General features: G+C 30.4%; 112 protein-coding genes, 1 tRNA gene and 1 pseudogene (2 of these 114 running past the window's edge). 47 read left to right on the plus strand and 67 right to left on the minus strand.

Features of this window, described 5'->3' with window-relative positions:
• Window positions 1-359, minus strand: the 5' portion of a protein-coding gene (locus L1S33_RS01085) for a dihydrodipicolinate synthase family protein (RefSeq protein WP_240560863.1). 598 nt of this gene lie to the left of the window's left edge; only the first 359 of its 957 coding nucleotides appear in the window; it begins with the start codon at window positions 357-359; the stop codon falls past the left edge of the window.
• Between the two features lie 145 nt (window positions 360-504).
• On the opposite strand from L1S33_RS01085, the gene L1S33_RS01090 reads away from it, so the two are divergent.
• Window positions 505-1,344: an AraC family transcriptional regulator gene (locus tag L1S33_RS01090; RefSeq protein WP_240551377.1), complete on the plus strand. Its 840-nt coding sequence runs from the start codon at window positions 505-507 to the stop codon at window positions 1,342-1,344.
• Here the strand turns inward: L1S33_RS01090 and L1S33_RS01095 are convergent.
• Together L1S33_RS01095 and L1S33_RS01100 are read right to left on the minus strand one after the other, a co-directional pair.
• Entirely contained in the window at window positions 1,341-1,706 is a 366-nt protein-coding gene (locus L1S33_RS01095; protein WP_240560864.1) for an MmcQ/YjbR family DNA-binding protein, read from the minus strand. The genes L1S33_RS01090 and L1S33_RS01095 overlap by 4 nt on opposite strands.
• Before the next feature lie 230 nt (window positions 1,707-1,936).
• Window positions 1,937-2,551 carry a DUF4230 domain-containing protein gene (locus tag L1S33_RS01100; RefSeq protein WP_240551375.1) on the minus strand — a complete coding sequence of 205 codons (615 nt, stop codon included), beginning with the start codon at window positions 2,549-2,551 and terminating at the stop codon, window positions 1,937-1,939.
• 143 nt (window positions 2,552-2,694) lie between these two features.
• Between L1S33_RS01100 and rpsO the strand changes: the two genes are divergently transcribed.
• From rpsO to folK, 4 genes and pseudogenes are all read left to right on the plus strand, one after another.
• Window positions 2,695-2,964 carry a 30S ribosomal protein S15 gene (gene rpsO / locus L1S33_RS01105; protein WP_240551374.1) on the plus strand — a complete coding sequence of 90 codons (270 nt, stop codon included), beginning with the start codon at window positions 2,695-2,697 and terminating at the stop codon, window positions 2,962-2,964.
• Window positions 2,965-3,148: 184 nt separating this feature from the next.
• Window positions 3,149-5,375, plus strand: a pseudogene (locus L1S33_RS01110) (polyribonucleotide nucleotidyltransferase).
• Between the two features lie 65 nt (window positions 5,376-5,440).
• Window positions 5,441-5,881 carry a hypothetical protein gene (locus L1S33_RS01115; protein ID WP_240560865.1) on the plus strand — a complete coding sequence of 147 codons (441 nt, stop codon included), beginning with the start codon at window positions 5,441-5,443 and terminating at the stop codon, window positions 5,879-5,881.
• A gap of 32 nt (window positions 5,882-5,913) precedes the next feature.
• A complete protein-coding gene (folK, locus tag L1S33_RS01120) occupies window positions 5,914-7,056 on the plus strand; it encodes a 2-amino-4-hydroxy-6-hydroxymethyldihydropteridine diphosphokinase (protein WP_240560866.1) in 1,143 nt (380 codons plus the stop codon).
• Between the two features lie 105 nt (window positions 7,057-7,161).
• On the opposite strand, the gene gldC is transcribed toward folK, so the two are convergent.
• Complete coding sequence (gene gldC / locus L1S33_RS01125; RefSeq protein ID WP_240551371.1) at window positions 7,162-7,500, minus strand: gliding motility protein GldC; 339 nt, start codon at window positions 7,498-7,500, stop codon at window positions 7,162-7,164.
• Window positions 7,500-8,459, minus strand: a complete 960-nt coding sequence (gene gldB / locus L1S33_RS01130) for a gliding motility lipoprotein GldB (RefSeq protein ID WP_240560867.1) — start codon at window positions 8,457-8,459, stop codon at window positions 7,500-7,502. Before gldB ends, gldC begins: the two co-directional genes overlap by 1 nt.
• A 50-nt stretch (window positions 8,460-8,509) precedes the next feature.
• Here gldB and nadE point away from each other — a divergent pair, with 50 nt between their 5' ends.
• Window positions 8,510-9,298 (plus strand): NAD(+) synthase, encoded by a 789-nt coding sequence (nadE, locus tag L1S33_RS01135; protein WP_240560868.1) that lies wholly within the window; start codon window positions 8,510-8,512, stop codon window positions 9,296-9,298.
• 452 nt (window positions 9,299-9,750) lie between these two features.
• On the opposite strand, the gene dnaG is transcribed toward nadE, so the two are convergent.
• The 5 genes from dnaG to L1S33_RS01160 form a co-directional block, all read right to left on the minus strand.
• Entirely contained in the window at window positions 9,751-11,769 is a 2,019-nt protein-coding gene (dnaG, locus tag L1S33_RS01140) for a DNA primase (RefSeq protein ID WP_240560869.1), read from the minus strand.
• 73 nt (window positions 11,770-11,842) lie between these two features.
• Window positions 11,843-13,081, minus strand: a complete 1,239-nt coding sequence (clpX, locus tag L1S33_RS01145) for an ATP-dependent Clp protease ATP-binding subunit ClpX (protein WP_240551367.1) — start codon at window positions 13,079-13,081, stop codon at window positions 11,843-11,845.
• 38 nt (window positions 13,082-13,119) lie between these two features.
• Entirely contained in the window at window positions 13,120-13,779 is a 660-nt protein-coding gene (gene clpP, locus L1S33_RS01150; protein ID WP_240551366.1) for an ATP-dependent Clp endopeptidase proteolytic subunit ClpP, read from the minus strand.
• Between the two features lie 126 nt (window positions 13,780-13,905).
• A complete protein-coding gene (gene tig, locus L1S33_RS01155) occupies window positions 13,906-15,228 on the minus strand; it encodes a trigger factor (protein ID WP_240560870.1) in 1,323 nt (440 codons plus the stop codon).
• Window positions 15,229-15,370: 142 nt separating this feature from the next.
• A complete protein-coding gene (locus tag L1S33_RS01160; protein WP_240551364.1) occupies window positions 15,371-15,715 on the minus strand; it encodes a phage holin family protein in 345 nt (114 codons plus the stop codon).
• 100 nt (window positions 15,716-15,815) lie between these two features.
• Between L1S33_RS01160 and L1S33_RS01165 the strand changes: the two genes are divergently transcribed.
• Both L1S33_RS01165 and L1S33_RS01170 read left to right on the plus strand, forming a co-directional pair.
• Window positions 15,816-16,385, plus strand: coding sequence for a hypothetical protein (locus L1S33_RS01165; protein WP_240560871.1), 570 nt, complete (start codon window positions 15,816-15,818; stop codon window positions 16,383-16,385).
• Window positions 16,386-16,411: 26 nt separating this feature from the next.
• On the plus strand, window positions 16,412-16,951 hold the full coding sequence (locus L1S33_RS01170; protein WP_240551362.1) for a hypothetical protein: 540 nt from the start codon (window positions 16,412-16,414) through the stop codon (window positions 16,949-16,951).
• Between the two features lie 312 nt (window positions 16,952-17,263).
• Here L1S33_RS01170 and L1S33_RS01175 read toward each other — a convergent pair whose 3' ends face one another.
• Both L1S33_RS01175 and L1S33_RS01180 read right to left on the minus strand, forming a co-directional pair.
• Window positions 17,264-18,031: an alpha/beta fold hydrolase gene (locus tag L1S33_RS01175; protein WP_240560872.1), complete on the minus strand. Its 768-nt coding sequence runs from the start codon at window positions 18,029-18,031 to the stop codon at window positions 17,264-17,266.
• Entirely contained in the window at window positions 18,032-18,745 is a 714-nt protein-coding gene (locus L1S33_RS01180; RefSeq protein ID WP_240551359.1) for a pyridoxine 5'-phosphate synthase, read from the minus strand. It abuts the gene before it with no gap.
• A gap of 58 nt (window positions 18,746-18,803) precedes the next feature.
• On the opposite strand from L1S33_RS01180, the gene L1S33_RS01185 reads away from it, so the two are divergent.
• The 8 genes from L1S33_RS01185 (at window position 18,804) to murI (ending at window position 26,792) form a co-directional block, all read left to right on the plus strand.
• Window positions 18,804-19,463, plus strand: a complete 660-nt coding sequence (locus tag L1S33_RS01185) for a CBS domain-containing protein (protein ID WP_240560873.1) — start codon at window positions 18,804-18,806, stop codon at window positions 19,461-19,463.
• A 33-nt stretch (window positions 19,464-19,496) separates the two neighbouring features.
• Window positions 19,497-20,396, plus strand: coding sequence for an NAD kinase (locus L1S33_RS01190; RefSeq protein WP_240551357.1), 900 nt, complete (start codon window positions 19,497-19,499; stop codon window positions 20,394-20,396).
• A 101-nt stretch (window positions 20,397-20,497) separates the two neighbouring features.
• Window positions 20,498-21,196, plus strand: a complete 699-nt coding sequence (porG, locus tag L1S33_RS01195) for a type IX secretion system protein PorG (protein WP_240551356.1) — start codon at window positions 20,498-20,500, stop codon at window positions 21,194-21,196.
• Window positions 21,197-21,202: 6 nt separating this feature from the next.
• A complete protein-coding gene (locus L1S33_RS01200) occupies window positions 21,203-21,955 on the plus strand; it encodes an isoprenyl transferase (RefSeq protein ID WP_240551355.1) in 753 nt (250 codons plus the stop codon).
• Window positions 21,948-24,506 carry an outer membrane protein assembly factor BamA gene (gene bamA, locus L1S33_RS01205; protein ID WP_240560874.1) on the plus strand — a complete coding sequence of 853 codons (2,559 nt, stop codon included), beginning with the start codon at window positions 21,948-21,950 and terminating at the stop codon, window positions 24,504-24,506. Before L1S33_RS01200 ends, bamA begins: the two co-directional genes overlap by 8 nt.
• Window positions 24,507-24,572: 66 nt before the next feature.
• Window positions 24,573-25,379, plus strand: coding sequence for an OmpH family outer membrane protein (locus L1S33_RS01210; RefSeq protein ID WP_240560875.1), 807 nt, complete (start codon window positions 24,573-24,575; stop codon window positions 25,377-25,379).
• 41 nt (window positions 25,380-25,420) lie between these two features.
• Window positions 25,421-25,930, plus strand: coding sequence for an OmpH family outer membrane protein (locus tag L1S33_RS01215; protein ID WP_240560876.1), 510 nt, complete (start codon window positions 25,421-25,423; stop codon window positions 25,928-25,930).
• 64 nt (window positions 25,931-25,994) lie between these two features.
• Window positions 25,995-26,792, plus strand: a complete 798-nt coding sequence (gene murI / locus L1S33_RS01220) for a glutamate racemase (RefSeq protein WP_240560877.1) — start codon at window positions 25,995-25,997, stop codon at window positions 26,790-26,792.
• Here the strand turns inward: murI and L1S33_RS01225 are convergent.
• The 14 genes from L1S33_RS01225 to L1S33_RS01290 all read right to left on the minus strand — a co-directional run bounded on the left by L1S33_RS01225 (window position 26,789) and on the right by L1S33_RS01290 (window position 44,943).
• Complete coding sequence (locus L1S33_RS01225) at window positions 26,789-27,754, minus strand: PorP/SprF family type IX secretion system membrane protein (RefSeq protein WP_240551351.1); 966 nt, start codon at window positions 27,752-27,754, stop codon at window positions 26,789-26,791. The two genes, murI and L1S33_RS01225, sit on opposite strands and share 4 nt — an antisense overlap.
• Before the next feature lie 148 nt (window positions 27,755-27,902).
• Window positions 27,903-29,810: an acetate--CoA ligase gene (gene acs, locus L1S33_RS01230; protein ID WP_240560878.1), complete on the minus strand. Its 1,908-nt coding sequence runs from the start codon at window positions 29,808-29,810 to the stop codon at window positions 27,903-27,905.
• 332 nt (window positions 29,811-30,142) lie between these two features.
• Window positions 30,143-30,508: a response regulator transcription factor gene (locus L1S33_RS01235; RefSeq protein ID WP_240551349.1), complete on the minus strand. Its 366-nt coding sequence runs from the start codon at window positions 30,506-30,508 to the stop codon at window positions 30,143-30,145.
• A gap of 16 nt (window positions 30,509-30,524) precedes the next feature.
• The gene (locus L1S33_RS01240; RefSeq protein ID WP_240560879.1) at window positions 30,525-33,215 is read right to left on the minus strand and encodes a sensor histidine kinase; all 2,691 of its coding nucleotides are present in this window, start codon (window positions 33,213-33,215) and stop codon (window positions 30,525-30,527) included.
• Window positions 33,208-33,402: a hypothetical protein gene (locus tag L1S33_RS01245; RefSeq protein ID WP_072555987.1), complete on the minus strand. Its 195-nt coding sequence runs from the start codon at window positions 33,400-33,402 to the stop codon at window positions 33,208-33,210. Before L1S33_RS01245 ends, L1S33_RS01240 begins: the two co-directional genes overlap by 8 nt.
• Before the next feature lie 119 nt (window positions 33,403-33,521).
• Window positions 33,522-35,288 carry a sodium:solute symporter family protein gene (locus L1S33_RS01250; RefSeq protein WP_240560880.1) on the minus strand — a complete coding sequence of 589 codons (1,767 nt, stop codon included), beginning with the start codon at window positions 35,286-35,288 and terminating at the stop codon, window positions 33,522-33,524.
• 29 nt (window positions 35,289-35,317) lie between these two features.
• Entirely contained in the window at window positions 35,318-35,578 is a 261-nt protein-coding gene (locus L1S33_RS01255) for a DUF4212 domain-containing protein (RefSeq protein ID WP_240560881.1), read from the minus strand.
• Between the two features lie 10 nt (window positions 35,579-35,588).
• Window positions 35,589-36,836, minus strand: a complete 1,248-nt coding sequence (locus tag L1S33_RS01260; RefSeq protein WP_240560882.1) for a hypothetical protein — start codon at window positions 36,834-36,836, stop codon at window positions 35,589-35,591.
• A 107-nt stretch (window positions 36,837-36,943) separates the two neighbouring features.
• Window positions 36,944-37,363, minus strand: coding sequence for a transposase-like zinc-binding domain-containing protein (locus tag L1S33_RS01265; protein ID WP_240560883.1), 420 nt, complete (start codon window positions 37,361-37,363; stop codon window positions 36,944-36,946).
• Window positions 37,364-37,504: 141 nt separating this feature from the next.
• Complete coding sequence (locus L1S33_RS01270; protein ID WP_240560884.1) at window positions 37,505-39,916, minus strand: glycoside hydrolase family 31 protein; 2,412 nt, start codon at window positions 39,914-39,916, stop codon at window positions 37,505-37,507.
• Window positions 39,917-40,111: 195 nt separating this feature from the next.
• On the minus strand, window positions 40,112-42,016 hold the full coding sequence (gene glgB / locus L1S33_RS01275) for a 1,4-alpha-glucan branching protein GlgB (RefSeq protein ID WP_240560885.1): 1,905 nt from the start codon (window positions 42,014-42,016) through the stop codon (window positions 40,112-40,114).
• 26 nt (window positions 42,017-42,042) lie between these two features.
• Window positions 42,043-43,308 (minus strand): glucose-1-phosphate adenylyltransferase, encoded by a 1,266-nt coding sequence (locus L1S33_RS01280; protein ID WP_240560886.1) that lies wholly within the window; start codon window positions 43,306-43,308, stop codon window positions 42,043-42,045.
• A gap of 7 nt (window positions 43,309-43,315) precedes the next feature.
• A complete protein-coding gene (locus tag L1S33_RS01285; protein ID WP_240560887.1) occupies window positions 43,316-44,722 on the minus strand; it encodes a glycogen synthase in 1,407 nt (468 codons plus the stop codon).
• Window positions 44,723-44,870: 148 nt separating this feature from the next.
• Window positions 44,871-44,943 (minus strand) — tRNA-Met (locus L1S33_RS01290).
• Window positions 44,944-45,067: 124 nt separating this feature from the next.
• Here L1S33_RS01290 and era point away from each other — a divergent pair.
• Together era and L1S33_RS01300 are read left to right on the plus strand one after the other, a co-directional pair.
• Window positions 45,068-45,949 (plus strand): GTPase Era, encoded by an 882-nt coding sequence (era, locus tag L1S33_RS01295; protein ID WP_240551341.1) that lies wholly within the window; start codon window positions 45,068-45,070, stop codon window positions 45,947-45,949.
• 6 nt (window positions 45,950-45,955) lie between these two features.
• Complete coding sequence (locus tag L1S33_RS01300; protein ID WP_240560888.1) at window positions 45,956-46,402, plus strand: hypothetical protein; 447 nt, start codon at window positions 45,956-45,958, stop codon at window positions 46,400-46,402.
• A 33-nt stretch (window positions 46,403-46,435) separates the two neighbouring features.
• On the opposite strand, the gene L1S33_RS01305 is transcribed toward L1S33_RS01300, so the two are convergent.
• The gene (locus tag L1S33_RS01305) at window positions 46,436-46,948 is read right to left on the minus strand and encodes a GTP-binding protein (protein WP_240560889.1); all 513 of its coding nucleotides are present in this window, start codon (window positions 46,946-46,948) and stop codon (window positions 46,436-46,438) included.
• Window positions 46,949-47,163: 215 nt separating this feature from the next.
• On the opposite strand from L1S33_RS01305, the gene der reads away from it, so the two are divergent.
• The 3 genes from der (at window position 47,164) to L1S33_RS01320 (ending at window position 53,797) form a co-directional block, all read left to right on the plus strand.
• Entirely contained in the window at window positions 47,164-48,465 is a 1,302-nt protein-coding gene (gene der / locus L1S33_RS01310) for a ribosome biogenesis GTPase Der (RefSeq protein ID WP_240551339.1), read from the plus strand.
• Between the two features lie 92 nt (window positions 48,466-48,557).
• Entirely contained in the window at window positions 48,558-51,329 is a 2,772-nt protein-coding gene (locus L1S33_RS01315; RefSeq protein ID WP_240560890.1) for a TonB-dependent receptor, read from the plus strand.
• Window positions 51,330-51,409: 80 nt separating this feature from the next.
• A complete protein-coding gene (locus tag L1S33_RS01320; protein WP_240560891.1) occupies window positions 51,410-53,797 on the plus strand; it encodes a GAF domain-containing protein in 2,388 nt (795 codons plus the stop codon).
• 6 nt (window positions 53,798-53,803) lie between these two features.
• Here L1S33_RS01320 and L1S33_RS01325 read toward each other — a convergent pair whose 3' ends face one another.
• Window positions 53,804-55,003, minus strand: a complete 1,200-nt coding sequence (locus L1S33_RS01325; RefSeq protein ID WP_240560892.1) for a Pycsar system effector family protein — start codon at window positions 55,001-55,003, stop codon at window positions 53,804-53,806.
• 194 nt (window positions 55,004-55,197) lie between these two features.
• On the opposite strand from L1S33_RS01325, the gene msrB reads away from it, so the two are divergent.
• From msrB to L1S33_RS01365, 8 genes are all read left to right on the plus strand, one after another.
• Window positions 55,198-55,659: a peptide-methionine (R)-S-oxide reductase MsrB gene (gene msrB / locus L1S33_RS01330; RefSeq protein WP_240560893.1), complete on the plus strand. Its 462-nt coding sequence runs from the start codon at window positions 55,198-55,200 to the stop codon at window positions 55,657-55,659.
• On the plus strand, window positions 55,649-56,188 hold the full coding sequence (gene msrA, locus L1S33_RS01335; RefSeq protein WP_240560894.1) for a peptide-methionine (S)-S-oxide reductase MsrA: 540 nt from the start codon (window positions 55,649-55,651) through the stop codon (window positions 56,186-56,188). Before msrB ends, msrA begins: the two co-directional genes overlap by 11 nt.
• A gap of 1 nt (window position 56,189) precedes the next feature.
• Window positions 56,190-56,426 (plus strand): glutaredoxin family protein, encoded by a 237-nt coding sequence (locus L1S33_RS01340; RefSeq protein WP_240560895.1) that lies wholly within the window; start codon window positions 56,190-56,192, stop codon window positions 56,424-56,426.
• The gene (locus tag L1S33_RS01345) at window positions 56,423-57,988 is read left to right on the plus strand and encodes a protein adenylyltransferase SelO (protein ID WP_240560896.1); all 1,566 of its coding nucleotides are present in this window, start codon (window positions 56,423-56,425) and stop codon (window positions 57,986-57,988) included. Before L1S33_RS01340 ends, L1S33_RS01345 begins: the two co-directional genes overlap by 4 nt.
• Before the next feature lie 97 nt (window positions 57,989-58,085).
• Window positions 58,086-59,024 carry an XdhC family protein gene (locus L1S33_RS01350; protein ID WP_240560897.1) on the plus strand — a complete coding sequence of 313 codons (939 nt, stop codon included), beginning with the start codon at window positions 58,086-58,088 and terminating at the stop codon, window positions 59,022-59,024.
• Between the two features lie 2 nt (window positions 59,025-59,026).
• Entirely contained in the window at window positions 59,027-59,599 is a 573-nt protein-coding gene (locus tag L1S33_RS01355) for a nucleotidyltransferase family protein (protein ID WP_240551331.1), read from the plus strand.
• Window positions 59,600-59,662: 63 nt separating this feature from the next.
• Entirely contained in the window at window positions 59,663-63,340 is a 3,678-nt protein-coding gene (locus L1S33_RS01360) for a metallophosphoesterase (protein ID WP_240560898.1), read from the plus strand.
• 2 nt (window positions 63,341-63,342) lie between these two features.
• Window positions 63,343-63,723, plus strand: coding sequence for a DUF423 domain-containing protein (locus L1S33_RS01365; protein ID WP_240551330.1), 381 nt, complete (start codon window positions 63,343-63,345; stop codon window positions 63,721-63,723).
• Window position 63,724: 1 nt separating this feature from the next.
• On the opposite strand, the gene L1S33_RS01370 is transcribed toward L1S33_RS01365, so the two are convergent.
• The 12 genes from L1S33_RS01370 to L1S33_RS01425 form a co-directional block, all read right to left on the minus strand.
• Window positions 63,725-64,576 carry a hypothetical protein gene (locus L1S33_RS01370; RefSeq protein WP_240560899.1) on the minus strand — a complete coding sequence of 284 codons (852 nt, stop codon included), beginning with the start codon at window positions 64,574-64,576 and terminating at the stop codon, window positions 63,725-63,727.
• Window positions 64,577-64,587: 11 nt separating this feature from the next.
• The gene (locus L1S33_RS01375; protein WP_240551327.1) at window positions 64,588-65,409 is read right to left on the minus strand and encodes a TPM domain-containing protein; all 822 of its coding nucleotides are present in this window, start codon (window positions 65,407-65,409) and stop codon (window positions 64,588-64,590) included.
• A 1-nt stretch (window position 65,410) separates the two neighbouring features.
• Window positions 65,411-65,848, minus strand: coding sequence for a TPM domain-containing protein (locus tag L1S33_RS01380; protein ID WP_240551326.1), 438 nt, complete (start codon window positions 65,846-65,848; stop codon window positions 65,411-65,413).
• Between the two features lie 2 nt (window positions 65,849-65,850).
• On the minus strand, window positions 65,851-66,462 hold the full coding sequence (locus L1S33_RS01385; protein WP_072556011.1) for a LemA family protein: 612 nt from the start codon (window positions 66,460-66,462) through the stop codon (window positions 65,851-65,853).
• 66 nt (window positions 66,463-66,528) lie between these two features.
• Window positions 66,529-67,281: an SDR family NAD(P)-dependent oxidoreductase gene (locus L1S33_RS01390; protein ID WP_240560900.1), complete on the minus strand. Its 753-nt coding sequence runs from the start codon at window positions 67,279-67,281 to the stop codon at window positions 66,529-66,531.
• 178 nt (window positions 67,282-67,459) lie between these two features.
• Complete coding sequence (locus tag L1S33_RS01395; RefSeq protein ID WP_240560901.1) at window positions 67,460-67,843, minus strand: hypothetical protein; 384 nt, start codon at window positions 67,841-67,843, stop codon at window positions 67,460-67,462.
• Between the two features lie 2 nt (window positions 67,844-67,845).
• Window positions 67,846-68,904 carry a phosphotransferase family protein gene (locus L1S33_RS01400; protein WP_240560902.1) on the minus strand — a complete coding sequence of 353 codons (1,059 nt, stop codon included), beginning with the start codon at window positions 68,902-68,904 and terminating at the stop codon, window positions 67,846-67,848.
• The gene (locus L1S33_RS01405; protein WP_240560903.1) at window positions 68,904-70,121 is read right to left on the minus strand and encodes an acyl-CoA dehydrogenase family protein; all 1,218 of its coding nucleotides are present in this window, start codon (window positions 70,119-70,121) and stop codon (window positions 68,904-68,906) included. Before L1S33_RS01405 ends, L1S33_RS01400 begins: the two co-directional genes overlap by 1 nt.
• 116 nt (window positions 70,122-70,237) lie before the next feature.
• Window positions 70,238-71,011, minus strand: a complete 774-nt coding sequence (locus tag L1S33_RS01410; RefSeq protein WP_240560904.1) for an SDR family NAD(P)-dependent oxidoreductase — start codon at window positions 71,009-71,011, stop codon at window positions 70,238-70,240.
• The gene (locus L1S33_RS01415; RefSeq protein WP_240560905.1) at window positions 71,011-72,825 is read right to left on the minus strand and encodes an acyl-CoA dehydrogenase; all 1,815 of its coding nucleotides are present in this window, start codon (window positions 72,823-72,825) and stop codon (window positions 71,011-71,013) included. Before L1S33_RS01415 ends, L1S33_RS01410 begins: the two co-directional genes overlap by 1 nt.
• A gap of 192 nt (window positions 72,826-73,017) precedes the next feature.
• Window positions 73,018-73,347 (minus strand): MerR family transcriptional regulator, encoded by a 330-nt coding sequence (locus L1S33_RS01420; protein ID WP_240560906.1) that lies wholly within the window; start codon window positions 73,345-73,347, stop codon window positions 73,018-73,020.
• A gap of 9 nt (window positions 73,348-73,356) precedes the next feature.
• Entirely contained in the window at window positions 73,357-74,325 is a 969-nt protein-coding gene (locus tag L1S33_RS01425) for a M23 family metallopeptidase (RefSeq protein WP_240560907.1), read from the minus strand.
• Between the two features lie 129 nt (window positions 74,326-74,454).
• On the opposite strand from L1S33_RS01425, the gene alaS reads away from it, so the two are divergent.
• Window positions 74,455-77,073 (plus strand): alanine--tRNA ligase, encoded by a 2,619-nt coding sequence (alaS, locus tag L1S33_RS01430; RefSeq protein ID WP_240560908.1) that lies wholly within the window; start codon window positions 74,455-74,457, stop codon window positions 77,071-77,073.
• Window positions 77,074-77,111: 38 nt separating this feature from the next.
• Here alaS and L1S33_RS01435 read toward each other — a convergent pair whose 3' ends face one another.
• From L1S33_RS01435 to L1S33_RS01520, 18 genes are all read right to left on the minus strand, one after another.
• Complete coding sequence (locus L1S33_RS01435; protein ID WP_240551316.1) at window positions 77,112-78,398, minus strand: cryptochrome/photolyase family protein; 1,287 nt, start codon at window positions 78,396-78,398, stop codon at window positions 77,112-77,114.
• A complete protein-coding gene (locus tag L1S33_RS01440; protein WP_240551315.1) occupies window positions 78,388-78,873 on the minus strand; it encodes an SRPBCC family protein in 486 nt (161 codons plus the stop codon). Before L1S33_RS01440 ends, L1S33_RS01435 begins: the two co-directional genes overlap by 11 nt.
• Before the next feature lie 14 nt (window positions 78,874-78,887).
• Window positions 78,888-79,418, minus strand: a complete 531-nt coding sequence (locus L1S33_RS01445) for a CIA30 family protein (RefSeq protein WP_240560909.1) — start codon at window positions 79,416-79,418, stop codon at window positions 78,888-78,890.
• Between the two features lie 2 nt (window positions 79,419-79,420).
• On the minus strand, window positions 79,421-80,098 hold the full coding sequence (locus tag L1S33_RS01450; RefSeq protein WP_240560910.1) for an SDR family NAD(P)-dependent oxidoreductase: 678 nt from the start codon (window positions 80,096-80,098) through the stop codon (window positions 79,421-79,423).
• Between the two features lie 6 nt (window positions 80,099-80,104).
• Window positions 80,105-80,344: a hypothetical protein gene (locus L1S33_RS01455; RefSeq protein ID WP_072556025.1), complete on the minus strand. Its 240-nt coding sequence runs from the start codon at window positions 80,342-80,344 to the stop codon at window positions 80,105-80,107.
• Window positions 80,341-80,607 (minus strand): TIGR03643 family protein, encoded by a 267-nt coding sequence (locus L1S33_RS01460; protein ID WP_072556026.1) that lies wholly within the window; start codon window positions 80,605-80,607, stop codon window positions 80,341-80,343. Before L1S33_RS01460 ends, L1S33_RS01455 begins: the two co-directional genes overlap by 4 nt.
• A 24-nt stretch (window positions 80,608-80,631) precedes the next feature.
• A complete protein-coding gene (locus tag L1S33_RS01465; protein WP_240560911.1) occupies window positions 80,632-82,050 on the minus strand; it encodes an SDR family oxidoreductase in 1,419 nt (472 codons plus the stop codon).
• Entirely contained in the window at window positions 82,051-82,662 is a 612-nt protein-coding gene (locus L1S33_RS01470; RefSeq protein ID WP_240551312.1) for a flavin reductase family protein, read from the minus strand.
• Window positions 82,662-83,972, minus strand: a complete 1,311-nt coding sequence (locus L1S33_RS01475) for an ABC1 kinase family protein (RefSeq protein ID WP_240551311.1) — start codon at window positions 83,970-83,972, stop codon at window positions 82,662-82,664. The genes L1S33_RS01470 and L1S33_RS01475 overlap by 1 nt, the downstream gene beginning before the upstream one ends.
• The gene (locus L1S33_RS01480; RefSeq protein ID WP_240551310.1) at window positions 83,969-84,622 is read right to left on the minus strand and encodes a TetR family transcriptional regulator C-terminal domain-containing protein; all 654 of its coding nucleotides are present in this window, start codon (window positions 84,620-84,622) and stop codon (window positions 83,969-83,971) included. Before L1S33_RS01480 ends, L1S33_RS01475 begins: the two co-directional genes overlap by 4 nt.
• A gap of 4 nt (window positions 84,623-84,626) precedes the next feature.
• Window positions 84,627-85,100 carry a TspO/MBR family protein gene (locus tag L1S33_RS01485; protein WP_240551309.1) on the minus strand — a complete coding sequence of 158 codons (474 nt, stop codon included), beginning with the start codon at window positions 85,098-85,100 and terminating at the stop codon, window positions 84,627-84,629.
• Entirely contained in the window at window positions 85,087-85,788 is a 702-nt protein-coding gene (locus L1S33_RS01490) for a lycopene cyclase domain-containing protein (protein WP_240551308.1), read from the minus strand. Before L1S33_RS01490 ends, L1S33_RS01485 begins: the two co-directional genes overlap by 14 nt.
• On the minus strand, window positions 85,785-86,240 hold the full coding sequence (locus tag L1S33_RS01495; RefSeq protein WP_240551307.1) for a sterol desaturase family protein: 456 nt from the start codon (window positions 86,238-86,240) through the stop codon (window positions 85,785-85,787). The genes L1S33_RS01490 and L1S33_RS01495 overlap by 4 nt, the downstream gene beginning before the upstream one ends.
• Window positions 86,237-86,677 carry a hypothetical protein gene (locus tag L1S33_RS01500; protein WP_240551306.1) on the minus strand — a complete coding sequence of 147 codons (441 nt, stop codon included), beginning with the start codon at window positions 86,675-86,677 and terminating at the stop codon, window positions 86,237-86,239. The genes L1S33_RS01495 and L1S33_RS01500 overlap by 4 nt, the downstream gene beginning before the upstream one ends.
• Entirely contained in the window at window positions 86,677-87,522 is an 846-nt protein-coding gene (locus L1S33_RS01505) for a phytoene/squalene synthase family protein (RefSeq protein WP_240560912.1), read from the minus strand. Before L1S33_RS01505 ends, L1S33_RS01500 begins: the two co-directional genes overlap by 1 nt.
• 2 nt (window positions 87,523-87,524) lie before the next feature.
• A complete protein-coding gene (locus L1S33_RS01510) occupies window positions 87,525-88,988 on the minus strand; it encodes a phytoene desaturase family protein (protein WP_240560913.1) in 1,464 nt (487 codons plus the stop codon).
• A gap of 74 nt (window positions 88,989-89,062) precedes the next feature.
• Complete coding sequence (locus L1S33_RS01515) at window positions 89,063-90,019, minus strand: fasciclin domain-containing protein (protein WP_240560914.1); 957 nt, start codon at window positions 90,017-90,019, stop codon at window positions 89,063-89,065.
• A 193-nt stretch (window positions 90,020-90,212) separates the two neighbouring features.
• Entirely contained in the window at window positions 90,213-91,106 is an 894-nt protein-coding gene (locus L1S33_RS01520) for a MerR family transcriptional regulator (protein ID WP_240560915.1), read from the minus strand.
• A gap of 110 nt (window positions 91,107-91,216) precedes the next feature.
• On the opposite strand from L1S33_RS01520, the gene L1S33_RS01525 reads away from it, so the two are divergent.
• Window positions 91,217-92,164, plus strand: a complete 948-nt coding sequence (locus tag L1S33_RS01525) for a GSCFA domain-containing protein (RefSeq protein ID WP_240560916.1) — start codon at window positions 91,217-91,219, stop codon at window positions 92,162-92,164.
• On the opposite strand, the gene L1S33_RS01530 is transcribed toward L1S33_RS01525, so the two are convergent.
• From L1S33_RS01530 to L1S33_RS01540, 3 genes are all read right to left on the minus strand, one after another.
• Window positions 92,161-92,601, minus strand: a complete 441-nt coding sequence (locus L1S33_RS01530) for a hypothetical protein (protein WP_240551301.1) — start codon at window positions 92,599-92,601, stop codon at window positions 92,161-92,163. The two genes, L1S33_RS01525 and L1S33_RS01530, sit on opposite strands and share 4 nt — an antisense overlap.
• Before the next feature lie 143 nt (window positions 92,602-92,744).
• Entirely contained in the window at window positions 92,745-93,053 is a 309-nt protein-coding gene (locus L1S33_RS01535) for a rhodanese-like domain-containing protein (RefSeq protein WP_240560917.1), read from the minus strand.
• A 9-nt stretch (window positions 93,054-93,062) separates the two neighbouring features.
• Complete coding sequence (locus tag L1S33_RS01540) at window positions 93,063-94,820, minus strand: aromatic amino acid hydroxylase (RefSeq protein WP_240560918.1); 1,758 nt, start codon at window positions 94,818-94,820, stop codon at window positions 93,063-93,065.
• 122 nt (window positions 94,821-94,942) lie between these two features.
• Between L1S33_RS01540 and L1S33_RS01545 the strand changes: the two genes are divergently transcribed.
• From L1S33_RS01545 to L1S33_RS01580, 8 genes are all read left to right on the plus strand, one after another.
• Window positions 94,943-95,710 carry a M48 family metalloprotease gene (locus L1S33_RS01545; protein ID WP_240551298.1) on the plus strand — a complete coding sequence of 256 codons (768 nt, stop codon included), beginning with the start codon at window positions 94,943-94,945 and terminating at the stop codon, window positions 95,708-95,710.
• Window positions 95,711-95,824: 114 nt separating this feature from the next.
• Window positions 95,825-96,079, plus strand: a complete 255-nt coding sequence (locus tag L1S33_RS01550; protein WP_240551297.1) for a hypothetical protein — start codon at window positions 95,825-95,827, stop codon at window positions 96,077-96,079.
• Between the two features lie 12 nt (window positions 96,080-96,091).
• Window positions 96,092-96,343, plus strand: a complete 252-nt coding sequence (locus L1S33_RS01555) for a hypothetical protein (RefSeq protein WP_240560919.1) — start codon at window positions 96,092-96,094, stop codon at window positions 96,341-96,343.
• Window positions 96,344-96,423: 80 nt separating this feature from the next.
• Window positions 96,424-97,941: a 2,3-bisphosphoglycerate-independent phosphoglycerate mutase gene (gene gpmI / locus L1S33_RS01560; RefSeq protein ID WP_240560920.1), complete on the plus strand. Its 1,518-nt coding sequence runs from the start codon at window positions 96,424-96,426 to the stop codon at window positions 97,939-97,941.
• Window positions 97,942-97,951: 10 nt separating this feature from the next.
• Window positions 97,952-98,485 (plus strand): thioredoxin family protein, encoded by a 534-nt coding sequence (locus tag L1S33_RS01565; protein WP_240551294.1) that lies wholly within the window; start codon window positions 97,952-97,954, stop codon window positions 98,483-98,485.
• Between the two features lie 44 nt (window positions 98,486-98,529).
• Complete coding sequence (gene map, locus L1S33_RS01570) at window positions 98,530-99,336, plus strand: type I methionyl aminopeptidase (RefSeq protein WP_240560921.1); 807 nt, start codon at window positions 98,530-98,532, stop codon at window positions 99,334-99,336.
• 2 nt (window positions 99,337-99,338) lie between these two features.
• Complete coding sequence (locus tag L1S33_RS01575; RefSeq protein ID WP_240560922.1) at window positions 99,339-99,536, plus strand: GldL-related protein; 198 nt, start codon at window positions 99,339-99,341, stop codon at window positions 99,534-99,536.
• A complete protein-coding gene (locus tag L1S33_RS01580) occupies window positions 99,537-100,307 on the plus strand; it encodes a class I SAM-dependent methyltransferase (RefSeq protein ID WP_240551291.1) in 771 nt (256 codons plus the stop codon).
• Here L1S33_RS01580 and L1S33_RS01585 read toward each other — a convergent pair.
• Complete coding sequence (locus L1S33_RS01585; protein ID WP_240560923.1) at window positions 100,304-101,287, minus strand: FAD:protein FMN transferase; 984 nt, start codon at window positions 101,285-101,287, stop codon at window positions 100,304-100,306. The two genes, L1S33_RS01580 and L1S33_RS01585, sit on opposite strands and share 4 nt — an antisense overlap.
• Before the next feature lie 116 nt (window positions 101,288-101,403).
• Here L1S33_RS01585 and L1S33_RS01590 point away from each other — a divergent pair, with 116 nt between their 5' ends.
• Complete coding sequence (locus L1S33_RS01590; RefSeq protein WP_309477240.1) at window positions 101,404-102,273, plus strand: OmpA/MotB family protein; 870 nt, start codon at window positions 101,404-101,406, stop codon at window positions 102,271-102,273.
• Window positions 102,274-102,448: 175 nt separating this feature from the next.
• Entirely contained in the window at window positions 102,449-103,054 is a 606-nt protein-coding gene (locus L1S33_RS01595; protein ID WP_240560924.1) for a hypothetical protein, read from the plus strand.
• 106 nt (window positions 103,055-103,160) lie between these two features.
• Here the strand turns inward: L1S33_RS01595 and L1S33_RS01600 are convergent, their stop codons facing one another.
• Both L1S33_RS01600 and L1S33_RS01605 read right to left on the minus strand, forming a co-directional pair.
• Entirely contained in the window at window positions 103,161-103,523 is a 363-nt protein-coding gene (locus L1S33_RS01600) for a Na(+)-translocating NADH-quinone reductase subunit F (RefSeq protein WP_240551288.1), read from the minus strand.
• The gene (locus L1S33_RS01605) at window positions 103,523-104,878 is read right to left on the minus strand and encodes a DEAD/DEAH box helicase (RefSeq protein ID WP_240560925.1); all 1,356 of its coding nucleotides are present in this window, start codon (window positions 104,876-104,878) and stop codon (window positions 103,523-103,525) included. Before L1S33_RS01605 ends, L1S33_RS01600 begins: the two co-directional genes overlap by 1 nt.
• Window positions 104,879-104,943: 65 nt before the next feature.
• Here L1S33_RS01605 and L1S33_RS01610 point away from each other — a divergent pair, with 65 nt between their 5' ends.
• Window positions 104,944-105,405 (plus strand): Na(+)-translocating NADH-quinone reductase subunit F, encoded by a 462-nt coding sequence (locus L1S33_RS01610; protein ID WP_240560926.1) that lies wholly within the window; start codon window positions 104,944-104,946, stop codon window positions 105,403-105,405.
• A 249-nt stretch (window positions 105,406-105,654) separates the two neighbouring features.
• Here L1S33_RS01610 and L1S33_RS01615 read toward each other — a convergent pair whose 3' ends face one another.
• Together L1S33_RS01615 and L1S33_RS01620 are read right to left on the minus strand one after the other, a co-directional pair.
• Window positions 105,655-107,925 (minus strand): inorganic phosphate transporter, encoded by a 2,271-nt coding sequence (locus L1S33_RS01615; RefSeq protein WP_240560927.1) that lies wholly within the window; start codon window positions 107,923-107,925, stop codon window positions 105,655-105,657.
• Window positions 107,926-107,999: 74 nt separating this feature from the next.
• Entirely contained in the window at window positions 108,000-109,202 is a 1,203-nt protein-coding gene (locus tag L1S33_RS01620; RefSeq protein WP_240551285.1) for a porin, read from the minus strand.
• Window positions 109,203-109,545: 343 nt separating this feature from the next.
• Here L1S33_RS01620 and L1S33_RS01625 point away from each other — a divergent pair, with 343 nt between their 5' ends.
• On the plus strand, window positions 109,546-112,329 hold the full coding sequence (locus L1S33_RS01625) for a TonB-dependent receptor (RefSeq protein WP_240560928.1): 2,784 nt from the start codon (window positions 109,546-109,548) through the stop codon (window positions 112,327-112,329).
• A 50-nt stretch (window positions 112,330-112,379) separates the two neighbouring features.
• On the plus strand, window positions 112,380-113,585 hold the full coding sequence (locus L1S33_RS01630; RefSeq protein ID WP_240551283.1) for a multidrug transporter: 1,206 nt from the start codon (window positions 112,380-112,382) through the stop codon (window positions 113,583-113,585).
• A gap of 101 nt (window positions 113,586-113,686) precedes the next feature.
• Here the strand turns inward: L1S33_RS01630 and L1S33_RS01635 are convergent, their stop codons facing one another.
• The gene (locus L1S33_RS01635) at window positions 113,687-114,034 is read right to left on the minus strand and encodes a toxin-antitoxin system YwqK family antitoxin (protein ID WP_240560929.1); all 348 of its coding nucleotides are present in this window, start codon (window positions 114,032-114,034) and stop codon (window positions 113,687-113,689) included.
• 175 nt (window positions 114,035-114,209) lie between these two features.
• Between L1S33_RS01635 and L1S33_RS01640 the strand changes: the two genes are divergently transcribed.
• From L1S33_RS01640 to L1S33_RS01650, 3 genes are all read left to right on the plus strand, one after another.
• Complete coding sequence (locus L1S33_RS01640) at window positions 114,210-114,410, plus strand: dodecin family protein (RefSeq protein WP_072556064.1); 201 nt, start codon at window positions 114,210-114,212, stop codon at window positions 114,408-114,410.
• Window positions 114,411-114,492: 82 nt separating this feature from the next.
• On the plus strand, window positions 114,493-114,846 hold the full coding sequence (locus L1S33_RS01645) for a DUF1304 domain-containing protein (RefSeq protein WP_240551281.1): 354 nt from the start codon (window positions 114,493-114,495) through the stop codon (window positions 114,844-114,846).
• A gap of 51 nt (window positions 114,847-114,897) precedes the next feature.
• Window positions 114,898-115,343, plus strand: partial view of a mechanosensitive ion channel family protein gene (locus L1S33_RS01650; protein ID WP_240560930.1) — the 5' portion only. 361 nt of this gene lie beyond the right edge of the window; the window shows 446 of its 807 coding nt (coding positions 1-446); the start codon lies at window positions 114,898-114,900; the stop codon falls past the right edge of the window.

The raw sequence follows: 115,343 nt of genomic DNA on the forward strand, positions 1-115,343 counted from the left end.
TTTGGTGGCATGACCATGACTGTATCAACTCCAACTGTAGCAAGTCCTTCAACTATTTTGGCAAGTTCTTCCTTAGTTTCTGCTGCTGCTCCGCTAATTAACGGGACATTGTATTCTTTAGCAACCTCAGAAAGGGATTTTAGTAAAGACAGACGTTGCTTTGTATTAAGGTAGCTATTCTCTCCCAGAGTTCCAGAACCAACAAGTCCGCTCATTCTGCTTCCTCCCTTTCCTTGAACTTTTAAAATACCTGCAGCTTGTTTTTGTGTTGTATCAAAGTCAATTTCAATAGCGCCAGATTTTGACTCTTTCAACCATGTAAACACCGCTGGCATTACGCCATCCCATTGTATACTCATAATTCTGTTTTTAATGTTAGCAAAATTAAAGAGTTAAGAAATATTAAAATAAGATTAAATTATTCACTTTAGATATTATATTATCCTTAATTATATATAATTTTGTATTATTGAATAATTTTAGATTAAAATACGAGTATTTAAAATGAAAGTTTTACCCTTTAAAATTCCGAAACCAGAAAATAATGCCTTAATTTTTCAGGAAGATATAGAGGTGGTTTTTTATGATAAATTACATCAACATGATGAAATTCAGATTAGTTTTATTGAAAAAGGTAATGGAACTTTAATCGTAGGTGATAAAATATCTAGTTACTCTAAAAATGATATTTTTATTATTGGAAGCAATTTACCTCATGCTTTTAAGAGTGATAAAAATACAGATGAAGTTTCTAAAATGATGAGTCTGTTTTTTACTGAATCATCTTTTGGGGATTCTTTTTTTAAATTGAATGAACTTTTAGAAATTAAACATTTCTTTTCTAAATCTTTACAAGGTCTAGCTATTAATACCAATAAAAATGAGATTATTACAAAATTTTTTAAGTTAAAAGAAGCGTCTGAATTAGAGCGATTTATTTTGTTTTTAGAAATTTTAAAAACTGCTTTAAATGCAAAATCAGAACCTCTTTCTACTTTTATTTACAAAAAAAAATATTCTGATATTGAAGGGAAAAGAATGCGAAATGTATTTGATTTTACCATTGAAAATGCAAATCATAAAATATCTTTAGACGATATTGCTAATGTTGCAAATATGACAAAAAATGCATTTTGTAAATATTTTAAAAAGCGAACCAACAAAACGTATGTCAGTTTTTTAACGGAATTACGAATTGAAAATGCATGCAAATTATTAGTTAGAAATAACGATTTTTCGATTAGCGAAATTGCTTACAAATCTGGATTTCAAAACGTTTCTAATTTTAACAGAAAGTTTAAGGAAGTTAAGAAAACTACACCTTCAAAATACAGAAATAATTAAAGATCCTTTAACTCTTCTTTCAACTTTTTAGTTAAGCTTTTAACAATTAAATTATAAGAATGGTCTATTAATTCAAAGGCAAAAGTATCTGAAACATCATCATTTAAAGTAACTGTATTCCAATGTTTTTTATTCATGTGATAACCTGGATTTACACTTTCATATGCTCCTCGAAGTTCTTCTGCCCAATCAGGATCGCACTTTACATTCATTTTCTCTTCGTTGTTTTCCCAAGAAGTTAAACCAGTTAGTAAAAAAATTTTATTCATCACCTTAAAAACCAATGTAACATCATCAAAAGGAAAATGCTCTGTTACACCTTTTTTAGCAATACAATATTCTCTAAGTTGTTCTATGTGCATGCGATTATTTTTTTGATTTAAAAATCTTAAAAACTATAAAAATCAAGGAAACTATTCCAGAAACAAGTAACGAATACTTCATCAAATTGAAAAAAATATATGTTACAATTCCTTTACTATAATTAAGAATAATTTCTTCTATACTCTTTGAATAAATAATTAAAAAGTAAGAAGCCCATGATAGAATACAAAAAAGAAAAGCTTCAAAATATTTTCTAATCATAAGAAATTTATTCTTTCAATTTCTTCTGCGTAGACATTGGTAATTCTAATTGAGAATAATCTAAAGACCAACCAATAGTTTCAACCAAATTTTCCATTAAATGAATAGCCTCAAGCGCTTCTTTACTTGCTGTTTCCATTAAATTACTTTCAGGTATTTTATTTAAAATATGCTCTTTTGCTTCTTTATTTAAAGCCGTTAAATCTGACGCATCAAACTTGTTTAGCATACCGTTTTGCATATCATAATAACGTAAATCTGGTTCTAATGATAAAACTTCTGGTTGTGGAAAATCTGTAACAGTTATTGTTTTACGCTTACTATCTGCAACCATTTTCATCTTTTTAAAATCGAATCCAATATGTGCTTTTGCATTTATTAAAATAAGCGCTTTCTTTTTGCTTGTAAACATTCCCATCCACTTTTCCTTAGTGTTTTCATGATGATAAATTTCTGAAAATTCACCCTGAACAGTTATCAATTTTAGCACTCTTTTAATTTTATCTAACAATATAACCGATTGTTTTTCAGTTAAATTACGTTTTTTTGAAAACGAAAATCGAAGAAAAATAAAGTAAGAAATAATGGCTCCGCCAATTAATCCGAGAAAAAGTAATTCCATAGAAAACGAAATTACTAATTATCTTTAAACTAACCATTAAAAAGCGACCATTTACTGTGGTTTTGTTTCAAAAATTAATCATATATTTGCAGCTTCAATGAAAAGTCATTGATATACATAATAATCATTTAAATAATATTGGAATGTATTTAACAAAAGAAGTAAAAGAAGGTCTTTTTGAAAAGCACGGTAAAGGTAAAGCTGACACTGGAACATCTGAAGGACAAATTGCATTATTCACATTTAGAATTAATCACTTAACTGAGCACTTAAAGAAGAATCGTAAAGATTACAATACTGAGCGTTCATTAGTAAGATTAGTAGGTAAGCGTAGAAGTTTATTAGATTATCTAAAGAAAACAGAAATCAATAGATATCGTGCAATTATTAAAGAATTAGGAATTAGAAAATAATTCTTATACAAAAGAGGCTGGAATTTTCAGCCTCTTTTTTTATTTTAAGTAAAGCGTAAAAGTCTGAAACTAACAACGTCAGCAAATTATAAAAAATCAGGATTTTTAACAACAATTCTGTATTTCCATTGGAAAAACACAACAACACAACAACAAACGATTTAAAAATTTAGAATTAAAATTTATGATTCCAAAAGTATTTAACGAGGTAATAGACCTTGGAGATGGAAGAACCATCTCATTAGAAACCGGTAAATTAGCAAAACAAGCACACGGTTCGGTTGTTGTTCAAATGGGAAAAGCAATGTTATTATGTACTGTTGTATCTAGCTACAAAGCTGGTACGGTAGATTTTTTACCATTAACAGTAGATTATAGAGAAAAATTTTGCAGCTGCAGGACGTTATCCGGGAGGATTCTTCAAAAGAGAAGCAAGACCAAGTGACGGAGAAATTTTAACAATGCGTTTAGTAGACCGTGTTTTACGTCCGTTATTTCCAAAAGATTATCATTCTGAAGTACAAGTAATGATCCAATTAATGTCTCACGATGAAGATGTTATGCCAGATGCATTAGCAGGTTTAGCAGCATCAGCAGCTATTCAATTATCAGATTTCCCTTTCGAATGCCCAATTTCTGAAGCACGTGTTGCTAGAGTAAACGGAGAATTCGTAATTAACCCAAGTAGAGCTCAATTAGCAGAATCTGACATCGATATGATGATTGGAGCTTCTGCCGATTCTGTAATGATGGTTGAAGGTGAAATGGATGAAATTTCTGAAGAAGAAATGGCAGACGCAATTAAGTTTGCACACGAAGCTATTAAAGTTCAATGTGCTGCTCAAGTTCGTTTAGCTGAAGCTTTCGGGAAGAAAGAAACAAGAGAATACGAAGGGGAAAGAGAAGATGCAGATTTAGCTGCAAAAATAAATGACTTTTGTTACGACAAATGTTATGCAATTGCTAAAAAAGGAACTTCTAAAGTAGAACGTACAACTGCATTTGCAGAAGTAAAGGAAGAATTAAAAGCTTCATTTACTGAAGAAGAATTAGAAGATTACGGAGATTTAGTTGGAAAGTACTTCAACAAATCTCAAAAAGCTGCTGTAAGAGAATTAACATTAGCAGAAGGTTTACGTTTAGATGGACGTAAAACTACAGACATTAGACCAATTTGGTGTGAAGTAGATTATTTACCATCTACACACGGTTCTTCAATCTTTACACGTGGAGAAACACAAGCATTAGCAACAGTAACTCTAGGAACTTCTAGAGATGCAATTAAAATAGATATGCCATCTTATGAAGGTGAAGAAAACTTCTATTTACACTATAACTTCCCTCCTTTTTGTACAGGTGAAGCTAGACCATTAAGAGGAACATCTCGTAGAGAAGTTGGTCATGGTAACTTAGCACAACGTGGTTTAAAAGGAATGATTCCAGACGATTGTCCTTATACAGTTCGTGTTGTTTCTGAAGTATTAGAATCTAACGGTTCTTCTTCTATGGCAACAGTTTGTGCTGGTACAATGGCATTAATGGATGCAGGTGTAAAAATGACAAGACCAGTTTCTGGTATTGCAATGGGATTAATTTCTGACGGAGATCGTTACGCAGTTTTATCTGATATTTTAGGTGATGAAGATCACTTAGGAGATATGGACTTTAAAGTAACTGGTACTTCTGAAGGAATTACTGCATGTCAAATGGATATTAAAGTAAAAGGATTAGGTTATGAGATTTTAGTGAATGCACTAAAACAAGCTCGTGATGGTCGTTTACACATTTTAGGAAAATTAACAGACACAATTTCTTCTGCAAACGAAGAAGTTAAAGAACATGCTCCTAAAATGATTAACAGACGTATTCCTAATGATATGATTGGTGCATTTATTGGACCAGGAGGTAAACATATTCAAGAATTACAGAAAGAAACAGGAACTACAATTGTAATTACTGAAGATCCTGTAACAGAAGAAGGAATTATTGAAATCTTAGGAACAGATCCTGCAGGAATAGAACAAGTAACTGCTCGTATAGAGTCTATGTTATTTAAACCAACTGTAGGAAGCGCTTACGAAGTTAAAGTAATTAAAATGTTAGATTTTGGTGCCGTAGTAGAATACGTTGAAGCTCCAGGAAATGAAGTTTTATTACATGTTTCTGAATTAGCTTGGGAACGTACAGAAAACGTAACTGATGTAGTAAACATGGGTGATGTTTTTGATGTAAAATACTTTGGTGTTGACCCAAGAACTCGTAAAGAAAAAGTTTCTAGAAAGGCATTGTTACCAAAACCAGAAGGCTATGTAGCAAGACCACCAAGAGATAATAGTAAAGGTAGAGACAATCGTGGACGTGATAACAGACGTGACGATAGAAAACCAAGAGCTCCAAGAAAAGAAGATTAATTTTTTTCTAATAAATTAAACTAAAAATCGCCAGCAAATGTTGGCGATTTTTTTATTTTTATAAAATGAAAGAAATTAAATTATCATCAAAACTAACAATCATAGGTTTATATGGTGGAGCATTATTGTATCTAATAATGATTCCTGTGATTTTTAAAGCAATAGAAAGTGAAAGTTTTCATATAGGAATGCTATTTGCTGGAGCAATTGCACTTGCAATGGCAGGTTTTTTAGTTTATCAATTTAAATTTGTTTGTAGTGCAAAAATTGTAAACAATAAATTAATTTTAAAAAAACAGTTTCATTCTCCTGAAACATATACGTTTGATAAAATTGGAGACATTTCTAGTTTTAGATTAAAAAACACAAAATACACTACCGTAAAAATGAAAGGTAGACATCAAGATTTTGAAAAATATATGATTATAACTTCTAAAAGCTTCTTATTTAAAGATAAAATTGATGCAGAAGAAAAACTGAAAGAATTAAAGAGAATAGACAATTAATAACTCTTTTTTAGTTTCTTTGTATTCCTTAAATGAAAATACACCGCACTACATATTTATCTTTAGGTTCTAACCAAGGAAACAGATTAGAAAACCTACAAAATGCAATTAATATAATTGCAGATACTATTGGTGATGTTCTAAAAATAGCTTCTGTTTATACCACACAATCAGTTGGGTTTAAAGGTGATGATTTTTTAAATACGGTAATTAAAGTTACCACTTACTTACCTCCTGAAACGTTAATGCAAAGTCTACTTTCTATTGAAAAAGAACTAGGTAGAACACGTTCTAATTCTGGTAACTACGAAAACAGAAAAATTGACTTAGATATTTTATTATTAGATGATACAATTATATCTTCTGAAAATTTAATTGTTCCGCATCCGAGAATGTTAGATCGTAAATTTGTATTAGTTCCACTAGTAGAAATTGCATCAGAATTTTCACATCCAATAGAGAAAAAAACACTTTCTATTTGTTTAGAAAACTGCACAGATTCCTCTAAAATTGAAGTAATTTCTGAGACACTTTTACGTCCTCATTCTATTACTGAAAAGTATAATTATATAGCTATTGAAGGAAATATTGGAGCAGGAAAAACATCTTTAGCAAATCTAATTTCTAATGAGTTTAATGCCAAGTTAGTTTTAGAACGCTTTGCAGACAATCCTTTTTTACCAAAGTTTTACGAGGATAATGAACGCTATGCTTTTCCGTTAGAAATGAGTTTTTTAGCCGATAGATATCAGCAATTATCAGATGATTTAGCGCAATTCGATTTGTTTAAAAACTTTATTATTTCTGATTACTATATTTTTAAATCACTAATTTTTGCACAAGTTACTTTGCAAAAAGATGAATATAAATTGTACAGAAAAATGTTCGATTTGATGTATAAAGAAATTACTAAGCCAGATTTATATGTGTATTTATATCAAAATACGGATAGATTATTAGCGAATATTAAAAATCGTGGTCGCGATTACGAACAAAATATTGAAGCTGAGTATTTACAAAAAATACATGATGGCTATAGTAACTTTATAAAAACACAGCAAGATTTAAACATTTTAACTATTGATGTTTCTGATCTTGATTTTGTAAATAATCCGGAAGATTACCAAACCATTCTTAGGAAGATAAGAACACACACTACAACTCAACAAGCATAACAAGTACACTTAGCCCTGATTGAACGGTTTGTTTGAGCTCTTTTTAATGTTTTTCTCATTAAAAAAGCGAGTAGTGAAAGCAGGAAATTGCTTCTAAAAAATTAATTACTTTTTAACTATCTCTAATTTTTCTGCAAAGTACTCGCAAAAATCTCGCATTGTTGCGCTCATTTTCTGATCGTCGGTTGCACGCTCAAAAGTACCTGCCATTGAAACTAAGGTCTGATGAAAGAATTGCTTCATCTCGTCTACTGGCATGTCTTTGGTCCACAAATCCATACGAAGTGTGTCTTTGGCTTTAGAATCCCAAACAGATAACATAATAGCTTTAGTTTCGGCATCTGTAACTCCGCCATCTTGTGCATTCCAAGAGATTTCTTCCGGAACTTTATTTTCGTCTAAGCCTACAGTAAATTTTATTTCAGAGGTGTGTTTTACAGCCATTATCGTCTTGGTTTGTATTTAGATTTTTTAAAGATTGTTTCTGTGTCTAATTGTAATAATTGGCGCAAAGATACATCATTATTTTGCATATAAGAGCGTACAATTTGCCAACCAATCCAGCTACCAATTTGCCCAGGAGATTTACTATCTTCTTCTAAATAAAACTTAGAAAATGGTGCTAAATCCATAAATCGCTTATCTAATTTTGCATCTGTACTGTAAAGTAAATCTTTCTCTACAAAATATTTCCAAATTTGTTCTTCGTTAGCAATTGCCCAGTTAAATTTTTCTTGAGAATAACCGGCTTTTTCATTGTCTGAAATATTAGGTAAATATATATCTAATAAGTACATTTTTTTCCCTTCAATAATCATTTTTCCTAAAAAAGTTCTTTCTGTATTTGCTAAAATTTGCTTTTGAATTATAGCATGTGCAACGTCAACAATTATATGCTCTTTGGTATTATTCTGTTTAATGTATTGCGGATAACTTCCATAAAAATCGTGGTTTTTACCCAAATAAGCATCTAAAGAAACTAGCAACAAACTATCTGCATAAATTACTCTATTATCATAATCTATATTAGTGAGCATTGTTATTACATTGGGCGCAACAAATTTTGGGTTGTAATATTTTACATGTTTAAAGAATGACGTAAACTGTTCTTTTAAAGAACCAATATCTTTATATTCTTTTTGTGTTTCTGCAAATAATTCTTGCTCGTCTTTATTATTAATTTTATTAATCCAAACAGAATCTTGGATTCCTTTTGGAAATAATAATGGGTATTTATTTTTTAATGTTTGAAGGTGATCTTTGGTTGAAGAATAAAAATCTACATCAAATCGATTTACAGAAAAATCGACCGAAATATCAGAAACATCTACAATTGTTTTCGATTCTTTATCACATGATAAAAAAAGAAAGGAAATAAGAAAATAAAATAAAATTTTTCGCATTATCTTAGCTATTCAAAATATAACGTCAAAAATACTAAAATAGTTTATCAATGAATACCGAAAAAGTTACCAATCACATCGTACAATGGTTAAAAGATTATGCTGAAAATGCAAAAGTAAAAGGTTTTGTTGTTGGTATTTCTGGCGGTATAGATTCTGCAGTAACATCTACTTTATGTGCAAAAACAGGTTTTCCTACTTTATGTGTAGAATTACCAATACACCAAGCAGAAAGCCAAGTTAATAGAGGAAATGAACATATTGCACAACTTAAAAAGCGATTTAAAAATGTTAGTGAAGCAGAAGTAAATTTAACATCTACGTTTGAAGATTTTAAAACTAATGTTCCGCAAACTGAAGATGCAGCTAAGGTTGCTTTAGCAGAAGCTAATACACGAGCTCGTTTAAGAATGACAACCTTATACTATTTTGCTGGTTTACACGGTTATTTAGTTGCAGGAACAGGAAATAAAGTTGAAGATTTTGGTGTTGGATTTTACACAAAATACGGAGATGGCGGTGTAGATTTAAGTCCGATTGCTGATTTAGTAAAGTCTGAAGTTTTTGCTTTAGCTGCACATTTAGAAGTTCCTGATTCTATTCAAAACGCTCAACCAACAGATGGCTTGTTTGGCGACAGTAGAACTGATGAAGATCAAATTGGCGCTTCTTATGACGAACTAGAATGGGCAATGAAAATGCAAGATGAAGGTAAAGTTAATGCAGATTTTAATGGTAGAGAATTAGAAGTTTTTAAAATCTACACAAGATTAAACACCATAAATCAGCATAAAATGTTACCAATACCTGTTTGTGAAATCCCTAATGACTTAAAGTAAATTAGCTTGTATCATTAATTTCTTGATACGCCTATACGTTCTTTTTTTAGAGCCAGTAAAAATAATATGAAATGGTAATAAAATAAAGTGCGCTACAACAAGTAAGATTTGATAAATATTATACATTTTTATTTCTATTAGGTATACTTTTGACACCTAAAGACTTAAAAAGTCACAATAAACAAGTTGGAACTTAAAGTAAGTTTGCAGCTATCATTGTTTTTTTAATTTTACGATATGCTCGCTTTTTTGATCCTGTTGAAATAACATCAAAAGGAAGAACTATTATTAGCTTAAGCAGCTTCAATATTTGAAGTACTCTTTTCATAATTTATATTTTAAATTCTTTTTCACGGAAATTTTAGAAGACAAATATAATGAAAATAAAGAGCAATAATACTAATTTACAATTAGTTAACACTAAAGCAGGTAAAATACTTTAATTAATACAGTTAAATCACCCTGTTTAATTTTTCGTATAATTTAATTTTAAGATTGGTATAATCTTGTATTAATTCTAAGTTAATTACAGGTTTTTCTTCAGTAGGATCTGGAGTTATTAAGTCTTCAATTTTTCTATCTATTAACACTCTGCGAATATTAAAAACTGCATCTGAGATTAATTTTGGCAAAATTTTACTAGCTTCAGTTACATAAATATTTTTACGCTCCCAATCACTTAGCTGTCGTTTAGGATCTTCTTCATCCATTAAAATAGAAGTTACTAAAGAGGTAATCTCTACGTTTTTATGACTTGTAAGTTGATTTACATCTATTTTTTCAGCTTGATTTAATTGATGTATCATTTCAAAATATACTTCTTGAAAAAGCGGATTTGTAAACTCAATTTCATCGTCTTGTAAATGTAAATAGACTTCTTTTGAAACTTGGTTTGTATGACTTTCTTTTTCAATAGTTACTTTACCATTTTCATCTTCCACTTCAATAAAGTCAACAAAATTTGCTTCTTCATTTCCATATAGCAGTAAAATTCTAATAATTTCTTTTTCTAAAATCAAAAGCTGATCTACCTTTTCTGAAGAAACACCTCCTTTAACCAAGCCCATTTGCGCTTGCTCTTGCTCGAGGAAATACTCTGGCGGCGGTTCATTTGGATCTACATTAGAATTACTTCTTGAACTTGTTTTCTTTCGTTGATTAGTGGCTTCTTTACTTATAATCTGTGCTAATTCACTAAACAACACACGTTCAGAAATGTCCATAATATTAGAACATTCTTGCACGTACACTTCTCGTTGAATTGCATCTGGGATTTTAGAAATACTGGTAACAATATCTCTTATTAATCCAGCTTTTTTAACCGGATCATTATTTGCTTCTTTTAATAGAAGTGAAACTTTAAAATTGATAAAATCTTTCGCAGAAGAATCTAAATACTCTTTTAATTCGGTATCAGAATGTGACTTTGCAAAACTATCTGGATCTTCTCCATCAGGAAATTGAACTACTTTTACGTTCATTCCTTGCTCTAAAATTAAATCTATTCCACGAATGGAAGCTCTAATTCCGGCTGCATCACCATCAAAAAGTACGGTAATATTTTTTGTTAATCGGTTTACTAATCGAATTTGATCTGAAGTTAAAGCTGTTCCAGAAGACGCAACAACATTTTCTACTCCAGATTGATTAAAAGAAATTACATCAGTATAACCTTCAACCAAATAACAATTGTCTTGTTTAGCAATCTCTTTTTTGGCTTGATAAATTCCATACAGAATTTTACTCTTGTGATAAATATCACTTTCGGGTGAGTTTAAGTATTTAGCTGCTTTTTTATCGTTGGTTAGAATTCTTCCACCAAAACCTAAAATTCTACCAGACATTGAGTGAATTGGAAACAAAACACGTCCTTTAAATCGATCGAATTGCTTACCTCCTTCTTTAACAATTGTTAAACCTGTAGAAGCTAAGTATTTTATATCGTATCCTTTATCTAAAGCTGCATTGGTGAAATTATCCCACTCGTCTTTACAATAACCAAGTTCGAATTTTTTTATGGTTTCTTCTGTAAACCCACGTTCTTTAAAGTAACTGTAACCTATTGCTTTACCTTGTTGAGAATTTAGCATTAAATCATGAAAATAGTCTTTGGCAAATTTAGATACCAAAAACATACTTTCTCGTTCATTAATTTTCTCTTTTTCTTCGTTGGTTTGTTCGGTTTCTTCAATTTCTATATTGTACTTTTTTGCCAACCAACGTATGGCTTCTGGATACGAATAATGTTCGTGTTCCATTAAAAAAGAAATTGCATTTCCACCTTTTCCTGTAGAAAAATCTTTCCAGATTTGTTTTACTGGAGACACCATAAATGATGGTGATTTTTCATCCACAAAGGGACTTAATCCTTTAAAGTTACTTCCGGCTTTTTTTAGCTGAACAAACTCACCAATAACCTCTTCTACTCTTGCAGTTTCAAAAACACGGTCTATGGTTTGTTTGGTTATCATAAGATTACAAATGTAAAAAAAACCTCACAGATTTTATACACTGTGAGGTTTGTCTTTTAGGTATTATATTTTTCTAAGAAGCTGCCCTTAGCTTTTTAAGTGTTGTATTTGTCAATTTACTCTCTGCATATTCTAAATCTACTACAAACTCTTTTTCGTCAGAACTTGGTAAATCGAACATTGCATCTGTTAAAATAGCTTCACAAAGTGAACGTAACCCACGAGCTCCAAGCTTATATTCAACTGCTTTTCCAACAATATAAAGAAGTGCATCTTCTGTCATAGAAAAAGCAACATCATCCATTGCAAAAAGCTTTGTATATTGTTTTATTATTGAATTTTTAGGCTCTGTTAAAATTGCTCTTAATGTATTAGCATCTAACGGATTCATGTAACTTAACACAGGTAAACGACCAATAATTTCTGGTATTAACCCAAATGCTTTTAAATCTGAAGGAATGATGTATTGTAATAAATTATCATCATCTACTTTATCATCATCTAAAGAAGCGCTAAAACCTACAGCTTGCATATTTAAACGCTTGCTTATTATTCTATCAATTCCAGAAAATGCGCCTCCTGCAATAAATAAAATATCTTTAGTATCTACTTGAATAAATTTTTGGTCTGGATGTTTTCTTCCGCCTTTTGGCGCAACATTTACAACTGTACCTTCTAATAATTTTAATAAAGCTTGTTGAACTCCTTCTCCAGAAACATCTCTTGTTATTGAAGGATTATCTCCTTTACGAGCTATTTTATCTATTTCATCAATAAATACAATACCTCTTTGCGCTTTTATTACATCGTAATCTGCAGCTTGTAATAAACGGCTTAAAATGCTTTCTACATCTTCTCCAACATAACCTGCTTGTGTTAAAACGGTTGCATCTACAATTGAAAATGGCACGTTTAACATTTTAGCAATTGTTCTTGCTACTAAAGTTTTTCCTGTACCAGTTTCTCCAACTAAAACAATGTTAGATTTTTCTATTTCTACTTCGTTTTCTTCGTCTTTTACTTGTAACAATCTTTTGTAGTGATTGTAAACAGCAACTGACATCGATTTTTTGGTTTGATCTTGTCCAATGATATATTCATCTAAAAACGCCTTAATTTCTTTTGGCTTTTTTAACGTTAAATCTTTAGACAAACTCGTAGAGGTTGCTTCGGCTATTTCTTCTTCTACAATACCATGTGCTTGTTCAATACATTTATCGCAAATATGTGCATCTACACCTGCAATAAGTAAATCTGTTTCTGGTTTTTTACGACCACAAAACGAGCATTGTAAGTTTTCTTCTTTCGACATAATTTAGCTTTTAGCTTTTGGCTTGTTGCCGTTAGCTTTTATTTTCTTGTTAAAATTTCGTCTACCATTCCGTAAGCTTTAGCTTCGTCTGCTTTCATCCAGTAATCTCTATCAGAATCTTGGGCTACTTTTTCAAATGATTGACCAGAATGCTTAGAAATAATATTGTATAATTCGTTCTTTAATTTACCAATTTCTTTTACAGTAATTTCCATATCAGATGCTTGCCCTTGAGCGCCACCTAATGGTTGGTGAATCATAACTCTTGAGTGTGGTAAAGCTGATCTTTTACCTTCTGCTCCTGCACACATTAAAACTGCACCCATAGAAGCTGCCATTCCTGTACAAATTGTTGCTACATCTGGCTTTATAAATTGCATAGTATCATAAATACCTAAACCTGCATAAACACCTCCTCCTGGAGAATTAATGTATATTGAAATATCTTTATTAGCATCTACACTTTCTAAAAATAATAATTGCGCTTGAATAACATTTGCTACTTGGTCGTTAATTCCTGTACCAAGAAATATAATTCTATCCATCATTAAACGAGAAAAAACATCCATTTGAGTAATGTTCATTTGACGTTCTTCCATAATATATGGCGTTAAACTACTTGTTATTTTACCTAAGTATGTGCTGTTAATTCCGTGATGTTTTGTTGCGTATTTTTCGAACTCTTTTCCGTAATCCATTTTGAGTTTTATTTTAATGATTTGAATTGTAAATATAAGAACTATTTCTAACTCTTTTATTAACGTTTGTCGCTAAAAAAACCTGAACTAACGTCCAGGCTTTATTTTTACTATAAAAAGAAATTCTTATTTATAAACTTCTTTGATAAAGTCTTCGTAAGAAACTTCTTTTGTTTTAAAGTTCATGTTCTCCTTATAGAAAGCCAATAATTTTTGGCTAATTAATTGAGATTGTAACTTCTGGGCTTCTTCTTGGTTTTGTAAGATTCTACCAGCAATATCATCCAATTCTTTTTCTTCTGGATTCATATTACCAAATTGTGCCATTTGCGTACGGATAAATCCTTTTGCATAGTCTACCAATTCTGCATAATCTAATTTAATATCGTTATCCTTCATAATCTTTCCTTCGATTAATTGGTAACGTAAACCTTTTTCAGACTTTTCGTATTCGGCTGTTGCTTCTTCTGATGTTAATTCTTTTTCACCAGCTGTTGCTAACCATTTCTGTAAGAATTCTGCAGGTAAATCAAACTTTGTATTTTCTACTAAGTTTTCTGTCACAGCATTTAATAACTGCTGATCTCCTTGTTGTTGAAACTGCTTTTCTGCGTCTTCTTTAATTTTTTCTCTTAATTCTGAAACAGTATTTACACTTCCGTCAGCAAATAATTTATCAAACAATTCTTTATCTAAATCTGCTGGTTCAGTTTTTGTAATATCTTCTACAGTTAAAGTAACTTTGATATCTAAATCGTGAATTTCTTCATGAGAAATACCTAAGATGTGCTGTAATTTATGATCGTCTTCAAATAGTTTTTTAGTATCTAATTCGATAACATCACCAACTTTAGCACCTATTACTTTCTTTTCGTTTTTCTTTCCTTTTAAATCGTTTACTAAGAATGTAGATTTTTTCTCTATTCCTTTTTCTTCGTTTACAAAAGTACCTGTTACATTAGAGTGCTCTGTAGCTTCCTCTAAAGAAGACATTTTACCGTAACGAGATTGAATATTTTCTACTTCTTTATCAATTAATTCATCTGTAGCAACAATATTATATTGTGTTACTTTGTTTTTAGGTTTTAAGTTTACATCAAATTCTGGTGCTAAACCTAATTCGAATTCAAAAGAAAACTCATCGGCATCCCAGTTAAAATCTTCTTTTACTCTTGGTAACGGATTTCCTAAGATATCTAATTTCTCTTCTACTAAAAACTTGTTTAAAGATTCTTGTAAAAGCTTATTTACTTCATCAATCATTACAGATTTACCGTATTGTTTCTTAACCATTCCCATTGGTACATGACCTTTTCTAAAACCAGGAATATTGGCTGTTTTACGGTAATTTGATAATACTTTTGCTACAGCGTCATTATAATCTTCTGCTACAATATTTACTTTTACAACTGCGTTTAACGCATCTACATTTTCTTTTGTGATATTCATCTTAAAATATGTTTCTTTAAAATCGGGTGCAAAATTACGTTTTTATTTATTTAGAAACAAGACAATTAGACACAAGAATAAAGACTTTTTAGTTTCGTTTTTAAGTCTTGAAGCTTGATTTTAAACATCTTGAATCTCTTTTTTACTTTTCTTCTTTCAATAATGAAAATAGAAATGATCTAAAAATGGACAACAACACACTAAATAAAAGTGCTGTTAAAAATCCGCTTACGGCAAAACCTGTTATTAAATTACCTACCAATAAAATTATACAAGCATTTATTACAAAGAGGAATAAACCTAATGTTAGTATGGTAACCGGCAGAGTAAACAATACCAATAATGGACGCACAAACATGTTTAATAACGATATTGTAACCGCTACCAAAATTGCTGTTCCATAATTTGCTACGGTAATTCCTGGTAAAATTTGTGATAATACAACTACCGCAACGGCAGTTAATAAGAGTTTTAAAAATATTTTCATACTTATTTTAAAGCGATAATTATACCAAAGTTAAAAAACTGCAGTTTTGGCAGTTTTGATAATTTTTTTGTAGGTTTGAATGCTACTGAATCCAAAACCTATGAAAAAAAGAATCAAATTAATTATCACATTATTTTTTTTATCAATCATCTTAACAAACTGCAAGTCTTCCACAAAACTCTACAAAAATGGAGATAAAAATAAAATTAAAGCATCTGTTCTAAATGACTCAACCTATATAGCTGTTAAAGATTTTTTAGCAAAAAAAGCTACCCAAAAAATTAAGGACACTATTATTATTGAATATTCATATAACAACGAGAATTGCTGGAACCTTTTAGATGAAAAAAGGCCAGAATACATTAAATCGTTTATCCTTAAACACAATCTAAATACACAATTACTCTCTTCGACAAGACCAACCATTTCCTACTTTAGCTACAAGGAACCTGGGGAAAATTTTAATAAAATTAAAAAATGGGATAAAACGATTAAATTAGATTCAACAAAAACACTACTTAATCTTTTATTTAAAGAACGTGCAATTTGCGGTACTTCTGCAATGATTTTACCTGATCAAAAAGTTATTACAATATTATCGGATTCTCATCATGAAATATTAAATTTAAATAAAACTGAAGTTAGCAAAATACTAATTCAAAAAAAATAAATATTCTTTATACTCTTAAATAAGTAATGACAACAATTCCTTTTAAAGATAAATTAAAATTTGCACTAGTATCTTTAAAAAAGAATGCTCCTATTTTACTTCTTTGTTTACCATTTATTATTGTTGGCTCTACTGTTATATATTTTGCAGCTAAAACAAATCTTTCGGCTTATATATTTATTTTTGGAATTCTATTTATAGGAATTCCTCTCTTTATTATCTTTTATACAATGCCGTCTAGCTTACTATATTATTATGAGCAAGAAATGGCTAAAAAATATGGTTATTATTCAAAAGCAACAGTTACACATAAAGAAATAGAAGATACTTCTTACACCCAAAAAGCAGGAAGTAAAATAAACAAGATTGAAGAATTTAACTACTTAGTTTCTTATACTTTCAATTACAGAAACAAAACATACAACAATAGTTTTTATGTTGATGAAAAAACCGTTTTTAACAAGATTGAATTAGGGGATTCTATTTCAATAAAGTTCTTAAGAACAGATCCTAAAAAAGCAACTGTTATTACAAGAAGTTTACCTAAAAAAGATGCAGAAAAATGATTAAATTCTTAAAAACAAGCGCCATCATTATACTTGTTATTTTACTAATTGCAACCTTAGTTTTAATTTCATTTAAATCAATGATTTCAATTATTGCAGCTTCTACAGGTGTGTTATTCATGTATTATTTAATAGTATTATTTAATAGTATTATTTTTAATTTTTCTATTAAATAAAAAGGCTGAGAATAAAGTTTTACTAGTTATTGTTTGGATACTTTTTTTAACACCTATAATTTGGGGATTAATACATCCAGAAAGTTTATTTGAACTTACAATGCCTAAACTAAATTTAGACATGAAGTAAGCTTTCTTACTTTAAAAAAGCAGCAACTTCATTATAAAAATCTGTAGGATTTTCTGCATGCAACCAATGACCTGAGTTGGCAATCGATACAATTTTAGAGTTTGGAAAATGAGCTTCAATAATTGGTTCTTCATTTACAGAAATATAACCAGAATTTTCACCTTTTAAAAACAACGTTTCGCCTTCGAAAGTTGTAAATGAAGGTAAGGCTACTCCAACTTCGTTATTGTTTTCGGTAAGCGATTCTAAGTTAAAACGGAAGGCTAATTGCCCTTTTTCTTTCCAAAACAAACTTTTACTTAAAAAACCACGAACTCCAATTTCTGGAATTAATTTAGCCAACTGTGCATCAACTAATTTTCTAGAATTATGAACAGAAAAATCAACAGAATTTAACGCATCTAAAATATCGTGATGATGCGGCGGATACATTTTTGGAGAAATATCTGCAACCATTAATTTATTTACTAATTCAGGATATTCAACCGCAAACAACATTACTGTTTTTCCGCCCATAGAATGCCCAAGTAAATTGACATTTTCTAATTGATAATGCTCAATATAATTATGTAAATCTTCAACTAACAACTCGTAATCAAAAGCATCTGAATGAAAACTTCGACCATGGTTTCTTTGGTCTATTAAATGAACTTCAAAACCGTCTTCTGCAAATTTATTCGCGTGCGTTTTCCAATTATCGCCCATTCCAAAATAACCGTGTAAAATTAACAACGGTTTTCCTTCGCCTATAATACGTGAATGAAGAATTTCCATTTATTTTAATCTGTGTAAATACATATTAACAACGTTTTCCAACCCTAAATACAAGCTTTCTGCAATTAAAGCGTGTCCTATTGAAACTTCTGCTAAATTTGGAATATTTTGTTTGAAAAATTTAATGTTTTCTAAGCTTAAATCGTGGCCAGCATTTATACCCAAACCTAAATCGTGTGCTAAAACAGCAGCTTTGGTATATGGTTTTACTGCATCTTTATTGCCTAAATCGAATTGTGTAGCAAATTCTTCTGTGTACAATTCAATTCTATCTGCACCAGTTTTTGCTGCCGCTTCAATCAATTTTAAATCGGTATCAATAAAAATTGAAGTTCTAATTCCGTTGTTTTTAAACTCTGCAATAACTTCTTGTAAATAGGATTGATGCTTAACTGTATCCCAACCTGCATTAGAGGTAATTTGACCAATAGTATCGGGAACCAAAGTAACTTGTGTTGGTTTTACAGCCAAAACTAACTCCATAAATTTATCAATCGGATTTCCTTCAATATTATATTCCGTAGAAACAATTGGCTTTAAATCGTAAGCATCTTGATATCTAATATGTCTTTCATCTGGTCTTGGGTGAATTGTGATTCCCTGAGCACCAAATTCTTGAATATCTTTTGCAACCTTAATTAAATTAGGCACATCTCCACCACGAGAATTACGTAATGTTGCTATTTTATTAATATTTACACTTAACTTTGTCATCTTATATTTTAAAATACAAAAGTAACGCATTCAAACATTTTAAACTATATTCGTAGCAATGAATATTACCGATTACATATCACAATACATTAATCCTCTTACACTGCAAAGTACTGTAAAAAGTGCTCAAAGGCTTTGTAAAGACGTTCCTATCTCTCACTTTCCTGTAGTTGAAAACGGTAAATTACTTGGTTCTTTTCCTGAAAGAGATTTAAGAACTATTGAAAATAAGAATAGAGAATTAAAAGAGTATTCATATTTGTTAGATCATTTTTTTACGGATGAAAAAACAACACTTTTAGACTTAATTACCCTTTTTGCTGATAATGATTGTAATATTATTCCGGTTTTAAACGAAGCAAAAAACTATATTGGTTATTATGAATTAAGTGATATTTTAGATGCTTTTGCAGATAGCCCTTTTCTACACAATGAAAGCGAAACTATAATTGTAGAAAAAAATGTTGACGATTACTCTATGAGTGAAATTTCTCAGATTGTAGAATCTAACAAAGCCAAATTATTAGGCATGTATATTTCATCACAATCCATAAACACAGTAAAAGTTACACTTAAAATAATTTCAGAAGAATTGAATGAAATAGTTCAAACTTTTAGGAGATACGATTATACAGTTGTAACAGTTCATCAAGATGATTCTTACTTGGAAGATTTAAAAAACAGGTCAGATTACCTTAAGAAATACTTAGAAATGTAGGCTTTAAAAGTCATTTAATCAAAAAATATTTTTGTGAAAAAAGTAGCTATTTACGGACAATCTTACACTATTACTTCTGAAAAAGAAGTTCAGATATTATTATCTGTACTTTCCGAAAACAACATTGTTGCTTTTTTTGAAAAAGACTTTTACGAATTACTAAAAGACAATAATTCAATACAAGAAAAGTATCCAACTTTTGCTTCATTCTACGACTTAAGTAATTCTTTTGATGCAATGATTACTATTGGTGGAGACGGAACCATTTTAAGAGCAGTAACTTATATTAGAGATTTAAACATACCTATTATTGGTATAAATGCTGGAAGATTAGGTTTTTTAGCAACCATAAAAAAAGATGCTATAGAAGAAAGTTTAGCCTGTGTTTTACGAGGAGAATACACTATACAAGAAAGAACTTTACTGCAAATAAAAACAAGCCCTGAAACAAAAGAGTTTTCAGAAATTAATTTTGCCTTAAATGAAGTTACAATAGCACGTAAAAACACAACTTCTATGATTGGCGCAAAAACCTATCTTAACAATGAATATCTTACAAATTATTGGGCAGATGGTTTAATAATATCAACACCAACGGGCTCTACAGGATATTCTTTAAGTTGTAACGGACCTGTAATATTACCAGATTCTAAAAGTTTAGTTGTAACACCAATTGCTCCGCATAATTTAAACGCACGACCAATGGTTATACCTGACAAAACAACAATTCAGTTAGAAATAAGTGCACGAGAAAAAGATTTTTTAATCTCTTTAGATTCAAGAATAGCAACGGTACCACAACAAACCAAGGTTTTTATAGAAAAGGCACCTTTTACTATAAAAAGCATACTTCCAAAGAACCAGTCTTACCTAAGAACACTTCGTAGTAAGTTATTATGGGGAGAAGACACACGTAATGAAACAAATGTTTAGTTACACTTTACAATAAAAAAGCAAAAAAGGAGTTAATCAAAAAAGACTATTTATTAACTTTCTAAAGCGAATTCAATTCCCTATATTTGCACGCATTTTTAATGATGAAGAAACATATTTTAAGCTTACTATTTACTTGTATTACAAGCATTTCATTTTCACAAATCCATGAGATTGGTTTTTTTGTAGGTGGATCTAATTATGTTGGAGACATTGGTAGCACAAGTTACATAAGTCCAAACAGCATAGCTGGAGGATTAATTTACAAATACAATTATAACCCAAGAATGGCTTTTAGAGGAACATATAGTTATTTACCTACAAAAGGTGATGATGCAAATGCCTCAAATCCATACAGAGAACAACGTGGTATTAGTTTTACAAACACAATACATGAGTTGGCAATAGGTTTAGAATATAATTTTTTTGAGTATAACATTTCTGAACACAAAACTTCTTTTACTCCATATATTTTAGTAGAAGCAGCAGCATTCAGCTATAAAAAACCTGAAAGAATTGACCTTAATGGAAATATAATTTTAAGAAATTCTATTTCTTATGCTTTACCTTTTGGTTTAGGTATAAAAGGATTACTATCTGGAAACTTAGCTTACGCAGTAGAAACAAAATTTAGATATGCGTTAGTTGATGATATTGACTATACTGGACCGTATTATGCACCAAACAATGCAGCTATTAATTTAGATTTTGGCGGTACAGATAATGATTGGTATATGTTTACGGGAATTTCAATAGTTTACACCTTTGGAAGACCTGCTTGTTACACAGACGCACGATAATATTTTATGGACAAAAAACTACAAACTATTAACCTTAATAAAGTTCCAAACCACATTGCCGTAATTATGGACGGTAATGGTCGTTGGGCAAAAAAACAAGGTATGAATAGAGTTTTTGGACACAGAAATGCAATGACTGCAATTAGAGATTCTGTTGATGGAGCTTCAGAAATTGGCACTAAATTTATTACAATGTATGCCTTTTCTACCGAAAATTGGAACAGACCAAAGTTTGAGGTTGATGCATTAATGCATCTTTTAGTTACTACACTTAATAAGGAGTTACCAGAATTTCAACGTAAAAATGTAAAAGTAAACGCAATAGGTAACATTTCTTCATTACCAAGTAAGGCGCAAAAAACTTTACAAAAAGTAATAGATCAAACTAAAGACAATACTAAAATCACCCTATCCTTTGCTTTAAGTTATGGATCTAGGGAAGAAATTGTTAACGCAATCAAAAACATATCTAAAAAAGTTGTTAATACTCAACTAGATATTGAAAATATAGACGAAAAAATTATTAATAATCATTTATATACATTTAATTTGCCCGACGTTGATTTAATGATTAGAACGAGCGGCGAACAAAGAATTAGTAATTTTTTATTATGGCAAATGGCTTATGCAGAATTGTATTTTACAGAAATGCTTTGGCCAGATTTTAGAAAAGAAAACTTCTTTGATGCAATAATTGAATATCAGAACAGAGAACGAAGATTTGGAAAAACAAGTGAACAAATTACACCGAATGAATAAATATTCATTAGTACTAGTATTTTTTGTAATTGCATTTAGCAGTTTAACAATTAAAGCTCAAGACAATGCTAACGACAGCATTCCTAAAAACAATAATTTTTCTTTTGAAAAAGGAAAAGAATACATTTTAGGCGGTATAAGTGTTACTGGTCTAAAGAAATTTAGCGAAGGAACCATTAAAGTTTATACAGGTTTAAAAGATGGCCAAGCCATTAAATTACCTGGAGATAAACTTACTTCAGCTATAAAAAAATTATACGACAGTAAACAATTTAGTGAAGTAGATGTTTATTTATCTAAGTTAGATGGAGAAACTGTATATCTTCAATTTGATGTTACTGAATTACCACAACTTAACAAAGTTACATTTACTGGTTTAAGTAAATCTAAAAGGAAAGAATTAGAAAAAGAGACTGAGCTTAAAAAAGGAGCTATGATTACCGATAACTTATTGGTAACTTCAAAGAACTACATAAAGAAAAAATATACTGACAAAGGTTTCTTAAAGACAAAAGTATCTTTAAACACTGAAAAAGACACATCAGATATTAATACTTTAAACATGAATATTCATGTTGATAAGGGAAGTAAAATTAAGATCAAAAGCATCAACTTTAAAGGAAACGAAGCGCTAACAAACAAAAAACTTAGAGGTGCAATGAAAAACACAAAACGTAAAGTTTTTGGACGTTTTTGGAAAGGATCAAAATATATACAAGAAGACTATAAAGCCGATCTAGAAAATATTCTAGAAAAATATAGCGAAAGAGGATATAGAGATGCTCGTATTTTAAGCGATAATCTTACATGGAATGACGATAACACTATAAATCTTGATATAGAACTAGAGGAAGGTCGTCAATATCGATTTGGTGAAATACTTTTTGTTGGAAATAAATCTTATACAGACGAGCAACTACAAAGATTTTTACGAATTGATAAAGGAGACATTTATAATGGTAAAGTTTTAAAAGAACGCATTTCTGGAGACGGAACGCCAGACTCACAAGATTTACAATCTTTTTATCATAATAATGGATACTTATTTTCTTCTGTAAACGCAGTAGAAACAAAAGTAGAAAACGATTCTATTACTGTAGAAATTAGAATTAGAGAAGACGAACAAGCAACTATTAAAAAGGTAACTGTAATAGGTAACGATAAAACTAATGACCACGTAATATATAGAGAATTACGTGTTAAGCCAGGAGATTTATTTAGTAGACAAAACATTATTCGTTCTATTAGAGAAATTGGTCAATTAGGTTTCTTTGACACAAACGTAACTCCAGACGTTAAACCAAATTACCAAGATAAAACTGCAGATGTAGATTTTACTGTAGTAGAAAAAGGTGGTAGCCAAATAGAATTACAAGGTGGTTATGGAGGTGGTTCTTTTATTGGAACACTAGGTTTATCTTTCAATAATTTTTCAATTAGAAACTTATTCAATAAAGAAGCATACAAACCATTACCAATGGGAGATGGTCAAAGTTTATCATTACGTTTACAAGCTAGTAGAACTTATAGCACATATAGTTTTTCTTTTACAGAACCTTGGTTAGGAGGAAAAACACCACAATCTTTAACTGCATCAATATATTATTCTGAACAATTTAGATTTGATCAATTTACAGGAGATGTAAATGAAGATGAAAGTTTAAGCATTATCGGAGCTACATTAGGTTTGGGTAAACGTTTACAATGGCCAGATGATTACTTTCAACTATCTCAAAGTATAACCTATCAAAGAATTAAATTGAATAATTATGCATATAGAGTAGGTTCTTCAAATAACATATTAGATAACGGTACCTTAAATAACTTAGCTTATAACTTAGTTTTAGCAAGAAACTCTGCTGGTCCAAGTTTAATCTTTCCAACTTACGGATCTCAGTTTACTGTTAGTGGTAAAGCAACATTTCCTTATTCATTAGTTAATGGAAAAGATTATGACGAACCAGATAACCTTACACCTTCGGCAAGATCAGAATGGTTAGCAGATCAATATAAATGGTTAGAATACTACAAAATATCTGCTAAAGGTAAATGGTATACACAATTAGCTAAGAAATTAGTCTTAATGTCAAATTTTGAATTAGGGTACTTAGGTACTTACAACAACAAATTAGGTTTAACACCTGTAGAACGCTACTTTGTTGGTGGTGATGGTATTGCCCAAGGTCAATTAGATGGTCGTGAAACAATTGGAATTAGAGGTTATGAAAACAATCTATTATCTTCTGTAGATGGTGGTTCTATTTATAATAAATTTCAATTAGAAGTACGTTATTCTATAACAGACAAACCATCTGCATCTATTTATACATTAGGTTTTTTAGAAGCTGGAAACTCTTATGACAATTTTAGTACCTTTAACCCGTTTGAATTAAAACGTTCTGCTGGAGTTGGTGTTCGTATATTTATGCCAGCATTTGGTTTATTGGGTATTGATTTTGCCCATGGTTTCGATCCGTTACCTGGAGATCAATCTATAAACCCAACAAAATCGGGTTGGCAAACACATTTTATAATCGGAAGACAGTTCTAATAAAAACGTACATTTGTAAACGTGTATTTTTTTTGGCACGGTTTTTTCTAAACACATACTATAAAGATGAAAAAATACATTTTATCAATCGTTCTTTTACTTACTGTAACTTTTGTTTCAGCACAGAAATATCAACGCATAGCTTATATAGACATGGAATACATTCTAGAAAATGTTCCCGCCTATACAGAAGCTCAAAACTCTTTAAATGCTAAAGTTGAAAAATGGAGAAATCGTTTGGACAAAGATGCTCGTAGTATTGAAGTTTTAAAAACCGATTTATCTAACGAAAAAGCAATTTTAACTAAAGATTTAATTGAAGAACGCGAAGAAGATATAACTGTACAACAACAAGAGTTAAGAAGATTAGAGTCTTTGTATTTTGGACCTAACGGAGATATGTATCAATTAAGAAAGCAATTAATACAACCTGTACAAGATCAAGTATACAATGCAGTACAAAATATTGCTTCTCGAAAAAAGTATGATTTTGTTTTTGATAAATCTGGTGATTTAGTTATGCTTTTTTCAAACAAAAAACACGATATTAGCGACCTTGTTTTAAAAGCAATTAATATTGATATTAAAAAACAAACTAAAAAAGAACAAATAGAAGCTAAAAAGAATGCTGTTGTAAACAAAGAATTAACAGAAGAACAACAAAAACGTCTAAATGCAAAACAAACATTAAAAGACAAAAAAGAACAAGAAAGAGAAGCTAAAAGACAAGAAATAGAAGCTAAGAGACAAGCTAGAATTAAGGAAAGAGACGAAAAAAGAAAACTTTTATTAGAAAAAAAAGAAGCCTTAAGGAAAGCTAGAGAAGAAGCAAAAAAGAAAAAAGAAGCCGAAAAAGAAGACGGCGAAAAATAACAAAAAAGAAGAATAATAAATTTACAATTAAAACAACAAAAATGAAACAATTTAAAACTCTATTATTAGTTGCAATTTTTACAATTGGATTAGGTGGTGTAGCAAACGCACAAAAAACTGCACATATTAATACAGACTTATTAATATCTCAAATGCCAGAAACAAAATCTTTACAGGCTGAATTAGCTAAGTTATCTAAAACTTATAAAGATGATATTGAAGCAATGGCTAAAAAGTTAGAAGCTAAAATTAAAAAATACGAAGCTGAAGGTAAAACTCAAACATTAGAAGTTAACCAACAGAGAGCACAAGAAGTTCAACAAGAAAGAGCGAGAATCTATCAAGCTGAACAATCTGCAACTCAAGAAATGCAAACAAAATACCAAGATAAGCTAAACCCTATCTTAGAAAAAGCTCAAAAAGCTATACAAGATGTTGCCGCAGACAAAGGAATAGTTTATGTTTTAGACGCTTCTAATGGTAAAGGATTAATAGTATACAAAACTGGTGATGATATTCTTGCAGCAGTAAAAGCTAAATTAGGTTTCTAAAAAACCTGGAAAAATAATAATAAAAAATCCTGCTTAAACAAGCAGGATTTTTATTTTTGTATAAATGACAAAATCTAATCCACAACAACCAATTGGTATTTTTGACTCTGGTATTGGAGGCACTTCAATTTGGAAAGAAATAAATAATCTCTTACCAAATGAAGAGACCATTTACTTATCTGACAGTAAAAATGCTCCTTACGGACAAAAATCAAAGGATGCAATTATAGAGTTATCTATTAAAAACACTGAGTTTTTATTAAATAAAAATTGTAAAACCATTGTAGTTGCCTGTAATACAGCAACAACAAATGCAATTAAATATCTTAGAAAAAATTACGACATTCCTTTTATTGGTATTGAACCAGCCATAAAACCTGCATCTTTAAAAACAAAGACTAACTGTATAGGTATTTTAGCTACTAAAGGGACATTAAACAGTGAGTTGTTCGAAAAGACTTCCAGCAATATAGATGCTACTATAAAAATAATTGAACAAGTTGGGGAAGGTTTAGTAGAGTTGATTGAAGATGGTAATATCGATTCTGTAAAAATGACTACTTTATTAAAAAGTTACCTTCAACCAATGATGTTACAAAAGATGGATTGTTTAGTCTTAGGCTGTACACATTATCCATACTTAATATCTCAAATAAAAAATATAGTAGGCAAAAACGTAAATATTATAGATTCTGGAGAAGCAGTTGCAAAACAGACAAAAGCTATTTTAGAAAAACATAAGCTAATAAATTTAAATCGTAGAATGAAAACTCATACTTTTTACATCAACAAAAATAGTGATGTATTAAGAACAATTTTACGAAAATCTAAATCTGTAAGAATAGAAGAGTTAACTTTTTAAAAGCTACCGTTTATATTAGGACAAGCTGAAGCTCTTGGTCTTCTACACAGTACATTTACACCAACAGTTAATTGATGGAAACCTGCATTTTCAAAAACTACGCTTCCAGATTGTTTAGAATACGTATAAGAAAACATCCACTGCCCAACATTAGCACCTAAAATAGGTGTAATTTGCTGTACCTCTTGTACTGGATTACCATCGAAACTTCTACGGTAAGAAAGAGCTGCCCAAAGTTGTGCTTTATCTAGTTTTTTATAAACTTTCATGTTTACATCTAAATAATTTTCACTTGTACCTTCTTTAAACTGAAGCATTACTGAAGGCTCATATTGAAACTTTTCTTCATTCCCGAAGAAATAACCTGCACCAAAAATATAGTTACGTAAATTTAAAGGCTCATAACGATCGTTTAGATTTCCTTTTGCTGATAAAAATAAGTTTTTAACTGTAAAATAAGATGATAAACCACCATAATGATAAGCAACACCAAAATCTCCATTAAAATAAAAATCACTTTCAATTAATTGTGCAACCGTTGGATCTCCTGTAAATGTTGTTTGATCCACAGTATTTTGAACCGCTCCTAAAGACAATCCAAAGGAAAGCTGATTGAATTCACCTCCTCTAAATAAATCTAAATGATACGCAAAAGTACCCTGAATTCCTTTTTGTGAGTGATAACCATTTTTATCATTAAAAAGAACAACACCTGCAGATGCATTAGTATCTTCACCTAATTTACTATGAAAACTTAAAGTCTGTAGTTCATTATCTTCCCAATATCTTCCTGCAGTCAATCTAACTTTACCACAAGTTCCAATTCCAGCTGCTGCTGGATGCAATAAATAAACATTATCTGACAAATAATCAGAGAATATTGGTAAGGTTTCTTGAGCAGAAACTTGTTTTACAGAAGAAATGAATAGTATTAGAATTGAAACCCTTAATAAAAATTTCATAGTAGCTTTATAGTAATTTTAGATATCAAATATATTATAAATATTTTAGTATAGTACAATTTGTTTAAAATAACTAAACTTTTTAACACTCTTAACTATTATACTAAAAGGGGTTTATAAACAAACCCCTTGATTTTTTTATCTTATATTACTGTGCATTATCCATAATGTTTTGGACTACTTCTGGATTTAGTAGTGTACTAATATCTCCTAAATTACTAGTTTCTTTTTCTGCTATTTTACGTAAAATTCGGCGCATTATTTTTCCACTTCGTGTTTTTGGCAAACCATCAGTAAACTGAATTTTATCTAACTTGGCTATTGGACCAATTCTATCGGAAATTAATTGATTTATTTCTTTACGTAAATTATCATGGTTTCTAGATTCCCCTGTATCTTTCAATGTTACATATCCGTACAAGGCACTACCTTTTATATCATGAGGAAAACCAACAATTGCAGATTCTGCTACGGCAGGGTGCTCATTTATAGCGTCTTCAATTGGAGCAGTTCCTAAATTATGTCCAGAAACAATAATTACATCATCTACTCTACCGGTAATTCTATAATAACCCACTTCGTCTCTTAAAGCTCCATCACCTGTAAAATACATATTATCAAAAGCAGAGAAATAAGTTTCTTTATAACGCTGATGGTTTCCCCAAATAGTTCTAGCAATACTAGGCCAAGGGAATTTTATACAAAGCCTTCCTTCTACTTGATTTCCTTTTAATTCTTCATTGTTTTCTCCCATTAAAACTGGCTGAATTCCAATAAATGGTAAAGTGGCATAAGTTGGTTTTGTTGGTGTTACGTATGGTATTGGTGTAATCATCATTCCACCAGTTTCTGTTTGCCACCAAGTATCTATTATAGGACTTTTTTTCTTTCCAATTGTATCATTATACCAATGCCAAGCTTCTTCATTTATAGGTTCACCTACAGATCCTAGTACTTTTAAAGAAGTTAAATCGTATTTATCTACCAATTCTGTTCCGTGTTTAGCTAAAGCTCTAATAGCTGTTGGTGCTGTGTAAAACTGATTTACTTTATGTTTTTCTACTATTTCCCAAAAACGTCCAAAATCGGGATAACTTGGTACGCCTTCAAACATAACTGTGGTTGCTCCATTTGCTAAAGGCCCATAAACAATATAAGAATGCCCCGTAATCCAACCAATATCTGCAGTACACCAATACACATCGTTCTCTCTATATTGAAAAGCATTTTTAAACGTATAAGCAGTATATACCATGTAACCAGCAGTTGTATGCACCATTCCTTTTGGTTTTCCTGTTGAACCCGAAGTATATAAAATAAACAAAGGATCTTCTGCCTCCATGATTTCTGCTTCGCAAACTGTTGATACATTATCTAATAAAGGCTGTAACCATTTATCACGACCTTCTTGCATGTTAATATCTGAGCTGATTCTTTTCGCAACCAAAACAGTTTTTACTCCTGGACAACTTTCCAATGCTTCATCTACAATTCCTTTTAAATCAATTGTTTTTGCGCCACGATAAGAACCGTCAGAAGTAATTACAATTTTACAATCAGAATCGTTAATTCTTGTTGCTAGCGCTGTAGCAGAAAAACCTGCAAAAACTACTGAATGTATTGCACCAATTCTTGCACAAGCCAATGTAGAAATTGCTAATTCAGGAATCATAGGAACATATATACATACTCGATCTCCTTTTTTAACGCCTTGCGCTTTTAAAACATTTGCAAATTGATTAACTCTTTGATGTAATTGATTATAACTAATATGTTCAGCAGGATCTTTTGGGTCATTTGGTTCAAATAAAATTGCCGTTTTATCTCCCTTTGTCGTTAAATGCCTATCGATACAATTCTCAGTTATATTTAATTGAGCTCCTTCAAACCATTTTACTTCTGGCTTTTCAAAGTTCCATTCTAAAACTCTATCCCATTTTTTTCTCCAAACAAAATGTTCTTCTGCTATTTCTTCCCAAAAATTTTCTGGTTCTCTAATAGATTTTCTGTAAACTTTATAATATTCTTCTAAATGTTTTATGTGGTAATTACTCATAATATATATTTTTAAAATTTTATTTTTTAGGAAATTATTTACTAGGCTTTTTTATAATTAAACAAGCCAAACCAATTGGGATTAAGTACTTTTAATTTGATTAATGCCCAAATAATAACCACAAAGCAAATACCCATAACTATAGATAGTATAGGACTTACATTGGTTTTATTTTCAAACTTAAACCTTAAAAAGAGCGTACTAATAATGTAGATACTAATTATTATATCTGACGCTAATGGATTGATACGAAATTTCATTTATTTAAACTTTAATTAAACTTAGTTTGTTTGCACACAAAACCAATTTTAAAAAAACTTAAAAAACTATTTCTAAGTTACTAGTTCCAGTATTTCTGCAACTATCTTTTTCACTGAAAAAGGTTTTGTTAAATACTTATCTGCTCCAAGTTTTAAACCTTTTTCAATATCTGAAGCTTTATTTTTTGCTGTTAAAAAAACCACTTTTGTATCTTTTAAACTAGCCGTATTTTTTATGTGTGTTAATGTTTGATAACCGTCTACATTTGGCATCATAATATCTAGTAAAACAACGTTAGGAATATGCTGTTTTAATATCTCTAAAGCTTCACTTCCGTCTCTTGCAATAAACACTTCAAAATCTTGTTTTTTGAAGGTATATTCTAACGACATAACGATATTGGGTTCGTCGTCAACAATTAAAATCTTCTTCTTCATACTTTACGACTACAATTTACTTAAAAGGTATGGTAAAAACAAGTGTTGCTCCATTTTTTACATCTTTTTTTGCCCAAATTTTTCCATTGTGCTTTTCTATTATTTGTTTGGTTATTGCCAAACCTAATCCACTACCTTGTGGTTTTCTTGTGTTTTGATCTTTAGATTGATAAAATTTATCAAAAATAAAATCATGATCTTCTTCCGGAATTCCTTTACCATTGTCGGTTACAGAAACTTCTATTAATTCATTTCCTAATTTATAATCTACTGTTATCTTTCCTGTTTTTGAAGCACAAAACTTTATAGCATTAGACAGTAAATTGGTTAATACTTGAAGAATTCTATCTTCATCATAATTAAGGTTAAAACTATGTGTGTTTATATTTATTATTTGAACTTCTTTTTTTACTGCAATTTGAGAAATACTACTAATGGCTTTTGTTATGGTTTTTTTAATATCTTGATACTGAATATCTAAATGCAAACGACCTGTTTCTAACTTTTCAAAATCTAAAATGTTATGAATTAATCGTCCTAAGCGATCAGAATCTTGCAATATATTTTTTAAGAACTGTGCCTTTATTTCTTTTGGCATTTCGTCATCTTCATCCATTAAAAGTTCGGTTGCTGCACGAATACCTGTAATTGGTGTTTTTAACTCATGAGCAACAGTGTCTAAAAACTCATCTTTTTGTCTGTCTTTAGAAATTAACTCTTCATTAGCATCTTTAAGCTTAGAAGAAAGTTGAGTTAATTCATTGGACTTCTCTAACAACACTTTATTACTAACAATGTTTTCTTTAGATTCTTCTAAAATCTTTAATACTTCAACCAAACTAATTTGGTCTTCTTTTACAACACTTGCTATTAGTATTTTAGCAGATGCAGAACCTATACTACCTGTTAAAAGTTTTTCGGAAAAATTAATTAACCTTGCATCAGCCAGTTGTGTATCTTTTGGTAAATCATATTTTGTGAAGAAAATATTTAACGCTCTAGTAGCTCTTTTTTCACCTAAAAAACGAACCAAAACACTTTTAATATCAGCAACATAAGCTTCTCCTTTCCAAACCAAAGCACTGTCTTGAAGTGTTGTAAAGTTTTTTGTGTCTACAAACATTTCTGCATAATTACGTTCTCTATAATTTCCTTTTACCACTAAAGAAAACACCAAGTAACACATAACATTAAAGGTAATACTCCAAAAAAAGGCGTGTGCAGGCGGACTCAGAAAATCTACCCCAAATAAGGCATAAGGTTTTAATGCAGAAATACTTAAAAGACCATATTGTGTAAAATTATCTGTTCCTGTATATGCTTGTAAAGTAAAAGGTAAAACTAATGTGTATAAAGCAATAAAAAAACCGACAAGAATACCGATAATTGCTGCTTTTGAAGAACCTCGATTCCAATACAAACCAACAAAAAAAGAAGGCGCTAATTGAGATATAATAACAAATGAAATTAAACCAATTGAATATAATGAAAGTTCTTTTGAAAATATTACATAAAAGAAATATGCAGTAATTATAATTGTAAAAATAGATATACGTCTAATATTCTTAATGTATTTAGAATTACGTTCAGGTTGGTTTTTAATGAATTTATCCAAGAAACCATAAGGAATAATTAAGTTGTTACTCACCATAGTTGATAATGCTAATGTAGAAACAATAACCATGGAAATTACTGCTGAAAAACCACCTAAAAAGACAAGTGTTGCTAAAAAAGAATTTCCATTTTCAAGCGGAAGAAGCAAAGAAAAATATTCTGCATTTTTTGTATTACCAAAAGTCAGTTTTCCTGCCCAAGCTATAAACACTACAAAAAGATTGAATAATAATAAATACAATGGAAATAACCAGATTGCCTTTTTTAAATGTTTTTCTCTATTATTTTCTAAAACTGAAACTTGAAATTGTCTTGGTAATAAAAAAATAGCCATAAAGGATAGAGAAATTAAGAACAACCAATTAAAGCCATCTTCTACACCACTTATTGTTGTCAACTCTTTAAAATTTGGCGCAACAGACATTTGATTGTAAATATCTGAAGTTCCATCAAATAAATAAAAGGTTACATAAACTCCAATAATTAAAAAGAAAACTAGTTTTAAAATAGATTCAAATGCTACAGAAGCAATAATACCTTTGTGTTTTTCTGACGCATCTGTTCTTTGAGTTCCAAAAAAAGCAGCAAAGACAGCTAATAATAATGCAACATAAAATGTTGAGTCGCTAAGTCCTACTGTTGTAATTGATCCTGAATCATCAGACATAATTTCAAAAGTTTCAGAAACTGCTTTTAGCTGTAATGAAATGTAAGGTAAGGTTCCAAATAAACAAACAATAGTTACTAATGCACCTAAAAACCTGTTATTTCCATAACGAAGTGATATAAAATCTGCAATTGAAGAAATTTTATGTTGTTTGGAAATTCTAATAATTTTTCGAAGAACAACAATCCATAAAGGAGCGGCAATAACTGGCCCCAAATAAATTGGCAAAAAACTGATTCCTGAATTTGCAGCAATACCAACACTTCCATAATACGTCCAGGCAGAACAATATACTGCTAAAGACAAACTATAAACATACGGATTATTAACCCACTTGCTTTGACTCTTTTTTTCACCCAGAAAAGCAATATAAAAAAGTACTGCTAGGTAGATAATAATTATAGCAATTAAAGTATAATTATTCATAGTGACGTTTTAATACGATATATGAAACAACTATTGAAAACAACCAAATAGAGAATATTGAAAAATATAAAGTTGGAACACCAAAAACCGCACCTTCAAAATTAAAAATTAGAATAAACGGAATATTAAACATTAAAAACAATGCTATAGAAAGTACTACAAGTTTTTGCTCGTGACGTTTTTTCATTTGGTTTATTGAATGTAAAATTTCGATTATACTACTAAGATAAGAAATCAGCACTACATAAATGTAATGCTGATTACTAACTAACTAAAATTGATTAAGTTTAAATTAAAAACTGTAATCTAATGGTCTGAAGCTTCACCTGCTCCAGAAGGTATTCTTATACTTTCTACCATATCTTGAACTTCTTGAGGCGGTGCTGCTGTCATTCTTGAAACAACTAATGAAATTAAAACGTTTACCAGCATACAGATTGTACCAAACCCTTCTGGAGATGTTTTAAACCACCAATCTTCACTTGTACCTCCACCAAACATGTTTAATTTAAATTTCATCATATAAAATAACATTAATACAATACCTACAACCATTCCTGAAATGGCACCTTGACTATTCATTCTCTTATCAAAAATACCTAAAATAATAGCTGGAAAAAAGGAAGCTGCTGCTAGACCAAAGGCGAGCGCAACCACGGCGGCGACAAACCCTGGCGGATTAATACCGAAATACCCTGCAATTAAGATTGCTACAAAAATAGAAATTCTAGCAGCTGTTAATTCTCCTTTATCTGAAATATCTGGTTTTAATTGTTTTTTAATTAAATCATGAGAAATTGATGTAGAAATTACCAATAATAATCCAGCTGCCGTTGATAAAGCTGCTGCCAATCCACCTGCTGCTACTAATGCAATTACCCAATTTGGTAAATTAGCTATCTCTGGATTTGCTAATACCATAATATCTCTATCTACATACAATTCATTTTTTGCTTCACTTGCATTAGAAATCATACGTTCTCCACTTACTCCTCTAGCATCTGTGTAAACAGGTTTTTTACCTTCTAAAGCACTTCCTGCTACATATTGAATTTTACCATCGCCATTTTTATCTGCCCAAGCAATCAACCCTGTATCTTCCCAATTTTTAAACCATTCAGGAATTTCTGAATACGATGTATTACTTACTGTTTCAATTAAATTTGTTCTAGAAAATACTGCAATAGCAGGTGCTGTTGTATATAAAATTGCAATTAATAACAATGCATAACCCGCAGATTTACGTGCATCTTTTACTTTAGGCACTGTAAAGAAACGTACAATTACGTGAGGTAATCCTGCAGTTCCTGTCATTAATGCTAATGTAATTGCAGAAACATCCCAAGTTGATTTCTTTCCACTTGTATATTCACTAAAACCAAGTTGTGTGTGCAATGTATCTAACTTATCTAGTAAGAACTCTCCGCCTTCAACGGTTCCTCCCATTCCTATTTGTGGAATAATATTACCTGTCATTTGCATTGATATGAAAAATGCTGGTACCATAAAAGCAAAGATTAAAACACAATACTGTGCTACTTGCGTATATGTTATACCTTTCATTCCTCCTAGAAGCGCAAAAGTTAATACTACTGCCATTCCAATAATAACGCCCCAATAAATAGGAACTTGTAAAAATTGAGAAAACACAATACCTACTCCACGCATTTGACCAGCAACATACGTAAATGATACAATTAATGCACAAATTACAGCAACTGTTCTTGCGGTGTTAGAATAGTAACGATCTCCAATAAAATCTGGCACGGTAAACTTACCAAACTTACGTAAATAGGGCGCAAGTAATAATGCTAAAAGCACATATCCACCAGTCCACCCCATTAAATAAACTGAGCCATCATATCCTGAAAAGGAAATAATTCCCGCCATACTTATAAAGGAGGCAGCGCTCATCCAATCGGCTGCAGTTGCCATACCATTTGCTAACGGAGAAACACCTCCACCAGCAACATAAAATTCTTTTGTTGAGCCTGCTCTAGCCCAAATTGCTATTCCAAAATATAGGGCAAAAGTAACCCCTACTAATATCCAAGTCCACGTTTGTACACTCATAATTTTTTATTTTTAAGTTTAGTTAAGGATTACTCGTCGTAACCGTATTTTTTATCTAATTTATTCATCAATCTTACATAAACGAATATTAAAATAACGAATATATAAATTGAACCCTGTTGCGCAAACCAAAAACCTAGTTTAAAACCACCAAGTCTAATGGTATCTAATTCTTCTCTAAATAAGATTCCACATCCAAAGGATACTACAAACCATACTAAAAGCAGTATTACTAAGTATTTTATGTTTTCTTTCCAGTACGCTGATGCGTGTTGTTGTTTATTACTCATAGTTTTATTTTTATAGATAAATCATTGCTTGAAGTGATAAAACACCTGAGTCTAAAGCTCCAAATTGTTGATTTTTATATTCTAAAGTTAATTTTGAATTATGACCACTCATATATGCGTTTATACCTAAACCAAAAGTGCTTCTATTGTCATTAACGGCATCATAACTATGTGAACCATAACTTACATAAGGTTGATATCTAGTTTTAGTTTTATCTCCGTTAAAAACATAACCAACATGACTATAAAACATACTTCCTGTACCATAAGCACTAAATAAGTAGTTCTTTCCATAATCACTAGATTGAAAAACGGCATATGCAGTTAATGCACTTCCGCCTTCTCCAATTGGTGTATCATAAAAAGCATCGATAGCAAAAATTGAAACATCTTCGCCTATAAGGTTTGGAGTCAAAGCAGTTCCGTTATCTATTACAGCTCCTTTTGGATGTAAAAAGAAACCTGCTCCAATATTAAATACCTTTTTCCCTCCAAGATAACTTCCTACTTTATAAGGCAAAAAATTAGACTCTTGATCTAGAAAATGATAATCGAAATATCCTGCATACGTTTTTCCAGCATCTCCAGAACCTAAAGATGCACGTCCATTATAAACAGCATCTCCACCAGCAACCGCTGTTCTAGTGTCTAATGTTGAAGCAGCTGCGTCATTTATTGCAACTCTATATTGTAATTTGTCAAATTTACCTTTTAAAAATACACCTAAATGACGTGCAAATTGATCTGATAATCCTATAGTTGCCCAAGATTGGCGGTTGTTATCTAAGGTCATCATATTTAATGTACTCTGATTGTTTAACCTAGAAATACCATTAAAATAGTGTAAACCACCTCCAATAGTATGATTTTTTCCTAAATTATATTGTGCCCAAACATCATGAAAAAAAAGTTGAGAACCATCTCCTTTTCCTGTTGGACTTAAAGTTGTACTTGTTAAACTGTTTACTCCAAAATGCGTTAAGATTAAGAAGTCTTTGTTAATTTGTGCAAACATTAAAACACGAGCACGACGTAAATTAAAGTTTAATTTACTGTTTTCATTTCCGTTTGCATCAAATGTGGCATCTGTATTATAATTGGCCTGGACTTGTGCCCAAGAAATAAGTCGAAGATATTTAGAACCATCTTCATTAAATTTAAACTTAAGACCTCCTGAGTAATCTGGAGAGCCTTGAGCAAACATAAATTGAAAGGACATAATGAAGAGACCTATCAACAAAAAAGTTTGTTTTTTCATTGTTTTAAAGGATTAGTTAGTGTTTAATTAGTTTTGTGTGCACTACTAAGCTCTTAAAAACAATCTGTTAACAAAAAATTAATATACTTTATTGTTAATTTAGTATACTAATCTTTAAAACGCTCCCACTTAATCAACATAAACTTATCGCCTAACTCGGTAACAACAACGCCTGCACCTTTTATATTTTCCGAAACAGAAAAATAATTTGCAAGCTCCACAGCATTTAAAATTTTATAAGTTGGGTGATAATTAGCTTTATAAGGTCGCTTAATATTATATTTTTTCACCCAATTCATAATACTTACGTGAGATATACCTAAAATGCGTTCAATTTCTCGATATGTTAAACCCTCTAGATATAATTGCAGTGATTTATTAACATAATAGTCGTCTATCTTCTTGCCAATCTTATTTACAGAGAAAAAATAATTACATTTTTTACATTTATAACGCTGCCTATTATTGACAATTCCGCTTTTAATGTAATGATCTGAACCGCAATTTGGACATAAATCTACATTCATATATATTAATTTAGCATAAATATACTAATTTAGCAATAAAAATGAAAGTAAATCATTTTAATATTCAATTTTAATGCAAAAAGAGCTTCCATAATGGAAGCTCTTTTTTATACTTGATTATTATATAAAATAGTTATAAGTCTATTTTTGCGGTTTACCAATAATATGTATTTCTGTGAATTCTTTATCCACTGAAATAGATTGAGTTTCTAAATTAATGTTATTTAAATCTATTTCTACATTATCTATTTCAATAGCCGTAATTGTAAATGGCAAATTATGAAGTACAAGATTAAATTTACTGTAGTTTGCATTAAAATCACCACGTTTGTGCTGTTGCAAAATCAATTCTTCCTTTTTTCCAGTTAATTTAAAAGTACGTAAACTGAATCTTCCTTTTTTATAATCATAACCATCATGTGCATCATCATATAATTTAGAAGCCTCTTTTCCTTGTTTATAATAGACATCTAAAGTGATTTCATCAAAATCTTTTTCTCCTACATATTGTTGCACAGGATACTTTGGAATAACAGCACCTTCTTTAATAAAAATTGGCATGCTATCTAAATCTGCGTCGACCCACATTTCCTTTCCTCCTTCTACTACTTCATTTGTCCAGAAATTATACCATTTACCTTTAGGAATATACATTCTTCTTCCTTTTGCATTTGGCTCTTGAATTGGACAAACTAAAATTTGATCACCATAAACAAACTCATCACTTCTATAATGAGTTCCATGGTCTTCTTGATCATATAATACTAAAGATTTTAAAATTGGTGTTCCATCATTTAAATATTTCCAAAAAGCAGTATATAAATATGGTAATAACTGATATCTTAATTCAACAAATTTTCTTACAATATCTGTAATTTCTTCTCCAAAAACCCAAGGCTCTTGATCTCCATGATCTCCAGAAGAATGCACTCTACAAAAAGCATGAAATACTCCTAACTGAATCCACCTTGCGAATAACTCACCTTGTGGCTGCTCGGCAAAACCTCCAATATCTGAACCTGCAAAAGAAAACCCTGACATTGCCATTCTTTGCGCTTGATTATTTGCTATTGCTAAATGTTCCCAAGTTGCAACATTATCTCCCATCCAAGTAGATGTGTAACGCTGCGCACCAGAATAAGCTGACCTAGTAATAACGAAAGGTCTTTTTGGATATGCGTATTTTTTTAAACCATGGTAAGTGGCACGAGCCATTTGTGTTCCATAAATATTATGTGCTTTTCTATGAGAACATGGATTTCCATCATAATCATGACGTACATCATCTGGAAAAGATTTGTTAGGAACGTCCATTACTGCTGGCTCATTCATATCATTCCAAACACCTTTTACTCCAATATCTTCTATTAATTCTTTAAATAAACCAGACCACCATTCTCTAACTTCTGGTTTTGTATAATCAGGAAAATAACATTCCCCCGGCCAAACTTTACCTTTCATATAAGGTCCATCGGCACGTTTACAGAAATAATCTTTATCTAATGCTTCTTTAAACACATCATATTCTAAATCAATTTTAATACCTGGATCTATTATTACAACGGTTTTAAAACCATCTTGTTCCAATTCCTTTACCATTCTTTTAGGGTCAGGAAAATGGTTTTTATCCCAAGTAAAACAACGGAAACCATCCATGTAATCTATATCTAAATAAATAGCATCACAAGGAATTTTTAAGTCTCTAAATGTATTTGTTACTTCTTTTACATTTGCTTCAGGATAATAAGACCATTTACATTGATGAAAACCTAAAGCCCATAATGGGGGCAAAGCATGTGGTTTACCTGTTAAATCTGTATAGTTTTTAACTACGTCTTCCATTTTTGGTCCATAAATGAAATAATAATTCATTTCACCTCCTTGCGCCCAAAAGCTTGTTACATTTCTACGTTCTTGTGCAAAATCGAATGATGTTTTAAAAGTATTATCAAAGAAAATACCATACGATTTATTGTCTTGTATTGCTGTATAAAATGGAATTGCCTTATATATAGGATCAGTATCTTTACCAAAGGCATAAGAGTCTGTTGCCCAGTTTTCAAAACGTTTTCCTTTTAAATTTACATCTACAGGTTTATCTCCTAAACCGTAAAAACTTTCCGCTTTCTGACAAGCTTTACTCATTTTCACAATGTCTCCTCCATGTTCGTAACATTCTTCCCAATGAAACCCAATTTCATCTTCATTAATAAGTTTTAAATCGATAGCATCATACAACTTAACTTGTAAGCTACTTTTCTCTACTTTACAGATTAATTTTGATGTTGTAATAATGTAATGTGTCTCCTCTTCTGTAACCTCTAAAAAACTATATCCTCTACTTGCATGAATTGTAACTCCGTATGAAAAATCATTTTCGAATTTACCAGTTGTAGAATATCTAAAACGGATTACACTGTCTCTAACAACAGTTAACTGAAGTGCAACATTGTTTTTTGTTGAAAAATGTAAGGTATCTACATCTTTTTTATATTTTATAATTTCTGATGGAAACAAATTTCCTTTCTGCTCTAATTCTGTGTTTACAATCATAATTGTAATATTATTGAATATTTATTATGTAAAAAAACGGAATTTTTGCAGTCTAAAAAAGCAAAAACAGCAGTTATTATAAAGTTTTATTAACTAAATCGTTTTCGATATTAAAAATTATTAAAACCTTTATTTTCAGACACTATAAATACGAAAACAACATCTTTTCTTTTGGTGAAAAATGAAGAATTACTACTAATATTTAAACACAACCATTCCTAATGGTGGAATTGTTATTTCTGTAGAGTTTTTTCTAGAATGCCATAACTTGGCTTGCGAAGTTAACTTTTCATTATTAAAGTCTCCTGTACCGAAAAATGCTTTGTCGTCACTATTGAATATCTGTGTGATTTTTCCTTTTTTAGGCAAACCTATTCTATAATTCTCTAAAGGCATTGGTGTCATATTACAAGCTACTAAAAGATTATCTTTAGACTTGTTTCCTTTTCTTAAATATACCAAGACGGAATGTTCTGAATCTCCATAATCTATCCATTCAAAACCTTCATCAGAAAATTGTTTTTGATGTAATGCAGGCTCTGTTTTATATAATTTATTAATTGCTTTTATAAATTCTTGAACACCTTTATGCGGCTTATATTGTAATAAGTGCCAATCTAAACTTGTTTGAAAGTCCCATTCTTCACTTTGCCCTATTTCTGCACCTTGAAATAAAAGCTTAGTTCCTGGATGCGTAAACATATAGCTATAAAGTAATCTTAAATTGGCAAAACGTTGCCACTCGTCTCCTGGCATTCTACCTAAAATAGATTTTTTACCATAAACAACTTCATCATGACTTAATGGTAACATAAAGTTTTCAGTAAAAGCATACGTCATAGAAAACGTAATATCATTCTGATGATGTTTGCGATAAATTGGCTCTTTTCCGAAATACTGTAAAGTATCATGCATCCAACCCATCATCCATTTCATCCCAAAACCTAAACCTCCTAAAAATACTGGTTTTGAAACGCCTGGAAATGCTGTAGATTCTTCTGCAATAGATTGCACATCTGGAAATGTACCGTAGATAGCTTGATTTAATTCTTTCATAAAATCAATAGCTTCTAAGTTTTCTCTTCCTCCGTAAATGTTAGGATCCCATTCTCCTTCTTCCCTAGAATAATCTAAAAACAACATTGATGCTACTGCGTCTACGCGTAAACCATCTGCATGAAATTGATCTAACCAGAACAAAGCGTTACTAATTAAAAATGATTTAACTTCATTACGTCCGTAATTAAATATTAAACTTTTCCAATCTTGATGATATCCTTTCTTCTTATCTGGATGTTCAAATAAACAAGATCCATCAAAAAAACCTAAACCGTGTGCATCTTCTGGAAAATGTGAAGGAACCCAATCTAAAATAATTCCAATATCGTTTTGGTGCAATTTGTCTACCAATAATTTAAATTCTTCAGGATAACCAAAACGAGAAGTTGGTGCAAAATAACCTGTTACTTGATATCCCCAACTTGGATCGTAAGGAAACTCCATTACAGGCATTAATTCTACATGCGTAAAATTCATTTCTTTTACGTAGTTAACTAAATCATCGGCTAATTCTACGTAGGATAAAAAACGATTCTCTTCAATTTGTTTTTTCCATGAACCTAAATGCACTTCGTAAACAGAATAAGGTGCATCAAGTGCGTTCTTCTTTTTACGTGATTTCATCCACTTACTATCTTCCCAACTATAGTTATCTTCCCAAACAATAGATGCTGTTTTTGGATTATGTTCACTTCTCCTTGCGTACGGATCTGCTTTTTCTGTTTTTATACCATTATTATGGCTTTCTATTTTATATTTATATGTAGATCCTTTACCTATATTTGGTATAAAACCTTCCCAAATACCACTTTCGTCCCAGCGTACATTTAATTTATGCTCTCCTTCTTTCCAATAATTGAAATCGCCAATTACTGAAACTTGTTTTGCACTAGGAGCCCAAACTGCAAAATAAGTTCCCTCTACATCATTATGTTTTATAATATGAGAACCAAACTTTTCATAAAGTTTGTAATGTTTACCAGATTTAAAGAGATTAATATCAAAATCTGAGAATAAACTGTGCGCTATAACTTTAGACATTTAGTAATTTTAGGTAAAATAAGAGTTTATTGAATTTTTGTTCCTTTTGGTATTGTAGCTCCTTTTTTAACAACTACAATTCCGTCTTTTATTGAATAGCTATCTGTTTCCGCATCTTTAAGATGTGGGCCACCGTTTATTATAACATCGTCTCCAATTCTACAATTTTTATCTATAATACAATTGTTTATTTTACATCTATCTCCAATTCCTAGAAGATTATCGATCTTTAAAACTTCTTTATATTTTAGTAATTCATAAGTATCATTACCCATCATATACGTATTAGTAACTATTGTATCCTTACCAATTCTAGAACGGATACCTATTACACTTTTCTCTATTTTATCGGCATGAATAATACATCCATCAGAAATAACAGATTTATTTATTCTTGTCCCAGTTATTTTAGAAGTTGGTAAAATCCTGGCTCTTGTATATACTCTATTTTTATCATATAAATCAAATTTAGGAATGTCATCAGTTAAACCTAAATTGGCTTCAAAGAAAGACTCAATAGTTCCAATATCTGTCCAATAACCTTCATATTGATAGCTTACAGTTTTATGATTATGTATAGATTGCGGAATAATTTCTTTACCAAAATCGATGGTATCTGGGTTTTCCATTAATTTGATTAACAAGTCTCTATTAAAAATATAGATTCCCATTGAAGCAAGGTAATTTCTACCTTCTTTTTTCATTTCATCACTTACATCAGAAGTCCAATCTGGCAGTAATTCTGCTCCTGGCTTTTCTATAAATGATGTTATTGTATTTTCTGAATCGGTTTTTAAAAGACCAAAACCTGTTGCATCTTTTGCATTAACTGGATACGTTGCAATAGAAATTTCGGCATTGCTTTCTTTGTGTTTTTTTATCATATCTTGAAGATCCATATTGTATAACTGATCTCCAGAAAGTATTAAGGCATACTCAAAATCATTTTGTAAAAAGTGATGCATACTTTGCCTTACCGCATCTGCAGTTCCTTGAAACCAATCTCTACTTTGCATGGTTTGCTCAGCCGCTAAAACATCTACAAAAGCATGGCTAAAGAAACTAAAATGATATGTATTTTTAATATGTTTATTTAAAGAAGCAGAATTAAACTGAGTTAAAACATATATTCTTTTAAGACCTGAGTTTATGCAATTTGATATCGGAATATCTACCAATCTATATTTTCCTGCAATTGGCACAGCTGGTTTAGATCTATCGGCGGTTAATGGGTACAACCTAGAACCTTGCCCTCCTCCTAAAATAATACTTAATACTTCACTATTTGCCATAATTTAGTTATTTTAAAGTTTTATACAATTCAATATATTTTTTTGCTGAATTATCCCAAGAATTATCAATTTTCATAATCCTCGTTCTATTTTTTCTAAACACTGTTTTATCGGAATAATAATCAGTTGCTCTTTTAATACTACTACAAATATCATCTACACTTGTGTCTTTATGTGTAAACCCAAAACCATTATCAGAAACATCTATAATAGTATCTCTTAAACCACCAATACTTCTAACAATAGGAATGGTTCCATAACGTAAAGAGTACATTTGATTTAATCCACAAGGTTCTACCCTAGAAGGCATTAATAAAAAATCTGCACCGGCATACACCTTATGAGAAAGTTTTTCATCATAACCAATATGTGTATTATAATTGCCAACATGCTTTTCTTTTAAAGCTTGTAATTTATTTTCGGTATCAGTATTTCCAGAACCTAAAAGTAATATTGAAATATCATTATTTTGTAACGCAAGGTCAAAAGCTTCTGGAAATAAATCAGATCCTTTTTCGCCTACTAAACGACCTATAAAAGCAAACAAAGGCTTTTCTTCATCTAAATTAAATGTTTTACAAAGCCACTTTTTATTTGCTTTTTTCCCCGAAGTATTATTGGATATAGCATATTGCTCTATTAAAAATGGATCTGTTTCTGGGTTCCACACTTTTGTATCTACACCATTTAAAATACCAACACATTTTTGAGATTCTTGACTTAAAAGTGACTCTAACCCATTTGCAGAGCTTTTTAATTCTTCCATATAACTCTGTGACACAGTTGTAACTGTCCAAGCGCATTTTATAGCTGCTGCTAATGGATTAATGATTCCATTCCAATCTAAAAGTCCAATTTTATCTAAATCAAATTTTGGAATTAAATGTAATTTATCATAAGAAAACCAACCTTGGTATTGTGCATTATGTATAGTAGTAACTACAGGAATTTTATTTAAAGACTTATATTTAAAACTTTCTTGAAGCATAAAAGGAATAAGCCCAGTATGATGATCATGACAATGAATAATATTTGGTTTTTGACTGAAAGTTAAAATCCAATCTAAAACTGCTATTTGAAATGCTAAAAAACGGTCAGTATCATCAAATGAATACACATAATCTTTAAACAATAAAGATTTTACATCTATAAAGAAAACTTGAATATCAATAGAATTTTCATCTAATGTTAATACTTCAAAACTATGCTCTTCATTTCCTAGTACAACCTTAGATTTATAAATAGATTTGAAGCTATGTTCTTTTGTAAACTTATTGTCATAAAAAGGCATTACAACATTACTTTCAACACCTAAAGCATTTTGATATTTTGGTAACGCTCCAACAACATCTGCTAATCCTCCAACTTTAGCAACTGGGTAGCACTCTGCGCTAATGTGTAATATTTTGGTCATTAACCAAATATAAAGAATATTTTCACTTAAACACGACAACTTTCAATGATTTTTTTAGTGATTACTATTTATAAATAAGATTAAAAGCACCTTTAGTTTAAGCCAATAAAAAAACCTTCACATTTCTGTGAAGGTTTCATTTTTCTAGTAGCGGGAACTGGACTCGAACCAGTGACCTTCGGGTTATGAGCCCGACGAGCTACCTGCTGCTCTATCCCGCGATTTGGACTGCAAATATACTACATTATTTAGTATGTAACCAAACTTTATTGCTTTTTATTTCTTGAAAGTTATTTTATTCCATTTATAGGAACAACAATTTAAAAAACAAACTATCTTTGCAGCATGACACACAAAGCAGGTTTTGTAAACATAATCGGAAATCCTAATGTTGGTAAATCCACTCTAATGAACGCATTAGTAGGAGAAAAACTATCAATTATAACTTCTAAGGCGCAAACAACTCGCCATAGAATTTTAGGAATTGTTAATGATGATGATTATCAAATTATATTTTCTGATACTCCAGGAATTATAAAACCGGCTTACGAATTGCAAGAATCTATGATGGATTTTGTAAAATCTGCCTTTGACGACGCAGATGTGTTAATTTATATGGTTGAAGTTGGCGAGAAAGAACTTAAAAACGAAGCTTTTTTTAATAAAATAATACACAGTGAAATACCTGTTATTTTACTTTTGAACAAGATTGATAAATCTACTCAAGAAGAAGTTGAAGAGAAAATTGACTATTGGAAAGCTAAAGTTCCCAACGCATTTACCTACGTAATTTCTGCTTTAGAGAAATTTAATGTAGAAAGTGTTTTTGCAAAAATTAAAGAATTATTACCAGAAGGCCCTGCGTTTTACCCAAAAGATCAATTAACGGACAAGCCAGAACGTTTTTTTGTAAACGAAGCCATTAGAGAAAAAATACTACAACATTATAAGAAGGAAATTCCATATTCAGTTGAAGTGGAAACCGAAGAATTTAACGAAGAAGAAAGTATTATTAAAATACGTTCTGTAATTATGGTTGAGCGTGATACCCAAAAAGGAATTATTATTGGGCACAAAGGAAGCGCCATAAAACGTGTTGGTACAGAGGCAAGAAAAGATTTAGAACGCTTCTTCGGAAAAAAAGTTTTTATGGAATTGTACGTTAAAGTGAATAAGAATTGGCGTTCTAACGAGCGTCAACTTAAAAGATTTGGCTACAAAGATTAATTATTTATGCTAAAGAAGAAGCCGTATTTATTGTTCTTTTACTCTATTCCTTTAATACTATTATTCGGGTTTATTTTTAATAATGATGCTGATATAAATATCCACGATACTTATTTTATAACAACAGTATTTCATCTTTCAATCCTACTCTCTTTTGTAGTGTTTTTATTTGGTTTTACGTATTGGCTTATTTTTCACTTTAAAAGAAAGACCTACTACAACCTTCCTTTTATCAGTTATCTTTTATTATTAGTTCCTATACTTTTACTTTGGATTTTACCAAATTTTATAAATACTGATTTTAAAAACATAGAAAATTACATTAACAATAGAACTTATTTTAATAGAGTAGAAAACTTCTATAGTACACTACTATTATTATGCTGTTCGTCTTTTGTTATTCTAATATTTAATATTGGAATTGCATTCTTTAAGAAGAAGAAAAGTGTATAATAAAAGACCCTTCAGGTTTTAAAAACCTGAAGATTAATTAACATTTTCTAATAATTTATACATAAACTGTTTCAAATCATTCATTTGATTTTTACCAGTTTCTTTTCCTATTTGACCTAAAAAATAAAGTAAAAACCAAATAATTGGTAGAACAACTAACATTACCACAGGAAAAACTACATTTTCATCTAACTTATTTTTTACATAAAAAAGTATTGCAAATCCAATAAAAGCAGTTGCTACAAAAAAATGGACAAACATAAACAGCGTCCATACACTTGGTTTTGGGCCAAACAATCCTTTTATTTTAGTTACTCCTTGCTCCTCTTCTACTCTAAAATGTAATTGTGGCGACCAGAAATGTGCTTCTTTTTGAGGAACATCAATAATTACATGACTATCGGATATTTTTGTAATAAAATTATGATTGGTCTCTTTTAAATTACTTGTAATTGTTTGTAAAACATCAGAAACGTTTCTCTCACAATCTATCGAAAATCTTGGACGTAAAAACAATTGACTTTCTTCGTGTTCTTCCCTATTCATTGGTAATTATAGATTTACTCAAAGCTACGAGAAAATACTACATTTAGCAAATACGCCCGCGTTAGCGATTGTAGCATTTGTTTGAGCTCTTTTGTTTTTCTCAAAAAGCGAGTGCGAAAAGCGCGACCCAAAGGGAAACGCCCAATAAAAAAATGAATTAAAATTGTAATTCTCTACTCGTAAATTAAGACTATCTTTGCGCCAAAATAATCAAGATGAGTATTGTAGCCATTGTTGGAAGACCAAATGTAGGAAAATCCACTTTATTTAATAGATTAGTACAGCGCCGTGAAGCTATTGTAGACTCGGTTAGTGGTGTTACTAGAGATAGACATTACGGAAAATCTGACTGGAACGGAAAAGAATTTTCGGTTATTGACACCGGTGGTTACATTAAAGGTTCTGATGATATTTTTGAAGCTGAAATTAGAAAACAAGTAGAATTAGCTTTAGATGAAGCCGATATTATTGTTTTTGTGGTTGATGTTGAACAAGGAATTACGCCAATGGATAATGAAGTTGCTAAACTCCTTAGAAAAGAAAAGAAACCATTATTTATTGCTGTTAACAAAGTTGACAACGCAATGAGAGATGCAGATGCTGTTGAGTTTTACAACCTTGGTTTGGGCGAATACTTTACAATTTCTTCAATAAACGGAAGTGGAACTGGAGAATTATTAGACGCTATTGCAAATGAAATTCCTGAAGAGGAAGAAAACATAGAAGAAGAATTACCAAGATTTGCCGTAGTTGGACGTCCAAATGCAGGGAAATCTTCATTTATAAATGCTTTAATTGGTAAGGATAGAAATATTGTAACCAATATTGCAGGAACTACAAGAGATTCTATTGATACAAAATACAACCGTTTTGGTTTTGATTTTAATTTGGTGGATACTGCCGGAATTAGAAAAAAATCGAAAGTAAAAGAAGACTTAGAATTCTATTCTGTAATGCGTGCTGTACGTGCAATTGAACATTGTGATGTTGCCGTTTTAGTTATTGATGCTACTCGTGAGTTTGAAGGGCAAGATGAAAAGATATTCTGGTTAGCAGAAAAAAATAAAAAGGGTGTTGTTATCTTAGTAAATAAGTGGGACTTAATTGAAAAAGAGACCAATACAATGCGAGATTATGAGGCCAAAATTCGTCAGCAAATTGCACCTTTTACAGATGTGCCAATTATCTTTACCTCTGCACTTACCAAACAACGTCTTTTAAAAGCAATAGAAACTGCTGTTGAAGTTTTCGAAAACAGAAAACGTAAAATACAAACGAGCAAGTTAAACGAAACTATGTTGGAAATTATTCAAAATTTTCCTCCACCTGCAATAAAAGGGAAGTTTGTAAAAATAAAATACTGTATGCAACTTCCAACTCATACGCCACAGTTTGCATTTTTTGCAAATTTACCACAGTATGTTAGAGATCCATATAGACGTTTTTTAGAAAATAAAATGCGTGAAATTTATGACTTTAACGGAGTGCCAATTGTAATTTACTTTAGACAGAAATAAGTTTTTAACATTTTCTAAAAAAACATTAACGTTTCTTTAGTGTTCTTTCAATTATCTTTTTCGGTTTTTTACATCGAAAAACTAATCTTGGTATGAAAATAAAACTACTTATAGTTGCGATATTGTTCGCAGTAAATTCTTTTGCCCAATCTAAACCTTTTAAAATTTCAGGAACTGTTTTTTCTGATAAAGAACAAACACCAATAGAGTCTGCAACTATTCATTTAGAAAAAGCAAAAGACAGTGCAATTGTTTCTTATACCATAACAGATGAAAAAGGGAATTTTTCTTTAGAAGGAAAATCATTTCATAATAACTTAAAACTATTTGTTTCCTTTGTAGGAATGCAATCCTATTCTAAAGTAATTACACTTACTAAATCAAACTTTAATTTAGGCAGAATAAACTTAAAAGAAGATGACAATCTTTTACAAGAAGTTGTGGTTAAATCTAGAGCACCAATAACCATTAAAAAAGATACTTTAGAGTTTAATGTAAAATCTTTTAAAACAAAAAAAGATGCAAATGTTGAAGATTTACTAAAAAAACTACCTGGAGTTGAAGTAGACGCAGAAGGAAAAATTACCGTAAATGGTAAAGAAGTAAATAAAATCTTAGTAAATGGAAAACCATTTTTTGGCAACGATCCATCTATAACAACAAAGAACTTAACTAAAGATATTATAGAAAAAGTTCAAATAACAAATACAAAAACTAAGTCCGAAGGTTTTACAGGTGAAAAAGGCGATGATAATAACAAAACTATTAACCTAACCATTAAAAAAGAAAACAATAAAGGGTGGTTTGGTAGAGTTTCTGCAGGCGCAGGAACCGAAAAAAGATACGAAGCAGCAACTATGGTAAATCGTTTTGATAACGATACTCGTATTAGCGTTTTAGCAAGTACAAACAACATCAATTCTCCCGGTTTTAGTTTTGGTGAAATTCAGAAAATGTTTGGTGGCGGCGGCGGAATTGGATTTAGCAGTAACGGCTCTTTTAACGTAAACGGAAGAAGTTTTGGAGGCGGACAAGGAATTGTAAAATCTAAAATTGGTGGTATTACTTATGCTGATAAATACGGAAAAGGGTTAGATGTAAATGCTAATTACTTCTATTCTGGAAGTAACTCTACTAATGATTCTAAAAGTAATCGTGAAAATATTTTACCAGACAGACGTTATTTTTCTAACTCCAACTCATCTTCAGAAGATGAAAATGACAATCATAGTTTCGATTTAGAATTTGATATAGAGATAGACTCAACATTTTTAATAAATATTAATCCATCTTTTGTTCTTAATAAACGTGAAGGTTTTTACAACAGAAATGAAGAATCATTAGATGATAATAATGCATTAACAAATAGCTCTAACAGTAACACTAACTCTAAATCTTCAGCTAATAATTTTAGCAATGAAATTGACATAACTAAAAAATTAGGAAACAAAGGCTCTTTCATTAAAGCTTCTCTGAGCAATCGAATTGATAAAACTAGTACAGATGACTATAACAACTCTACAATAGAAGTTTTTGGAACTAGCCCTTCTACAGAAATTAGAAACCAATATAGCGATATTGAAAATAATTTAAATGGCCTTACTACAAGATTTACTTATCGATACCCATTAATTAAAGAAAAATTGTTTTTAGACGCTAAATATCGCTACCAAAGAGATGAACGTGAAAATAAAGAAAGCACCTTTGATTTTGATACAACAACACAACATTTTTCTAACTTTAATAACCAACTGAGTTCAGATTTTACATATAATGACATCACAAAAACACCTTCTTTAGGAGTTGTATATAGAGACAAAAAATGGCGTTTTAATTTTGAAACTGGTTTTGTTAATAGAACCATAGAAAACGAAGATAAATTAAGACCAACCTTAAATTTAAAGAGAGATTTTAATGCTGTTAATTTAAATGCAGGTTTACGCTATAGGTTTGATTCTAAAGCTTCAATTTATTTTGATTATAGCTTAGTAAATGATGCGCCAAGCATTAATCAACTTCAACCTTTTACAGATGTTTCAAACCCATTAAATATTGTTACTGGTAACCCAAACTTAGAGCCAACAAAAAGACATAGAATGTATGTAAACTTTAATAAATATAATTGGCAAAAACGTACAGGTTTATACTTATATGTAAGTGGTGGATTAACAAATAACCAAGTAGTTTCAAAAAGTGTAATTGGAGACGATTTAATAAGAAACACAACTTACGAGAATGTAGATGGAGCCTACAATATTTGGGGAGGCGGTAGTTATAGTAAAAGTATTAAATTAGACACAATTAGTAGCTTAAGACTAAGAGTTGGTACACGTTTAAATATTAATAAAAATATTAACTTTTTTAATGATATTGAATATGGTGCAAAAACCACAGAAGTATCTCCAAACATTGGTTTAACTTATGAATGGAATAAAGTGGTTAGCATAGAACCTAGTTATACAATCTCTTTTTCAGAAACCAATTATGAATTAAGTGATTTCCAAAATCAGAATTTCACAAGACATTCTTTTAGAGTAAGAACAAAAACAAATGTTCCTAAGAAACTAGAATGGCGTAACGACATTCGTTATAATTTTAACCCAAATGTTGTAGGGTTTAATCAATCTTCTTGGTTTTGGAATTCTACTTTAGCCTATTCAATATTTAATGACAATGCTTCATTAACCCTTAAAGCATATGATTTACTAAACCAGCAAACAAATGCTCAAAGAAGAGCTACAGCAAACTACATTGAAGACTCTGAAAGCACAGTTTTACAGCAATACTTTATGTTGGGTTTTAGTTGGAAATTTAATAGTTTAGGAAAAAAAGGAAAAATTAGAGACTATAATTTTAGTTTGTAGGAGTAAAATTTGCAAGTAATTTTATAAAAAACCGACTATTATTCTACATTTTGTAACTTTGTTATATTAAATATAGAATTTTGGAAGTAAGACTACATAAAGGATTAGGAAATTTAGATTTACCACTTCAACTAAACATTAGTTTTGAGAAGATATATGACATGCTTAAAACTTATGCAGACTCAGAATCTAAAAACCATCCCTTTTACTCATCTGCTAAAATTGTAGTAAAAGAAGTAGAAAAACATCCTGAATTAATAACAGGTTTTACAGATTTAACGATACTTCAAAAACATGAAGATTTAATACAACTTTTATTAGATGCTTTATTCCCAGAATTATTAACTTTAAATGAAATTAAAGCGGTAACAATTCCATTTTCTTTTACCTCGTTTAAATTTACACAACGTTTTGAAAATATACTAAAAAATGCTGGGGATAATTATGAATTACAAATAAGAGATTTTGATGAAAATTCGCTTTATATTATGGCGTGTACTTTTATCTTAAATACTGTTTATAAATATCCTGTAGACTTAAAACGTCCTTTCTTCTTTGACATACCAGATAAAAACCTTGGTACAACTAAAAATTATAGAGTAGCTTTTAATGCAGATTTCATGGAAATAACTCCATCTGAAAATGCTCCAAAAATTACAGAAGATGATATAAAATTACTTTTAGATAATTATGATAATGTTGATGTGTGGAAAGAAAAATTTCCTTTAGAAAGCTATATTTTTAAAGGTTTTGGTATCATGAATTTGTTTGATGTTACTACAGATGAAACTATTTCTTCTATAAGAACAAACCTATTACGAAAAGATGACGGAAGTATTGTTGAAAAACTTCAAGAAGACTTAAGTTCTTTTTATAATATTAAAGACCTAAAAGTGGGCTTTTCTATTTTTGATACATCAGAAATAAGTTACGGAACTAGCAAAATAAAAAAAGCAGATAGTATTTTACTGGATAATGAAAAAACCATTTCATGTTCAGATTTTTTCTGTGATCATATAATGGAAAATGTATTCCATAAAAACACAAGTATTGTTGTTTCTGACGTTAAAAAATATGGAATAGGTAGTAATGAAAACCCTTTTTACAAAAAATTAAAGTCAAGAAATATTGGAAGTATCATATTAATTCCAATAAAGACATCTGAAAATAATGATTTAGCTTTATTAGAAATTGGTTCGCCTAGACCTTACGAGTTAAACACAGTAAACAAACAAAAACTCCAAGACATAATTCCTGTATTAAAAGCAGCTGTAGATAGATTTTCTGAAGAATATGCAAACATTTTAGAAGCAACTATTCAAGAACATTACACCTCAATTCATCCTTCTGTAAAATGGAAATTTAATAACGCCGCAGAAAACTACCTGCAACAAATTTTTGAAAATATTGAAAATCCAAAACCAGAAGAAATTGTATTTAATAATGTATATCCTTTATATGGTCAACTAGATGTAAAAGGATCTTCTATTGCTAGAAACAATGCAATTTTAGAAGATTTAACTACACAACTTACCTTAGCTATATCTGTTTTAAAAGAAGCATGCAACTCAGAAAACCTACCTATTTATAACGAATTAATGTTTCGTGTTTCAGCATATTTAAAAGAGGTGAAAAAAGGATTAAAAGCAGGTGATGAAATTGCCATTTTAGATTTTTTAAAGACAGAAATTTATCCAGTTTTTACACACATAAAAGACATAAATTTAGACCTCGAAGCTCTAGTAAACACATATATGAGTAGATTAGATAATAATTTACAAGTTGTATATGAAAAAAGGAAAGCTTATGAACAAAGTGTAACGCTATTAAATGACAAACTCTCTAAATTTATAGACAAAAAACAAGAAGGAGCTCAACAAATGTTTCCTCATTATTTTGAACGTTATAAAACCGATGGAGTTGAATTTAACATGTACATAGGTGAATCTTTAACAAAAAAGAAAAAATTTGATAATTTATACCTGTACAACTTACGTTTTTGGCAAATACAACTAATGTATGAAATGGAAAACCTTGCCATGAATGCTACCAAAGAAATGGAACACAAACTTCGTGTTGCTTCTTTAATATTAGTTCACAGCAATCCTTTAGCCATTAAATTTAGAATGGATGAAAAGCAGTTTGATGTTGATGGAGCTTACAATATTCGTTACGAAATTATCAAAAAACGTATAGACAAAGCTCATATTAAAGGAACAGATGAACGCTTAACAGTTCCTGGTAAAATTGCAATAGTTTACTCTCAAGATAAGGACAAGTTAGAGTATATAAAATATTTAAATTTCTTACAATCTAAAAATCAATTGGGTAAAATTGAAGAGCTAGAACTAGAAGATCTACAAGGTGTTTCTGGCTTAAAAGCTTTACGTGTAAAGGTAATTTACAAAGAAGATTTTGATGCCAAAAAAACCATTACTTTAGATGAATTAATGGATGAATTAAAATAAGCAGTATTAAGCTATTCCTTGCGTATAAAATGCATAAGCAAAAGCCAAAACACTTACTAAAATACCAATCATAAAAACGGTATACGTTAATCTCAAAATTCCGTATTTCCTATTTAAAACCAAGCCTAAGAAATATAAATCTTTAGTTAAAGAACTGTATAAATAATCTCGATCTTTCATCATTTCATCCATTGCCCATTGAAATTCTTGTAATTTCATTTGATGAAAATTTCCAAAAAACAATAAATTTACCTTCTTATTTGCAACATCTTCTTTTGTAAATTTTCCTTGCGTTACATTGGGTCTCGTTGCCATAATAGATAATACAATAGATGCAACTGTAAATGCTATAAAAATAATAGACGGAATTATTAGATAATCGTTAGAAGGGTTATCTAACTTTGGTAGCAAAGTTGAAAGAGCCATGGAAATTATAATAGCATTTACAGAAAGTAAAATATTTGCTTTGGTATCGGCAATATCACTTAAGGTAATATGATTTCTAAGTGCAACTCTAAACATAGTTTCTACACCTCTTTCTGGTAATTCAATTTTACTTTTTTTGTGCGCTAATTCTTCTTTTTTATGTTTAAATTTTGTGGCTTCAGCTTTTATTTTCTTTTCAGTTTTTATTAACTGTGCTAAATTTTTACTTTTTTGTTTGTCCCAAATTTTTGACGCAGCACTAGTGTAGTAACGATGTTTATTGGTTAAAAAATCTATATTTTCACTCAACCAATCAGATTCATTTAAAACTCTATCTTTAGAGAGTTCCCATTCTCTTCTTAGCAACTCTGTTAAATAACTAAAATTTTTACTTCCTAGATGAGAACAGTCTGCATCATTTAAAATCTTTTCAAATTCAGAAACAGGCGCTACTCCCATTTCTGTAGAAAGAATCATCTTTGAAATTGCATCAATCCTCTCTGAAGCTAAACCGTTTTCTTTTAAAAATTTAGCTGCAATCTTTACACCTTCTTTCTCATGACCATCCATAACCTTGGTGTAACCAACATCATGAAACCAAGCGGCTATTATTAAATTTTCTTTTTCAATTTCAGATAAATCTAAAACTTCTATTAACTCTCCTGTCTTCTCAACCACTCGCTGTGTATGAGAAACGTTATGATACACAAAGCTTTTTTCTAAGTTTGAGTTTAAAAAATTAATAACAAAATTTTCTGTTTTAGAAATTAAAGTATCCATAAATCGAGTAATTTTAAAAAGTAAAAATAAGTAAAGTTTTTAGGACTTCTAACAATGTAAGTTTTATTACAAATTTTCGACTAAAATAATGAGTAAAAATTTAAATAGTACAGTTTCAATAATTATTGAGATTGTACTATATTTTTTGCTCAAAATTTTCATACTTTTAATAACTTAAATGAACGAAATTTATTATGCTTACTTGGAAAAACATTATTCACTTTACAGTAAATGGAAACCCAACTCCAACAAAAAGAGTTGAAAAAACTGAAGAAGAATGGAAAAAAACGCTTACTTCTGAACAATTTAGAGTAACTCGTTTAAAAGGAACTGAAAGACCTTTTTCTGGGGAACTCTGTTCAATTTACGAAGAAGGAAAATATAACTGTATTTGTTGTAACGCACCTCTATTTGATTCTACCATTAAATTTGAATCTAGTTCTGGTTGGCCTAGTTTTACACAACCAATTGAAGAGAATGCAATTAAATACCATAAAGATGTTTCATTAGGTATGATTAGAGTTGAAGTACTTTGTAACACTTGCGATGCTCATTTAGGGCATATTTTTCCAGATGGTCCAGAACCAAGTGGATTACGTTATTGTATTAATTCAGAATCTATGCAATTAGAGAAAGGAGCAGAAAATGACAACTAATAACTTACAAGTTGCCACTTTAGGCGGAGGTTGTTTTTGGTGTACAGAGGCTGTATTTCAAGAAGTAAAAGGAGTAGAAAAAGTAGTGTCTGGTTATGCCGGTGGAAATGTTCCTGGTCATCCAACGTATAGAGAAATTTGTTCTGGATTAACAGGCCATGCAGAAGTTATTCAAATTACTTTTGACGCTGAAATTATTTCATTTGAAGACATTTTAGTAATTTTTATGACAACGCATGATCCTACAACTTTAAACCAACAAGGTGCAGATAGAGGAACACAATATCGTTCGGTAATTTTTTATCAAAATGAAGTTCAGCAAAAAATAGCACAAGAGGTTTTAAAACAAATTCAACCGTATTATAATGATACGATTGTAACCGAGTTAAGTCCTTTGCTAATATTCTATGCAGCTACAAAAGAACATCAAAATTATTATAGAGAGAATACACAACAAGGATATTGTAGTTTTGTAATTGAACCAAAATTGGCAAAATTGAGAAAGCTACATGCCGATAAGTTAAAGTAAAATGATTAAATTATTTGGAGCGCAACGCTGCCATAAAACACAATATTATCAAACATTTTTAGAGACGCGTAATTTAGATTACGCGTTTTTAGATGTAGAAAAAAATGAAGAAAATGCTAAAGAATTACGTAACTTGTATGAGAATAGAAAATTAAATTTCCCTACAATTATTATTAACAATAAAAGGTTACGAAATCCTTCAGACAAGGAATTGAATAAGTGGATAGAAAAATTATGAAATTAACTATAGACGACACTTTTAACAAAGAATTACCTGCAGATGAAATTTTAGGAAATTCACGCAGGCAAGTTATAAATGCTTGCTATTCTTTTGTTGCACCTACAAAAACAGCAAATCCTAGCTTAGTACATGTTTCTGAAGAAATGTTAAAAGCAATTGGTTTAACTTCTGAAGATGCAAAATCTGATGATTTTTTAAACGTGTTTACGGGAAATACAATTTTAGAAAACACCAAACCTTTTGCCATGTGTTATGGTGGACATCAATTTGGTAATTGGGCTGGACAATTAGGCGATGGAAGAGCTATAAACTTAACCGAAATTGTACACAATAATAAACGTTGGGCAATTCAATTAAAAGGCGCTGGTGAAACTCCGTATTCAAGAACCGCAGATGGTTTAGCCGTTTTACGTTCTTCAGTAAGAGAATATTTATGTAGCGAGGCTATGTTTCACTTAGGCGTTCCAACAACACGTGCATTAAGTTTAAGTTTGTCTGGAGATGAAGTTTTGCGAGATGTTATGTACAACGGAAATCCTGACTATGAAAAAGGCGCAATTGTTTCTCGTTTAGCACCGAGTTTTATCCGTTTTGGTAATTTTGAAATTCTAGCCGCAAGACAAGACTCAGAAACTTTAATGCAACTTACAGATTATACAATTAAACATTTTTATCCGGAAATTTCTTCCGAAGGAAAACAAAAATACTTAGATTTTTTAACCAACGTTAGAAACAAAACCATTGATATGATTGTGCATTGGCAACGTGTTGGTTTTGTGCACGGAGTTATGAATACAGACAACATGTCTATTCTTGGTTTAACCATAGATTATGGTCCTTATGGTTGGTTAGAAGGTTACGATTTAGGTTGGACACCAAACACAACAGATATTCAAAACAAAAGATATCGATTTGAAAATCAGCCAAATATTGGAATTTGGAATTTACTAAAATTAGCAAATGCTTTATATCCTTTAATTGAAGAAGTTGATCCTTTACAGGAAATTCTAAACGGTTATCATGATCTTTTTAAGGAGAAATATTTAAAAATGATGCAAGAAAAACTTGGGTTATTTTCTTCGGATGAAAGCTATTCTGAACTAATTGGCAGATTAGAAGAAACTTTACAACTTACTGAAACTGACATGACAATTTTCTTTAGAAATTTAGCAAATGTATCAGCAAAAGATAACGTTGATTCAGCATTTAAAAAAATAACAAATGCTTTTTATGTTTTAAATGAGGTTAAAGGCGAAACTAAAGATTATTGGCAAGATTGGTTTAAACGATATTTAAAAAGATTACAAAAAGAAACTTTTTCTGATTCAGAAAGAAAAATAAAAATGGATTTGATAAATCCTAAATATGTATTGAGAAACTACATGGCACAATTAGCAATTGACGATGCAGATAAAGGAGATTATAAATTAATTGATGAGTTATATCAAATGCTAAAAACTCCTTATTCAGAACAACCAGAAAAACATAAATGGTTCGCTAAAAGACCAGAATGGGCGCGTAACAAAATTGGTTGTTCTATGTTGAGTTGCAGCTCATAATTAAAATTTATTGTACTTTAGATTTATGACTCACGAGTTTTTAAATATTTTACAGCAAGCATTAATCAACCAAAAAAAAAGGTTAACAAACGTGCTAGTGACTGTTGTTAACTTAGACGGTTCTTCTTACAGAAAACCAGGAGTTAGAATGCTACTTTCTTCCGATAATAAAATGGTTGGTGCAGTAAGCGGCGGTTGTGTAGAAAATGAAATACAACGTAGAGCACAATCTGTTTTTAAAGACGGAAAAGCAAAAATTATAACGTATGACGGTCGCTATAGATTAGGTTGCGAAGGTGTTTTATATATTTTATTAGAGCCTTTTTTTATTTCTGATGATTTATTTACCCAATTCTCAAAAAACATCTCAGAGAGAGAACCATTCATTATTGAATCTTATTACCAAAAAAAAGATGAAATTTTTGGAGATTTCGGTTCAGTAATTCAATTTAAAAAAGGAACATCATTTTCTTTTCACGAAGGAAAAATAGACTCAAAAAACGAAGTTTTTTCTCAAACTTTACAACCACTATTTAGGCTTTTAATTATTGGCGGGGAACACGATGCTGTTAAATTATGTACACAAGCAACTCAATTAGGTTGGCAAGTTGAAGTTATAACTTCTATAAAAGATCCTAAAGAATTAACTGATTTTCCTGGAGCAACTTCTGTAACTGCCCAAACTCCAGAAATACTTGAACTAAATAACATAAATAAACAAACAGCAATTGTAATTATGAATCATAATTTTACTTATGATTTGCGTTATTTAACAACTTTACAGAATGAAAATCCTATTTATATTGGAATTTTAGGAGCAGCTAAAAGACGTGAAAAACTATTAAATGAGTTATTTGATATTGCTCCTGATATTTCTGACGAATTCTTAGAAAAAATTCATACGCCAGCAGGATTAAACATTGGTGCAGAAACGCCAGAAGAAATTGCGTTGTCCATTTTAGCCGAAATATTATCCGTAGTTAGAAAAAAAGAAGTGTTTTCTTTAAAGAAAATTACAGGAAGAATTCATAGTTAAACATGCAAAAAACAGCAATACTTATTTTAGCGGCCGGAAGTTCTACTAGAATGAATGCTACCAAACAATTACTCCCATATAAAAACACAACTTTATTAGGTTTTGCAATTGAAACTGCAAAAAAAACTACAACAAACCAAGTGTTTTGTGTTTTAGGTTCAAATGCAGAAATCATAGAAGAATCGGTAAAAAAACATCAAGTTGAAACTATTTTTAATCCAAATTTTAAAGCAGGCTTAAGCTCTAGTATTGTTGCTGGTATAAATCATATAACTCCTATGAATTTTGATGCTGTTTTAATTATTCTTGCAGACCAACCCAAAATAACTAGTGCGTATTTAAATGAATTACTAAAAACTTCAGTAGAAAATCCTACTAAAATAATAGCATCTAATTATGGAGAAAATAATGGTGTTCCTGTAATTTTTCCGAAGAATTATTTTAAAGAATTATTGCTCTTAAAAGGAGACAAAGGAGCTAAGAATTTATTAAAGAAAATGCACTCTAATTTAATTTCAATAAAATCAACAAACCTAATTGATATTGACACAGAAGAAGAATACAAAAACCTATAAATAGTGTCTTTTTTTCATTTATTATAAAAAAATTAAATTAGCAGAACCAACTAAACAAAACTCATGAAGTTAACTAGAACTTTTTTATATGTTATTCTTTTTACATTCGTTACAAATTGCGCAACTTACAAGGCTCAATATTCCCAAAATAAACTAAACAAAGTCAACGCTAACAACAAAGAAATAGCACATTCTTTTTATTTAATTGGAGATGCTGGCAACTCAACTTTAACAGAAAATTCACCCGCTCTAAACTATTTAAAACGTAAAACTGAAAACACTTCAGAAAATGCAACGTTACTTTTTTTAGGTGATAATGTTTATGAAACTGGAATTCCAAATAAGAATAATGAAAATTATGCTTTAGCAAAAAGAAGAATAGAAGCGCAAACAGATGTTGCTAAAGATTTTAAAGGGAGATCAATATTTATTCCTGGAAATCACGATTGGTATAATGGTTTAGATGGCTTAAAACGAGAAGAAAAATTAGTAGAAGAAGCATTAGGAAAAAAGTCTTTTTTACCTCAAAATGGTTGTCCTTTAGAGAAAGTAAATATCTCTAAGGATATTGTTTTAATAATTGTTGATACACATTGGTATTTAACAAATTGGGACAATCATCCAACAATAAATGATAATTGTGAAATAAAAACAAGAACAAAGTTTTTTGATGAATTTGAAGGTTTAATTAAAAAAAGTAGAGGAAAAACTACCATTATTGCAATGCATCATCCAATGTTTACAAATGGTTCTCATGGAGGTAAATATTCTTTTGCAAGCCATATGAAACCTACACCAGTTTTAGGAACACTTAAAAACTTAATTAGAAAATCTTCAGGAATAACAAATACCGATATTCAAAATAAGAAATACAATGCGCTAAAAAAACATTTAGTTACTATTTCTCAAGAAAACGATAAAACAATTTTTGTTTCTGGTCACGATCATAATTTACAATATATAGTTCAAGATAATTTACCACAAATAATAAGTGGTTCTGGCTCTAAAACAATGGCTACTAAATTATCTGGCGGCGCAAAATTCACTTATGCAGCACAGGGTTTTGCTAAATTAGATGTATATAAAGACGGATCTTCATCTGTTAGTTTTCATACTGTAAAAGATGATAAAATTGTATATCAAACTGAAGTTTTACCTCCAAATGAGAAAAAAATTTTCAATACATTTCCTAAAAACAAAATAACAGAAAAGAAAGCTTCAATTTATACAAAAGAAGAAGTAACCAAAAATGGTCTATATCGTTATTTTTGGGGAGAACGTTACAGAAAATATTTTGGAACTGAAGTAAGTGCACCAACAGTAGATTTAGACACACTTTTTGGTGGCTTAAAACCTGTTAGAAAAGGTGGCGGACATCAATCAAAATCTTTGAGATTAAGAGATAAAAAAGGACGCGAATATGTTATGCGAGCGTTGCGTAAAAATGCAGTTCAATATTTACAAGCCGTTGCTTTTAAAGATCAATATATAGAAGGACAGTTTGATAACACAAAGACAGAAGGCTTATTAATGGATGTTTTTACAGGATCACATCCTTATGCACCATTTACAATAGGAAAATTATCTGACGCCATTGGTGTTTATCATACAAATCCTGTTTTATATTACATTCCTAAGCAAAATAGTTTGGGTCATTTTAACTCAGAATTTGGAGATGAACTGTACATGATTGAAGAACGTGCCGCTTCTGGGCATGGAGATAAAGCTAGTTTTGGTTTTGCTAACGAAGTTATAAGCACAGACGATTTATTGAAGAATCTAACTAAGAGTGAAAATCATGTTTTAGATGAAAACTCATACATAAAAGCTCGTTTGTTTGACATGTTAATTGGAGACTTTGATAGGCATGAAGATCAATGGAGATGGGCAGTTTTTAAAGAAGGAAAGCAAACCGTTTACAGACCAATACCTAGAGATAGAGATCAGGCATTTTCTATAATGGGAGATGGTGCTTTGTTAGGTTTTGCTACAAACAATGTGCCTACTTTAAGAGGAATGAGAGCGTATAGTGAAGAATTAAAAAGTCCAAAATGGTTTAATTTATCGCCAAACGCATTGGATATGTCTATAATTAAATCTGATAAACAACATTGGGATGCTCAAGTTAAATTAATCACATCAAAAATTACTGATGAAATTATTGATGATGCTTTTTCTCTTTTTCCTGATGAAGTTAAAGATGAAACCATATCAGAAATAAAAAGAAAACTACAAGGACGTAGAAGTAATCTACAGAAAATATCTGATTCTTATTACAACTACTTAAACACTTATCAAGTTATAAAGGGAACCAATAAAGATGATTGGTTTGATGTTGAAAGATTACCAAACGGTAAAACAAAAGTTACTGGATATCGAATTAAAAAGGGTGAAAAATCAACTGTTTTTCATCAAAGAACATATAGTGCTTCAGAAACCAAAGAAATTTGGATTTATGGCTTGGATGACGATGATACTTTTATTGTAAAAGGTGAAGCCAAAGATCTAATAAAAGTTAGAATTATTGGAGGTCAAAACAATGATAATTATACTATTGAAAATGGTAAAAAAGTAAAAATTTACGACCAAAAATCTAAGAAAAATACCTTTACCAACAATAATGGAAGCATAAAACTAACGGATGATTATGAAACAAATGTTTACAATTATAAAAAATTACCAAATAGTTTAAACGTTCTAAATCCATCAATATGGTTTAATCCAGACGACGGAATAAAATTAGGGCTAACAAATATTTTAACAATCAATAAATTTGAAAGAAACCCATTTACTTCACAACACATACTTTCTGGAGCCTTCTATTTTGCTACAAATGGTTTCGAATTAGATTACTCAAGTGAATTTGCAAACGTTATTGGTAAATGGAATTTAGGAATAGAAGCTCATTTTACAAGTCCAAATTTTGCAATAAATTACTTTGGATTGGGTAATAGTAGTTTAAACCCTGAAGCCGATAAAGAAGAATCTAACTTAGATTTTAATAGAGTAAAAATAAAGCAATTAACAGCTGGTACATCTTTACATTGGAAAGGAGATTTAGGTGCAAAAATTAAAATTGGTGCTAATTACCAAAATTATAAAGTAGAAAATACTCCTGATAGATTTATTAACACACAATTCAATGCAAGTAACCCTATTTTTAGCAATCAAAACTTTCTAAATACAGAAGCAAGTTACGAGTTTGAAAACACAGACAATCCTGCTTTTACAACAAACGGGATGAAAACCGAACTAAAGGTTGGTTACACAGCAAACTTGCAAAACTCTAATAGTTTTAGTTATTTAATTCCTTCTATTTCGTTCAATCAAAAACTTTCAGATAGCGGAAAATTGGTTTTTGCAACTAAACTACATTCTCACTTTACATTTGGAAGCGGTTATGAATTTTATCAAGCTGCAAGTATTGGAGGAAACAAATATGGTTTAAGAGGATATAGAAATCAACGTTTTACAGGTAAGAATTCTTTTTATCATACATCCGATATTCGTTTACTTTTAAGTACAATTAAAACGAGTTTAGTTCCTTTGAATGTTGGAATTTATGGAGGTTTCGATTATGGTAAAGTTTGGGGAACACCTACTTTACCTTCAACAAGTTTTAATACTTCTTATGGAGCTGGGGTTTTCTTTAATGCTGCAAACATGTTAGGCGCAAATATAGCTGCCTTTAAGAGTGAAGATGGAATGCGACTTGCAGTTGGCTTAGGGTTTAAATTTTAAATATGACACAAGAAACTATAATAGCTATCGGTGCTATCTTTGGATTGTTAGCAGTAATATTCGGTGCTTTTGGAGCACATGCTTTAAAGAAAATTTTAAACGAAGACCAACTAAAATCATTTGAAACAGGTGTAAAATACCAAATGTATCATGCCATTGTTTTACTAATTTTAGGTTTTCAATTAAACCCTAATATTAGCTTAGATAAGTACATTATTTATGCATTTATATTAGGAATAGTACTGTTTTCTTTTTCAATTTACGGTTTGGTCATTTCATCAGCCAAGAATAAGAAACTAAAATTCCTAGGACCAATTACTCCTCTTGGAGGCTTGTTTTTAGTTTGTGGTTGGGCACTTTTAATCTATAAATTTATAGTGTAGTTTAATTGAGTTTCAACTCATATAAAAAACCACCTGCTCCATGTGCTTTTTCATCAGAAATATATAAAGTATTTTCGTCTTTAAAAGTGATGCTTTCTTTTTGAGAAGTATGTTCTAAAGGTAGTTTTTTAAAAGTTCCACTTAAAAAATCATCTCCTTTAAAATTGGTAAATAACAAGACCGATTTGGATGTAAGTAACACTACTTTTTTTCCGTCGGGAGAAATAGCTGCAGAAGTTATCCAACAAGATATATCGTTGCAATCGTTTTTAAAAGTTGAAATAAACTCCGCTTTGTAATTTCCTTTTTCAGCTGGAATTTTATACAAACTTGTTTTTCCATAGTGATTTTTTACACGGCTTTTAGTAAAAATATATAAGCTATTATTCCAATAAAATAATGATTCAGAATCAAAAAATCGATTTTTTTTCTTCGCAGGAAATTTAGTTTGTTCTGGGTAAGAAAACCGAATTCTTTCAATCTCTATTTCACTTTTAGACATTAAATCTTGATGATTAACTTTTAAAATAGCTAAATTTTGTCTTTTACTATCGTTATTTCCAAAATCTCCTATATAAAGATTGCCTTCTTTATCTGAAGTTAAGTCTTCCCAATCGTGGTTTTTTGCTTGAATTTTAAGTTCATTATCAATTTTTCCACTATATGATAATCCATATAAATGTGGTTTATTTCCACTATCATTAAGCATCCAAATTAAATCTGAGTTTCGTGTAATTTCTGTTCCAGAAACTTCTTTTAATGTATTGGGTAAGTCTGTAACAACGGTAAGTTTACCATAGTCTTGACAACCTAATAATGTTAAAAGAGAAAAGAGAAGAATATATTTTTTCATGACTGATAAGTTTACCAACCGCCTGTAGCGCCACCTCCACCAAAACTTCCACCTCCGAAACCGCCACCAAAGCCGCCGCCGAAACTTCCGCCACCAGATGAACCTCCAAATCCACCGAAACCACCCGAACTTCTGCCTGAGTTACTTAGAATAATTGTTTCTAGTATACCTCTTGTGTTTCCATCTCTTCTATAACTTCTTCTATTTCCGTTGCCATTTCCTTTATTTCCTCTTGAAATTAAAATAAAAATGATAACAATAAAAATTATAAAAAGAACAAACGGTAAAATACTACCATCTGAATTTTGTTGTCGAGTTCCTTGATACTCGCCATTCATTACTTTAAAAACAGAATCTGAACCTTTATCCAAACCTCTGTAATAACTTCCGTTTCTAAATTCTGGTAAAATAACACGTTCAATAATTTGACGCGAAGTGTAATCCGTCATTAAATGTTCAGTACCTTTTCCAGTAGCAATTGTAATTTTCCTGTCATCTTCTGCCAATAACATTAAAATACCATTGTCTTCATTTTCTTGACCAATCCCCCATTTTTCGCCCCAATTAGCAGCTAAGTAAGCAATATTTTCACCTTCAGTAGATTTAATAATTGCTACTACAATTTGAGTTGAAGTAGAATCAGAATACTTAATCAACTTATTTTCTAATGATTTCTTTTCACTTGGAGAAAGTAAGTTTACATAATCATAAACACTTGTTTGATCTTTATTCTTTTGAGGTTTTTCAGGAATCTGAAAACCTTGCGCAATTAAGTTTTGAGCAAACAAAAGCCCAATTAAGAAAAGTAAATATGTAGCTTTTTTAAAACTCATTTTAGTTCTTAGAAATTTCATTAGACAATTCATCTTCATCTTTAATACTCCAAGGAAAATGGGTTTGCAACTCTTTACCAGCACTTAACACACCATCAACAATTCCTTGTTTAAAATTTCCATTTTTAAAATGATTTTGCATTGTGTTTTTGGTTGTTTCCCAAAAGTTTTTAGGCACAACAACATCAATACCTTTATCACCATAAACTACAAATTTATGATCATCTACAGCAACGTAAAATAACACTGCGTTTTCTTGTTGAGTATTGAACATTTTAAGCATATGAAATACTTCTAACGCCCTTTCGTAATGATCTTTATCGGTTTTTCTTTCGATATGCACACGGATTTCGCCAGAAGTATTTCTTTCTGCTTGTCTTATTGCAGAAACAATTTCCTGTTCTTCTTCTACAGATAGAAAATCTTCTACTTTAGACATTCTTATTTGTCTTTTTTACTAAAGTCAAAATCTACATCTGGTGCATTTTCAGAACCAGCATCAGCTTTATAACGAGTCATTTCATCGAAATTAAATAAACCTGCTAATAAAGAACCAGGAAACACTTTTATATGTTTATTGTATTTATTTACACCTTCATTAAAACGGTCTCTTGCTACATTAATTCTGTTTTCCGTACCTTCTAACTGGCTTTGTAACTCCAAAAAATTAGCATTTGCTTTTAATTCTGGGTAACGTTCTACAGAAACTAATAATTTTGATAATGCCCCGCTCATACCTTGTTGTGCTTGTTGAAATTGAGCCATTTTTTCTGGCGTTAAATCTCCTGCATTAATATTTACTGATGTAGCTTTAGCTCTAGCATTAATTACATCTGTTAATGTTTCTTTTTCAAAATCCGCAGCTCCTTGTACAGTTTTTACAAGATTTCCAATTAAATCATTTCTACGTTGATAAGAACTCTCTACATTAGACCATGTTGTTTTTGCATCTTCTTGTAAAACTACAGCGTCATTATTAAATCCTACTCCCCAATTATAAAGTGCGAAAGCAATAACTGCAAGAATTATTACGGGTACTAACCATTTTTTCATAATTTCTAATATTTAATTTTTGATTGATTTTTTGTATTTACAATATTACGTAATAAAATTGAGTTTTTAAAGCGAAGTTCCGCCATCTAAAGTTATAGTTTGCCCTGTAATAAAGCGCGTGTTATCAGACGCTAACCAAACTACAGCATCTGCTATTTCATCAGCTTTACCATAACGTTTCATTGGGATTACACTTTTTAAAATGGCATCCATTTCTGGTTTTGCGTTTATCAATTGAGTTAATAATGCAGACTCTGTATAACCAGGACACACTGCATTTACACGTATATTTTTGGTTGCATACTCCATTGCAGCAGACTTTGTCATACCAACAACAGCAAATTTACTTGCGCTGTAACTAATGTTATTGGGTGATGCTTTTAAACCTGCCAACGATGCAATATTTACAATATTACCATAACCTTGTTCTAAAAATTGTTGCAATGCAACCTTCATACAATAAAAAACTCCTGTTTGGTTAACTGCAATTACTCTACCCCAATCTTTTAAAGAAGATTCATGCGTTCTTAATAAATTAGGCCCAATTCCAGCATTATTTACAATTACATCTAACTTTCCAAATTCTTTAACGGTTGAATGGATTAGGTTTTCTACTTCTTCAAATTTAGCAACATTACATTTATTTGCGATAGCTTTTCCTCCATTTGATTTAATTTCTTCGGAAGTTTTTTCAGCATTTTCTATATTAATGTCTGATACTACAACGGTTGCTCCATGTTTAGCAAAATGAATTGCGGTTGCTTTTCCAATTCCTGATCCTGCACCAGTTACTATTACTATTTTATTTTCTACTTGCATGTTGTTAAATTTTATTTTGGGCGTTTCCTAAAAAGGTCGGGCTTTTCACTATATCTTTTACTTTGTTCTCGATACAAATTTTTTTCATTCTTCAAAAATTCACTCGAACTGACAGTAAAAGGATGTCGCTTCAATCCCTAACGCAAATCCGTCTTATTAAAATAAGAATGATGTAATTTTATAATTTACAAAATATTAATCTTGAATCTGATAATGCAGATGCTCTTAATTCTCTTGGATATTCCTTGAATTGCATCAGCTTAAAAAATTCATTTTTGTTAGCGTATTTTACAATGAGAACTTCATCCCATAATTTTTCTTCCGTAGGACCAATTATTGTTGTTATTGGTTTTCCTTTAAAAATAATTTCTGCAGCTATCTTCTCGAAAAAAGGAAATGCAGCTTTCATGTAATCCTTATAAGTTTCTTTTCCAGTTTTTCCGGTGGATAATACTTCTTCTTTATAATTGAGATAATTCATCATAAAAACTGGTGAATTTTCATCAAAAGTTGATAAAACTGCTAAACCTTCTTTGTTTATTTCTTGATGATTTTCACTCATTTTTAATCAATTTTGTTAGTTTTTATCGATTTTAATGCTAATTTACAGCATAATTCGGCTGCTTTATTCAAATTAGCAAAACGAGGGTCTGTTGTCCATCCTTTTGAATATCGATAATAAATTTGTTGTGCAATCACTGCTATTTTAAACAATCCGAATACATAATAGAATACCAAATTATCTACATTTCTTCCTGATTTTTCAGCATACATTTGGGCAATTTCGCTTCTTATTGGATTTCCTTCAAAAATTGTTGGAGACGGAATTCCTTGTTTTACAAAATCGTTATCTGTTGCAATTGTCCAATAACCGAGAGAAGTTCCTAAATCCATTAAAGGATCGCCTAAAGTTGCCATTTCCCAATCTAAAACGGCAGAAACTTCTTGCCAAGTTTCATCTTTAAAAACAACATTATCGTACTTATAATCATTGTGTATTAAGCAATGTTCATATGTTGTAGGCTGATTCTCTTGCATCCAATTCATCACCATTTCTGCTTCAGGATATTCGTCTGTTTTAGCTTTTAAATATTGCTTTCCCCAATTAGAAACTTGCCTTTCTACATAACCTTCTGGTTTTCCTAAATCTTCTAAACCAACCGCTTTATAATCTACATTGTGTAACTCAACTAACGTGTCTAACCAAGAATTTGCAATGGTTTTATATTCCGCTTGCGTAATATTTCTTTGTTTTGCTTCTTTATAATTTAAAATGATGCCTTCTACTTTTTCCATGATATAAAAATCACTTCCTAAAATAGTTTCATCATCACAAAAAGCAAACATTTTTGGTACTTTAGAAAATGCTTTACTTACACCACTTTGCACTTTAAACTCACGACTCATATCATGACCGCGTTTTATAGCGCCTTTTGGTGGTTTTCTTAAAACAAATTCTTTGTTTTCTATTTTTAATAAATAAGTTAAATTAGAAAAACCGTGTGTAAATTGCTCTACAAACAAATCGCTTTCAACCGAATTAATTAATTCATTTTCTTGAAGATATTTCTTCAACAGAACTTCATTTAACTCCTCGCCTTTTCTTACTTTTTGATTGCTCATTATTGATTTCCGTATTTCTTAATACAACTTTTACCTAATTGATACATGTGTACTTCATCTGGTCCATCTGCCAAACGCAACATTCTTGCAATGGCAAAATAATGTGGTAAATACGTATCTGGACCAACACCCTTTCCCCCTAAAATTTGCATTGCTCTGTCAATTACCTTTAAAGCCATATTTGGTGCAACAACTTTTATCATTGCTATAATATCTTTTGCTTCTTTATTGCCTGCTTTGTCCATTTTATCTGCTGCAGAAAGTGTAAGCAAACGCGCTTGTTCAATTTCACATGCTGATTTTGCAATTTCATGACGAATACTACTATAATCGTAAAACTTTTTACCAAAAGTTTCTCTTTCTAACGTTCTTTTAGACATAGTTTCTAACGCATATTGCGTCATGCCAACCAAACGCATACAATGATGAATTCTTCCAGGACCTAAACGACCTTGTGCAATTTCAAAACCTCTGCCTTCACCCAAAATTAAATTCTCTTTTGGTACGCGAACATTATTTAAAATAATCTCTGCATGACCTTCTGGAGAATCGTAATATCCTAAAACCGAAAGCGGACGAACAATCTCTAATCCTTCAGTATTCATAGGAACCAAAACCATACTTTGCTGTTGATGTCTGTGTGCATTTGTGTCTGTTTTACCCATAACAATAGCAACTTTACAATGCGGATCCATAGCGCCAGAAGACCACCATTTTCTTCCATTAATTACATATTCATCACCATCTAAAACAATAGAAGTTTCAATATTTGTAGCGTCTGAAGAAGCAACTTGTGGTTCAGTCATTAAAAAAGCAGAACGGATTTCTCCTTTCATTAAGGGTTCTAGCCATTGTTTTTTTTGTGCTTCATTTCCGTATTTTGCTAATACTTCCATGTTTCCTGTATCTGGAGCAGAACAATTAAAAATTTCTGAAACCCAGATTTTCTTTCCCATTATTTCTGCTAAAGGCGCATATTCTAAATTGGTTAAACCCGGACTTAAATCGCCATAATTATTTGGTAAAAACAAATTCCACAAACCAGCTTCTTTTGCTTTTTGCTTTAGCATTTCTATTTTAGGAAAACGCTTCCACATATTATTTTTATCAGCTTGAAAAGCAATAAATTCTTCTTCTACAGGAACAATATGTTCTGTAATAAAAGCTTTTAGTTTTTGCTGTAACTCTTTTGATTTATTTGTGTATTCGAAGTTCATTTTAATGTGTTAAAAAGTTTGAAAGTAGAAAGGTTAAAGGTTTTTTCATGAGGTTTCTCAATCGCCTAAAAAGGCTCATTTCGAAATGACATTCGTAATTCTTAATTTGTAATTAATTAACCCGCAATCATATAACCACCATCAGCTGTATAAACACCGCCTGTCATATAATTACCTGCATCAGAAGCTAATAAACAAGCTAAACCTACCATTTCTTCTGGCATTCCCATTCTTGCACTTGGTAACGATTTTTCAATCTTACCTAATATTTTTTCATTTTGCCACAAAGCAGCACTGAATTTTGTTTTAATCAAACCTGGGCAAATTGCATTGGCTGTAACGCCATGTTGTCCCCATTCTTTTGCCTGATTTTTAGTCAGCATTAAAATAGCTGCTTTACTTGTGCTGTAAATTCCTAATCCAAAACCTGGCGTTAACGATTCTACAGATGCAATATTGATGATGCTTCCTTTTTTATTCGTTTTAAAATGTGGCAACACTAAATTAGACAACGCCCAAGGTGCTTTTACATTTACATCCATAATTTTATCGAAAATTTCTGGAGAAACATCTTCAATAGGACCAAAAACAGGGTTGATTGCAGCGTTATTTACAAGAATATCTATTCTTCCAAAAGCTTCAATTGTTTTTTCAATCAGATTTTTACGCTGATCTTCCTTTCCTATATGACAAGCAATACCAACTGCTTTTAAACCTTCTTTGGCAAATTCTTTAACAACCTCATCACAGGCTTCTTGACTTCTACTTGAGATAACAACTTGCGCTCCGTTTTCTGCTAAACCTTTAGCAATTGCTTTTCCAATTCCTTTGCTTGAACCTGTAATTACAGCAACTTTTCCTTCTAAATTAAATTGTTCTTTTATATTCATTATAAAATATATTCTTTGTCTTTCTTAATAGTTATTTCTTCGTTATTCATTAAAGATTCTGCTAATGAGTTTGTCTTCGGAACTTCATATTTAAAATAGAATTTCATAGTATGAATTTTACTTTCGTAGAAAGTTTCTGAATATTTTCTGTCAGCATTTTTCAACTCACTTTTAGCATTAACAGCCATTTCTAACCATAACCAACCTAAAGTAACAATACTCATATATTCCATAAATAAATTAGCGTCTGCTAAATAACGTTCGTAATTCCCTTTCATGGCAAAAGGCATTAAATGACCTAACACTTTTTGAGAGAGTTGTAGTTTTTCGCCTAAAATTGTAGCATAACCTTTTAAATCGTCATCTTTAGCAGCTAAATGAATTGTTTGCATAATTTCAGCAGCTAATAACTCTAATCCTTTTCCATTTTTCATGGTTACTTTTCTGCCCAATAAATCTTGAGATTGAATTCCCGTTGTACCTTCATACAACGCAGAAATTCTAATATCTCTGTAATATTGTTGCAGCACAAAATCTGTACAAAAACCATAACCACCTAACACTTGTAAACCATTATCTACGGATTCTGCTCCAGCTTCCGAAGGGAACGTTTTTACAATAGGAATTATCATTTCTAACAATAAATTGTACTTCTCTTTTTCTTCTTCTGACGAAGTTGAGTGAATAATATCGTGATATTTTGAAGCCAAAAACACCAAACTTAAAGAACCTTCTGCAATTGCTTTTTGCAACAACAACATTCTTCTAACATCTGGATGTTCTATAATTAAACTCTGTTTTTCTGAAGGATTTTTCTTTCCATTAGCAGTTAATTTTCTTCCTTGTGGTCTTTCATTTGCATATTGTAAAGAAGCTCTGTAAGCAGCCATTGTAATTGCTGCAGCTCCTCTACCAACGGCAATTCTTGCACCGTTCATCATTAAAAACATTTGATTTAAACCTTTGTGCTCTTCGCCAACAAGCCAACCTCTACAATCGTCTGTATCTCCAAAACCTAAATGCGTTGTACAATAACCACGTTGTCCCATTTTTTGAAAATCGGCAACCGTCATTACATCATTATATTCTAAAGTTCCGTCTTCTTTTAGTCGATTTTTAGGAACTACAAAAAGTGAAATTCCTTTTGTTCCTTTCGGAGCACCTTCAATTCTTGCTAATACCAAATGCACAAAATTATCTGCATATTGATGATCTCCTCCAGAAATAAATATTTTTTGTCCGCTTATTTTATAAAAACCTTCATCTGTAGGAATTGCTTTTGTTGTAATATCCGACAAAGAACTTCCCGCTTGCGGTTCTGTTAAACACATGGTTCCGCCCCAAGTTCCAGAAAGCATATTTGGAACATATGTTTTGTTTAATTCTTCCGTACCAAATTCTGTAATTAATTCAGCAGCTCCCAAAGTTAAACTTGGATAACCTGGCAAATGGTTGTTAGCAGCATCCATAATATATAAGATTGCTTGAAACACTGAAATGGGCATTTGCAAACCGCCATCTTTGTAATCGAAACAGGCTGCAATAATACCCATTTCTCCAGATTGTTTCATTACCGTTTCTACTTGTTTGTGAACTATTACAGTTCCATCTTTATGATATGCTGGGTTTTCATCCATTTCTCTGAAATATGGATACAACTCTCTATCAGAAAATTCTTTTACAGAATCTATAAAAAGATTTAACGACTCCATATCATGATCTTGGAATCTTTCGGCAGTAAGTAAATTTTCTAACTTGTGTATATCATAAAGTATGTATTTAAGTGTTTCTAGGTCTACATACTTTTTAGGCATAATATTTAAGTTTTATGATTGGTTTCTTATTTTAAAGAGCTTCTATACCGAACTCTTTGTTTCCAAATATAACGAAAATTATTATGCATGCATAGTAAATTGCAAAAACAATAAATAATTAGGTGTGGCAAAACTTAAGAAAAGGCAATGATATGAATACGTTGATTCATTTTTTTGGTAGAAGAAAAAATTTTAAAGTTGATTTTTGATGTTGACCAATTCTGACCTTACAACTTCTAATCTACTTATAATTTCATGGTTATTAACAACTGTATCAGGATTTTTCTTGAGTTTTTGTTTTGCGCCTTCAAGAGTAAACCCTCTTTCTTTTACAAGATTGTAAATTAATTTGAAGTTCTCAATATCTTCTTTAGTAAAAAGACGATTCCCTTTTGCATTTTTTTTAGGTTTGATAATATCAAACTCTTTTTCCCAAAAACGAATATGCGATGTATTTACATCAAAAGCTTTGGCAACTTCGCCAATTTTATAGTATCTTTTTTCAGGTAAATTTATATGCATTATTCAGTATTAATCGTAAGATTGCCCCTCTTCTTCAGCAGCTTTTTGCATTGCTAAAAACTCTTCTGGAGTTAAATCTCCGTAATAAAAATTCAAAGGATTTACAGGTCTATCATTTTTATGAACTTCGTAATGTAAATGCGCAGAAACTGATCTTCCTGTGTTACCAACATAACCAATCAAGTCTCCTCTTTTTACTTTCTGCCCTCTTTTAGCATTCATTTTACTCATGTGAGCATAAATAGTTTTATAGCCATAACCATGATCTATATAAACTACTTTACCAAAAGTAGCACTTCTTTTTGCGTGTAAAATAGTACCATTCCCAGAAGCATAAATTGGAGTTCCAACAGGTGCTGTAAAATCCATTCCTTTATGAAACTTTCTTATTTTTAAAATAGGGTGCATTCTCCATTTGTAACCAGATGCCATTCTTGTTAGATGTTCTAATTTTACAGGTAAAACAGCCGGAATAGAAGCTAACATTTTCTCTTTTTCTTTTGCTAACGTTACTATTTCATCTAACGATTTAGATTGAACCACCATTTGTTTAGACAAAACGTCGATGTTTTTTGTTAAATCTTTAATCATTTTAGAATTATCAAAACCTTCTAAATACTTATATCTATTTACACCTCCAAAACCTGCTTTTCTTTGTTCTTCTGGTATTGGATTTGCCTCAAAATAAGTTCTATATATGTTATTATCTCTCTCTTGTAGTTGTGCTAAAACCCGAGAACTTTCTTCCATTCTTTTATTTAATACTTGATATTGAAGCATTAAATTATCTAACTCACGCTTCTGAGCTCGTTCGTTTGGAGACATTAAAAACTGACTAAAGCCAATAAAACCAAAGAAAGCAATTAATAAAACTGCCATAAAACCAAAAATGGTTTTTTTATAAAACACACTTTTCCTTACCTCAATTTTACGGTAAGAAAGCGTTTCTGCGTCGTAATAATATTTTACTTTTGCCATACAGCTATTTATGCTATTTTTGTGGTTTTCTATTTGGTACGTCCAAAATGGAAACTCACAAATTTACAAAATGTTTTACAACTACCTTTTTTTAGTAGTTTTTTAATGATAATTTAACAGTTTTACTGTATGAAATCTCAAGAAGTAAGAGCAAAATTTTTAGACTTTTTCAAAGAAAAATCGCACTTAATAGTACCATCTGCACCAATGGTAACTAAAGATGATCCAACATTAATGTTTGTGAATTCTGGAATGGCACCATTTAAAGAGTATTTCCTTGGAAATGGAACACCAAAAAACAACAGAATTTCAGATTCTCAAAAATGTTTACGTGTTTCTGGTAAGCATAACGATTTAGAAGAGGTTGGTTATGATACGTATCATCACACACTTTTTGAAATGTTAGGAAACTGGTCTTTTGGAGATTACTTTAAAAAAGAAGCTATTGCTTGGGCTTGGGAATTATTAACCGAAGTTTACGGTATAGATAAAGACATTTTATATGTTACTGTTTTTGAAGGGAGCGATGATGCAGATAATCTAAAAATGGATCAAGAAGCATATGATCTTTGGAAAGAATTGATTCCAGAAGACAGAATCTTAATGGGTAATAAGAAAGATAATTTCTGGGAAATGGGCGCGCAAGGACCTTGTGGACCATGTTCAGAAATTCATGTAGATATTAGAACTCCTGAAGAAAAAGCAAAGGTTGATGGTAAAACTTTAGTAAATGAAGATCATCCGCAGGTTGTAGAAATATGGAACTTAGTATTTATGCAGTACAATCGTAAAGCAAATGGTTCTTTAGAAGGCTTACCAAACAAACATATAGATACTGGAATGGGATTTGAGCGTTTGTGTATGGTTTTACAAGACGTAAAATCTAACTACGATACAGATGTTTTTACACCAATTATTCGTGAAATAGAAACCATTACAGATACTGAATATAACAAAGACGAAAAAACGGATATTGCTATTCGTGTAATTTCAGATCACGTTAGAGCTGTTGCATTTTCAATTGCAGACGGTCAGTTACCAAGTAATAATGGAGCTGGTTATGTAATTAGAAGGATTTTAAGAAGAGCTGTTCGTTATGGATTTACATTTTTAAATAAAAAAGAGCCTTTTATATATAGATTAGTTGATGTTTTAAGCAAAAAAATGGGAACAGCTTTCCCTGAATTAAAAGCGCAAAAACAACTTATTGAAAACGTAATAAGAGAAGAAGAAACCTCATTCTTAAGAACATTAGACCAAGGTTTAATTTTATTAGACAGAATTATTTCAACTTCAAAAACAAAAGAAATTTCTGGTGAAAAAGTATTTGAATTATATGATACTTTTGGTTTCCCAATAGATTTAACTGCTTTAATTCTTTCTGAAAAAGGATATACTTTAGATGAAAAAGGATTTCAAGAAGAACTTCAAAAACAAAAAAACAGATCTCGTGCAGCAAGTGAAATGTCTACTGACGATTGGACTGTTTTAGTTGATGATGCTGAAGAAGAATTTGTAGGTTATGATTCTTTAGAAGCTAACGTAAAAATTACGCGTTACAGAAAAGTAACTTCAAAAAAAGACGGAGAATTATACCAATTAGTATTCAATTTAACACCTTTTTACGCAGAAGGTGGGGGGCAAGTTGGAGATAAAGGTTATTTAGAAGATACGCACGGAGACGTAGTTTACATTTTAGATACTAAGAAAGAGAATAATGTAATTATTCATTTTACTAAAAACCTTCCAAAGCATTTAAACGAAACTTTTAAAGCAGTTGTAGATGCAAAACAACGTTATAGAACAGAATGTAACCATACAGCTACACACCTATTACACCAAGCTTTAAGAGAAGTTTTAGGAGAACATGTAGAACAAAAAGGTTCTGCAGTACACTCTAAATATTTACGTTTCGATTTTTCTCATTTTTCAAAAATGACACCAGAACAATTGCGTGACGTAGAAAACTTTGTAAATGCACGTATTGAAGGTAAATTACCATTAAAAGAACAACGTGCAATTCCTATGGAAAAAGCAATTTCTGAAGGTGCAATGGCATTGTTTGGAGAAAAATATGGAGATGCGGTTAGAACAATCCAATTTGGGCAATCTATTGAATTATGTGGAGGAACTCACGTGCAAAACACTGGAGATATTTGGCATTTTAAAATTAAGTCTGAAGGAGCAGTTGCTGCCGGAATAAGAAGAATTGAAGCCATCACAAATGATGCTGTTAAAGATTTCTATTTTGAAAACAACCAAGCTCTTTTTGAAATTAAAGACTTATTAAACAATACTAAAGAACCGGTAAAAGCAGTTCTTAAATTACAAGATGAAAACACTACGCTAAAAAAGCAAGTTGAGCAACTTCTAAAAGAAAAAGCTCAAAATTTATCTGGCGAATTGAGAAATCAATTACAAGAAATAAATGGTGTTCAGTTTTTAGCTACAAAAATAGATTTAGATCCTAACGGAATTAAAAATTTAGCCTTTGCTTTAGGTAAAGAGTTTAAAAATTTATTCTTGTTTTTTGCCGCTTCAGAAAAGGCAGATAAAGCAATGTTAACGTGTTATATTTCTAAAGAATTAGCTGCAGAACGTGGTTATGATGCAGGAAAAGTTGTACGAGAACTTGGTAAGCTAATTCACGGAGGTGGTGGCGGACAAAATTTCTTTGCAACTGCAGGTGGTAAAAATCCTGGTGGAATACCTAAAGCTTTAGAGAAAGCGAAAGATTATTTAGTATAAAAATAAAAAAAGGCTCAAATTGAAATTTGAGCCTTTTTTTATTGCAATGCTTTTTTATAAGTAGAAATAGCTCTTTCTCTTGCAAACTTATGCTCAACCATTGGCTTAGGATAAGTTAATTCGTCAAAATCTTCTATCCATTTTCTAATGTATTTTAAATCTTTGTCGAACTTTTTTAATTGAGATTCTGGATTAAAAACTCTAAAATACGGAGCTGCATCACAGCCAGTTCCTGCTGCCCATTGCCAATTTCCGTTGTTTGCAGAAAGTTCAAAGTCTAAGAGTTTTTCTGCAAAATAAGCTTCTCCCCAACGCCAATCAATTAACAAATGTTTACATAAAAATCCAGCTGTAATCATTCTAACGCGATTGTGCATGTAGCCGGTAGCGTTTAACTGTCGCATACCAGCATCTACCATTGGATAACCCGTTTCTCCATCACACCATTTTTTAAATTCTGCTTCATTATTTCTCCAGGGAACAGCATCATATTTTTGGCGAAAATTGTTGGTAACTACTTTCGGAAAATGAAATAGAATTTGCATGAAAAACTCTCGCCAAATTAATTCATTTAAAAAGGTAGCATTCGTATTTAAAGCAAATTGAACCATTTTACGAACACTTACTAAACCGAAACGAAAATAAGGTGATAAATAGGATGTTTTATCTTGATATGGGAAATCTCTAATTTCATCGTAGTTATCTAAATCCGATAAGTTATACGGCTTAACTTTTATAATACTTTCTTCAAAACCGATTGATTCTAGCGTAAGAAAATCTGTAGAAAATTGATGAAATTTTGAAAAATCTATTGGATATTCTTTTGTATCAACCTTACTATTAAAACCTTGCAACCACTTATTTTTATATGGTGTAAAGACCGTATATGGTAAGCCGTCATTTTTTGTTACTTCATTTTCTTCAAAAATAACTTGATCTTTATAACTAAAAAAATCAATATTATTTGAAGCTAAAAACGCTTTAACTTCGTGATCTCTCTTTATTGCATACGGTTCGTAATCTTTGTTTGTATAAACTGCTGAAATTTCAAATTCTGAAATTAAACTTTTCCAAACCTCTATTGGATTTCCTTTTTTAACCAATAACGACGAGCCTTCACTTTTTAACTGAGAATCTAGCTTTGACAAAGTTGAATAAATAAAAGATACTCGTGCATCATCTTTTGATAATCTATCTAAAATTTCTTTGTCAAAAATAAAAACAGGTAGTACTTTATTGCTGGATTTTAAAGCATTAAATAATGCTACATTATCTTCTAAACGTAAATCTCTGCGATACCAAAAAACACTAATTTTATTTGTCATTAAATAATTTTTCTAATGTTATAAATCTATAATTAAAAATAGTGTTTAATTGCTTTTTAATAAATATACTTTGTGCTAAATGTCCTAAAAATCCAAACGGAATTTTATACGATATTTTATCTTTCATTAATGTATTTCCGTTTGTTAATTTTTCAAACCAATGCTCATGATGCCACATTTTATAAGGCCCAAAACGTTGCTCATCAATAAAAAAATCTTGCTCTTTAACTTGGGTTATTTCTGTAACCCAGTTTGTTTTAATAAATGGAACTGGAGATACTTTATAAGTAATTATTTGCCCTTGATAAGCTTTCTTATCTACTTGTGAAGTGATATTAAAACCCATTTTAGGTGGCGTTATTTTTGCTAAATTTTCTGGAGACGAAAAATAATCCCAAGCTTTTTCTATCGATATATTTAGTTCTTGCTGGGTTTCTAACGTATAAATACCGGAATGTTTTTTAAAGTTTATCATCTATAAAAATCTTCTTATTTAATTACTATTTTTTCTATTTCTAATTTAAATGCTTCGTTCTTTTTATTTCCTACTAAAATGGCAATTTCTTTAATTGTGTTTGATGAAAAATTATCTTTATTCAATTTGTATCCTCTAAAAGAAGGGAAAAAACCATTTAAAGGCAATTCTATTGTTTGCCAAGATGTTGTTGTTTGAAACGTTTGAATATACCAATAACGCTGACTATTACTTGACTTTATTCTAAACTGATACGCTTTACCATCTCCTTTTAATTTGACAACAACTTTAGTTTTTCTGTCATCAATAATCAAGTCTACAGGTAAACGTGTCATAGCAAACCCTCCGTTATTATCTAAAGAAACAGTTCCTGAAAAAACTCCATTTCCTTCATTATTGAGTGTCATTTTAGAAGTAGACAAACCACCCATAACATTATCATTGGTAATTAACCACTTATTTATATCTGCATTTTTATTAAAATTAAAGACCATTATTTCTAAAGTAAAAAAAGTAATTAGTAAAAGGTTTAAGAGCGTTTTCATTCTTATAATTTTAAAGACACAATTCCTGCATCTATTGGAAAAACTTGTCCCGATATTGCAGATGCATCATCAGACAACAAATAGGTTGCTAAACTTGCAACTTCTTGTGCTTTTAAAACTTTTTTAAGAGGATGACGTTCTTTCATATTTTCTCGCTGTTTGTCATTTCTTAATAATTTTTCAGCCAACAAAGTATCTGTAACTGTTGGCGCAATACAATTAAACCTAATTTTTGTTGCAAATTCTCCTGCTAAAGATTTTACTAAGCCTTCTACAGCGGACTTACTAGCAGAAACACTTGCGTGAAATGGCATTCCCATTTTAGTTGCTACAGAACTAAAAAACACAGCACTTGCGTTATTATTTTTTAATGGATTTATATATTTCTGAATAATTTTTACAGCGCCAATAACATTAATTTCAAAATCTTCGCGAAAATCATCAATTTTTAAACGTCCAATTGGCTTTAAATTTATACTTCCTGGGCAATAAACGAGACCATTAAGTTCTTCTATCTCTGGTAAATCATCCTTTAAAACATCTAAAGAATAATGAGTTACATTAACATGATCTTCAATTCTATTTCTGCTAAAATTAATAATCTTGTGCGTATCTTTTAAAGCATTAACAATAGCTTTACCAATACCTCTACTTCCTCCTACTACCAAAATTGTTTTCATAAATTATTAATTTGCTGTTAATCTACCTTTTAATCTTAGCTCTAATTTTCTTTTAATCACTGTAATTCTTTTCATAACATCCATTAAAGTGTCTTCTTTTGTCTTTTTATAAATTTCATTAATTGATAAGACAATTTCTTTTGCAGTACGCGCAGCAATTATCTTTTCATTTCTGGTTCTAAATGATTTATAATTCACTTCAAAATCTAACGCTTGCTCTACTAACTTTTTCCTATTTTTTTTCATCGTTTAGAAATTTTATTGTTACTAATATTTTGTTGTCTTGTACATTTAAACCTACCTTTTACAAAGTCTCTTTTTGCTTGGTGTTTACTGCTACGACCTGTTACCCTAGCCCTCCACAGTTTAAAACTAGATAATTTTAATTCTTTACGCATTAAGCTTATTACCTCTTGCTCTTTTAAACCAAACTGAAACTTTATTGCATCAAAAGTGGTTCTATCTTCCCAAGCCATTTCTATAATTCGGTCTAATTCTCTACACGTCATAATTTTATATTTTTGGATGAATATTTATTTTTTGACTAATGCATTTATCATTCCTCTAAAAACAAAGGCATGAAATGGTAAAACGGCGTACCAGTATAAGCGCCCTAAAACACCTTTTGGCCTAAACACTGCTGTTTGATATAGTTTGTCTTTTACAATCTTAAACTCTAACCATGCTTCTCCTGGCAACTTCATTTCAGCAAATAATAGCAATCGTTTTTCTTTTTTATCAGCTAATAATACACGCCAAAAATCTAATGGATCACCTGCTTCTAAATATGTATCATGCGTTCTTCCTCTTCGCAAACCAACGCCACCAAAAATCTTATCTACATAGCCTCGTATTTTCCATAAACCATTAAAGCTATACCAACCGTTTTTTCCTCCAATAGACCAAATTCTATTTAGTGTAAATTGTTCGTCAGTCATTTTTATTGATCGTACATCTTTAAAACAACCATATTCTGGTATTTGGATATGATCTGATAATTGATCTTGAAAAACACCGCTACTAATTGCATCTTTCCAACTTGAAATAACAGCATTTTGCTCTATTTTTTGAAAAGCCAAGCTAACTGACTCTTTATAGGAAATAGGATGAATGTTTAATAGTTGATTTATATTACTTGGCTTTGCTATAACCTCAACCTTCATACTATCAACTAAAGATTGTGCCAAATTAAAAGAAGTAGATGTTACAAAATACAACCAATAAGATGATAATTTTGGAGTTAAAATTGGTAACGTAAAAATATATCTTTTGAAACCTCTTACTGCTGCAAATTGCAAGAGCATCTCCTTGTACGTTAGTACTTCTGTACCACAAATATCAAAAGATTTATTGTACAATTTATGATTACCAACTGCTCGTTCTAAAAAAGCTAAAACATCTCTAATGGCAATTGGTTGCGATTTAGTATTCAACCATTTTGGGGTAATCATTACAGGAAGTTTTTCTACAATATCTCTTATAATTTCAAAAGAAGCACTTCCGCTACCTACAATAATTCCTGCTCTAAATGTTGTAAGAGCATATTTTTCTGATTGTAAGTTTTTTTCAACTTGATAACGAGAAGATAAGTGTTTAGATAAATTATTATCATTTACAATACCGCTTAAATAAATAACTTGTTTACACTTCGTTTTTTGAACTAAACTTTTAAAATTATTGGCACATACTTGCTCCAATTCTTCAAAATTAGTGGCATTAGTTGCCATTGAATGTATTAAATAATAAGCAACATCAATATCTGATGGAATAATAATTTCTTTTACCGCTAAAAAATCTACTTTTATAAATTGTACATTATTTTTATTTTCTATTTCATCAGGAATTCTATTTAAATCACGCACACAACAAACTATTTCATGTCCTGCTTCAAGCAGTTTTAAAACCAATCTTTTAGCAATGTAACCTGTTGTTCCAGTGATTAGAATTTTCATTTATTTCGGTCTTTGATATGATAATCGCTTCTTATTATTACCAACTAAGTAAGTATCTAAACCATTAATGGTTGCAATTTGTCCTTTTGATAAATTTAAAAAACCATCTTCTGAAAGCATTGCTTCTTTAAAATACAAATCCGTTACTTCACCTAATATTAAAATAGTTCCGTTAGCACTTATGTGATACTCTTCTAAAAATTTCATTCCTATTTGTAATGGAGATTGACTTACAAACGGAGCATAAAATTCACTTTTATATTCTGGTAACAGATTAGTTTTATCAAACTCAGAAATTTCAGAAGGGTATTTAGCAGAAGTATGGTGTGCATCTTCAATTATTTCTTCAGAAATAGCATTTATGGAATAGAAACCTGTCTGCTTTATATTATCATATGTATTTCTTGCAACTGTATTTGGACGTAATACAAAACCTAAAATTGCAGGACTAGAACCAAAATGAACAACCGAACTAAATACAGCAACATTTGTTTTACCTTCTTCTGATTTTGTTGCAATTAAGTTTGCTGACTTAAAACCAGAAATACTATTCATTAAATTTATTTTATATAGATGATCCATTTCATCTATTTCTCTTCTAGATAAATGCATTATATATTTTTGTAGTTATTAATTTTAATACCAGTTGCTTTTAAATCGTGCATTAAATTATACAGTCCAAAAAAGGTTCTATTCATATAAATAAAATGTTTTGAACCTCTATTACCGTTCATTTTTCTTAACTCTGTACTTTGAGAATACTTTTGACCTAAATCTGCAATTTTTCCAAAGAATTTTTCATCAGAAAAATCGAATTCTTCTTGTTGAAATGGTTGCGTAAACAATGATAACATTTCATAAAACAGCTCTTTAAAAAAGGTTATTTCTTCTGGTTTATCATCTTTTCTTAGAATCTCCAACTCATAAAGTTTACTTTCAAAAAAGGCAGGATTATCAATATTTTCCTGCACTGCTAATTCAAAATAAGGTACATAAAAGCTTTGCGGAACTTCTTTCATACACCCAAAGTCTATGACTATTAATTCTTCATTCTCAGAAACTAAAAAATTTCCTGGGTGCGGATCTGCATGTACCTTTTTTAACACGTGTAATTGATACATATAAAAATCCCATAAAGCTTGCCCTAATTTATTTGCTATTGCTTGATTGTGTTCTTTTTTTGTAAACTCAGAAAGATGAATTCCATCCATCCAATCCATTGTTAAAATTCTATCTGAAGAATATGCTTCATAATACTTTGGAAATTTCAAATTAGGAATATGACTACAAGCGTCAGAAATCTCATTACTTTGTTTTAACTCTAAAACATAGTTGGTTTCTTCTAATAATTTATTTTCAACTTCTTTAAAGTACTCGTCAGAGCCTTCACCTTTAATATTAAACATTTTCATGGCAATTGGCTTAACCATTGCTAAATCTGTAGAAATACTGTTTGCAACGCCTGGATATTGAATTTTTACTGCTAACGTTTTATCGTTTTTTGTAGCTTTATGAACTTGCCCAATACTTGCAGCATTTACAGATTCTGCTGTAAATGTATCGAATACTTCATTTGGTGATTTTTTAAAGTATTTTTGAAATGTTTTAACCACTAAAGGACCAGAAAGTGGTGGTACAGAAAACTGTGATAATGAGAACTTTTCTACATAAGCACTTGGCAACAAACTTTTTTCCATGCTTAACATTTGTGCTACTTTTAATGCAGAGCCTTTCAATTCTTTTAAACCATCGTAAATATCTGTAGCATTGTCTTCGTTTAATTTACTTCTAGCTTCTTCTTCTGTTTTTGTTATTTTATTACCGTAATATTTTGCATAATTGACGCCAACTTTAAGGCCAGTTGTAACCAATTTAGTTGCTCTTTCAATTTTTGAAGTCGGTATTTTATTTAATCTTTTCATATTGATGTTCCTTTTTCTTTCCACAAAAATTTTGCTAAATCTATCACACTTTTTATAGGTGCAATTTGCTGAATATCGAAACTTGCTTTAATTGATTTTTCAATAAAAACATCTGTTTTTTCGAAGTTAGAAGATGTGTCTTCCATCCAAAATTTTAAAATCATTAGTAATTGTAACCAATAACCTTCTGCTATAGTATTGTTTTGAATTTTGTTAATTTTATCGTTCTTAAAATCAAGGGTTTCTATATCAATACTATGTATAAAATTGATAAATTCTGTTCGCATTTCTTTTAATACAGTTACTTTAGATAAGTTTGATTTTATCTCTTTAAATGAAAACAGAACATAAGATCTATTTGCAGTCAGAAATTCAAAAAAAGTAAAGTAAAAGCTTAATAATTTATCTTTTGATGAATATTCTTGATAAGCTTCAGTTGTATGTAAAAGTTGAATTGTCTCATCAACAAAGATTTTAAAAATTGATTTTTCTAAACTTTCGAAGCTTGAATAATGGCTATAAAAATCTGATTCTTCGAAATTATTTTCTTTAGCAAATGAAAAAACAGAAGTTGGTTTTCCAGAGATTAAAACCGAATTCATATACCATTCAACTATTTTATCTTGTGTTATGTTCTTTTTCTTTGCCATATTATTAATTGTAAAATACTATGTATGCGTTTAAACTTGTTGCAATGGTCATCCATATTAAATATGGAAAAATCAACAACGTAAACCAATTGAGTTTTTTTATGTTTTCGAATGTAAAATAGCCTATTAACAGCCATAATAAAGTAATTACCACAAAACCAACAACAGTTAAATGCTGATTGAAGAAAAAGTAATTCCAACTTACATTTAAAATCCATTGAACTATGTATAGCCTTATAAGTTTTTTGTCTAAAAACTGATATTCAAAGCTCAGCTTTGTCATGTAAAAAGAAAAGAAAACCATAATACTTGTCCAAGCAACACCAAAAACCCAACCTTCAGGTGTCCAAGGTGCTTTATTTAATGAAAGATACCAATCTGTTTGCGGGCCATTTTTCATTAATAAAACTCCAATTCCAAGCGCTAAAAAGTTAGCGCCTAAGAAAAGTATAAACCGTATATATTTATTTTCTTTCAACTTTTTTATTTTTTAAATAATTGAATACTAACTGAACTGAAAACAACAAATTAAAAGCATAAAAAACATCTTCAAATGGTATTGTAAAAATTCTAAAACCTAAATTTTCGGTGTTATTATACCAAACTACTGGTTGCTCTATAAAGCTTCCTGTTAATATTCCGTTTACGATTAAAAAAGGAATTAATATTACTAAAAAGCTCGGTAAATACTCTTGTAATGTTTTTAAATGATGCTTTAATCCGTACATAATTAACACTAAAAAGAATATAAAATTGATAGTTGTGTATAGTTTTCCGAAGTTAAAAAGCAGTAACATCCCTGTACTTAAAATAAGCAAAACACTAACAATAATTGTTACAGACTTTGATAATTTGAACTCTGGAAATAAATATTTTAAAACCTCATGTGTAAACAAACAAGCATAAGGAATACAAAAGAAAAAAAGCCATTCTTCAATTGGCATTTTAAAAATTTCTATTGATAAATGATAGTCTGAATTAAAACCCCAAACTCCGTATTTTGTAAATAAACCGTCCCAAATTAAAAATGGAATTGCAACTACTAAAATACTGACAAAAGCTACTTTAAAATATTGAATGAAATGAAATTTTTTTTCTACAATACTGTAAAATAGTGGAATACTTAAACTTCCTAAAGTTAATATGAGATATAAGTATGTACTCATTGTCTTTTCTTAAAATATTTTAGTGGAACAAATAACATTCCAAAGCATTCTCCGTCTGGCTTATCTAGATGTTTATGATGAATTTTATGTGCTTTTCTCAATCCTTTTAAATATTGATTATTAGTGTTTTTAAACCACTTAAATCGTCTATGAATTAATACATCATGCACTAAAAAATAAGCAATTCCATAAAATAAAATCCCTAATCCGATAAAAAACATATAGTTTAGTTCAGGCCTAATTCCGAAGTAAAAAAGCAAAATACTTGGTATAGCAAAAACAACAAAAAAAGCATCGTTTTTTTCAAAAACATGTGGATAACCTGGTTGATGATGATCTTCGTGTAAAAACCATCCAAAGCCATGCATAATGTATTTATGGGTACACCAAGTTATACCTTCCATGGTTACAAATACTCCTAAAGTAATTAGTATGAAATAAAACCAAATCATAACGATGTGTTTTTTAAAATATAAAAATCTAAATAATCAGTTGTGTCTTTTTTAGTCAATATATTTTTGAGAAATTCTTTATCCTCATTAATGTTAGAATTATAATTTAAAATTTTAGGAAGACTTTCTTGTATTACTAATCTTACATATCTTAAATGTATGTTATTTGGTTCTTTTACAATTAACTCTTCTAAATTAATCTTCTGTTTGTTAAACACTTTAAGTTTACTCCAAGGTAAAAACTTATATTTAGCTTGTTTCATTTTTAAAGAAACAACGTAAGCCAAAACATCTATATTATCAGATTTTTCGTATTTTCTTATATACGAAATCTCCATTCTTTTGGTTGAAACGAGATGAAATTCTCTTACAAAAACAGGTGTTGGATTCGTAAAGTTAACTACCATATTAAATAATATTAAATACTGAAAACTCATTATATTAGCTTTAGTTTATATTTTACATAACTCCTAGCTAATAAGTTTATTTTCATTGGATTAGAAATTCTCACCCTTGTTTCCATAATTTTTGTATGATGTACTGCTTTTAGTTTTTTTAATAAACGTTTGTAATATCTATAAGCCATATATACACCAAACTTTGCTTCAACAGGTAAATTTAAAATTCCATTTTTAAAGGCATATTCGAAATCTTCTTCAATATCTTTTATTATTTCTGCTTTAGCTTGCTCATTAAAATCGCCAAAATTTACATTTGGGAAATAAGAACGATTCAATTCTTCAAAATCATCTTTTATATCACGTAAGAAGTTCACTTTCTGAAATGCAGAACCCAAGCGCTGTGCAGCATCTTTAAGTTCATTATATTTTTCTTCATTTCCGTCCACAAAAACCTTTAAACACATTAAACCAACTACATCTGCTGATCCATAAATATATGCTTGATATTCTTCTTCTGTATTATATTCAGTTTTGTATAAATCTGCCTTCATGCTATTCAAAAAAGCTTTAACCATTTTGTCTGAAATGTTATACTTTTTAACAGTGAGCACAAAAGAATTTACAATTGGATTTAAGCTAATACCAATATCTTTTGAGAAAAAATAATCCCTTTCAAATTTTAACAACAGAGTTTCTTTATCAAATCCATGAAAAGAGTCTACAATTTCATCTGCAAAGCGAACAAATCCATAAATATTATAAATTGCTTCTCTAATTTTAGGTGATAACATTCTTGTTGCCAAAGAGAAGGAAGTACTGTACTTTTTTGTTACAAGTTTGCTACTCGCGAAAGAGACCTCATCGAACAACTGTTTTTTCATTTTTAGTGATTTTTTAAAATTAAATCTGAAGCTATTTTACCCGAAATTAAAGATGGCGGAACACCTGGTCCCGGAACAGTTAACTGCCCTGTGAAAAATAAATTTTTGACTTTTTTACTTTTTATTTTTGGTCTTAAAAAAGCAGTTTGAGTTAAAATATTTGCTAATCCGTAGGCATTACCTTTATAAGAATTATAGTCTTTTATAAAATCATTTACACAAAAACTTTCTTTAAATAAGATATGCTCTTTAACGGATTGGTTTGTTAACCTTTCTAACCTATTAATTATAATATTAAAATACTTTTCTCGTATCTCTGGCGTATCTTCAATTCCTGGTGCTAATGGAATTAAAAAAGTAGCGGCTTCTTTATTCATTGGCGCAAAGGAACCATCTGTTACTGAAGGGAAACTTGCATAAAACAGTGGTTCTTTGGGCCAACTCGGGGCATCATATATTGTTTTTGCATGTACATCAAAATCTGTATCAAAAAACAGTGTATGATGACAAACATTTTCTAATTTTTTATCAATTCCAACATAGAATAATAATGATGATGGTGCAAAAACCTTTTTATCCCAATATTTTTCTGAATATTGTCTGTACATTTTAGGAATCAACGTTTCAGTATGGTGATAATCTGCACCACTTAATACTATATCTGAAGGAATAAACTCTTCATTTACAACTAATCCAATTGCTTCACCCAATTCATTTACTGTAATTTCTTGCACATTTGCATTCGTTTTAAATGTTACATTTAAACTTGCAGCTAATGTTTCCATTGCTTCAATAACTTTGTACATACCTCCTTTTGGATGCCAAGTTCCTAAACCAAAATCTGCATAATTCATAAAATTGTAAAACGCTGGTGTATTACTTGGTTTTGCTCCTAAAAACAAAACAGGAAACTCTAAAATTTGAATTAATTTTTTACTTTTAATTTTCTTTCTAACTTGTTTTCTTATGGTTGAAAAAAACTGTGTTACTTTTCCAATAGTAACCGGAGTAACTAACTCTAATGGAGAAACTCCAGGTTTATAAACCAAGTCGTTGATTGAAACATCATAATTATATTTAGCAGATTTTAAAAATTCTTTTAAATGTTTTGAACTGCCTTTTTCTTCGGATTCAAAAATTTGATAAATTTCGTCTAAACTTCCTGGAATTGTTATAGAATCTTCTTTATCAAAATATACTTGGTAAGCAGGATCTAACTTTTCTAATTCATAAAAATCTGACGGTTTTTTACCAAAATCAGCAAAAAATTTTTCAAAAACATCAGGCATCCAATACCAAGTTGGACCAATATCAAAAGTAAAGTTATCTTTTAATAATTGCCTTGCTCTCCCTCCTATGGTATTATTCTTTTCTAAAACAACTACATTGTAGCCTTCTTTTGCTAAATAACATGAAGCCGCTAATGATGAGAAACCTGAACCTATTATGTGAATAGTTTTTTTCAATTTTTTACATTTTAAATATAGTTAAATATATCACAAGTAAACAAACAAATGTTTACTTGTGATTTTTTTTAATATTAAGGCAATAAAACACTATCTACAACATGAATAACTCCATTTGTTCCTTGAACATCTGTTAAAGAAATTGTAACAGATTGAGAAGATGTAGTTTCTATTTTTGCACCATTTGATAAATCTACAGTTATATCATTTCCATCAAACATTGTTATAACTTGATTGTCTGTTAATTGTGAAGACTGTACATTTCCTCCAGCAAAAACATGATATCTTAAAACTGCATCTAACGTAGCAATTGGTATATCTCCTAATGAATTCCATGAAGAATTACTGTCTAGTAAATCTTGAAAAGCATCGTTTGTTGGAGCAAATACTGTATAAGGACCATCTGCTTGTAACAAAGAAACAAAATCTGTTGTATGTCTACTATCAGTTAAGGCTGCAACTAAAGTTGAAAAGCCTGCATTATTTAGCGCTAAAGTTACAATATTAGTTGGTAACATTACCTTATCAATAACATGTACAACTCCGTTTGTTGCCATAACATCAGTAGTAATTGGCATAGCATCTCCGTTAAACATTACACCTCCTGTTACCGCAACTTGGAGCGATAAATTTTTATCATTTGGTCCTGTAGCTAAAGTATTTACATAAGTATCAGATAAATCTGAAGCCATTACATTTCCTGACAAAACATGAAACAATAAAACAGACTTTAAAGTTTCTGTAGGAATATCTTCTAGAGAATTCCAAGAAGGATTACTATCTAATAGAGATTGAAATGCAGTATTTGTTGGTGCAAATACCGTAAATGGGCCTTCCGCTTGCAGAGAAGACACTAATTCTGCTCTTTGAAGAGCAGCCACTAGAATACTTAGGTCCGGTGTATTTATTGCTGTTTCTACAATATCGTATTCTTGAACTACTGGAGCATCATCTGAACACGATGTTAAAAACCCTAAGCTTAAAATTAAGCCAATAAAAAAAAGTCTTGTTGTTAAATTCTTGATTTTCATAATTGATGTTTTTAATATTTGCCTACTTTGTTTTTTAAAGTCTTTTTTCAGCTTTTGAGACTTTGTTTATCTTATTATTGAAAAGATTAAACAATATTATTTTTTTCGAAAAAAAATGCTTTGAAGATCAAAACATATTGCAAATATATAAATTTTGTTTAACTAAGACAATAAAAAATTAAACAAAATTAAATTATAATGAGTTAAGCAAATCTTTAAGTGAAAGATAGAAAGTAATATCTGAGTTAAATTTTTGATTCTCTACTAAAACAGTTTTTTTTCCAAAAGCAATTAAACTGTGATTTGTATTAGCAATCTTTTCATCTATACTTTTAAAATATGAAACTACCTTATCATCAAAAGGCTTTACAGTTAGGGAAGTTACAAAACGAACTTCTGATTTGTTTTTAATAAAATAACTTAAATTATCAATTGGTAAACTTTGACCTAAGTAAATAGTTGAAAAACCACGAAGTGCAAGCTCATAATTTAGATACATTAAACCTAAATCATGAACTTCATTCTCTGGTAGAAATAACACATAAGTAATATCAGATTTTGTTGCAGCATATTCTAATTTCTCTATATTAATTTGGATTTTTTGAGTAATTAAATTAGATATAAAATGCTCGTGTGAGGGAAGTAATGTGTCAGTTTGCCACAACAAACCAATATGATTTAAAAATGGCATAAAGACCTCTTTAAAAACCTCTCTAAAAGTTTTTTTATGTAATAAGACATTATAAGTATTATTAAATAAAACTTTATCAAATTGAAACATTGACATCTTTAAAGAATTTAAAGCTTCGTCATTAACCGCCTTATTAAAAGCGAGTTCTCTCGCTTTTAATTTAATGGTATCATTTGACATTAATGCAATTTTAGAAATCTTAAAATTATTATTGTTTAGCAAAACAACATTTAATAATTTTTGTAAATTATCAGAGGAGTAATAACGTATATTAGTATCTGTTCTTTCAGGGATTAAAAGGTTGTATCTTTTTTCCCAAATACGAATTGTGTGTGCTTTAATTCCTGAAATATTTTCAAGATCTTTAATGGTAAAAACACTTTTTATATTGTTCAATTTATTTCTTTTTAAGTTAAACAAATGTACAAATTAATATATAAAATGAAAATTTTTTGATGAAATCTAAAGAATTTAGCTTTATTTTGAACTACATATTAAAATAATCGATGCAGCTTTTAACCAAAATACCATTAAAAAAACAGCCAATTAATCAAATTGATTATGCGTCTAAACTACTATTAATTGGTTCTTGTTTTTCAGAAAATATTGGTAATAAATTGACCTATTTCAAATTTCAATCTGCTCACAATCCGTTAGGAAATTTATTTCACCCAAAAGCAATTGAAAACTTAATTACCAATGCAATTAATGAGAAGAAATATATTGATGATGATATTTTTTCACACAACGAACGTTGGCATAGTTTTGATGCTCATTCCAACTTAAGTTCTAATGATAAAAACCAATTATTATCCAATTTAAACAATGCTGTAGAAGAAACGTATCAACAATTAAAAAACGCATCTCATTTAATAATTACACTCGGTACTTCTTGGGTTTACAGAGAGATTTCTTCCGATAAAATTGTAGCTAATTGCCATAAAATTCCGCAGAAAAAATTCTTAAAAAAAATCCTTTCTGTTAATGAAATTAGTGAAAGTTTAGAGGCTATAATTGCACTTATAAAATCGGTAAATAATAAAGCAATCGTATTATTTACAGTTTCACCTGTAAGGCACTTAAAAGATGGTTTTATAGAAAACACACAAAGTAAAGCTCATTTAGTTGCAGGAATAAATCAAGTAATTGATAAACGAGATTCATTTTATTTTCCTTCTTATGAAATTATGATGGATGAATTACGCGATTATCGTTTTTATGCCGAAGACATGATTCATCCTAACAAAACAGCCATAAATTATATTTGGCAAAGATTCTCTGATACTTGGATTACTGAAAAAGCTTCAAAAACCATGCAAGAGGTGGAAATCATTCAAAAAGGGTTAACGCATAGACCTTTCAATAAAAACTCCAAACAACATCAACAGTTTTTAAAAAATCTACAAGAAAAAAAGGAAACTCTCTTACAAGAATTTCCTTTTATGAAGTTTTAAAACAAGCCAATTCTTACTTTAGGACTCTTAATTCTAACACTTGTACCAACTGAACTTCTTCTTGGTTGTCTTCTATATTCTGAATGATAATAAAAAGTTGCATGATTGTGGTAATAATACCCATGATTACAGTGATTGTCACAATGATTTTGATGTTCTCTATATGCATCTTTTTTACCCTGCATGTAAGCATTGTATGTTTCTGTATCTTTCTTTTTTAATTCTTTTTCGTATTTTTTTTGATCTTTCCAAAACTTCTTTTCTTCACTCCTAGTTTCTGTTGTAAATTTTTGCTCAAATTCTGCATCTTCCTTACCTCTTTTTTCATAATAAGATAATTTAGATTCATTATTTTTTTCTACTTCTTTTTCTTGTGAATATGAAGTTCCAAAAAAACATAGCGTAATAATTAATAAATTAATTTTAAAAGTTCTCATAATATTTATGTTTTAAATTTACTACCTATTAAGTAAACAATTAAAACTTACTTTACCCTACCATAAATTTTCGAATTATTAAAAAATAAAAAGGGAATTCCTAATTAGAAATTCCCTTTTTATAAAGATTTAAACAAATCTTTTTACAAATACTGATCTACATTTTGCCAAGGGCCTCCGTTTATAACATCCAACCCATTTTGAGTTAAGAACTGTGTAGCTTGATGACTTCTTCCACCACTTTTACAAACAGCAATTACTGGTTTATTCCAAGATTTTATTTCGTCTACATTTAACGGAATTGTAGCTAAAACAACATGCTTTGCGCCTTCAGAATGACCTTCATCCCATTCCATTTTTGTCCTAACATCTAAAACAATTGCACCTTTTTCTAAGTATTCTTTAATTTCGTTTGTAGCATCTTTTTTGCTAAACATTCCAAATAATCCCATTTTACTTTCTTATGAATATTGATTGATTTTTAATAAATCTAATCCGTTTTGTATTAATTTTTTATATGCTATATTTTCCTGCAACTTTTCCAAGTGGTTAAAAACTTCAGATTGAATGCTGTAATTATTTTCAACAGCTAATTCGTATAATTCTAAAGGCAATAACCAATCGCTTTTATAAATGTCTTGCAAAGTGGCAAATATAGCTTTAATTTTTTCTTCAGAAACCTCAACATTTTCTCTCATATTTCTTACTTCAGAATACAATGAATATAATTCTTTTTCTACTTCGGAATACTTAATTTTATGTGTTTTCGTTTCAGAAATTTTACTGCTATCTACAAAAGAATTTAAATCTGCTGTTCCTGAGTAAGCCGATTTAATTTCTTTACCAACAGCCATATCATATATTCCCCATTCTGGTTGAAACAACACTGTATCTTTATGCGTAACTGTACAATCTTTAAAAGATATTAGTTGAATTCTACCACGTAGATCTCTTGTTCCTGTTATTACCTCACCTTCAACTTTTATGCCACCAACAAATTCTAATGCTATTCTTTTTCCTTCATGAATTTGATAAGCTCCTAAATCTCTCGGACTCATATGTTCAATTGGGATATTTATTCCTTTTAAAGTACCTATTGGACTTCCAAAACCTTCTGCATGATATGCTGTTCCATGACCAATTAATTCTTTATCTCTATTAGCTAAGGCTGTTTTCCCTGTAGTTTGTACATAAATTGCCTTACCATCTTCATCTTTTATAACATTTGTAAAAACACCCGAAATTTGCAAACCAGTACTCAACTCTATAGTTCCTAAACTCTTAGAATTAATTAACTTTTGCACTCCTTTTGTTCCACCAGTTCTTAAACCCATAGTATTTGCATACTGCTCTAAAACCAAACTTAAATGTGCAAAATCTGGCGTAACAAACAACTGAGGTTGTGGTTTTGTAATATCGAAACTTATGTTTGAAGCTTCTAAAGAATACGGTATTTTTTTAACTTCATCTTTCATACACCAAGCACTTTCTCCGATAGATGATAACAAACCTGCTCCGTAAATTTTTGGTTCTTCAAGAGTTCCTATTAAACCATACTCAACGGTCCACCAATGCAAGTTTCTTATTTGAGCCATTTCGGATAATTCACCCATATTATTTTGTAACCACTCTACTTTTTCTTGTGCTTCAGCAATTTCTTTTTCATCAGAATTCGGATTTTCCTTCAGAATAGACAATAACCTAACTGCTTCATACATTTCATAATCTTTGGCAGAAGATATTGCCTTGCTTCCAATTTCTCCAAATCGTCTTAAATATTCTGCATATTCTGGATTTGCAATAATTGGTGCATGACCTGCTGCTTCATGAATAATATCTGGCGCTGGTGTGTATTCTATATGATTTATTGTTCTCATATCTGAAGCAATAACCAGCACATTATATGCTTGAAATTCCATAAATGCATTTGGCGGAATAAAACCATCAACAGAAACTGCGGCCCAACCTATTTCTTGTAAAATTCTATTCATTCCTTCCATTTTAGGAATAGATTCAACAGAAATACCTGTTTTTTCTAAACCTACCGTATAGGATTTGTGCGCTACTTTGCTCAAATAATCTACATTCATACGCATTACATAACGCCAAACAGCTTGGTTTTGCGCTGTATATTCACTGTAAGGTTGTTTTACCACAAACTTGTGTAAATGCTTTGGTAATTTCTTGGTAACCTCGTTAAGTTCGAAATGAGTTTTCATTAAAAATATAATAAATTTTACCTTGTAAAATTACGAATTTTACAATTCAATAGTTTGATTTAAGATGTTAAAAATATATAGATTTTGTATATTTACGCAAACAACAAGAAATCAAAGTAATAATGAGAAAAAGTAGCGGATTTAAAATACGCTTATTAATAGGTGTTGCAATTGTTGCATTTGCCTATTTAAAAAAGTGTAGCCAACAAGAAATAAACGCATATACAGGAAAAAAACAAGCAGTTAGTTTATCTGTGGATCAAGAAATAGCTATTGGTTTACAACAAGCGCCATCTATGGCACAGCAACATGGAGGTTTATATCCAAATGATAACGCACAGAAACTAGTAGATCAAGTTGGTGCTAAATTAATAAACAATACTATTGCTAAAAATTCTGGCTATAATTATGAATTCCATTTACTACGAGACGATCAAGCAATAAATGCTTTTGCTTTACCTGGTGGACAATGTTTTATTACCTATGCATTATTTTCTAAACTGAAAAACGAAGATCAATTAGCAGGTGTTTTAGGACACGAAATTGGACATGTTTTAGGTAAACATTCTAATGAAAGAATTACAGATGCCAATTTCTGGAAACTCTTAACAATGGGTGCTTCTGTTGGAGCAGATTTAGGAAGTTTAGCAAACGGAATCGGGCAACAAACCTTACTTAAAAATGGTCGTGGAGATGAATTAGAAAGTGATGAATTAGGCGTAAAATTAATGATAGATGCAGGTTATAATCCTGAAGAATTAATTGGTGTTATGGAAATATTAAAAGCAGCTGCAGGACCAAATAGAGTTCCAGAATTTCAAAGTTCGCATCCAGATCCAGAAAATAGAATTGAAAAAATTAACGAAGCTATTGCAAAATATAGACGTTAATTTTTAAACATAAAACTTAATAAAAAAAGCTTTCAGAAAAACTGAAAGCTTTTTTTTATTGTAACATTTGTTAAGTTATAGCGACACATAGATGTAACTTTAAATTTATTTGCTATGAGTTTTATTGCTGCAATGGTGTCCAGTTTAAAAAGTAATAAACGTGAAAGAACTAGTGCTTTTAAAAAATTAGAAAACGCTGGCGGTCTTTCTGGTAAACTACACTTTGATAAAAAAGCTTCTAAAAAACAGCTTAATGTAATCAAAGAGAAATTACAGGAAGAAAACAAAAAGACGCTAATTAAAAATAGTATTATTTTTACTGTTCTAGTATGTGTATTTATTTACTTTTTTGCTATTCATAAATATTAAAAACTGATTGATATGAGTTTTCCTAACATGAACACAAGTTTAAGAATTAACAAACGAGAAAATACTAGTCCTTTTAAAAAATTAGAAAATACTGGAGGAATTTCTGGTGAACTTCATTTTGATGAAAAGATATCAAAAAAACAGCTTAATAAAATCAAAGAGAAGCTACAACTCGAAAACAAAAGAAAACTAGTAAAAAGCATTATTCTTTTTACTGTCCTACTAGGTGTTTTCATTTACTTTTTTGCATTTCACAAATATTAAAACTGTAACGTTAACGGTTTCGTAGATTTTTAAAAATCTACTTAAAATCTTTTGTATTTTTACTGTTCAAACTTATTCTGATGAACAAAAAAGTAATACTTATGATATTGGATGGTTGGGGAATTACCCAAGATCCAAAAGTATCAGCAATTTATAACGCCAAAACACCTTACATTAACTCTTTGTATGACAAATACCCGAATGCGGAATTACGTACAGACGGAGAACATGTTGGTTTACCTGAAGGGCAAATGGGTAACTCAGAAGTGGGTCATATGAATTTAGGTGCAGGTAGAATTGTGTATCAGAATTTAGCACGTATCAACAAAGCTGTTAAAGAAAAAACTTTAGGAAAAGAAAAAGTTTTATTAGACACTTTTAAATACGCAAAAGAACATAACAAAACTGTTCATTTGTTAGGTTTAGTTTCTAACGGAGGAATTCATGCACACATTAATCACTTAAAAGGATTGTTAGATGTTGCTAAAGAAAATGAAGTAGAAAATGTGTTTTTACACGCATTTACAGATGGTAGAGATTGTGATCCAAAATCTGCACCTTATTTCTTAAATGAAGTGCAAGAACATATGGATAAAAGTACTGGCGAAATTGCAACAGTTACAGGTCGTTATTACGCAATGGATAGAGATAATAGATGGGAACGCATAAAGGAAGCTTATGATGGTCTTGTTAATGGAATTGGAACAAAAACTGAGAACGCTATTGATGCTGTAAAAGCAAATTACGAAGTTGGTATTACAGATGAATTTCACAAACCAATTATTGTAACCAATAAAGATGGCTCACCAAAAACTGAAATAAAAGAAGGAGATGTTGTCCTTTTCTTTAACTATAGAACCGATAGAGGAAGAGAATTAACGAATGCGTTATCTCAAAACGATTTTCCAGAATTTGGAATGAAAAAACTCGATTTATACTACACAACCATTACTTTATATGATAAAAACTTTAAAGGAATAAACGTTATTTATAATACAGATAATATTAAAAATACGTTAGGTGAAGTTTTATCTAAAGCTGGTAAAAAGCAAATTAGAATTGCTGAAACTGAGAAGTATCCACATGTTACTTTTTTCTTTTCAGGAGGACAAGAAGAACCTTTTAAAGGTGAATCTAGAATTTTAAGAAACTCACCAAAAGTTGCTACCTACGATTTAAAACCAGAAATGTCTGCCTACGAGTTAAAAGATGCTCTTTGTGAAGATTTAGAAAAAGGAGAAACAGATTTTGTTTGTTTAAATTTTGCAAACGGAGATATGGTTGGACATACAGGAATTATGGAAGCTGCCATTAAAGCTTGTGAAGCTGTAGATGAATGTGCTAAAGAAGTTATTGAAACAGGTTTAAAAAACGACTATTCAATTTTATTAATAGCAGATCATGGTAATTGTGAAACAATGATGAATCCAGATGGTTCTCCTCATACAGCACACACAACAAATCCTGTTCCTTTTGTTTTAATTGATAAAGAAATAAAATCAGTTAAAAGTGGTATATTGGGCGATATTGCGCCAACAATTCTTCATTTAATGGGAGTTGAAAAGCCGGAAGAAATGACACAAAATTCACTTGTATAAAACATTAAAAATGAAAAAACTTATTGCTCTTTTCGCATTTATAATTTGCTTAACTGCTTGCGATTCAACAAAAAAACCAGTTATTAATGCAGAAAAAAATGAAAAAGGAAATCTTGTTGGTTTAGCTAATAAAGAATCTTTTAATCAAGCGCCATATAGTTCTTGGTTTAATAGAAACTACGATAGTTTTACTCCAGATGCTACTGTTGTTTCAGAAATTAAAAAAAATCTAAAAGGAGTTACTATAAAAGGCTTTATGGGAACTTGGTGTGGAGACAGTAAAAGAGAAACACCTAAGTTTTACAAAATTTTAGACCAAGTTGGCTTTAATCAAGATAAAGTTGAATTAGCAACAGTAAATCGTTCTAAAAAAACTCCAGATAATTTACAAGAAGGTTTAGATATTATTAAAGTACCAACTTTCATTTTTTATAAAAAAGGAAAAGAAATTGGTCGTTTTGTAGAATATCCAAGAGAAACTATTGAAAAAGATATTTTAAAAATAGTATCGGGACAAGATTATAAACATTCTTACGAAAAGTAAAATATTCTTAAAATACAGTATCTTTGCCTTTCAATTTTTTCAAAATGATAAAAGTAAAAACAAGCGAAGAAATAGAATTAATGCGCGAAAGTGCATTAGTGGTTTCTAAAACTTTAGGTATGCTTGCAAAAGAAGTAAAGCCAGGAGTTACAACTTTGTATTTAGACAAATTAGCTGAAGATTTTATTAGAGAACAAAATGCTATTCCTGGTTTTTTAGGTTTATATGATTTTCCTAATACACTTTGTATGAGCCCAAATTCTCAAGTAGTACATGGAATTCCAAATGACAAACCATTAATTGAAGGAGATATTATTTCTATAGATTGTGGTGCAATTAAAAATGGTTTTTACGGAGATCATGCATATACTTTTGCTGTTGGAGAAATTGCTGCAGAAACTCAAAAATTACTAGACGTTACCAAACAAAGTTTATACGAAGGTATAAGACAACTAAAAGTTGGTAATCGTGTTGGCGATGTTGGTTTTGCAATTCAGAATTACTGTGAAAAATACGGTTACGGAGTTGTTAGAGAATTAGTTGGTCATGGACTTGGAACTACAATGCATGAAGATCCAGAAATGCCAAACTATGGTAAACGTGGTCGCGGTAAAAAGTTTATAGAAGGAATGGTAGTTGCTATTGAGCCTATGATTAACTTAGGAACTCAAAAAATTAGACAACATAATGATGGTTGGACAATTACTACGTTAGACAACAAACCTTCTGCTCATTTTGAACATGATGTTGCTATTGTTAACGGAAAACCAGAACTACTTTCTACCTTTAAATATATTTATGACGCATTAGGAATAAGTTCTAATGAAGAAGATGAGTTTAGAAACGTGTAAGCATGAATTTTAAACATATAATTGTAATATTTATATTAGGGTTTATATTAATTGTTTTAGGTGCACTTTTTAAAATTTTACATTGGCAATTTGCATCAGAATTATTAACAGCTGGTACATTTTTAAAAATCATTTCTGCAATCCTATTAATTTGGAAATTGCTTACCAACAAGAATTATAAAGATATTTTAAATCAATAAATGTCTCTTTTCAAAACCATATTAAACACTATACCAAGACCATTTCTAATAAAAATGAGTTATTGGGTTCGCCCTACAATTGCTTGGTGGTTAAAAGGTGATAATTATACGGATCCTATTGATGGTAAATCATTCAAAAAATTTTTACCTTATGGTTACGGAAAGCAAAGAGAAAACGCACTTTCACCTTCGACTTTATCATTAGAAAGACATAGATTAATGTGGTTATTTCTAAAAGATGATACTTCTTTTTTTACTTCAACCGAAAAACAAAAAGTATTACATATTGCGCCAGAACAATGTTTCTTAGATATTTTTAGAAAACAAAAAAACCTTGATTATATAACATCTGATTTAGAATCTCCAATAGCAGATGTAAAAGCCGATATTTGCGATTTACCTTTTAAAGACAACGAATTTGATGTTGTTTTTTGTAATCATGTGCTGGAACATATTCCGGACGACACGAAGGCAATGCAAGAATTATATCGTGTTTTAAAGCCAAACGGAATGGGAATTTTTCAGATTCCACAAGACATTAATAGAGCTGAAACTTTTGAAGACAATTCTATAACAGATCCAAAAGAACGTGCAAAAATATTTGGGCAATACGATCATGTAAGAGTTTACGGAAGCGATTATTTTGACAAGCTTAGATCAATAGGTTTTAAAGTTGATGAAATTGATTACACAAAAAAAATCGCTCCAGAATTACTAGAACGATTTGCTTTAATGAAAGGTGAAATTTTACCTGTTTGTTATAAATCTTAGTTGCTATTTTTATATTCAACTAAATCTCCATTTTTATTTACATACATTAAAATCGCTTTAACTTCTGTATGTTCTTCTAAAAACTCTTTAGTTTTTTCCAATCCCATTGCCATAAATGCAGTAGCGTACGCATCTACATCTGCACAATCTAAAGGAGCGTAAACCGTTGCACTTAATAAATTACTTTCTGTAGCAAAACCAGTTATTGGATTTACAGTGTGTACATATTTTTGTCCATTTTCTGTAAGCCTAAATTTTCTATAATTTCCAGAACTTGCCATAGATTGATTGTCTAAAGCAACAACATCTGCAAAACTTCTTGTTCCATCTGTATTTGGGTTATCTATTGCTACTCTCCAATTTTTATTTTTTGAATTTTTACCTCTTGCTCTTATCTCTCCGCCAATTTCAATTAGATAATTATCTAAGTTTTTACTTTCAAAAAAGCGTCCAATTACATCAATTCCATAACCTTTAGCAATAGAATTAAAGTCTAAATAAATTTCTGGAGCATCTTTTTTTATTTTCCCGTCAACCAGAGAAACTTTATCTAAACCTACAAGTTGCATCATCTTATTAACCTGTAAACTATCTAAATTCTTCTTTTCATTTTTAGGCCCAAAACCCCAAGAGTTTACCAAATTACCAACAGTTGGATCAAAATAACCATTAGTTTCATTATGTATTCTTATCGATTTCTGAAAAACCTCCTTAAAAAACTCATCAATAACAATGGTAGAATCACCAGTATTAATTTTTGAAATATCTGAAGTTGGTATATACGTAGACAACGATTTATTAACCAACAAAAACAAGCTATCTATTGATTTTTGATAACTCACATTAGTATTTAAATACGTTATGTTATAGGTAGTTCCAAAGACATTACCACTAATTTTTATCGAATCGAAATGATGTTTATCCTTACAAGAAAGAAGAAAAATACAAGAAATAATAAATACTAAATACGTGTTTTTCATTTTAGTTTTAATTGTGCTTAGCAAAGATAAATCATAAAATGCTCATAAAACTATGCTCTTTTGTCTTTTTTGTGCTTTGCTTTTTTTAACTTTGTTATTCACGTTAATTAGTATAAATGATGAAAAAAACAATTTTATTTATTGCGGTTGCAGTTTTAATGAGCTCTTGTAAATCTAACAAAGAATATGCTGCATTACAATCTAGATTAACTAGTAGCCAGCAAGAATTAGTAGATGTAAAAGCCAATTTACAAAAGTGCTTGATTGAAAAGAATGCTGGAAGCTCTAATGTATCTGGCCTTGAAGGAAAAGTTGAATTATTAGAAAATCAGATTAAAGATTTAAAAATTGATAAAGCGCAATCTTTAAAACAAGTAGAAAACTTAACGGTTTTAACACAATCTGCAAGTGATAACATTAAAGAAGTTGTTTCTCAACTTAGCGAAAAAGACAAATACATTAACGGTATTAGAAGTGCAATGACTAAAAAAGACTCTATTAATTTAGCAGTTGCATTTCACTTAAAGAAAGAATTAGATGCTGGTATTCAAGATCAAGACATACAAATTGATGTTGAAAAAACAGTAGTTTATATTTCTATTGCTGATAAATTATTATTTAAAAGTGGTAGTTCTACAGTTTCTGACAAAGCAAAAGCTGTTTTAGGAAAAGTTGCAAAAGTAGTTGCATCTAGACCAGAAATGGAAGTACAAGTTGAAGGTTATACTGATAATGTGCCAATTTCATCTGCTAATGCAAAAGACAACTGGGATTTAAGTGTAAATCGTGCTACTTCTGTAGTAAGGGTTTTACAAAACGATTTTAGTATTGATCCTAAGCGTTTAATTGCTGCAGGACGTAGCGAGTATGTTCCTTTAGAAAGTAATGATACTGCTGAAGGAAGAGCAACAAATCGCAGAACACGTATTGTTATCTTACCTAAACTAGAAGAATTCTTTGATATTTTAGAACAAAAGCCTGAATAGGTTTAAGTATTTTATAAATTAAAAAAGCCTCACAAATTGTGAGGCTTTTTTTTTAGTTTAATTAGTTTTTTCCCTCTTGATTCTCTAATAAAAAAACTATAACTTAGCTAACGACTGAAACCCCAAATTAGCATTAATTCAAGACTAAATAGAAATAAAAATAAAAACAATAAAAATGAATCTTCAACCATTAAGAATTGAAGCTAGTTGGTTAGTAAGCTACAATCAACTTTATGAAGTTGACCCATTAGCAGGTTATGAATCTTATTTCGAAGGTTCAAGTTTATTAATATTACATAACAATACACGATTAAAACTAATTGACGTTCAATGGCGACCTGAAAAAGACCTAAATGGCGAATATCAAGTACAAGTTTTAAATTTTGTAGAAAATTTCAACTCAAAAACCAACAATTTTGATATTCAACCAAATTGGGAAAATCCATTTCTAACTTTTGCTACAAAGTCAAGATTAACACTTGTAGATAAACTAGAAGAATTATTGAAAACTCTACCTGTTTTCGAAGACCCAAGAATGATTGAAAAAAGAGGTGTTATAGATGAAATTTCAGAGTCTTATCGTTTAAAATTAATAGAAAACGGAATATCTTTAGGGTTAATAGAAAAAATATTAGAAAAAGGTAGTGCTAAAATTCAAAATCACACATTAGATCATAATGAAATAACAAAAGAAATAATATTAAAGTTTGCTAAAAATGGAATTACAAAAAAAGTCAAAAATAAAGCGAATCAAAAATTGAATAGCAAACGATTTAGATAATAAAACTACAAGTAAAATTGTATAAATATTATTGCTGTTTTTAGCTCACTTAAGAAAATGGTTGCTTATCCCACGAAGTAATAAAGCTTAAATATAGCTAAACTTACTACAAAATCTTAACAAAATCCTCAAAAGCAACGTAATACGGTTGGTCTTTAAAAACGGGGTTTTCTACACTTTCGGCATTTGCTAAACCAACACCAGCAAACCAAACTTTAGCGTTTTGTTTTTTTGCGTGGTCTTTAAACGTTTCCATCCATAAAACATCATATTCTTCTGGGTTTTGAATATTCTGAGTTGCTTTTACTAAGACAAAAATAGTTGGTTCGCCTTTTTTAAATAATACAAATTGTGGATGCCTTTTTAACTGGCTATTAATTGCTTGAAACTCATAACCCATTTCTTGCAATCTCTTACCAACAATATTCATTGCTAAATTATGCAACTCTTGTTCCGTTAAAATTTGCATTACTTTTTCTTGTTACGTTTGTTATAATTTTTATCGCCACGTGTTTTTGGCTTCTTATATTTCTTAGCAATTTCTCGCCTATAAGAACCTCCTAAATTAACTTTGCTATTCTTTTCACTTTTCTCATGAAATGCAGGTCCAGGAACATATTCTAATGAAGTTCTGTTTTTAGAAACTTCTCTTTCTTCTTTCGGGCGTTCTTCTTCGGTAAGTTCTGTTGAAACTTCTACAGCTTCAGGAAGCTCTAATAATGGAAGTTTAAAATCCATTAATTCTTCAATTCTAGCTTTAGATTCTTGCTCTTTTTCTGTAGAAAATAAAATTGTTTTTCCTTCTTTTTCCGCTCTACCAGTTCTACCAATTCTGTGCATGTAGTTTTCTGGGAAATGCGGTGTATCGAAGTTTATAACGTGGCTAATTTCTTCAATATCCAATCCACGCGCCATAACATCGGTAGCAACTAAAATTCTGTTTTTACCTTCGTTAAATTGGTTGATAGATCTTATACGGTAGTTTTGTGTTTTGTTTGAATGAATAACACAGGCTTCCGAATTGTACGATTCTTCTAAACAGTTAAAAATTCTATCTGCTGTTCTTTTGTTTGGTGCAAAAACCAACACTTTATTGAATTCTTCTTTATCGTGTAATAAATAATTTAATAAGTTAACCTTTGTGTAGAAGTTAACGATATTATACGATTCTTGTTTAATATTATCTAACGGAGTTCCGCTTATTGCAATAGATATTTTTGTTGGATTCTTAAAGAAATCGACAATTAATTCATCTACATCTTGCGTCATGGTTGCAGAAAACATTACGTTTTGTCTTCTTTGTGGCAACAAATCAAAAATATTTAATAATTGAAAACGGAAACCTAAATCTAACATTACATCTACCTCATCAATCACCAATTTTTGTATTGTTTTTAGCTTTAAAACATTGCTTAAAGCCAAATCATACAAACGTCCTGGAGTTGCTACAATTATATCGGTTCCTTGCGCTACGGCTTGTTTTTGTGTGTTTATGTTTGTACCTCCATAAACGCCTAAAACACGTAGGTTAATGTATTTTGATAGCTTTTCTATTTCATCTACAACTTGTATTACCAATTCTCTTGTTGGTACTAAAACTAACACTCGCGGAGATACTTGTTTAGAGAACGCTAAATCTCTAATAATTGGCATCATGTACGCAAATGTTTTTCCTGTACCGGTTTGCGCAATACCAACAACGTCTTTTCCGGATCTTACTACAGAAAAGGCTTGTTCTTGAATTGGTGTTGGATTGGTAAAACCTAAATCGTCTATTGCATATTGCAATTGTTTGGAAAGGTCTAAATCTTGGAAAGTTGTCATCAAAAAAACATTTTTGCAAAGGTACAACCATTATTTTGTATATTTAGTGAGCAAATCCTATAAGAATGAAGACAGCTAAACGTTTAGAACAGGCTTTAATTAAATTATACAATTCGTTTCATAATGATGAATTAAATCCTGAATGTTGTACGGCTTGTGCTGTTGGAAACATATTGGATAATTTTGATAGCTGGAAACACTTATCTAACAGTCATGGGTCATTAGAATTAAGTTATGTTGGGCGTGTTCATGAAAACTTAGGAAGAAAATTTAATGGGTATTCTCCGTTAGAATTATTACAAACCGAAAAGATATTTTTAGAAGCCTGCGGATTTAAAACTCCATTATGTCATTACAATCCAAAGCCTAAAAACCCAACAAATAAAGAAACTTTGTTTAATGGTTTGTGTGCTGTTGTTGCGTATTTATGTGCTTTAGACAACATACCAAATGTTATGGATTATTCTAAGATTTTTGAATATGAAGAAAGCAACCCTGTTTATAAGTTTGAAGTGATTTATAGTTAATCTTTTACTTTACTAAATACACCCGCGTTAGCGATTGCAATGGCATCCTTTTTATGCTGAACTCGTTTCAGTATCTTATAATAACTAGGTAATTTGTCTTAAAGTTGAAAAAGATACCGAAATAAATTCGGCATAAAAAGATATAACGGAAAGCGCGACCCTTGTGGTAACGCCCTAATTACCGATATATTAAAGACAATAAAAAAACCGACACTTTCGTATCGGTTTTTTTTAATTATTATTATTAAATTATTTTGAAGCACTAATCGTAGCTGGCTCAATTGAACCATCAAAAGAAGTGTGATATTCTTCTAAAAGATTCATGGTAGCATTTAATAAATCTTTAGTTTCTATTAAAATACCAAAGTACAATGTTGTGTTTTTTGGACTAGATTCTTCTGTTCTAGTACGTGCTATTTGTTTTGTTATTTTTTCATTTACCAAATCAAAAATTACTTTCTTTTCATTTAAAATAACACCTATCTCTTCAAATGATTCAGATTTAAAAGCTTTTTCTATATCTGAGAAAAAGATTTCTAATTTGTCATCAATTTCTTTTAATTCGTTTATCTGAGAAGATTTTAAATTTTTATGGTTATTGTTAATATGCTTATAACTAATCTTAGAAATATATTCTAATGATTGAGACATATCTTGTAAGTGACCTAAAATGTTAATATAAAATCCACTTGCATTTAAACTTGAAGCATCAAGATTTTTAATGAAATAAGTAATATTATCACGTAAATCATCAATTTCATCAGAAAGCTTAACAACTTGAGTTTTACTCTTTTTAAGTAAAGGTAATTTTTGCTCAGCTAAACCAGCAACAGAATTTGTGTAAATTCTATTTGTACGCTTAACTACTTTAGAAATATTTTTTGCACTTTCATGTATAACTCCTTGTACAGAACTACTTTCAGCCTCACTTAAACTATCTTCATCTTCTGTTTTTGTAGATTTATTTTTATGAGATTTATAGTTTCTGTATAATAACAGTACTGTTAATAACAGTAAAATTGGAATAATAACACGCGGGTTAAAACTAATTAAGAATACTACAGTACCAGCAGCAATAAAAGCTCCTAATGCAGTACCAAACCATCCACCAATAACATTTAACACACCTGCAACTCTATAAACTGCACTTTCTCTACCCCAAGCTTTATCTGCTAAAGATGTTCCCATTGCAACCATAAAAGTTACATACGTTGTAGATAAAGGTAGTTTCATTGAAGTTGCAATTGCAATTAATACTCCAGCAACCATTAAGTTTACAGAAGCACGAATCATGTCAAAAGCCGGAGCATCTATACTTTGACTTTTAGTCATTGTATAATTTGGTTTCTCAAAACTTTTCCCAATTTTATCACCTAAAGATGAAGGTATAATTGCAGAAAAATAGTTAGATAACCTTGTTGTTACTTTTACAACACCTCTTGAAAGGCTGTTTGGCTCAAATTTTTCGTGAGTTTCTCCTTGACGAGAAAGGCTTATTTCTGTTTCTGCAACAGTTTTTGCTTTTTTAGAGAACCAAAGTGTTAATACCATAATAGTTCCAGCAATAAAAAGTAATACTGGTTCAGCTGGTACTTTTTTCTCTAAAACTGCCATAGACATAGTAGAATCCATACCTCCAGCAACCCAAGCTTCATAAGAATGATATGCCGCCATTGGCACACCAATAAAGTTTACTAAATCATTTCCAGAAAATGCTAATGCTAATCCAAAAGTACCAACAGCAATAACAACTAATAGCACTGTTTTTTTAGTTAATTTTTCAAAAATGAAAGAAAATAAAACCCAAAAAGCGAAACTAATAAGTATAATATAGATTTCATTACCTGCTAACATTCCTTTTAATTCCTTGTAATATGGTGTTCCTTTTAAACCTTTTAAGAAGATAAAGTAAGTAATAGCTGTTAATGCTACACCTCCAAATAAAACTCCAAAATTCTTTATTCTCTTCTCATAATTAAAGGTAAACAAAAGTCTAGAAATCCATTGAACCAGTGCACCTACAGAGAATGCAATTACAACAGAAAGTAAAATACCAGATATAATTTCTATAGCTTTTGCTGTATTTATATAAGTTCCTAAATCTGCTAAAGTTTGTGTTTCTGAGTGACTGATTTTAATTAAAGACATTACTACAGCTGCACCTAATAAGTTAAATACAATAGAAACTGTAGTTGATGTTGGCATACCAAGTGTGTTAAAAAAGTCTAACAACAAAATATCGGTAATCATTACGGCCATAAAAATGAGCATAATTTCTCCAAACTCAAATTGAGCAGGAACAAAAATACCTTTTCTCGCTACTTCCATCATACCGCTAGAAAAAACGGCTCCAATAAAGATACCCAAACTAGCAACTATCATAATAGTTCTTAGTGAAATGGCTTTGGATCCAATTGCAGAATTTAAAAAGTTAATTGCATCATTACTAACTCCTACTATAATATCAGCAACAGCTAATACTATAATTGCGATTAACATAAATAAATAAATATTATCCATAATTTAATTTTAATTTTTTGCAAATATAATAGACATCTAATATTGCCTATGTTACGTTTGTGTTATGTTATTGTTTAAAAATGTACGTCTACTTGTAACCTAAACATTAGTTCGTTTGTCTTATCTGATAAATCCAAATAACTAACATCTGTTTGTACTTTTAATTTATGACCAGCAATATATTTAGATACTCCTAAAGTGTATTGGTTTTCTGCTCCTTTTCCTGTAATATCTTTATCCCAATCTATATTGGTATATCTTCCTGAAAGTTCTAATGTTTTAGACAACATGTAACCAGACTGTAAATTTAATCCGTTACCAACTTGTACTTCAGCTCCTGTTAAAGTTCCGTCTGAATTTTTTGCTAAAGGATCTGCTGCGTCTCTATTTGCAAATTCTCCCATAAAAGAGAATCCTTTATATTTAAACATTGCATCTACAAATACTGTAGAAATATTTGTTGAATAAAAACCTACATCATTTATCATATAAGAACCTTGATTAGATCTGTTTTTTACAGCGTCGTTATTAAAATCATACGATACACCAACTGCTAACTTTGGCTTAGCTTCAAACTTTAAATCACTTCCTTTATAATCTCCTTTACTTGCAAAGTTTCCGAATGGGTAAAACTCTAAACGAGTTGTATACTGATGGCCACCTAAGTTTCCTGATGTAATATTTCTACCTTCACCTTGTGCAATTGAAAATGCTTCCTTTACAATAAAAGTATCAGTAAGATTAAAATGGTGTCTTAATTGAAACCCCATATCTCTATCAATATTAAATCTACTATTTAATAATGAACGATCTACCTGCTGTAAGTTTGCTGAAGAAATTACACGTTCTCTGTTTCCTGGTAATTTAGTTTGCCCAAACCATAATTCGAAATTTTCATAGAAGTTCCATTTTACAACAGCATCCAAAATATATCTTGGTGCATTACTTGTAAATTCTGAAGCACCAGAAATATCTCTATTAGATAATCCTAGCTCTAACTTATATTTTAATTTTGGAGAAAACGCGAATCCGCTAAATTTTAAACGAGCTCTTCTTACTAAGAAAGAAGTTTCTGGATTTGTTAATCCATCGCTATCAGAATCCCATTGTGTGGTTGCTAAAAACTGCATTCTTGCACCAACATTCATTGACCAAGTACTGTCCTTACCTACTAGATTAAATAATCCTTTTCCGAATTTCGGAGCATTTGTTTCTTGTGCATTAGTGCTCAAGAAGGCAATCATACTTATAGTTATAAGTATAGATTTAAATTTCATAATTATTAGTTTTTGTCGCCGCAAATAACCAATAAATATGTTAAATTAATGTTAATCAAACATTACTAAAATAAAAAACTGCCTTAATCTAAGGCAGTTAAGTCATATAAAATAGTCGACAAAAACTAATTAATTTATGATGACATCTTAAATCTCTAAAGATTGGCACAAATATGAGGCTCGATATTTACTTAAATGTTTCAGGATAATTAAAAAACTGTTACCAATATATTTGGACTTAACATTGCCTTAATGTTTCTATAATACAATCGTAAATTAGAGCTAACACTCGCTTTACAAAAGCACCACATCTTTGCCGTGAATAAAATTAGAATTCACAGAAATGAAAAAAATCATATTGATTTTAATATTGGCAGCAAGCCAATTTAGTTTTGCACAAAGCAAAGGTACCGTTAAAGGATTATTAACGGATAAAGAAATGAATAATGAAGCGTTGCCTTTTGCAAATGTTTTTATTAAAGATACCACTATAGGTACAACGTCTGACATAGATGGTTTATACTCACTATCTATTCCGGAAGGAAACTACACTATTATCTTTAGTTTTATTGGTTATAAAACTATTGAAAAGCCTTTAACTATTAAAGCAGGAGAAACAACTACAATAAATCAAGTAATGAGTGCCGAAGAAGGCGTTGCTTTAGAAGAAGTAGAAGTAAAAGCTGTTACTACAAGAGAAAAAGCTAGCGCACTTTTATTAGACCAAAAGAAAGCAGTTGTTATAAAAGAAAGTATTGGTGCAGAAGAATTAGCTACAAAAGGAATTAGTGATGCAGCTGGTGCAGTTGCAAAAATTTCGGGTGTATCTAAACAAGAAGGTTCTAGTAATGTATATGTACGTGGTTTAGGTGATAGATATTTAAACACTACAATGAACGGTTTATCATTACCTTCTAACGATATTAATAAAAAGAACATCAATTTAAATCTTTTCCCATCAGATATCATTCAAAATGTATCTATAAGTAAAGCATATTCTTCAAATTTCTATGGAGATTTTGCAGCTGGTAATGTAGATATTACTTCAAAAGAATATAAAGGAAATGGATTTTTAACTGCAAATGTTAGTTCTGGAATAAACACAAGAGCAGCAGGAGAAAATTTTAAAAAGAGCGAAGGAACTGGTTATTTTGGTTACTACAACCGTTTTAAACACAATCCGTTTGCCGTAGTTTTATCGCACGGAATTGATCCTGTAGATGCAGGTGAACCAATAAATACTTCTATTGGTATTAATGCTGGTAAATCTTTCGATTTTGAAAACGAATCTCGCTTAAGTTTTTTTGGTACTGTTTCTTTTGAAAGAGGTTTTAAATACAGAGAAGGTCCTTTAGTAAACTACACAAATGTTGCTAAAAAAGAATTTCCGAATGCAAAAGAATACGAATATTCTACAGCAACTACAGCTATGGCAAGTGCTATTTATAGAATTAATAGCGACCATAAATTAAAATACACTTCATTATTCTTAAATAACTCTAGTGACGAAGTTGGTTATTATGGAACTGAAGGTTTAGGTAAAAATAGAGATGCACAATTAGACACCGATAAAGGGTTTTATCAAATGAATGTGCAATACAACCAAGATTTAATTTTTGTAAATCAATTAGTTGGTGAACATACTATAGAAGAAGAAAAACTTAAACTTACTTGGGGAATTGGGTATAACAATGTTTTTGCGCACGAACCTGATAGAAAAAGAATTAGTTTAGAAAACTATCATTTAGCTTTAGATAACGACCCAAATACAAATCCATCTTTTTACAATAACATAGTTTTTGACAACCAACGTTATTTTCAAAAGATTATAGATGAAGAATTAAATAGTAGAATAAACCTAGAATATAAAGCTTCAGATAAATTAACGTGGAACTTTGGTTATAACGGAAGAATTAAAACGAGAGATTTTACAAACATTCGTTATGGTTATGATTTTATTAATTCTAACCAAGAAGTAACGGATGTAAACAACTTCAATTCAATTTTTAACATTGAAAACTTTGGAAACTTATATAACACCGAAGTTTTTAACGGAATAAATCCTCCAACATTTGGTAGCACAAATTTACCTGGTTTAGATGAGAATACGTATTCTGGAGAGTTACGTGTATACGCAGGTTATGTTTCTGCAGCAATTACTCCTAATGAAAAATGGACAATTGTTCCTGGTGTTCGTTTAGAATCATTTAATCAAGATATTAGTTATGATGTAATTAATATTAATCCAAATGACGCAAAATTTAGAGAAGCAAACGAAACATTTATCTTACCAAGTTTAAATACAAAATACGCTTTAACAGATAATCAAAATTTACGTTTCACTTTTAGTAAAACAGTATCTGTTCCAGAATTTAAAGAAGTTACACCATTCCTTTATGAAGGTATTGGAGAAAGCGTTGGTGGTAATCCAGATTTATTAAACGATCCTTCATTTTCTGAAGTATATAATTTAGACATAAAATACGAATGGTTTATTACAAGAGATGAACTTTTATCATTTAGTGCATTTACAAAACAAATACACAATCCAATAAACTTAGTAGTAGCAAATGACGCTTCTGGTAACCAACGTTACTTTAGATCTGGAGACAAAGCAGAAGTTTACGGAGTGGAATTAGAAGCTCGTAAAAACTTAATTTTAAATGAAGATGAACAAACACAACTTTCGGCAGGTTTCAACTTTACCTATATGCACACAAAGCAAGACTTAAAAGATGTTGCTGGTTTATATAGTGTATCCTTTAATAGAGCTAGTGATGAGCTACAAGGCGCATCTCCAATATTGGTAAATGCAAACATTAATTATAGTCCAACAAACTTTGAAAACTATAAACCAATAGCTTCATTAGTATTTTCTTATTTCTCAGACAGAATAGATGCTTTAGGTTCTGGACAATTAGGAAACATTATTGAAAAAGGAATTCCGGTTTTAGATTTTGTTTGGAAAAATAAAATTGGTGAAGACTGGGAATTAAATTTTAGCGCAAAAAACTTACTAGACCCATCAATAAAAAGAATTAGAGAAAATACTTCTATTGGAGATGTTACTCTTTCAGAATATAAATTAGGAATGAACTTAGGCTTAGGTCTTACATATAAATTTTAAAAAACAAAACAACTTTAATAACAAAAATGAAAAACTCAAACTTTAAAACAATGAAAAACAATTTATTAGCATTAGCTATAGCAACAACGGTATTTACTTCATGTGGTGAAGACGGAACAGCAGATATCGTTATAAACGATAATAGTGTAACAACAACAAACAACACAAACGGTGGTGGTTCTTCAACTACAGGTCAAGAAATAGAATTAAACGGAAACTACGCTTCAGATTTATCTTTAGACATTGCTAATACATACATAGTTACTGGTCCTGTAATTATAGAAGATGGAGCAACTTTAACTATTCCTGCAGGAATGACTATTAAAGCAGCTGCAACTGGAGCTGACGTATATGTTGCTATTTCTCAAGGTGCAAAAATTGACGCACAAGGAACAGCTAACCAACCAATTATTTTTACTTCTGCTGCTAATACACCAAATGCTGGTGATTGGGGAGGATTAATACTTTTAGGTAAAGCACCTATTAACTCTGTATCTGGTTCAGGAACTTCTACTTCAGAAATTGCAAGTTTACCTTTTGGAGGAAATGATGCTTCTGATGATTCAGGAAAATTACGTTATGTACGTGTTGAATATTCTGGTGGTAAAGCTGATGGTAATTCAGAAAACAACGGATTCTCATTTTACGGTGTTGGTAACTCAACTTTAGTAGAATACATTCAAATGTATGAAGGAAAAGATGATGGTGTAGAATTTTACGGAGGAACAGTAAACGTAAGTTACATTTCTATTGTAAACGCACAAGATGACTCAATAGACTGGACAGAAGGTTATACTGGTACAATTACAGATGCTTATGTAAAACATGGAACAGATCACGATAAAGGTATTGAAGCTGATGGTTACAATACAGATATAGGAAACAACTCTAGCCCTTTATTTTGGTCTAAACCTACAGTAAATAACTTAACAATTGTTGGTTTAGGTTCTGGAACTGGTAATGAAGCTATTCGTTTAAGAGCAGGAACTCAAGCAATTTTTAGTAATGTTTTATTAAAAGGTTTTGCTGAAGGATTTGATCTTGACGGTGATGCTGGAGCAACAAGTGCTAACCCAACAGGAACAGGAGTTATAAATGGGGATTTAGATGTAAGCTCAGTATCTTTTGAAGATATAACTGTAAAAATGAAAAACGATACAGGTGAAACTTTTACAGATGCAGATTTCTATACAGAAGATGCAAACGCAACTGGAACAGATTATACAGTTTGGGGTGCAGGATGGACTAGACAATAAGATGCTATTGTACTAATTATTTGAATTAATTAAATGAAAAAACGCGCCGTTGGCGCGTTTTTTTTATTGAGAAAAATATCTTTTTTCAATCAAAATCAAATTTATTTTACCGCTATTTTACTGTCTTCTTTCCAAGTTTGCACACTAGCTACAGTACTATTTTCAAAGTTTACTTCACGCAAAATATTTCCATCCCACATAAACCACTTACCAACTTTTTTACCACTACTATAGTGAGCAATTGTTGTTTTATTTCCTTTAGTATCAAAAGAAGTCCAAGTTCCTTCTAATTTTTTATCTTTAAAAAAACCTTGTTTTTCAATACTTCCATCTTCATAAAAATAAGTAGCTTTAACTAAATCACCAACTTTTTCAAATGAAGGACTTTTATCTTGAGCTTGCGTTAAAGAGACTGCTAAAATACAAGCGATTATAATTAATTTTTTCATAAAATATGTTTTTTATATTTACATTTCCTTTACAAATATATGTCTATTTTTACAATAAAGCAATAATTACGTAACATTAAATTAACATTGAAAATGTTTTTATTAATGTTTTAACTTTTTTTTAAATGAAAAAAATATATCTTTACAAAAGAATTTAATCAAAAAATAAAGAGTTATGGCAGTAATGAAAGTAATTGAAGTGTTAGCAAACTCAGAAAAAAGCTGGGAAGATGCTACTAAGAAAGCAGTAAAACAAGCTTCTAAATCTGTAAAGGGTATCAAATCTGTTTTTGTACAATCTCAAAGTGCAGTAGTAAACGGAGATGACGTAACTGAATTTAGAGTAAACCTAAAGCTTACTTTCGAAGTAAAGTAAGTTTTGTATATTTTTCTACTACTATATAATGCGGTTTTACTTTTGTAAAACTGCATTATTGTTTTTAGTATATTTGAAAATTATGAATACACTACAAATTATTTTTACAAGTTTAGTTGCTATTATACATATTTACATTTTAATTTTAGAAATGGCTTTATGGACAAAACCAAAAGGTATAAAAGCTTTTGGTTTAAAAAACAAAGAGTTTGCTGAAGAAACCAAAGTAATGGCAGCAAACCAAGGTTTATACAATGGTTTTTTAGCCGCTGGTTTAATATGGTCTATACTTGCAAATAAAACTGATGTAGCAATATTCTTTTTAGCTTGTGTATTTATTGCTGGTATTTACGGAGCTTATTCTACTAAAAAGAATAAAATATTATATATTCAATCAGTTCCTGCATTATTGGGATTAATTTCACTTTTCCTTTAGAAAAAATCCTACATTTTACTGTATTTTTGCACTCGTTATAAATAATACGAAATGGAAAAATACATAGTACAAATTAAAGATTTACTTTTTGAATACTCTCCAAAAGTAATAACAGCATTAGCTATTTTAATAGTTGGTTTATTTATTATAAACTTAATAATTAAAGCCGTAAAAAGAATATTACATAAACGTGGAATTGATATTACGCTACAAAAATTTATAGGCAACTTACTTGGTTGGGCATTAAAAATACTTTTAATAATTACTGTAATTGCTAAATTGGGAATAGAAACTACTTCTTTTGCAGCAATAATTGGTGCAGCTGGTTTAGCAGTTGGTTTAGCTTTACAGGGTTCGCTAGCTAATTTTGCAGGAGGTGCTTTAATCATGATTTTTAAACCCTTTAAAATAGGAGATCTTATAGAAGCACAAGGTGAAATTGGGGTTGTTAAAGAAATAGAAATTTTTACAACCAAACTTACAGGCTTATCTAATAG

It is taken from the genome of Tenacibaculum aquimarinum (assembly GCF_022478115.1).
In the GTDB taxonomy this organism is placed as follows: Bacteria; Bacteroidota; Bacteroidia; order Flavobacteriales; family Flavobacteriaceae; genus Polaribacter; species Polaribacter aquimarinum_A.

What these genes read in the sequence shown, in the direction of transcription:
- L1S33_RS01240 (WP_240560879.1), bottom strand. Translation starts at nt 33,215, where the DNA reads ATGAATAATTATACTTTAATTGCTATAATTATTATCTACCTAGCAGTA.
- acs (WP_240560878.1), bottom strand. Translation starts at nt 29,810, where the DNA reads ATGAGTAATTACCACATAAAACATTTAGAAGAATATTATAAAGTTTAC.
- L1S33_RS01375 (WP_240551327.1), bottom strand. Translation starts at nt 65,409, where the DNA reads ATGAGTTTTAAAAAAGCTACATATTTACTTTTCTTAATTGGGCTTTTG.
- L1S33_RS01360 (WP_240560898.1), top strand. Translation starts at nt 59,663, where the DNA reads ATGAAGTTAACTAGAACTTTTTTATATGTTATTCTTTTTACATTCGTT.
- L1S33_RS01480 (WP_240551310.1), bottom strand. Translation starts at nt 84,622, where the DNA reads ATGGCAAAGAAAAAGAACATAACACAAGATAAAATAGTTGAATGGTAT.
- L1S33_RS01245 (WP_072555987.1), bottom strand. Translation starts at nt 33,402, where the DNA reads ATGAAAAAACGTCACGAGCAAAAACTTGTAGTACTTTCTATAGCATTG.
- L1S33_RS01380 (WP_240551326.1), bottom strand. Translation starts at nt 65,848, where the DNA reads ATGTCTAAAGTAGAAGATTTTCTATCTGTAGAAGAAGAACAGGAAATT.
- L1S33_RS01235 (WP_240551349.1), bottom strand. Translation starts at nt 30,508, where the DNA reads ATGAAGAAGAAGATTTTAATTGTTGACGACGAACCCAATATCGTTATG.
- L1S33_RS01175 (WP_240560872.1), bottom strand. Translation starts at nt 18,031, where the DNA reads ATGGAAATTCTTCATTCACGTATTATAGGCGAAGGAAAACCGTTGTTA.
- era (WP_240551341.1), top strand. Translation starts at nt 45,068, where the DNA reads ATGACACACAAAGCAGGTTTTGTAAACATAATCGGAAATCCTAATGTT.
- L1S33_RS01385 (WP_072556011.1), bottom strand. Translation starts at nt 66,462, where the DNA reads ATGAAAAAATGGTTAGTACCCGTAATAATTCTTGCAGTTATTGCTTTC.
- L1S33_RS01470 (WP_240551312.1), bottom strand. Translation starts at nt 82,662, where the DNA reads ATGCATTTATCTAGAAGAGAAATAGATGAAATGGATCATCTATATAAA.
- L1S33_RS01400 (WP_240560902.1), bottom strand. Translation starts at nt 68,904, where the DNA reads ATGAGCAATCAAAAAGTAAGAAAAGGCGAGGAGTTAAATGAAGTTCTG.
- tig (WP_240560870.1), bottom strand. Translation starts at nt 15,228, where the DNA reads ATGAATATCACAAAAGAAAATGTAGATGCGTTAAACGCAGTTGTAAAA.
- L1S33_RS01405 (WP_240560903.1), bottom strand. Translation starts at nt 70,121, where the DNA reads ATGAACTTCGAATACACAAATAAATCAAAAGAGTTACAGCAAAAACTA.
- L1S33_RS01200 (WP_240551355.1), top strand. Translation starts at nt 21,203, where the DNA reads ATGGACAAAAAACTACAAACTATTAACCTTAATAAAGTTCCAAACCAC.
- L1S33_RS01475 (WP_240551311.1), bottom strand. Translation starts at nt 83,972, where the DNA reads ATGAAAAGATTAAATAAAATACCGACTTCAAAAATTGAAAGAGCAACT.
- L1S33_RS01595 (WP_240560924.1), top strand. Translation starts at nt 102,449, where the DNA reads ATGAATCTTCAACCATTAAGAATTGAAGCTAGTTGGTTAGTAAGCTAC.
- L1S33_RS01390 (WP_240560900.1), bottom strand. Translation starts at nt 67,281, where the DNA reads ATGCAAGTAGAAAATAAAATAGTAATAGTAACTGGTGCAGGATCAGGA.
- L1S33_RS01565 (WP_240551294.1), top strand. Translation starts at nt 97,952, where the DNA reads ATGAAAAAACTTATTGCTCTTTTCGCATTTATAATTTGCTTAACTGCT.
- L1S33_RS01500 (WP_240551306.1), bottom strand. Translation starts at nt 86,677, where the DNA reads ATGAGTTTTCAGTATTTAATATTATTTAATATGGTAGTTAACTTTACG.
- L1S33_RS01530 (WP_240551301.1), bottom strand. Translation starts at nt 92,601, where the DNA reads ATGAGAACTTTTAAAATTAATTTATTAATTATTACGCTATGTTTTTTT.
- L1S33_RS01605 (WP_240560925.1), bottom strand. Translation starts at nt 104,878, where the DNA reads ATGACAACTTTCCAAGATTTAGACCTTTCCAAACAATTGCAATATGCA.
- L1S33_RS01625 (WP_240560928.1), top strand. Translation starts at nt 109,546, where the DNA reads ATGAAAAAAATCATATTGATTTTAATATTGGCAGCAAGCCAATTTAGT.
- rpsO (WP_240551374.1), top strand. Translation starts at nt 2,695, where the DNA reads ATGTATTTAACAAAAGAAGTAAAAGAAGGTCTTTTTGAAAAGCACGGT.
- L1S33_RS01285 (WP_240560887.1), bottom strand. Translation starts at nt 44,722, where the DNA reads ATGACCAAAATATTACACATTAGCGCAGAGTGCTACCCAGTTGCTAAA.
- L1S33_RS01615 (WP_240560927.1), bottom strand. Translation starts at nt 107,925, where the DNA reads ATGGATAATATTTATTTATTTATGTTAATCGCAATTATAGTATTAGCT.
- L1S33_RS01185 (WP_240560873.1), top strand. Translation starts at nt 18,804, where the DNA reads ATGAATATTACCGATTACATATCACAATACATTAATCCTCTTACACTG.
- L1S33_RS01575 (WP_240560922.1), top strand. Translation starts at nt 99,339, where the DNA reads ATGAATTTTAAACATATAATTGTAATATTTATATTAGGGTTTATATTA.
- L1S33_RS01100 (WP_240551375.1), bottom strand. Translation starts at nt 2,551, where the DNA reads ATGGAATTACTTTTTCTCGGATTAATTGGCGGAGCCATTATTTCTTAC.
- L1S33_RS01495 (WP_240551307.1), bottom strand. Translation starts at nt 86,240, where the DNA reads ATGATTTGGTTTTATTTCATACTAATTACTTTAGGAGTATTTGTAACC.
- gpmI (WP_240560920.1), top strand. Translation starts at nt 96,424, where the DNA reads ATGAACAAAAAAGTAATACTTATGATATTGGATGGTTGGGGAATTACC.
- glgB (WP_240560885.1), bottom strand. Translation starts at nt 42,016, where the DNA reads ATGTCTAAAGTTATAGCGCACAGTTTATTCTCAGATTTTGATATTAAT.
- alaS (WP_240560908.1), top strand. Translation starts at nt 74,455, where the DNA reads ATGAAATCTCAAGAAGTAAGAGCAAAATTTTTAGACTTTTTCAAAGAA.
- L1S33_RS01550 (WP_240551297.1), top strand. Translation starts at nt 95,825, where the DNA reads ATGAGTTTTATTGCTGCAATGGTGTCCAGTTTAAAAAGTAATAAACGT.
- L1S33_RS01465 (WP_240560911.1), bottom strand. Translation starts at nt 82,050, where the DNA reads ATGAAAATTCTAATCACTGGAACAACAGGTTACATTGCTAAAAGATTG.
- L1S33_RS01395 (WP_240560901.1), bottom strand. Translation starts at nt 67,843, where the DNA reads ATGAGTGAAAATCATCAAGAAATAAACAAAGAAGGTTTAGCAGTTTTA.
- msrA (WP_240560894.1), top strand. Translation starts at nt 55,649, where the DNA reads ATGACAACTAATAACTTACAAGTTGCCACTTTAGGCGGAGGTTGTTTT.
- L1S33_RS01365 (WP_240551330.1), top strand. Translation starts at nt 63,343, where the DNA reads ATGACACAAGAAACTATAATAGCTATCGGTGCTATCTTTGGATTGTTA.
- porG (WP_240551356.1), top strand. Translation starts at nt 20,498, where the DNA reads ATGATGAAGAAACATATTTTAAGCTTACTATTTACTTGTATTACAAGC.
- L1S33_RS01440 (WP_240551315.1), bottom strand. Translation starts at nt 78,873, where the DNA reads ATGATAAACTTTAAAAAACATTCCGGTATTTATACGTTAGAAACCCAG.
- L1S33_RS01525 (WP_240560916.1), top strand. Translation starts at nt 91,217, where the DNA reads ATGCAGCTTTTAACCAAAATACCATTAAAAAAACAGCCAATTAATCAA.
- L1S33_RS01635 (WP_240560929.1), bottom strand. Translation starts at nt 114,034, where the DNA reads ATGAAAAAATTAATTATAATCGCTTGTATTTTAGCAGTCTCTTTAACG.
- L1S33_RS01305 (WP_240560889.1), bottom strand. Translation starts at nt 46,948, where the DNA reads ATGAATAGGGAAGAACACGAAGAAAGTCAATTGTTTTTACGTCCAAGA.
- L1S33_RS01555 (WP_240560919.1), top strand. Translation starts at nt 96,092, where the DNA reads ATGAGTTTTCCTAACATGAACACAAGTTTAAGAATTAACAAACGAGAA.
- L1S33_RS01255 (WP_240560881.1), bottom strand. Translation starts at nt 35,578, where the DNA reads ATGAGTAATAAACAACAACACGCATCAGCGTACTGGAAAGAAAACATA.
- L1S33_RS01460 (WP_072556026.1), bottom strand. Translation starts at nt 80,607, where the DNA reads ATGACGTGTAGAGAATTAGACCGAATTATAGAAATGGCTTGGGAAGAT.
- L1S33_RS01250 (WP_240560880.1), bottom strand. Translation starts at nt 35,288, where the DNA reads ATGAGTGTACAAACGTGGACTTGGATATTAGTAGGGGTTACTTTTGCC.
- clpP (WP_240551366.1), bottom strand. Translation starts at nt 13,779, where the DNA reads ATGGATTACGGAAAAGAGTTCGAAAAATACGCAACAAAACATCACGGA.
- L1S33_RS01115 (WP_240560865.1), top strand. Translation starts at nt 5,441, where the DNA reads ATGAAAGAAATTAAATTATCATCAAAACTAACAATCATAGGTTTATAT.
- L1S33_RS01600 (WP_240551288.1), bottom strand. Translation starts at nt 103,523, where the DNA reads ATGCAAATTTTAACGGAACAAGAGTTGCATAATTTAGCAATGAATATT.
- L1S33_RS01580 (WP_240551291.1), top strand. Translation starts at nt 99,537, where the DNA reads ATGTCTCTTTTCAAAACCATATTAAACACTATACCAAGACCATTTCTA.
- L1S33_RS01610 (WP_240560926.1), top strand. Translation starts at nt 104,944, where the DNA reads ATGAAGACAGCTAAACGTTTAGAACAGGCTTTAATTAAATTATACAAT.
- L1S33_RS01270 (WP_240560884.1), bottom strand. Translation starts at nt 39,916, where the DNA reads ATGATTGTAAACACAGAATTAGAGCAGAAAGGAAATTTGTTTCCATCA.
- L1S33_RS01535 (WP_240560917.1), bottom strand. Translation starts at nt 93,053, where the DNA reads ATGGGATTATTTGGAATGTTTAGCAAAAAAGATGCTACAAACGAAATT.
- L1S33_RS01370 (WP_240560899.1), bottom strand. Translation starts at nt 64,576, where the DNA reads ATGAAAAAATATATTCTTCTCTTTTCTCTTTTAACATTATTAGGTTGT.
- gldC (WP_240551371.1), bottom strand. Translation starts at nt 7,500, where the DNA reads ATGGCTGTAAAACACACCTCTGAAATAAAATTTACTGTAGGCTTAGAC.
- L1S33_RS01260 (WP_240560882.1), bottom strand. Translation starts at nt 36,836, where the DNA reads ATGAAAAAACAAACTTTTTTGTTGATAGGTCTCTTCATTATGTCCTTT.
- L1S33_RS01315 (WP_240560890.1), top strand. Translation starts at nt 48,558, where the DNA reads ATGAAAATAAAACTACTTATAGTTGCGATATTGTTCGCAGTAAATTCT.
- L1S33_RS01435 (WP_240551316.1), bottom strand. Translation starts at nt 78,398, where the DNA reads ATGACAAATAAAATTAGTGTTTTTTGGTATCGCAGAGATTTACGTTTA.
- L1S33_RS01090 (WP_240551377.1), top strand. Translation starts at nt 505, where the DNA reads ATGAAAGTTTTACCCTTTAAAATTCCGAAACCAGAAAATAATGCCTTA.
- msrB (WP_240560893.1), top strand. Translation starts at nt 55,198, where the DNA reads ATGCTTACTTGGAAAAACATTATTCACTTTACAGTAAATGGAAACCCA.
- L1S33_RS01445 (WP_240560909.1), bottom strand. Translation starts at nt 79,418, where the DNA reads ATGAAAACGCTCTTAAACCTTTTACTAATTACTTTTTTTACTTTAGAA.
- L1S33_RS01515 (WP_240560914.1), bottom strand. Translation starts at nt 90,019, where the DNA reads ATGAAAATCAAGAATTTAACAACAAGACTTTTTTTTATTGGCTTAATT.
- L1S33_RS01455 (WP_072556025.1), bottom strand. Translation starts at nt 80,344, where the DNA reads ATGAAAAAAAATAGGAAAAAGTTAGTAGAGCAAGCGTTAGATTTTGAA.
- L1S33_RS01620 (WP_240551285.1), bottom strand. Translation starts at nt 109,202, where the DNA reads ATGAAATTTAAATCTATACTTATAACTATAAGTATGATTGCCTTCTTG.
- map (WP_240560921.1), top strand. Translation starts at nt 98,530, where the DNA reads ATGATAAAAGTAAAAACAAGCGAAGAAATAGAATTAATGCGCGAAAGT.
- L1S33_RS01280 (WP_240560886.1), bottom strand. Translation starts at nt 43,308, where the DNA reads ATGGCAAATAGTGAAGTATTAAGTATTATTTTAGGAGGAGGGCAAGGT.
- dnaG (WP_240560869.1), bottom strand. Translation starts at nt 11,769, where the DNA reads ATGATAACCAAACAAACCATAGACCGTGTTTTTGAAACTGCAAGAGTA.
- L1S33_RS01645 (WP_240551281.1), top strand. Translation starts at nt 114,493, where the DNA reads ATGAATACACTACAAATTATTTTTACAAGTTTAGTTGCTATTATACAT.
- L1S33_RS01345 (WP_240560896.1), top strand. Translation starts at nt 56,423, where the DNA reads ATGAAATTAACTATAGACGACACTTTTAACAAAGAATTACCTGCAGAT.
- L1S33_RS01355 (WP_240551331.1), top strand. Translation starts at nt 59,027, where the DNA reads ATGCAAAAAACAGCAATACTTATTTTAGCGGCCGGAAGTTCTACTAGA.
- L1S33_RS01165 (WP_240560871.1), top strand. Translation starts at nt 15,816, where the DNA reads ATGAAAAAAAGAATCAAATTAATTATCACATTATTTTTTTTATCAATC.
- L1S33_RS01590 (WP_309477240.1), top strand. Translation starts at nt 101,404, where the DNA reads ATGATGAAAAAAACAATTTTATTTATTGCGGTTGCAGTTTTAATGAGC.
- L1S33_RS01640 (WP_072556064.1), top strand. Translation starts at nt 114,210, where the DNA reads ATGGCAGTAATGAAAGTAATTGAAGTGTTAGCAAACTCAGAAAAAAGC.
- L1S33_RS01420 (WP_240560906.1), bottom strand. Translation starts at nt 73,347, where the DNA reads ATGCATATAAATTTACCTGAAAAAAGATACTATAAAATTGGCGAAGTT.
- L1S33_RS01325 (WP_240560892.1), bottom strand. Translation starts at nt 55,003, where the DNA reads ATGGATACTTTAATTTCTAAAACAGAAAATTTTGTTATTAATTTTTTA.
- L1S33_RS01340 (WP_240560895.1), top strand. Translation starts at nt 56,190, where the DNA reads ATGATTAAATTATTTGGAGCGCAACGCTGCCATAAAACACAATATTAT.
- L1S33_RS01210 (WP_240560875.1), top strand. Translation starts at nt 24,573, where the DNA reads ATGAAAAAATACATTTTATCAATCGTTCTTTTACTTACTGTAACTTTT.
- L1S33_RS01540 (WP_240560918.1), bottom strand. Translation starts at nt 94,820, where the DNA reads ATGAAAACTCATTTCGAACTTAACGAGGTTACCAAGAAATTACCAAAG.
- nadE (WP_240560868.1), top strand. Translation starts at nt 8,510, where the DNA reads ATGAATACCGAAAAAGTTACCAATCACATCGTACAATGGTTAAAAGAT.
- L1S33_RS01265 (WP_240560883.1), bottom strand. Translation starts at nt 37,363, where the DNA reads ATGAATGTAGATTTATGTCCAAATTGCGGTTCAGATCATTACATTAAA.
- L1S33_RS01545 (WP_240551298.1), top strand. Translation starts at nt 94,943, where the DNA reads ATGAGAAAAAGTAGCGGATTTAAAATACGCTTATTAATAGGTGTTGCA.
- clpX (WP_240551367.1), bottom strand. Translation starts at nt 13,081, where the DNA reads ATGTCGAAAGAAGAAAACTTACAATGCTCGTTTTGTGGTCGTAAAAAA.
- L1S33_RS01630 (WP_240551283.1), top strand. Translation starts at nt 112,380, where the DNA reads ATGAAAAACAATTTATTAGCATTAGCTATAGCAACAACGGTATTTACT.
- L1S33_RS01180 (WP_240551359.1), bottom strand. Translation starts at nt 18,745, where the DNA reads ATGACAAAGTTAAGTGTAAATATTAATAAAATAGCAACATTACGTAAT.
- gldB (WP_240560867.1), bottom strand. Translation starts at nt 8,459, where the DNA reads ATGCGAAAAATTTTATTTTATTTTCTTATTTCCTTTCTTTTTTTATCA.
- L1S33_RS01095 (WP_240560864.1), bottom strand. Translation starts at nt 1,706, where the DNA reads ATGCACATAGAACAACTTAGAGAATATTGTATTGCTAAAAAAGGTGTA.
- L1S33_RS01300 (WP_240560888.1), top strand. Translation starts at nt 45,956, where the DNA reads ATGCTAAAGAAGAAGCCGTATTTATTGTTCTTTTACTCTATTCCTTTA.
- folK (WP_240560866.1), top strand. Translation starts at nt 5,914, where the DNA reads ATGAAAATACACCGCACTACATATTTATCTTTAGGTTCTAACCAAGGA.
- L1S33_RS01490 (WP_240551308.1), bottom strand. Translation starts at nt 85,788, where the DNA reads ATGAGTACATACTTATATCTCATATTAACTTTAGGAAGTTTAAGTATT.
- murI (WP_240560877.1), top strand. Translation starts at nt 25,995, where the DNA reads ATGACAAAATCTAATCCACAACAACCAATTGGTATTTTTGACTCTGGT.
- L1S33_RS01415 (WP_240560905.1), bottom strand. Translation starts at nt 72,825, where the DNA reads ATGCCTAAAAAGTATGTAGACCTAGAAACACTTAAATACATACTTTAT.
- L1S33_RS01505 (WP_240560912.1), bottom strand. Translation starts at nt 87,522, where the DNA reads ATGAAAAAACAGTTGTTCGATGAGGTCTCTTTCGCGAGTAGCAAACTT.
- L1S33_RS01215 (WP_240560876.1), top strand. Translation starts at nt 25,421, where the DNA reads ATGAAACAATTTAAAACTCTATTATTAGTTGCAATTTTTACAATTGGA.
- der (WP_240551339.1), top strand. Translation starts at nt 47,164, where the DNA reads ATGAGTATTGTAGCCATTGTTGGAAGACCAAATGTAGGAAAATCCACT.
- L1S33_RS01450 (WP_240560910.1), bottom strand. Translation starts at nt 80,098, where the DNA reads ATGAAAACAATTTTGGTAGTAGGAGGAAGTAGAGGTATTGGTAAAGCT.
- L1S33_RS01170 (WP_240551362.1), top strand. Translation starts at nt 16,412, where the DNA reads ATGACAACAATTCCTTTTAAAGATAAATTAAAATTTGCACTAGTATCT.
- L1S33_RS01585 (WP_240560923.1), bottom strand. Translation starts at nt 101,287, where the DNA reads ATGAAAAACACGTATTTAGTATTTATTATTTCTTGTATTTTTCTTCTT.
- L1S33_RS01425 (WP_240560907.1), bottom strand. Translation starts at nt 74,325, where the DNA reads ATGGCAAAAGTAAAATATTATTACGACGCAGAAACGCTTTCTTACCGT.
- L1S33_RS01160 (WP_240551364.1), bottom strand. Translation starts at nt 15,715, where the DNA reads ATGAAAATATTTTTAAAACTCTTATTAACTGCCGTTGCGGTAGTTGTA.
- L1S33_RS01410 (WP_240560904.1), bottom strand. Translation starts at nt 71,011, where the DNA reads ATGAATATAAAAGAACAATTTAATTTAGAAGGAAAAGTTGCTGTAATT.
- L1S33_RS01225 (WP_240551351.1), bottom strand. Translation starts at nt 27,754, where the DNA reads ATGAAATTTTTATTAAGGGTTTCAATTCTAATACTATTCATTTCTTCT.
- bamA (WP_240560874.1), top strand. Translation starts at nt 21,948, where the DNA reads ATGAATAAATATTCATTAGTACTAGTATTTTTTGTAATTGCATTTAGC.